The 115,343-nt window shown below is 44.3% G+C and carries 112 protein-coding genes and 2 pseudogenes (1 of these 114 running past the window's edge); 43 read left to right on the top strand and 71 right to left on the bottom strand.

Annotated elements, in window-relative coordinates:
• Positions 1 to 195: 195 nt before the first annotated feature.
• Entirely contained in the window at positions 196 to 762 is a 567-nt protein-coding gene (locus tag AC0L6N_RS19120) for a BON domain-containing protein (RefSeq protein ID WP_011576827.1), read from the top strand.
• A 575-nt stretch (positions 763 to 1,337) separates the two neighbouring features.
• Here AC0L6N_RS19120 and AC0L6N_RS19115 read toward each other — a convergent pair.
• Positions 1,338 to 2,321: a transposase gene (locus AC0L6N_RS19115; RefSeq protein ID WP_473476903.1), complete on the bottom strand. Its 984-nt coding sequence runs from the start codon at positions 2,319 to 2,321 to the stop codon at positions 1,338 to 1,340.
• A gap of 58 nt (positions 2,322 to 2,379) precedes the next feature.
• Positions 2,380 to 2,493: pseudogene (locus AC0L6N_RS19110) on the bottom strand (transposase); the annotation flags it as partial.
• 498 nt (positions 2,494 to 2,991) lie between these two features.
• Here AC0L6N_RS19110 and AC0L6N_RS19105 point away from each other — a divergent pair.
• The 3 genes from AC0L6N_RS19105 to AC0L6N_RS19095 all read left to right on the top strand — a co-directional run bounded on the left by AC0L6N_RS19105 (position 2,992) and on the right by AC0L6N_RS19095 (position 4,221).
• Complete coding sequence (locus AC0L6N_RS19105; protein ID WP_473476901.1) at positions 2,992 to 3,492, top strand: hypothetical protein; 501 nt, start codon at positions 2,992 to 2,994, stop codon at positions 3,490 to 3,492.
• A 254-nt stretch (positions 3,493 to 3,746) separates the two neighbouring features.
• Positions 3,747 to 3,884 (top strand): hypothetical protein, encoded by a 138-nt coding sequence (locus tag AC0L6N_RS19100; RefSeq protein WP_473476898.1) that lies wholly within the window; start codon positions 3,747 to 3,749, stop codon positions 3,882 to 3,884.
• Positions 3,885 to 3,966: 82 nt separating this feature from the next.
• Positions 3,967 to 4,221: a hypothetical protein gene (locus AC0L6N_RS19095; RefSeq protein WP_473476895.1), complete on the top strand. Its 255-nt coding sequence runs from the start codon at positions 3,967 to 3,969 to the stop codon at positions 4,219 to 4,221.
• 156 nt (positions 4,222 to 4,377) lie between these two features.
• Here the strand turns inward: AC0L6N_RS19095 and AC0L6N_RS19090 are convergent, their stop codons facing one another.
• Together AC0L6N_RS19090 and AC0L6N_RS19085 are read right to left on the bottom strand one after the other, a co-directional pair.
• A complete protein-coding gene (locus AC0L6N_RS19090) occupies positions 4,378 to 5,085 on the bottom strand; it encodes a cupin domain-containing protein (RefSeq protein WP_473476892.1) in 708 nt (235 codons plus the stop codon).
• 44 nt (positions 5,086 to 5,129) lie between these two features.
• Positions 5,130 to 5,750 carry a glutathione S-transferase family protein gene (locus AC0L6N_RS19085; RefSeq protein WP_473476890.1) on the bottom strand — a complete coding sequence of 207 codons (621 nt, stop codon included), beginning with the start codon at positions 5,748 to 5,750 and terminating at the stop codon, positions 5,130 to 5,132.
• A 402-nt stretch (positions 5,751 to 6,152) separates the two neighbouring features.
• Between AC0L6N_RS19085 and AC0L6N_RS19080 the strand changes: the two genes are divergently transcribed.
• Complete coding sequence (locus AC0L6N_RS19080; RefSeq protein WP_473476887.1) at positions 6,153 to 6,698, top strand: TetR/AcrR family transcriptional regulator; 546 nt, start codon at positions 6,153 to 6,155, stop codon at positions 6,696 to 6,698.
• 258 nt (positions 6,699 to 6,956) lie between these two features.
• Here AC0L6N_RS19080 and AC0L6N_RS19075 read toward each other — a convergent pair whose 3' ends face one another.
• Genes AC0L6N_RS19075 through AC0L6N_RS19065 form a run of 3 tightly spaced genes read right to left on the bottom strand, consistent with a single transcriptional unit; the run spans position 6,957 to position 12,767 of the window.
• Positions 6,957 to 8,339, bottom strand: coding sequence for an efflux transporter outer membrane subunit (locus tag AC0L6N_RS19075; protein ID WP_473476884.1), 1,383 nt, complete (start codon positions 8,337 to 8,339; stop codon positions 6,957 to 6,959).
• Positions 8,332 to 11,511, bottom strand: a complete 3,180-nt coding sequence (locus AC0L6N_RS19070) for an efflux RND transporter permease subunit (protein ID WP_473481381.1) — start codon at positions 11,509 to 11,511, stop codon at positions 8,332 to 8,334. Before AC0L6N_RS19070 ends, AC0L6N_RS19075 begins: the two co-directional genes overlap by 8 nt.
• 8 nt (positions 11,512 to 11,519) lie before the next feature.
• Entirely contained in the window at positions 11,520 to 12,767 is a 1,248-nt protein-coding gene (locus AC0L6N_RS19065; RefSeq protein WP_473476882.1) for an efflux RND transporter periplasmic adaptor subunit, read from the bottom strand.
• Between the two features lie 418 nt (positions 12,768 to 13,185).
• On the opposite strand from AC0L6N_RS19065, the gene AC0L6N_RS19060 reads away from it, so the two are divergent.
• Complete coding sequence (locus AC0L6N_RS19060; RefSeq protein WP_473476879.1) at positions 13,186 to 13,800, top strand: TetR/AcrR family transcriptional regulator; 615 nt, start codon at positions 13,186 to 13,188, stop codon at positions 13,798 to 13,800.
• Positions 13,801 to 14,370: 570 nt separating this feature from the next.
• Complete coding sequence (locus AC0L6N_RS19055; protein ID WP_473476876.1) at positions 14,371 to 15,333, top strand: carbohydrate kinase family protein; 963 nt, start codon at positions 14,371 to 14,373, stop codon at positions 15,331 to 15,333.
• A 100-nt stretch (positions 15,334 to 15,433) separates the two neighbouring features.
• Here AC0L6N_RS19055 and AC0L6N_RS19050 read toward each other — a convergent pair whose 3' ends face one another.
• The 7 genes from AC0L6N_RS19050 to AC0L6N_RS19020 form a co-directional block, all read right to left on the bottom strand.
• Positions 15,434 to 16,393: a sugar-binding transcriptional regulator gene (locus AC0L6N_RS19050; protein ID WP_011576815.1), complete on the bottom strand. Its 960-nt coding sequence runs from the start codon at positions 16,391 to 16,393 to the stop codon at positions 15,434 to 15,436.
• 2 nt (positions 16,394 to 16,395) lie between these two features.
• Positions 16,396 to 17,109 (bottom strand): HAD family hydrolase, encoded by a 714-nt coding sequence (locus tag AC0L6N_RS19045; protein ID WP_473476872.1) that lies wholly within the window; start codon positions 17,107 to 17,109, stop codon positions 16,396 to 16,398.
• Positions 17,110 to 17,388: 279 nt separating this feature from the next.
• Complete coding sequence (locus AC0L6N_RS19040) at positions 17,389 to 18,405, bottom strand: ABC transporter ATP-binding protein (protein WP_473476869.1); 1,017 nt, start codon at positions 18,403 to 18,405, stop codon at positions 17,389 to 17,391.
• A 10-nt stretch (positions 18,406 to 18,415) separates the two neighbouring features.
• Entirely contained in the window at positions 18,416 to 19,246 is an 831-nt protein-coding gene (locus AC0L6N_RS19035; protein WP_011576812.1) for a carbohydrate ABC transporter permease, read from the bottom strand.
• 2 nt (positions 19,247 to 19,248) lie between these two features.
• Positions 19,249 to 20,121: a carbohydrate ABC transporter permease gene (locus AC0L6N_RS19030; protein ID WP_011576811.1), complete on the bottom strand. Its 873-nt coding sequence runs from the start codon at positions 20,119 to 20,121 to the stop codon at positions 19,249 to 19,251.
• Positions 20,122 to 20,189: 68 nt separating this feature from the next.
• Positions 20,190 to 21,533, bottom strand: a complete 1,344-nt coding sequence (locus tag AC0L6N_RS19025; protein ID WP_473476866.1) for an ABC transporter substrate-binding protein — start codon at positions 21,531 to 21,533, stop codon at positions 20,190 to 20,192.
• Positions 21,534 to 21,642: 109 nt separating this feature from the next.
• Positions 21,643 to 23,058 (bottom strand): hypothetical protein, encoded by a 1,416-nt coding sequence (locus AC0L6N_RS19020; RefSeq protein ID WP_473481379.1) that lies wholly within the window; start codon positions 23,056 to 23,058, stop codon positions 21,643 to 21,645.
• Positions 23,059 to 23,705: 647 nt separating this feature from the next.
• Between AC0L6N_RS19020 and AC0L6N_RS19015 the strand changes: the two genes are divergently transcribed.
• Positions 23,706 to 25,751 (top strand): putative bifunctional diguanylate cyclase/phosphodiesterase, encoded by a 2,046-nt coding sequence (locus AC0L6N_RS19015; protein WP_473476863.1) that lies wholly within the window; start codon positions 23,706 to 23,708, stop codon positions 25,749 to 25,751.
• Between the two features lie 25 nt (positions 25,752 to 25,776).
• Here the strand turns inward: AC0L6N_RS19015 and AC0L6N_RS19010 are convergent, their stop codons facing one another.
• From AC0L6N_RS19010 to AC0L6N_RS18975, 8 genes are all read right to left on the bottom strand, one after another.
• Positions 25,777 to 26,193, bottom strand: a complete 417-nt coding sequence (locus AC0L6N_RS19010; RefSeq protein ID WP_473476860.1) for a hypothetical protein — start codon at positions 26,191 to 26,193, stop codon at positions 25,777 to 25,779.
• A complete protein-coding gene (locus AC0L6N_RS19005; protein WP_473476858.1) occupies positions 26,193 to 27,347 on the bottom strand; it encodes a hypothetical protein in 1,155 nt (384 codons plus the stop codon). Before AC0L6N_RS19005 ends, AC0L6N_RS19010 begins: the two co-directional genes overlap by 1 nt.
• Positions 27,348 to 27,492: 145 nt before the next feature.
• The gene (locus tag AC0L6N_RS19000; protein ID WP_473481378.1) at positions 27,493 to 27,909 is read right to left on the bottom strand and encodes a hypothetical protein; all 417 of its coding nucleotides are present in this window, start codon (positions 27,907 to 27,909) and stop codon (positions 27,493 to 27,495) included.
• A complete protein-coding gene (locus tag AC0L6N_RS18995; protein WP_473476855.1) occupies positions 27,909 to 29,108 on the bottom strand; it encodes a hypothetical protein in 1,200 nt (399 codons plus the stop codon). Before AC0L6N_RS18995 ends, AC0L6N_RS19000 begins: the two co-directional genes overlap by 1 nt.
• A gap of 265 nt (positions 29,109 to 29,373) precedes the next feature.
• On the bottom strand, positions 29,374 to 29,793 hold the full coding sequence (locus AC0L6N_RS18990) for a hypothetical protein (RefSeq protein ID WP_011576803.1): 420 nt from the start codon (positions 29,791 to 29,793) through the stop codon (positions 29,374 to 29,376).
• The gene (locus tag AC0L6N_RS18985; RefSeq protein WP_473476853.1) at positions 29,793 to 30,992 is read right to left on the bottom strand and encodes a porin; all 1,200 of its coding nucleotides are present in this window, start codon (positions 30,990 to 30,992) and stop codon (positions 29,793 to 29,795) included. The genes AC0L6N_RS18990 and AC0L6N_RS18985 overlap by 1 nt, the downstream gene beginning before the upstream one ends.
• Positions 30,993 to 31,198: 206 nt before the next feature.
• Positions 31,199 to 31,618 (bottom strand): hypothetical protein, encoded by a 420-nt coding sequence (locus AC0L6N_RS18980; protein ID WP_011576801.1) that lies wholly within the window; start codon positions 31,616 to 31,618, stop codon positions 31,199 to 31,201.
• Positions 31,618 to 32,808 (bottom strand): hypothetical protein, encoded by a 1,191-nt coding sequence (locus AC0L6N_RS18975; protein WP_473476849.1) that lies wholly within the window; start codon positions 32,806 to 32,808, stop codon positions 31,618 to 31,620. Before AC0L6N_RS18975 ends, AC0L6N_RS18980 begins: the two co-directional genes overlap by 1 nt.
• A gap of 470 nt (positions 32,809 to 33,278) precedes the next feature.
• Here AC0L6N_RS18975 and AC0L6N_RS18970 point away from each other — a divergent pair, with 470 nt between their 5' ends.
• Complete coding sequence (locus tag AC0L6N_RS18970; protein ID WP_041714138.1) at positions 33,279 to 34,040, top strand: sulfite exporter TauE/SafE family protein; 762 nt, start codon at positions 33,279 to 33,281, stop codon at positions 34,038 to 34,040.
• 49 nt (positions 34,041 to 34,089) lie between these two features.
• On the opposite strand, the gene AC0L6N_RS18965 is transcribed toward AC0L6N_RS18970, so the two are convergent.
• Genes AC0L6N_RS18965 through AC0L6N_RS18955 form a run of 3 tightly spaced genes read right to left on the bottom strand, consistent with a single transcriptional unit; the run spans position 34,090 to position 39,295 of the window.
• Positions 34,090 to 34,938 (bottom strand): hypothetical protein, encoded by an 849-nt coding sequence (locus AC0L6N_RS18965; protein WP_473476846.1) that lies wholly within the window; start codon positions 34,936 to 34,938, stop codon positions 34,090 to 34,092.
• Positions 34,939 to 34,998: 60 nt separating this feature from the next.
• Positions 34,999 to 38,316 (bottom strand): DUF3427 domain-containing protein, encoded by a 3,318-nt coding sequence (locus tag AC0L6N_RS18960; protein ID WP_473476844.1) that lies wholly within the window; start codon positions 38,314 to 38,316, stop codon positions 34,999 to 35,001.
• A gap of 1 nt (position 38,317) precedes the next feature.
• Positions 38,318 to 39,295: an NUDIX domain-containing protein gene (locus AC0L6N_RS18955; protein ID WP_473476842.1), complete on the bottom strand. Its 978-nt coding sequence runs from the start codon at positions 39,293 to 39,295 to the stop codon at positions 38,318 to 38,320.
• 295 nt (positions 39,296 to 39,590) lie between these two features.
• Between AC0L6N_RS18955 and AC0L6N_RS18950 the strand changes: the two genes are divergently transcribed.
• Positions 39,591 to 40,091, top strand: coding sequence for a hypothetical protein (locus AC0L6N_RS18950; RefSeq protein WP_473476840.1), 501 nt, complete (start codon positions 39,591 to 39,593; stop codon positions 40,089 to 40,091).
• A 30-nt stretch (positions 40,092 to 40,121) separates the two neighbouring features.
• On the opposite strand, the gene AC0L6N_RS18945 is transcribed toward AC0L6N_RS18950, so the two are convergent.
• Both AC0L6N_RS18945 and AC0L6N_RS18940 read right to left on the bottom strand, forming a co-directional pair.
• The gene (locus AC0L6N_RS18945) at positions 40,122 to 41,339 is read right to left on the bottom strand and encodes a HupE/UreJ family protein (RefSeq protein WP_473476837.1); all 1,218 of its coding nucleotides are present in this window, start codon (positions 41,337 to 41,339) and stop codon (positions 40,122 to 40,124) included.
• Positions 41,339 to 43,288: an adenine deaminase gene (locus AC0L6N_RS18940; protein WP_473476835.1), complete on the bottom strand. Its 1,950-nt coding sequence runs from the start codon at positions 43,286 to 43,288 to the stop codon at positions 41,339 to 41,341. Before AC0L6N_RS18940 ends, AC0L6N_RS18945 begins: the two co-directional genes overlap by 1 nt.
• Positions 43,289 to 43,915: 627 nt before the next feature.
• On the opposite strand from AC0L6N_RS18940, the gene AC0L6N_RS18935 reads away from it, so the two are divergent.
• Positions 43,916 to 44,332 carry an MAPEG family protein gene (locus AC0L6N_RS18935; protein ID WP_473476832.1) on the top strand — a complete coding sequence of 139 codons (417 nt, stop codon included), beginning with the start codon at positions 43,916 to 43,918 and terminating at the stop codon, positions 44,330 to 44,332.
• Positions 44,333 to 44,411: 79 nt separating this feature from the next.
• Here AC0L6N_RS18935 and AC0L6N_RS18930 read toward each other — a convergent pair whose 3' ends face one another.
• On the bottom strand, positions 44,412 to 44,744 hold the full coding sequence (locus AC0L6N_RS18930; RefSeq protein ID WP_473476830.1) for a GGDEF domain-containing protein: 333 nt from the start codon (positions 44,742 to 44,744) through the stop codon (positions 44,412 to 44,414).
• Positions 44,745 to 44,794: 50 nt separating this feature from the next.
• Here AC0L6N_RS18930 and AC0L6N_RS18925 point away from each other — a divergent pair, with 50 nt between their 5' ends.
• Genes AC0L6N_RS18925 through AC0L6N_RS18915 form a run of 3 tightly spaced genes read left to right on the top strand, consistent with a single transcriptional unit; the run spans position 44,795 to position 46,415 of the window.
• The gene (locus AC0L6N_RS18925; protein ID WP_473476828.1) at positions 44,795 to 45,931 is read left to right on the top strand and encodes a hypothetical protein; all 1,137 of its coding nucleotides are present in this window, start codon (positions 44,795 to 44,797) and stop codon (positions 45,929 to 45,931) included.
• On the top strand, positions 45,928 to 46,113 hold the full coding sequence (locus AC0L6N_RS18920) for a hypothetical protein (RefSeq protein WP_473476826.1): 186 nt from the start codon (positions 45,928 to 45,930) through the stop codon (positions 46,111 to 46,113). The genes AC0L6N_RS18925 and AC0L6N_RS18920 overlap by 4 nt, the downstream gene beginning before the upstream one ends.
• A 2-nt stretch (positions 46,114 to 46,115) precedes the next feature.
• Complete coding sequence (locus AC0L6N_RS18915; protein ID WP_473476822.1) at positions 46,116 to 46,415, top strand: hypothetical protein; 300 nt, start codon at positions 46,116 to 46,118, stop codon at positions 46,413 to 46,415.
• A 251-nt stretch (positions 46,416 to 46,666) separates the two neighbouring features.
• Here the strand turns inward: AC0L6N_RS18915 and AC0L6N_RS18910 are convergent, their stop codons facing one another.
• The 6 genes from AC0L6N_RS18910 to AC0L6N_RS18885 form a co-directional block, all read right to left on the bottom strand.
• Positions 46,667 to 47,110 (bottom strand): ferritin-like domain-containing protein, encoded by a 444-nt coding sequence (locus AC0L6N_RS18910; protein ID WP_011576785.1) that lies wholly within the window; start codon positions 47,108 to 47,110, stop codon positions 46,667 to 46,669.
• 448 nt (positions 47,111 to 47,558) lie between these two features.
• Positions 47,559 to 48,608: a mechanosensitive ion channel family protein gene (locus AC0L6N_RS18905; RefSeq protein WP_473476818.1), complete on the bottom strand. Its 1,050-nt coding sequence runs from the start codon at positions 48,606 to 48,608 to the stop codon at positions 47,559 to 47,561.
• Positions 48,609 to 48,707: 99 nt separating this feature from the next.
• The gene (locus AC0L6N_RS18900; RefSeq protein ID WP_473476816.1) at positions 48,708 to 49,253 is read right to left on the bottom strand and encodes a CC0125/CC1285 family lipoprotein; all 546 of its coding nucleotides are present in this window, start codon (positions 49,251 to 49,253) and stop codon (positions 48,708 to 48,710) included.
• Positions 49,254 to 49,650: 397 nt separating this feature from the next.
• The gene (locus AC0L6N_RS18895; protein ID WP_473476814.1) at positions 49,651 to 51,273 is read right to left on the bottom strand and encodes a diacylglycerol kinase family protein; all 1,623 of its coding nucleotides are present in this window, start codon (positions 51,271 to 51,273) and stop codon (positions 49,651 to 49,653) included.
• 243 nt (positions 51,274 to 51,516) lie between these two features.
• Complete coding sequence (locus AC0L6N_RS18890) at positions 51,517 to 52,047, bottom strand: peroxiredoxin-like family protein (protein WP_473476812.1); 531 nt, start codon at positions 52,045 to 52,047, stop codon at positions 51,517 to 51,519.
• Positions 52,048 to 52,126: 79 nt separating this feature from the next.
• On the bottom strand, positions 52,127 to 52,567 hold the full coding sequence (locus AC0L6N_RS18885; protein WP_473476810.1) for a hemerythrin domain-containing protein: 441 nt from the start codon (positions 52,565 to 52,567) through the stop codon (positions 52,127 to 52,129).
• A gap of 381 nt (positions 52,568 to 52,948) precedes the next feature.
• On the opposite strand from AC0L6N_RS18885, the gene AC0L6N_RS18880 reads away from it, so the two are divergent.
• Positions 52,949 to 53,344 carry a DUF2177 family protein gene (locus AC0L6N_RS18880; RefSeq protein WP_473476808.1) on the top strand — a complete coding sequence of 132 codons (396 nt, stop codon included), beginning with the start codon at positions 52,949 to 52,951 and terminating at the stop codon, positions 53,342 to 53,344.
• Positions 53,345 to 53,431: 87 nt separating this feature from the next.
• Here the strand turns inward: AC0L6N_RS18880 and AC0L6N_RS18875 are convergent, their stop codons facing one another.
• From AC0L6N_RS18875 to AC0L6N_RS18865, 3 genes are all read right to left on the bottom strand, one after another.
• On the bottom strand, positions 53,432 to 54,355 hold the full coding sequence (locus AC0L6N_RS18875; RefSeq protein ID WP_473476805.1) for a formate/nitrite transporter family protein: 924 nt from the start codon (positions 54,353 to 54,355) through the stop codon (positions 53,432 to 53,434).
• A gap of 13 nt (positions 54,356 to 54,368) precedes the next feature.
• The gene (locus AC0L6N_RS18870; RefSeq protein WP_011576777.1) at positions 54,369 to 54,941 is read right to left on the bottom strand and encodes a YqaA family protein; all 573 of its coding nucleotides are present in this window, start codon (positions 54,939 to 54,941) and stop codon (positions 54,369 to 54,371) included.
• A gap of 375 nt (positions 54,942 to 55,316) precedes the next feature.
• Entirely contained in the window at positions 55,317 to 55,574 is a 258-nt protein-coding gene (locus AC0L6N_RS18865; protein ID WP_473476801.1) for a hypothetical protein, read from the bottom strand.
• 157 nt (positions 55,575 to 55,731) lie between these two features.
• On the opposite strand from AC0L6N_RS18865, the gene rarD reads away from it, so the two are divergent.
• Complete coding sequence (rarD, locus tag AC0L6N_RS18860; protein WP_473476798.1) at positions 55,732 to 56,652, top strand: EamA family transporter RarD; 921 nt, start codon at positions 55,732 to 55,734, stop codon at positions 56,650 to 56,652.
• A 19-nt stretch (positions 56,653 to 56,671) separates the two neighbouring features.
• Here rarD and AC0L6N_RS18855 read toward each other — a convergent pair whose 3' ends face one another.
• The gene (locus AC0L6N_RS18855; protein ID WP_473476796.1) at positions 56,672 to 57,928 is read right to left on the bottom strand and encodes a GGDEF domain-containing response regulator; all 1,257 of its coding nucleotides are present in this window, start codon (positions 57,926 to 57,928) and stop codon (positions 56,672 to 56,674) included.
• A gap of 89 nt (positions 57,929 to 58,017) precedes the next feature.
• The gene (gene uvrD, locus AC0L6N_RS18850; RefSeq protein WP_011576773.1) at positions 58,018 to 60,192 is read right to left on the bottom strand and encodes a DNA helicase II; all 2,175 of its coding nucleotides are present in this window, start codon (positions 60,190 to 60,192) and stop codon (positions 58,018 to 58,020) included.
• Between the two features lie 148 nt (positions 60,193 to 60,340).
• Between uvrD and cysE the strand changes: the two genes are divergently transcribed.
• Positions 60,341 to 61,120: a serine O-acetyltransferase gene (gene cysE, locus AC0L6N_RS18845; protein WP_011576772.1), complete on the top strand. Its 780-nt coding sequence runs from the start codon at positions 60,341 to 60,343 to the stop codon at positions 61,118 to 61,120.
• A gap of 77 nt (positions 61,121 to 61,197) precedes the next feature.
• Here cysE and AC0L6N_RS18840 read toward each other — a convergent pair whose 3' ends face one another.
• The 8 genes from AC0L6N_RS18840 to AC0L6N_RS18805 form a co-directional block, all read right to left on the bottom strand.
• The gene (locus AC0L6N_RS18840; RefSeq protein ID WP_473476792.1) at positions 61,198 to 61,914 is read right to left on the bottom strand and encodes an HAD-IA family hydrolase; all 717 of its coding nucleotides are present in this window, start codon (positions 61,912 to 61,914) and stop codon (positions 61,198 to 61,200) included.
• A 47-nt stretch (positions 61,915 to 61,961) separates the two neighbouring features.
• Positions 61,962 to 62,858 carry a tyrosine recombinase XerC gene (locus AC0L6N_RS18835; RefSeq protein WP_473476789.1) on the bottom strand — a complete coding sequence of 299 codons (897 nt, stop codon included), beginning with the start codon at positions 62,856 to 62,858 and terminating at the stop codon, positions 61,962 to 61,964.
• Between the two features lie 15 nt (positions 62,859 to 62,873).
• Positions 62,874 to 63,572 (bottom strand): DUF484 family protein, encoded by a 699-nt coding sequence (locus AC0L6N_RS18830; protein WP_473476787.1) that lies wholly within the window; start codon positions 63,570 to 63,572, stop codon positions 62,874 to 62,876.
• A complete protein-coding gene (dapF, locus tag AC0L6N_RS18825; protein WP_006991618.1) occupies positions 63,569 to 64,399 on the bottom strand; it encodes a diaminopimelate epimerase in 831 nt (276 codons plus the stop codon). The genes AC0L6N_RS18830 and dapF overlap by 4 nt, the downstream gene beginning before the upstream one ends.
• Positions 64,400 to 64,585: 186 nt before the next feature.
• Positions 64,586 to 65,833 (bottom strand): diaminopimelate decarboxylase, encoded by a 1,248-nt coding sequence (gene lysA / locus AC0L6N_RS18820; protein ID WP_473476785.1) that lies wholly within the window; start codon positions 65,831 to 65,833, stop codon positions 64,586 to 64,588.
• Between the two features lies 1 nt (position 65,834).
• Complete coding sequence (lptM, locus tag AC0L6N_RS18815; RefSeq protein ID WP_473476782.1) at positions 65,835 to 66,005, bottom strand: LPS translocon maturation chaperone LptM; 171 nt, start codon at positions 66,003 to 66,005, stop codon at positions 65,835 to 65,837.
• 163 nt (positions 66,006 to 66,168) lie between these two features.
• On the bottom strand, positions 66,169 to 67,245 hold the full coding sequence (locus AC0L6N_RS18810; protein WP_473476781.1) for an MJ1255/VC2487 family glycosyltransferase: 1,077 nt from the start codon (positions 67,243 to 67,245) through the stop codon (positions 66,169 to 66,171).
• An 84-nt stretch (positions 67,246 to 67,329) separates the two neighbouring features.
• Positions 67,330 to 67,839 (bottom strand): phosphatase PAP2 family protein, encoded by a 510-nt coding sequence (locus tag AC0L6N_RS18805; RefSeq protein WP_011576766.1) that lies wholly within the window; start codon positions 67,837 to 67,839, stop codon positions 67,330 to 67,332.
• Between the two features lie 206 nt (positions 67,840 to 68,045).
• On the opposite strand from AC0L6N_RS18805, the gene rraA reads away from it, so the two are divergent.
• Positions 68,046 to 68,531: a ribonuclease E activity regulator RraA gene (gene rraA, locus AC0L6N_RS18800; protein ID WP_006991623.1), complete on the top strand. Its 486-nt coding sequence runs from the start codon at positions 68,046 to 68,048 to the stop codon at positions 68,529 to 68,531.
• Positions 68,532 to 68,691: 160 nt separating this feature from the next.
• On the opposite strand, the gene AC0L6N_RS18795 is transcribed toward rraA, so the two are convergent.
• From AC0L6N_RS18795 to AC0L6N_RS18780, 4 genes are all read right to left on the bottom strand, one after another.
• Positions 68,692 to 69,099, bottom strand: coding sequence for an ExbD/TolR family protein (locus tag AC0L6N_RS18795; protein WP_011576765.1), 408 nt, complete (start codon positions 69,097 to 69,099; stop codon positions 68,692 to 68,694).
• Between the two features lie 396 nt (positions 69,100 to 69,495).
• Complete coding sequence (locus AC0L6N_RS18790) at positions 69,496 to 70,296, bottom strand: CLCA_X family protein (protein ID WP_011576764.1); 801 nt, start codon at positions 70,294 to 70,296, stop codon at positions 69,496 to 69,498.
• Entirely contained in the window at positions 70,293 to 70,841 is a 549-nt protein-coding gene (gene fldB, locus AC0L6N_RS18785; RefSeq protein WP_473476777.1) for a flavodoxin FldB, read from the bottom strand. Before fldB ends, AC0L6N_RS18790 begins: the two co-directional genes overlap by 4 nt.
• A 128-nt stretch (positions 70,842 to 70,969) precedes the next feature.
• Positions 70,970 to 71,431 carry a nuclear transport factor 2 family protein gene (locus tag AC0L6N_RS18780; RefSeq protein ID WP_473476775.1) on the bottom strand — a complete coding sequence of 154 codons (462 nt, stop codon included), beginning with the start codon at positions 71,429 to 71,431 and terminating at the stop codon, positions 70,970 to 70,972.
• A 291-nt stretch (positions 71,432 to 71,722) separates the two neighbouring features.
• Here AC0L6N_RS18780 and lacZ point away from each other — a divergent pair, with 291 nt between their 5' ends.
• Positions 71,723 to 74,860 carry a beta-galactosidase, LacZ type gene (gene lacZ / locus AC0L6N_RS18775; RefSeq protein WP_473476772.1) on the top strand — a complete coding sequence of 1,046 codons (3,138 nt, stop codon included), beginning with the start codon at positions 71,723 to 71,725 and terminating at the stop codon, positions 74,858 to 74,860.
• 143 nt (positions 74,861 to 75,003) lie between these two features.
• The gene (locus AC0L6N_RS18770) at positions 75,004 to 76,173 is read left to right on the top strand and encodes a hypothetical protein (protein ID WP_473476770.1); all 1,170 of its coding nucleotides are present in this window, start codon (positions 75,004 to 75,006) and stop codon (positions 76,171 to 76,173) included.
• On the opposite strand, the gene msrA is transcribed toward AC0L6N_RS18770, so the two are convergent.
• Positions 76,170 to 76,712: a peptide-methionine (S)-S-oxide reductase MsrA gene (msrA, locus tag AC0L6N_RS18765; RefSeq protein ID WP_011576759.1), complete on the bottom strand. Its 543-nt coding sequence runs from the start codon at positions 76,710 to 76,712 to the stop codon at positions 76,170 to 76,172. The two genes, AC0L6N_RS18770 and msrA, sit on opposite strands and share 4 nt — an antisense overlap.
• 168 nt (positions 76,713 to 76,880) lie before the next feature.
• On the opposite strand from msrA, the gene AC0L6N_RS18760 reads away from it, so the two are divergent.
• The 3 genes from AC0L6N_RS18760 to AC0L6N_RS18750 all read left to right on the top strand — a co-directional run bounded on the left by AC0L6N_RS18760 (position 76,881) and on the right by AC0L6N_RS18750 (position 79,626).
• On the top strand, positions 76,881 to 77,306 hold the full coding sequence (locus AC0L6N_RS18760) for a thiol-disulfide oxidoreductase DCC family protein (protein WP_473476768.1): 426 nt from the start codon (positions 76,881 to 76,883) through the stop codon (positions 77,304 to 77,306).
• Complete coding sequence (locus AC0L6N_RS18755; protein WP_473476766.1) at positions 77,303 to 78,064, top strand: SDR family NAD(P)-dependent oxidoreductase; 762 nt, start codon at positions 77,303 to 77,305, stop codon at positions 78,062 to 78,064. Before AC0L6N_RS18760 ends, AC0L6N_RS18755 begins: the two co-directional genes overlap by 4 nt.
• A 140-nt stretch (positions 78,065 to 78,204) precedes the next feature.
• Positions 78,205 to 79,626 (top strand): sodium-dependent transporter, encoded by a 1,422-nt coding sequence (locus AC0L6N_RS18750; RefSeq protein ID WP_473476764.1) that lies wholly within the window; start codon positions 78,205 to 78,207, stop codon positions 79,624 to 79,626.
• Between the two features lie 68 nt (positions 79,627 to 79,694).
• On the opposite strand, the gene AC0L6N_RS18745 is transcribed toward AC0L6N_RS18750, so the two are convergent.
• Positions 79,695 to 80,546, bottom strand: coding sequence for a sugar nucleotide-binding protein (locus AC0L6N_RS18745; protein WP_473476761.1), 852 nt, complete (start codon positions 80,544 to 80,546; stop codon positions 79,695 to 79,697).
• Positions 80,547 to 80,632: 86 nt separating this feature from the next.
• On the bottom strand, positions 80,633 to 81,412 hold the full coding sequence (locus AC0L6N_RS18740; RefSeq protein WP_473476758.1) for a DUF2884 family protein: 780 nt from the start codon (positions 81,410 to 81,412) through the stop codon (positions 80,633 to 80,635).
• A gap of 284 nt (positions 81,413 to 81,696) precedes the next feature.
• Here AC0L6N_RS18740 and AC0L6N_RS18735 point away from each other — a divergent pair, with 284 nt between their 5' ends.
• Complete coding sequence (locus AC0L6N_RS18735) at positions 81,697 to 81,897, top strand: hypothetical protein (protein ID WP_041714132.1); 201 nt, start codon at positions 81,697 to 81,699, stop codon at positions 81,895 to 81,897.
• Between the two features lie 56 nt (positions 81,898 to 81,953).
• Here AC0L6N_RS18735 and AC0L6N_RS18730 read toward each other — a convergent pair whose 3' ends face one another.
• The 5 genes from AC0L6N_RS18730 to AC0L6N_RS18710 form a co-directional block, all read right to left on the bottom strand.
• Positions 81,954 to 83,198, bottom strand: a complete 1,245-nt coding sequence (locus tag AC0L6N_RS18730) for a mechanosensitive ion channel family protein (RefSeq protein WP_011576753.1) — start codon at positions 83,196 to 83,198, stop codon at positions 81,954 to 81,956.
• Positions 83,199 to 84,095 (bottom strand): acyltransferase, encoded by an 897-nt coding sequence (locus AC0L6N_RS18725; protein WP_473476755.1) that lies wholly within the window; start codon positions 84,093 to 84,095, stop codon positions 83,199 to 83,201.
• 3 nt (positions 84,096 to 84,098) lie between these two features.
• The gene (locus AC0L6N_RS18720) at positions 84,099 to 85,001 is read right to left on the bottom strand and encodes an acyltransferase (protein ID WP_011576751.1); all 903 of its coding nucleotides are present in this window, start codon (positions 84,999 to 85,001) and stop codon (positions 84,099 to 84,101) included.
• Between the two features lie 112 nt (positions 85,002 to 85,113).
• A complete protein-coding gene (locus AC0L6N_RS18715) occupies positions 85,114 to 85,689 on the bottom strand; it encodes an HNH endonuclease (protein WP_473476753.1) in 576 nt (191 codons plus the stop codon).
• Positions 85,690 to 85,871: 182 nt separating this feature from the next.
• Positions 85,872 to 86,426 carry a pyridoxamine 5'-phosphate oxidase family protein gene (locus AC0L6N_RS18710; protein WP_011576749.1) on the bottom strand — a complete coding sequence of 185 codons (555 nt, stop codon included), beginning with the start codon at positions 86,424 to 86,426 and terminating at the stop codon, positions 85,872 to 85,874.
• A 300-nt stretch (positions 86,427 to 86,726) separates the two neighbouring features.
• Here AC0L6N_RS18710 and AC0L6N_RS18705 point away from each other — a divergent pair, with 300 nt between their 5' ends.
• The 4 genes from AC0L6N_RS18705 to AC0L6N_RS18690 all read left to right on the top strand — a co-directional run bounded on the left by AC0L6N_RS18705 (position 86,727) and on the right by AC0L6N_RS18690 (position 89,176).
• Complete coding sequence (locus tag AC0L6N_RS18705; protein ID WP_011576748.1) at positions 86,727 to 87,272, top strand: carboxymuconolactone decarboxylase family protein; 546 nt, start codon at positions 86,727 to 86,729, stop codon at positions 87,270 to 87,272.
• A gap of 204 nt (positions 87,273 to 87,476) precedes the next feature.
• Positions 87,477 to 88,514 carry a tRNA dihydrouridine(20/20a) synthase DusA gene (dusA, locus tag AC0L6N_RS18700; RefSeq protein WP_473476750.1) on the top strand — a complete coding sequence of 346 codons (1,038 nt, stop codon included), beginning with the start codon at positions 87,477 to 87,479 and terminating at the stop codon, positions 88,512 to 88,514.
• A gap of 214 nt (positions 88,515 to 88,728) precedes the next feature.
• Positions 88,729 to 89,007, top strand: a complete 279-nt coding sequence (locus AC0L6N_RS18695) for a hypothetical protein (protein ID WP_011576746.1) — start codon at positions 88,729 to 88,731, stop codon at positions 89,005 to 89,007.
• A 10-nt stretch (positions 89,008 to 89,017) separates the two neighbouring features.
• Positions 89,018 to 89,176: a hypothetical protein gene (locus tag AC0L6N_RS18690; RefSeq protein WP_198136254.1), complete on the top strand. Its 159-nt coding sequence runs from the start codon at positions 89,018 to 89,020 to the stop codon at positions 89,174 to 89,176.
• A 20-nt stretch (positions 89,177 to 89,196) separates the two neighbouring features.
• On the opposite strand, the gene AC0L6N_RS18685 is transcribed toward AC0L6N_RS18690, so the two are convergent.
• The 5 genes from AC0L6N_RS18685 to AC0L6N_RS18665 are packed head-to-tail and all read right to left on the bottom strand — an operon-like array spanning position 89,197 to position 93,299.
• Complete coding sequence (locus tag AC0L6N_RS18685; RefSeq protein ID WP_473476747.1) at positions 89,197 to 90,255, bottom strand: acyltransferase family protein; 1,059 nt, start codon at positions 90,253 to 90,255, stop codon at positions 89,197 to 89,199.
• 6 nt (positions 90,256 to 90,261) lie between these two features.
• Complete coding sequence (locus AC0L6N_RS18680) at positions 90,262 to 90,918, bottom strand: acyltransferase (RefSeq protein ID WP_473476744.1); 657 nt, start codon at positions 90,916 to 90,918, stop codon at positions 90,262 to 90,264.
• A gap of 47 nt (positions 90,919 to 90,965) precedes the next feature.
• Positions 90,966 to 92,309 (bottom strand): ANL family adenylate-forming protein, encoded by a 1,344-nt coding sequence (locus AC0L6N_RS18675; RefSeq protein WP_473476742.1) that lies wholly within the window; start codon positions 92,307 to 92,309, stop codon positions 90,966 to 90,968.
• A complete protein-coding gene (locus AC0L6N_RS18670; protein WP_473476741.1) occupies positions 92,306 to 93,001 on the bottom strand; it encodes an SDR family NAD(P)-dependent oxidoreductase in 696 nt (231 codons plus the stop codon). Before AC0L6N_RS18670 ends, AC0L6N_RS18675 begins: the two co-directional genes overlap by 4 nt.
• A 4-nt stretch (positions 93,002 to 93,005) precedes the next feature.
• On the bottom strand, positions 93,006 to 93,299 hold the full coding sequence (locus AC0L6N_RS18665) for a hypothetical protein (RefSeq protein ID WP_473476739.1): 294 nt from the start codon (positions 93,297 to 93,299) through the stop codon (positions 93,006 to 93,008).
• Between the two features lie 349 nt (positions 93,300 to 93,648).
• On the opposite strand from AC0L6N_RS18665, the gene pspA reads away from it, so the two are divergent.
• From pspA to AC0L6N_RS18620, 9 genes and pseudogenes are all read left to right on the top strand, one after another.
• A complete protein-coding gene (pspA, locus tag AC0L6N_RS18660) occupies positions 93,649 to 94,308 on the top strand; it encodes a phage shock protein PspA (RefSeq protein WP_473476736.1) in 660 nt (219 codons plus the stop codon).
• A 75-nt stretch (positions 94,309 to 94,383) separates the two neighbouring features.
• A pseudogene (locus AC0L6N_RS18655) lies at positions 94,384 to 94,518 on the top strand (PspC domain-containing protein); the annotation flags it as partial.
• Positions 94,470 to 94,928 (top strand): hypothetical protein, encoded by a 459-nt coding sequence (locus tag AC0L6N_RS18650; RefSeq protein WP_473476734.1) that lies wholly within the window; start codon positions 94,470 to 94,472, stop codon positions 94,926 to 94,928. The pseudogene AC0L6N_RS18655 and the gene AC0L6N_RS18650, both read left to right, overlap by 49 nt.
• Positions 94,929 to 95,043: 115 nt before the next feature.
• Positions 95,044 to 95,487 (top strand): copper chaperone PCu(A)C, encoded by a 444-nt coding sequence (locus AC0L6N_RS18645; RefSeq protein ID WP_473476733.1) that lies wholly within the window; start codon positions 95,044 to 95,046, stop codon positions 95,485 to 95,487.
• Positions 95,488 to 95,496: 9 nt separating this feature from the next.
• Positions 95,497 to 96,483, top strand: coding sequence for a DUF2333 family protein (locus AC0L6N_RS18640; RefSeq protein ID WP_011576737.1), 987 nt, complete (start codon positions 95,497 to 95,499; stop codon positions 96,481 to 96,483).
• A 3-nt stretch (positions 96,484 to 96,486) separates the two neighbouring features.
• On the top strand, positions 96,487 to 97,245 hold the full coding sequence (locus tag AC0L6N_RS18635; RefSeq protein ID WP_473476730.1) for a TIGR04219 family outer membrane beta-barrel protein: 759 nt from the start codon (positions 96,487 to 96,489) through the stop codon (positions 97,243 to 97,245).
• Between the two features lie 131 nt (positions 97,246 to 97,376).
• Positions 97,377 to 99,209, top strand: coding sequence for an assimilatory sulfite reductase (NADPH) flavoprotein subunit (locus AC0L6N_RS18630; protein ID WP_473476728.1), 1,833 nt, complete (start codon positions 97,377 to 97,379; stop codon positions 99,207 to 99,209).
• Positions 99,209 to 100,918 carry an assimilatory sulfite reductase (NADPH) hemoprotein subunit gene (gene cysI / locus AC0L6N_RS18625; protein ID WP_473476725.1) on the top strand — a complete coding sequence of 570 codons (1,710 nt, stop codon included), beginning with the start codon at positions 99,209 to 99,211 and terminating at the stop codon, positions 100,916 to 100,918. Before AC0L6N_RS18630 ends, cysI begins: the two co-directional genes overlap by 1 nt.
• The gene (locus AC0L6N_RS18620; protein WP_011576733.1) at positions 100,911 to 101,681 is read left to right on the top strand and encodes a phosphoadenylyl-sulfate reductase; all 771 of its coding nucleotides are present in this window, start codon (positions 100,911 to 100,913) and stop codon (positions 101,679 to 101,681) included. The genes cysI and AC0L6N_RS18620 overlap by 8 nt, the downstream gene beginning before the upstream one ends.
• Here the strand turns inward: AC0L6N_RS18620 and AC0L6N_RS18615 are convergent.
• Positions 101,678 to 102,577, bottom strand: coding sequence for a TIGR03899 family protein (locus AC0L6N_RS18615; RefSeq protein WP_473476723.1), 900 nt, complete (start codon positions 102,575 to 102,577; stop codon positions 101,678 to 101,680). The genes AC0L6N_RS18620 and AC0L6N_RS18615 overlap by 4 nt on opposite strands.
• Positions 102,578 to 102,754: 177 nt before the next feature.
• Between AC0L6N_RS18615 and AC0L6N_RS18610 the strand changes: the two genes are divergently transcribed.
• Positions 102,755 to 104,995, top strand: a complete 2,241-nt coding sequence (locus AC0L6N_RS18610; RefSeq protein ID WP_473476721.1) for a bifunctional diguanylate cyclase/phosphodiesterase — start codon at positions 102,755 to 102,757, stop codon at positions 104,993 to 104,995.
• A 3-nt stretch (positions 104,996 to 104,998) separates the two neighbouring features.
• Here the strand turns inward: AC0L6N_RS18610 and AC0L6N_RS18605 are convergent, their stop codons facing one another.
• Positions 104,999 to 105,508 (bottom strand): uracil-DNA glycosylase family protein, encoded by a 510-nt coding sequence (locus tag AC0L6N_RS18605; protein ID WP_473476720.1) that lies wholly within the window; start codon positions 105,506 to 105,508, stop codon positions 104,999 to 105,001.
• A 178-nt stretch (positions 105,509 to 105,686) separates the two neighbouring features.
• On the opposite strand from AC0L6N_RS18605, the gene AC0L6N_RS18600 reads away from it, so the two are divergent.
• Positions 105,687 to 106,013 carry a hypothetical protein gene (locus AC0L6N_RS18600; RefSeq protein ID WP_011576729.1) on the top strand — a complete coding sequence of 109 codons (327 nt, stop codon included), beginning with the start codon at positions 105,687 to 105,689 and terminating at the stop codon, positions 106,011 to 106,013.
• Between the two features lie 189 nt (positions 106,014 to 106,202).
• On the opposite strand, the gene AC0L6N_RS18595 is transcribed toward AC0L6N_RS18600, so the two are convergent.
• On the bottom strand, positions 106,203 to 107,330 hold the full coding sequence (locus AC0L6N_RS18595) for an acyl-CoA desaturase (RefSeq protein WP_011576728.1): 1,128 nt from the start codon (positions 107,328 to 107,330) through the stop codon (positions 106,203 to 106,205).
• A 159-nt stretch (positions 107,331 to 107,489) separates the two neighbouring features.
• On the opposite strand from AC0L6N_RS18595, the gene fabR reads away from it, so the two are divergent.
• On the top strand, positions 107,490 to 108,089 hold the full coding sequence (fabR, locus tag AC0L6N_RS18590; RefSeq protein ID WP_006991694.1) for an HTH-type transcriptional repressor FabR: 600 nt from the start codon (positions 107,490 to 107,492) through the stop codon (positions 108,087 to 108,089).
• On the opposite strand, the gene trmA is transcribed toward fabR, so the two are convergent.
• Positions 108,086 to 109,183 (bottom strand): tRNA (uridine(54)-C5)-methyltransferase TrmA, encoded by a 1,098-nt coding sequence (gene trmA, locus AC0L6N_RS18585; protein ID WP_473476717.1) that lies wholly within the window; start codon positions 109,181 to 109,183, stop codon positions 108,086 to 108,088. The two genes, fabR and trmA, sit on opposite strands and share 4 nt — an antisense overlap.
• Positions 109,184 to 109,331: 148 nt before the next feature.
• Here trmA and AC0L6N_RS18580 point away from each other — a divergent pair, with 148 nt between their 5' ends.
• A complete protein-coding gene (locus tag AC0L6N_RS18580; RefSeq protein ID WP_473476715.1) occupies positions 109,332 to 110,765 on the top strand; it encodes a DUF5610 domain-containing protein in 1,434 nt (477 codons plus the stop codon).
• Between the two features lie 76 nt (positions 110,766 to 110,841).
• Here the strand turns inward: AC0L6N_RS18580 and AC0L6N_RS18575 are convergent, their stop codons facing one another.
• On the bottom strand, positions 110,842 to 111,480 hold the full coding sequence (locus tag AC0L6N_RS18575) for a LuxR C-terminal-related transcriptional regulator (RefSeq protein ID WP_006991697.1): 639 nt from the start codon (positions 111,478 to 111,480) through the stop codon (positions 110,842 to 110,844).
• Between the two features lie 271 nt (positions 111,481 to 111,751).
• Between AC0L6N_RS18575 and cmoA the strand changes: the two genes are divergently transcribed.
• On the top strand, positions 111,752 to 112,483 hold the full coding sequence (gene cmoA, locus AC0L6N_RS18570) for a carboxy-S-adenosyl-L-methionine synthase CmoA (RefSeq protein ID WP_473476713.1): 732 nt from the start codon (positions 111,752 to 111,754) through the stop codon (positions 112,481 to 112,483).
• A 35-nt stretch (positions 112,484 to 112,518) separates the two neighbouring features.
• On the top strand, positions 112,519 to 113,490 hold the full coding sequence (gene cmoB / locus AC0L6N_RS18565) for a tRNA 5-methoxyuridine(34)/uridine 5-oxyacetic acid(34) synthase CmoB (protein ID WP_473476711.1): 972 nt from the start codon (positions 112,519 to 112,521) through the stop codon (positions 113,488 to 113,490).
• Positions 113,491 to 113,504: 14 nt separating this feature from the next.
• Here the strand turns inward: cmoB and alr are convergent, their stop codons facing one another.
• Both alr and AC0L6N_RS18555 read right to left on the bottom strand, forming a co-directional pair.
• Positions 113,505 to 114,632 (bottom strand): alanine racemase, encoded by a 1,128-nt coding sequence (gene alr / locus AC0L6N_RS18560; RefSeq protein WP_473476708.1) that lies wholly within the window; start codon positions 114,630 to 114,632, stop codon positions 113,505 to 113,507.
• Between the two features lie 9 nt (positions 114,633 to 114,641).
• On the bottom strand, positions 114,642 to 115,343 hold the 3' portion of the coding sequence (locus AC0L6N_RS18555) for a D-amino acid aminotransferase (protein ID WP_473476705.1). Its footprint extends 156 nt past the window's final position; the window shows 702 of its 858 coding nt (coding positions 157-858); the start codon falls outside the window, past its right edge; it ends in the stop codon at positions 114,642 to 114,644.

Below are 115,343 nucleotides of genomic sequence, written 5' to 3'. Positions count from 1 at the left end.
CTCCAATCATCAAGTAAAAATGGTCAGAAAGTCTCGGTATTATTAAAGAATTATTTACAAGTCCCTGGTAATAAATTTCACAAGTGATGATGTGAAAGTGTGACTAAGATGGAATAAAGTTACTTAAAATCAATGGATTAACTGGTTGGCATTGAATTGGCATTAATTACTTCGAATCTTAAAAAGGAGATATTTATGAAAAATTCAATCATTTCAGTATTAGTAGCCGCCACACTTGGTACAGCCTCTCTAGCTGCGAATGCAGAGAATACTTGGAAAGATACAGCGGGCGACGCTTGGATTGACGGTAAAGCCGAAACCACATTAATGCTTAATGGCAACCTTGACTCGTTTGACATCAACACAGATGTTAAAAACGGCAAAGTCACCCTAACAGGTAAAGTTGACCGCGAAGTCGACAAAGCGCTAGCGTCAGAGCTCGTTATGTCACTTGATGGTGTAACCGATGTCGATAATCAGTTGACGGTCATCCAAGAGTTAGATGAAGAGCAAGACGGCGAGGTCATGCAGACTCTTAACGATGCGAAAATTGAAACGGTAGTAAAAACCCGTTTAATGTTTGAATCAGAAGTGAGCGGCTTGGAAATTGAAGTCGAATCAAAAATGGGTGAAGTGACCCTTTCTGGCACGGTTGATACAGACGCAGAGCGCCAGTTGGCGATCAAGATTGCTGAGAATACCAACGACGTAAAAACCGTTGTTGATATGCTGAAAACCACAGAGCAAGGCGGCAACGCATAGAAATAGTGCTACAAAGCTAAATAGAACACCCGCTTCGGCGGGTGTTTTTTTGTCTAGAGTTTATGATGGTCTACAAATATTAATTAGCTTTCCTAATATTTGAATAAAAAACTGAGCGACTTAGAGTTTTTATATAGACACCCATAATAAATTCTTTCAATAGAGTTTTCATATAGACACCCATGATAAATTCTTTAAAAAATCGTCTTTGTTTTTTTTGGCTAGCAAGAATTAACTTACAGCTATGCACCCCCTCTTTTAACCTGGATGGCTGGGGACTTCATTGGGAGATTTGACTGCGAAGATAGGGAAGAGTTTTTATATAGACACCCATAATAAATTCTTTCAATAGAGTTTTCATATAGACACCCATGATAAATTCTTTAAAAAATCGTCTTTGTTTTTTTGGCTAGCAAGTATTAACTTACAGCTAAACACCCCCTCTTTTAACCTGGATGGCTGGGGACTTTATTGGGAGATTTGACTGCGAAGATAGAGAAGGAAAAAAACAGTCTTTTACGGACATGTAAAAGGCACGAGATGTTGCGTATCGTGTGAATTTGGTCAAATCAGGTTTATGCGCGCTTTAATAATTCTCTCGCTTTGGTCATTCCTCGCAGCCGTTGATGGTGGGTATGGCGTTTAAATGCATTCATCATTTGCTCCGCACCTGCTGCGTAGCAGAAGTGTTTTTCGAACTCAGTTGTTAATGTTAACCACTGAGCAGCGTCTAGGCCTAATCTTTGTAGAATAGGACTGTGAGTGTTATCAATATGACCGGCCTTGTCATCACGAATGCATCGGCCTGTCGTGTCTACCAATTCACAATAGTCTTTGAGTGAATATGCGATACCTTGAGGCATTTCTTCACGAGGATTACCTACAAACGGCATTAACACGTTCGGTTGTGGTTGTTGGTTTTTAATGGCGTGAATGCGCTTTTTGATACTGGTGTGTTTTGACGTTTCGGGTGTTTTTGCCATTTTTGCACGAATGGGATTCAAGTCCACATAGGCCATACACGCTAAGACCGCACTCTCATCTAATAGGGCTTGTGATTTAAATCGTCCTTCCCAGAAACGACCAGTGCAGCCATCCTCTTTATTGGCTTCGCGAGCAATATATTCATTCAAGTCACGCATAAACCAGCTTATGTCATACAAACGTTGCCGATAGGTTTCAACGGTCTCATCAAAGGTGATTAGCTCTCCTTGGCTCAGCGTATCGCCATTCATAAACTTCTGAGTCAGCAAAGTGCCTCTGTGTAGCTTGTGATAGCGCCTCAACACTTCATCGCTATTCCAATTGTCAGCCATTATTTTATTCACACATAGCACCACATGCGTGTGATTATTCATGACCGCATAGGCACAAATATCTATGGCGAATACCGTAGACAAAAACAACAAGCGCGCTTCAACCCAGCCTCGGCGATGCTCGTAACTTTGCCCAGAATGCGTATCGACTCCGCACAAGAACGACTGCCTTACGCAGCGGGAAACGCAATGGTAATAAGGGGTATCGATTAAACTAATTTGGCTTTTTCGAGGTTGAGGCATAATCCATCTACCTGACTAAATGAAACACCAATCAAGTGTAGCTCAGCCCTGAAAATTGACCATTTTTATAATGGGTGTCTTGATTACTGGATTTGTTCCGCACACACCGGGAAACGCAATGGTAATAAGGGGTATCGATTAAACTGATTTGGCTTTTTCGAGGTTGAGGCATAATCCATCGACCTGATATAAATGAGACACCAATCAAGTCTAGTTCAGCCCTGAAAATTGACCATTTTTATCATGGGTGTCTTGATTACTCGACCATTTTTATCATGGGTGTCTTGATTACTCACTTGTTTTGATTACTTTGCTGCTGTTCTCTTGATTACTGCTGTTCTCAGCCTGAGTCATTTGCGCGAAACTCTAAATTGATAAATGGAAGCGGTAGTTTGTTATCGCTAAAAGGATGGGAGCTATATTTGAACGGCAGAGCGATACCGCTTATATGTCGAGTAATTCTAATTATTGTTAGATAGCAAGTGATTGGGACATTCGTCATTCTCGTAGCTTTGTCTTTTTGATGGTAATTAATTTAACCTGTGCAATGCGTTTTATCTTATGCTAAAACACCTCTTCTAACGAGAGGTAGGGGCTCCAAATATTCAACCCTGTATTTCTAAAACTGTGTCCTTCTCTTGTTGCCACTCTCAAAACATAAGGACATATTTTGAAAAAATTAGCGCTGCTTATTCCTTTTATATCGTTAAATTGCTTCGCAGAAGAAACCCAAGATAAAGACTTTTCAATTGGCATAGGTATAGGTTCGATGTACACAGGTATCGGGGCCAATCTGTCGTTACTGTCTGAAAATGATTTGAAATATATTTCTGTCGGCTGTGTCGAGTATAGCTCTCGTCTCGGTTCAACTTGTGGGTTTGGAGCAGGTTGGATTAATACAGACTTATTTGACTTCGATTCCAATAAGCATGGTTTTGGCGTCTATGCTGGCTTGGTAGGGCGAGAGTCATATTTTAGTAGAGCATCGACGACCGAAGGAATAGAGGTGTATTACCATGACGATAATATTTATGGAGCGGGCATCAGCTATACCTATTTTATGAATGGCATAAATCGAAGAGGGGCAACATTTGGCGTTTCATTTCACGCGACTAATGCAAGCGTTGAGTCAAAGTTTGGTGGCTTCCTTCAAGTTGGTTACCAGTTTTAAGAAACCGGTAGGGTGTAGTGCAGCAAGAGTGGTGTAATCAGCACAGAATACGGCAGTTTAAAATTAAGATGTAATAACAGAGCAAAAGTGCTGAAATTGATTATTAAATTAGAAACCTTCGGCTAATGGGAGCATTTTTCATACAAGGTAGTTTATGCAGATAGTAAAATTATTCATCTTATTGATATCGTTTACTGTAGGGAGTTGCTCAACGCTTCCTTTCAAACAACAAGTTGCAGAAGAGGCGATATTTTATGGCGGGGGGATTAACCTTGGTCATAGCAAAGGGCAGTGCAATCTTATTCGAAATCGATGTGGCAAAATCAACTATTCGCAGTGGGAAAATAACGATGGAGCAACTCATTGCTCCTGCAAAGACAATTAAAAAATAACAGCAAAAAACCGAGTGAACAGCAAGTGACTAACATAACGCTTTCGTTTGCTTTGCCTGTAATGAGCTTTAAAGGATTAACCGTGAAAAATGTATTATTAATCAGCCTTTTTTCAGTTGTGCTTACGGGTTGCAGTGTTACGAGTGAATCGAAAGATATCGCTGATTGTTGGGATATTGTTGATAAACGAGGTGCTGATAAAGGTAGAGTCTTAGATTCAACCTTTGATTCTTGTATCGACACCCGAGCAAAGGCGCGCCATCAGAAAGATCGCAGCGACACCGCATCGATTTGGTTTGATTTTCTGTTTGGCTCATCGAAAGACCGAGTTCGCTAACAGAATGGGCAAAATGGGCAGAGTCGGTGTCACGCTCACTCAAGCCCTACTTTTTTCTTCTCTTTTATTTTCTCTCACACGTGCAATCAACCCTGCAGCTGCAAAACCCTGTAACCATCTAAGCCTGTAACGGTCGTGCAAACCTGCCAGTCATTACTATTTAGCGTTTTGAACACGCGCTATTTGCTCGTCTACAAACGGCAGATGCTGGGTTTTTATCCATACCCTTGCGCCGGATTTACCGGCTTTAGCTTTGAATTGACTGTCTGTGGGCAGGCGCAGCCAGCTGTGCTTTTCTAGAGTGTCGCCGCCTTCGCTAATTTCGCCTGTAAGCACTAGGGCCTCAAGGCCTTTGCTGGCTTTAAGCTCAAGCACACTGTTGGGCGCTAATTCATATACGCTGACGACTTCATACTCATCACGATAGAGTACTTTGCTTATTACGCCTGTCGCGGGCGGGTTAAATTCAAATGATGATGCAGCGTCATCTGCTCTGGCAGGTACGTTCACGTGTAATCTGTCATCTGGGTTGAATTGCCATAGCTTTACAAAAATTACGCAGCCTTCATCAGAGCCAGGTTTATGTGACGATTGAGGAGGGTTGCGAATATAGGAGCCTGCAGGAAAGTCACCATGCTGATCTTGAAACACGCCCTCAAGCACGATGAATTCTTCGCCGCCGGTATGCACATGAGGCGAAAATTCACTGCCTGGTGCATAGCGCACTATAGTGGTTGCCCGAGCGACTTCATCACCAACGCGATCAAGCGGCCTACGGTCAACCCCTGGCATCGGTGATGCTACCCAAGGCTGCTTTTGGCTGTGAACAACGACACGCTGGCTAAAATCGGCATTAATATTCATATATAGGCTCCTATCGATGTATCAATCATATCGTTTCTGGCGTATTAAGCTGCAATACTCGGGCGTTTAGCAACTCGGTCGCGCCATGCTTGCAAGTGCGTTAAGTTGGCAGGAATACCGACATCACAAAAACTACCGAATACCAAGCCACACCACAGGGTAATGTCGGCCATCGTAAATGCCTCACCCGCTACATAGCTATGCTCGGCCAATACACTGTCAAAATAAGCTAAACCTGCCATTGCGCGTGCATGTTGTTTTTGACCCCAATCACTATTTTGATACGTTTCTAACTCAGGGCCTAAACCGTCGGTTGCATGATGAAAGTAAGTGGCAATAGCGTCAAGCACTTGGGTTTCAGCGCGGCGCTGCATCATGCTGATGACTGCACGCTCTTTGGGGGTTTCACCGGTCAATGAAGGGCCAGCAAAATGATGATCAATGTATTCAGTGATCGCTGGGGATTCAGAGAGATAAGTGCCGTCGTCTAGTTCGAGCACGGGTACACCGGCAAAGGGGTTTTTGCGTAAAAAGGCTGCACTTCTGTGCTCAGCATTCATCAAGTCCACTGGTTTAAAAGTCACGCTATCAAGGGCGTTTTTCTCAGCTAATGCGATACGTACGCGAAGCGGGTTAGGGAAGTTCTCAACGTCATATATGATCATGGCTATCTCTTTGTTATTTAGTACAGTTTGTTAAAGGCTTAATCACTTTTGGTGATCTTGGGCTAGTGAGACTGATGCTATTCACTTTGGTAGTACTAATTGTATTAATCTACCTACTGGTAGGTAGTTATAGTGATTGAGCTAACTCTTGTCAACGACTTTAGGGTTTACTTTGCTCTGCAAAAAACACGAAACGCTCTAGGTTTAGAGTTTTTATCTTATTAATTCAATTGCATACAATTTTTTGTGGATGAGGTTAACCTGCTATGCTTCTGAAGAGTTTAAGGGGGATACCCTCAGAAACGGTACCAAACAGATGATAGGGCGGCACCAGCTCAATTAGTATTTAGCGACTTGTACCCATGTATCTACTGATAGATAATATGCCAAACAGGAGCGCTTATGAGCAAGAAACAACTTTTACTTAAGGCCGCTGAAGCTAAGGTAAGAACCGGTGGTTACAACAACTTTAGCTTTCGTGAATTGGCCGACGAAATCGGCATTAAAAGCTCAAGTGTGCATTATCACTTCCCGACCAAAGCGGATTTAGGCGCTGAATTGGCGCGCCAATATACAGATAACTTCTTAACCCATTTAGGTGCGCCAGAAGTGTTAATTGCTGAGGGTAAAAAACCTATTGAAGTGTATTTGCAGCAATTTCAGTGCGCGCTAACTGAAGACAAAAAAATGTGCCTTTGTGGCTTACTCGGCGCTGAAACCGACGGCCTACCTGAAAAGGTGAAAGCGCAAACGCAGCGATTCTTCGAGCGAAATATTACCTGGCTAACCCAAGCTTACCAGCAAGCAGACGGCGCGAGCGAGCAAGCCGCTAAGGGCCAAGCGATTGCTACCTTGTCTTTATTAGAAGGAGCCATGTTGGTCAGCAAAGCCATGAACGATACTGAAATTTTCGCCACGGCCAGTGCTGGTCTATTGGCTGCACGCTAACATCCTTTACTTACACGTTCTTCCCCTTACTGGGAGTTGTTGCGAAACACGATAAAATATTTTGCAATTGACGTTGCTAATACTATTGCTGACAAGTCTTTTAAGGGCGTTAAACCGCAAGCAAAATACCTTTGCTAAAGAATAAGCCGCGTAAGCTATCGTGTTTCAAGCGAGGCAGAGCGCACGCACAAAAGCCGGATCCATATCCGGCTTTTGTCATTACGTTGACTTGTCCCACAGCAATTGTAGTTTTCACGCTTAAATAACGCTGATACCACCACCGAATGCACGGTATACATCGACTAACCGATTGAAACTTTGTTGTTCAAGCAAGGCAAGTTGATCTCTGCTCTGTAGGGCATCACGTTGAGCTTCCAATAATTCAAGAAACTCTCCGCTTCCTGCTTCAAAGCGTTGACGTGCTATGGTCATGGCCTTTTCACTTGCCTGCCATTGGTGATGCGTACTTTGCTCTTGCTGGCGGCTAAAGTTATAGCTTTGCAGTGAAAACTGCATATCGGCTAGAGCATCAAACACTTGCTGCTCGAACTGCGCTAAGGCGATATCAGTGCTGGCATTAGCCTGACGAATACGCGCCTTGACCGAAGCCAAATCAGCTGCTTGCCAACTGATTGTAGGGGCGACGCTCCAGCTTCTAGTATCACCGCCTAAGGTTAAGCCCGGGCCAGACAAAAAGCCCAAGAAGCCGCTGACCGATACGTTCGGGTACAAATCTGCGGTGGCCACACCAATGCGTGCAGTACTGGCCGCTAATGCGCGCTCAGAGCTTGCCACATCAGCACGGTAACGCAGGTAGTTTTCACCAGGAACTAACGCGACAGGTTGCGATAGCTGCGGTAACTCTGGCTGCGCATTCAGCACTAACTCACCGGGCTTTTTAGCCAGTAATGCTGACAAAGTCGCATCTGCACGGGCGAGCAGGGTACGCATTTGCGGTACTGTGGCTTCAACTTCGAAAACTTGGGCATTAATACGCGCCATTTCTAACTCAGAGGCAAACCCAGCTTGATAACGTGCTTTTACAATGGTGCGGGTTTGGCGTAAGTTCGCTAAGTTTTGCTCGGCCACTTTCAAGCGGAATTGCGCACCGCGATAGTCACCGTAACTAGCGGCTACTTGGCTGATAATTTGTAATTGGGCGTCATGCCACAAAATGTCGGCTTGTTCCGCGTCGGCCAATGATGCCTCAACGGCGCGTCGCACCTTGCCAAACAAATCGACGTCCCAAGTGAGGTTAGCTCCCGTGTTGTAGCCACGTAAAATAGTATCGTCGTCAGACTTAAGCATTGTCTGGTTTTTTGAGGCTGAATAACCTGCGTCTAACGTACCCTTTGGCAATAAGTCGTTCTGGCTATCACGAAATATTGCATATGCACGCAACACGTTAGCTTGAGCCTGAAACAGCGTCCGGTTTTCTTTAAGCGCTTCATCAATTAAATGATTTAAATCTTCGTCACCGAAGGCTTGCCACCAGTTAGTTAGCTTTTCCGCTTGCTCATACGTATCTGTAAGCTCGATATCGTTAACGTTAGAAGGCGCCTGATAATCCGGGCCTACTGCGCAGGCACTAAGGGCAACGATAAGCCCTGTGAGTGTGCCTATTTTTAACATGTTACCCATGGTCAGCCTCCTGTTTGGCGGTGTTTACTAGGGCGTTGTTAGATTGACGCTCGCCTCTTCTAGCGAGCACGTAGTAAAATAATGGGGTAAGAAGTAGACCAAACACGGTGACCCCGATCATGCCTGAGAACACAGCAACGCCCATGGCTTGGCGCATCTCAGAGCCTGCGCCACTTGAGAACACCATTGGCACTACCCCCATAATGAATGCGATAGAGGTCATCAATATTGGGCGCAACCGTAAGCGGCCAGCTTCAAGGATTGCCTCATAAGCGGTACTCCCTTCGTCTTGCAATTCTTTGGCGAACTCAACAATTAAAATGGCGTTTTTGGTTGCCAGTCCTACCAGCACAATAAAGCCAATTTGGGTGAATATATTGTTGTCGCCTCCGGCGATAAGTACGCCGCTTAACGCTGATAGTAACGTCATCGGAATGATCAAAATGATCGCCAAAGGTAAGCTTAAACTCTCGTACTGAGCGGCTAACACCATGAATACCAACAGGATGATCAACGGGAAGATATACATGCCTGCATTGCCCGCCAATATTTGTTGATAGGTTAATTCTGTCCACTCGTAGGTCATGCCGTTGGGCAAGGTTTGCGCTAAGATTTTTTCAATTGCAGCTTGTGCTTCACCTGAGCTAAAGCCTGGTGCTGCGCCGCCATTAATTTCAGCGGTGGTAAAGCCGTTGTAGTGCATCACGCGGTCAGGGCCAGCGGTATTGTTCACGTTAATAAACGAGCCGATGGGTACCATGTCACCTTTATTGTTACGTACCTTGAGCTGGGCAATTTGCTCAGGCGTTTGTCTGAATTGCTCATCCGCTTGCACATTGACTTGATAAGTACGCCCAAACTGGTTGAAGTCATTGGCGTATACCGAGCCCATGTAACCTTGCAAAGTAGTGAATAGCTCATCAAGCGAAACAGACTGCTGCTTAGCCTTGGTGCGATCAATGTCTACATCTAGCTGAGGCACGTTGATTTGATAGCTAGAGAACACTCCGGCTAGTTCAGGCGTCGCCCACGCTTTTTGCATTACCTGCATGGTGACTTTGTATAGCTCGTCATAACCATAATTGGCGCGATCTTGAATTTGCAGCCTAAAGCCACCTATGGTGCCTAAGCCCTGTACCGGCGGCGGCGGGAAAATAGCAATGTATGCATCTTCAATGGCGGCAAACTTCTGATTGAGCGCTGCTGCAATGGCACCTGCTGACAATGACGGGTCTGTGCGATCAGCAAAGTCATCAAGAGGAGTAAAAACGATACCGCTGTTGGTGCTGTTGGTGAAGCCGTTAATACTCAAACCTGGGAAGGCAACTGAGTTGGCCACTCCGGGTTGCTCCAGCGCAATGCGAGACATTTCTTTAATGACTTCTTCTGTGCGATCAAGCGAGGCTGCATCAGGTAGCTGGGCAAATGCCACTAGATATTGTTTGTCTTGGCCGGGTACATAGCCCGTAGGCGTGGTGGCAAATTGCAAACCGGTTAAGCTAACCAAGCCGATATAAATCACACCAACCAGAACACCAAAGCGCAGAACTTTTTTAACGACCCAGCCGTAGCCGTCTGATAAACGAGTGAAGAAGCGGTTAAATGGGTTAAATAACCAACCGCCGAGCAGTTTGTCCATGCCTCGGGTCAGGGCATCTTTCTTGCTGTCATGACTTTTAAGCAATAAGGCTGATAACGCAGGGCTTAGCGTTAGCGAGTTAATCGCCGAGATAAAGGTTGAAATTGTAATGGTCAGGGCGAACTGCTTGTAAAACTGCCCCGTTAGACCTGACATAAATGCCGTTGGAATAAATACTGCCGCTAGAACCAAGGTGGTAGCAACGATAGGGCCAGTGACTTCTTTCATGGCTTTTTGGGTTGCAGCGATAGGGGATAAGCCATCTGCGATATTGCGCTCAACGTTTTCAACCACCACGATGGCGTCATCTACTACAATGCCGATGGCGAGTACCAAGCCGAATAACGATAAGGCATTAAGTGAAAAGCCTAACAGATGCATGAAGGCAAAGGTGCCAACCAGAGATACAGGAACTGCGACCAAAGGAATGATCGAGGCGCGCCACGTTTGTAAGAACAGCACCACAACCAATACCACTAATAGTAGGGCTTCGAACAAGGTTTTAACCACGGCTTCAATTGAGCCTCGCACAAATACGGTTGGGTCGTAAACGATGTCGTAACTCAAACCTTCAGGGAAGCTTTTAGATAGCTCAGCCATCTTGCTGCGTACATCATCAGAAATTTGGATCGCGTTAGAGCCAGATGCTTGAAATACAGGCATGGCGGCAGCGTCTTTATTATCGAGCATAGAACGAAGGGCATAAGTTGATGCGCCAAGTTCAACGCGTGCAACATCCTTTAAGCGGCTAATTTGGCCTTGTTCGCCCACTTTAACAATGATGTCCTCAAATTCTTCTACATCCGTCAAGCGACCTTTAACATTAATTAACAGCTGAAAGTCGCTGTCGCCACTAGGCTGAGCACCTAGGCTCCCAGCAGCAGCTTGTTGGTTTTGCTCACGAATAGCCGAAACAATATTCGCTGGAGACAAGCCCAATGCAGCCACTTTATTTGGGTCTAGCCATACACGCATGCTGTAATCGCCAGCACCGAATACGCGCACTTGGCCAACCCCGTTAATGCGAGCGAGCTCGTCTTTGACGTTCAGTACCGCGTAGTTAGACAAATACAACATGTCGTAGCGTTCATCAGGAGAGGTTAAATGCACCACCATGGTTAAATCTGGTGATGATTTTTCGGTCACAACACCAAGGCGTTGGACCTCCTCAGGAAGACGCGGCTTGGCACGTTCAACACGGCTTTGCACTTGAGTTTGCGCCAAGTCTACATCGCTACCAATGGCAAATGTAATGGTGAGTGTCATAGTGCCATCAGAGGTGGCCTGAGAAGACATGTACAACATGTTCTCCACACCGTTAATTTCCTGTTCAAGAGGTGATGCCACTGTCTCGGCAATCACTTTTGGATTTGCACCTGGGTAGTTAGCGGTCACGACCACAGTCGGGGGAACCACTTCCGGATATTCTGTTATCGGCAGTTGCCAAACAGAAATGGCCCCTACGATAAAGAAAATCAGCGAGATAACGGCCGCAAATATGGGGCGGCGTATAAAAAACTGCGAAAACATGATTGCCTCCCTTAACCGCGTTCAGCTGAATCATTGTCTGCTTGAGCAGTCAATTCATTGCTGGTTTGGTCAAGTAATTTCTGTTGCTGACGTAAAGCAGTCAGGGCTTCTTGTGAGGTCATATCGACGATTTTCGGTTGAATTTTCATGCTGGGACGAACGCGCTGTAAACCGTTGACGACTATGGTGTCTGCAGGCGATAAGCCATCAGCCACTATGCGTAAACCGTTAATTTTTTCGCCTAATACCACGTTACGGTATTCCAATACGTTGTCTTGGTTAACGAGTAGCACAAACTTTCTATTGAGATCGGTACCAATGGCCTTTTCATCGATTAAAATTCCCTGATATGAATTGCTACCCGTCAGTTTTACCCGAGCGAACAAGCCTGGTAGTAAAGTATGATCATCATTGGCAAAGGTGGCGCGAATACGAATGGTACCGGTCTGCTGGTTGACGGCGTTATCAACAAAATCGATATTGCCGGTGTGAGAAAAGTTCGCACCGTTGGCAAGTGCCATGTAAACGGGATTACTTGTTGCATCGCGGGTATCAGAGCGTTGGCCTGATTCTGCTAATTGGGCGTACTTTAAGTAAGTTTGCTCGTCTACATCAAAGTAGGCGTACATTTTGTCCATTGAAACCAAGCTCGTAAGCTGGCTTTGCCCTGCGTTGACAAAGTTACCTTCGGTGATGAGTGCGTAAGACACGCGGCCAGCGATTGGCGCAGTGACTTGGGTGTAAGATAAATCTAACTCGGCGCGTTCTAATGCAGCAGATACCGAGGCAACCGTGGCAGCAGTTTGTTGTTTACGTGCTAAGCGTCCATCTAATATTTCGATAGAAACGGCGCGTTGTTCGCTAAGTGTCTTGGCGCGGTCGAAATCATTTTGCGCTTGAATCGCAGCGCTTTTTGCACTTTGTAATTCTGCTTTTAAGCGATCAACTTCGGCTTTAAAAGGGCGTGCATCGATTTGAAATAAAACGTCACCCTTGGCAACAACTGCACCTTCTTCAAACAATACGTTTTCAATGTAACCAGATACACGTGGCATTAGGGTGACAGTTTGCGGTGCTTGTAAGCGACCGGTGAATTCGTCCCACTCGGTAATACGTTCATTGACGACTTGGGCCACACTCACTTGCGGTGCAATTGGGGCCGCAGGTTGGTTTGATTCGTCTGGGTTGCCACAAGCAACCAACACAACGCTGGCGATCCCGCCAAGTAGCCAACTTTTAAAAGCGTGTTTTGTGCTCATAAGATTTATTTCCTTTGATTTAACCTGGTTCAAAATGTTGTTCTTAATAAACGTTGTTATTTATGTACTGGTCGGTAAGAATATAGATGAACGGTATTTAGTCAATCTATTTTTGTACCGAGTGGTAAGTTATTTTGATTCTATTTAATATCAGTTTTTTATAGGTCGCGAATAACGCGCAGTCATGTACTTGAGAAAAGCAATGAGACTTGAACTTTGTGTAGACTAGAGTGCCTAACCACACGGTACATAATACGCAGGCAAACGTTTTATCTGAATGTCGAAAACTTCAGTAATCTTGCCTAATCCTGCACATCATGCGGACTACTTGTATTGTACTAAAGGGTATATAACCCTATGTAGACAAGGGTTACTTACCTGTTTACTATGTGACCATATTTACATCAGGAGCTAAAAAATGAGTGCTGTTAGTTGTACCGCCACTGTAGGAAGACCTAGAGCTTTTGACATGCAGGCCGCGCTTGAAAAAGCGTTAGACGTATTTTGGACCAAAGGATATGACGGTGCCTCTCTGTCTGATTTAACCAGCGCTATGGGGATCAACAAACCCAGTTTGTATTCTGCCTTCGGCAATAAAGAACAGCTATTTTTAAAGGCTATCGAATTTTATGAAAGCCGCCCTTGTGGTTTTTTCAAACCCGCTTTAGAGCAAGCTACAGCCTATGACGTCGCTAAGTTTATGTTGCTAGGTGCAGCGCAAAGTATGTCTGATACATCTCATCCACAGGGTTGTGTCATGGTGCAAGGCGCTTTGGCATGCAGTGAAGCGGCAGCAGGCGTCAAGGAAGTACTCATTAGCCGCCGTCAACAAAGTGAATCAGAAGTACGTGACCGTTTCGAACTGGCCAAAAAACAAGGTGACTTATCAAAGGATGAAGATTCAGAAGCATTGGCTCGTTATTTATGTACCGTCATTAATGGCATTGCTATTCAGGCAAGCAGCGGGGCAACTGAAGAGCAATTAGTGGAAGTCGCTCACATGGCGTTAAAGAGTTTCCCGCGCAATTCTTAGTCTTCACTCATCATCCGCTATGTGTAATTCACAACGCGTAATTCACAACGTGTAACCCACTAGCACAGTTCGCTGTCCGTATTTATCTGCCTATTCTACGTCTTCGAATAGGCAGTGCCTCTTTTGTCACCGCTTCAACTCTTAATGATGCTTGCGCTAATCTTAGTCAATATAATTGATGTGCTTAAAATCGATTAAAATTGGATATTATGCAGCTAACTTCGGCTAAAAGTTAGGTTATTACATGATGCATTCATATTCGATATTAGTTGGTCAGTTTATCTCAAATCTGGCCCGTTTTTTTATCATATAAATTATGTTGATTTATACAGAAACAAAGGGCTGCAAAGATGTTAATTGCTTTAGCTTGTAGGTATAATCACAGTCAGTTCAGGCCACGAAAAACGAACACGTTTTGTTAAGTGTCATTGGTGATTTTTCGCTAATGAATTTATTTAAGCGAAACAAGTGCAGCTAATATGCAAAAGGGTGTAATACCGACACGTTCGAAGTCCCTTAAGACGTTTCTCGTCAAATCAATTTTTTACGATTTTTATACGGAAGAAAGTTATGAAGATAGTTTGCATTGGTGAAATGCTCATCGATTTTGTGTGTACAGATACCAACAAAGGTTTGGTGAACGGCGTTAATTACGTGAAAAAATCCGGTGGGGCACCGGCCAATGTGGCTGCCTGTATTGGGAAGTTAGGTGGCGATGCTGTTTTGGTCGGCTCTGTAGGCAATGACCCATTCGGTGAGTTTTTAATTAACGAAGTAAAAGGGTATGGCGTTAATACTGACCAAGTGGCTTCTTTATCTTCATCCACGACTCTGGCGTTTGTGTCATTAGGGGATAACGGCGAGCGAGAATTCGCGTTTAACCGCGGTGCTGATGAACAACTCAGTCTCGATGATTCAACTATTAACACTCTATTAGATGATTCAATATTACACCTCGGTTCAGCCACAGCGTTGCTGGGCGGTGAGCTAGGGGATAGCTATTTACGCTTAGCTCAGCAAGGTAAGAAAAATGGCAATGTTATTTGTTTCGATCCAAATTATCGCGTGGATTTATGGCGCGGCCGTGATGCCGAATTTAGAGAAATCTGTAATACCTACTTCGCCTTGGCAGACATGGTCAAAGTCAGTGATGAAGAGTTAGTTTTATTATCACAACAAGACGATATGGCAGCAGGCTGCCAACATTTTCATGACCTAGGTGTGAAAGTAGTGTTGGTTACTCTTGGCCCAGAGGGTTGCCTAATTTCACAAAACGGCCAGCAGTATATTGTGCCGGCGTATGAAATCAACGCGGTTGATACCACGGGGGCAGGTGACTCGTTTATTGGCGCGATTTTGTTTCAAATGGCTAACAGCGCTCAAAGCCAAAACTTCTATCAAGACGAATTTAAAGGGTTTATCGAATTCGCTGGTAAGGTCAGTGGCTTAGTGTGCGCCAAAATTGGTGCGATGACGGCATTACCGACTTTACCTGAAGTGAACGCAATGACGTTTGTGGTCAAAAAGAAGTAATCAACCTTAGTTTTAAGGTATCAAACATCAAAAAGGGACCAAAAGGTCCCTTTTTTCGTGTCCGCGTTATTAGCTGTGAGCGCTGCTGGCAAGCCAAGCTTTAATCGATACTGAGTAAGCGCTCGGCGGTATATTCGTTAGTGATCAGCGAATTCACTAGCTTTGAGCGTAACGCACCTAAAATGGAGTATACTTTTTCTTCCCCTGCTGCCAACGCAAATACTAATTTGTCAGAGCCGACAATAAGCGGCGTACTCGCCACACGTTGGTTGATCGCGCAGTCAAGTAATTTGCCGTTTTTATCAAACACCCAGCTGATCATTTCACCCACAGCGCCGCCCGCTTGCAACTCATCTAACTCCTTTGGGGTCACAAAACCATCGAGATGTAGCGGTGAATTCGCGCCTAAATTGCCTACGCCAACAAAGGTTACGTCAGCCTGCTGAGCCAGTTGCATGTTTTGCGCGATGTGCGGCATGGCATGTAACTGATTTTTTGCTTTAACGGTTTCAGGTAATACAGGTAATGGCATGGGGTAATGCTTGGCGTTCACTCGCTCAGCCATACGAACTACTACATCATAAGGGGAGGCAGAACCATCTGACGCCATATTACCCAATAGCGCCACAACCCTATGGTCGGGACAATTTAAAGGCGCTAATTCATCAACGCATGCTCGAAGCACTCTCCCGGTGCCCATGGCCAATGTTTTTGGCTGTTCAGATTTTAAGTGACGTTCAATCTCGTTCGCGCCTGCCTGCGCTAAACCCACGGTTGATGAGGGGTCACTAGGATCGCTCGGCACCACTTCGCAGGATTGTAAACCAAAGCGGCTGGCAATTTTATCGGCTAAATCCATGCACTTAGCAATGGGGTGATCGAGTCTGACTTTGACTAGCTTTTCGCTAACGGATAAGGCAACCATGCGCTGGGCCGATTGACGTGATACCCCTAGCTTTTTGGCTATTTCATCTTGGGTATTTCCAGCAACGTAGTACATCCAGCCAGCGCGAGCGGCATCATCTAATCGTCTGTTTTCGGCGTTGGAAAGCTTAACCACGGTTACCTCTCGATTTCTTTATGAGTAGTTAATGCAGGAGCAAGTGTGTAAAGGTCCTGCCACTGTGCAATGGTGGTAACATCGTCGGTCAGGGGAGCTTTCGCTCTGCGCCAAGGCTCCATATGACTGGCGCCGGCAAACCGGATCACATGCATGTTAGCCGCTTTTGCTGCCTGCACACCCGCGGGTGAGTCTTCAATCACTAAGCAATGCTGGGCATCAACACCCATTTTATTGGCAGCGTATAAGAACAGGTCTGGCGCCGGTTTGCCGTTTTCCACTTGTGAAGCTGTGAAAATATGCGGTGCAAAGTAGCGACCTAACCCAGTAACCGACATGGCATGCCCCACACGAGTTGGTGAACTACTCGTGGCAATGCAACGCGGCACCGCTAGGGTATCAAGTATATTTGTTAGGCCTGACGTCGGTTGCAGTTCGGCAGTAAATGCTGCGATCAATGCTTTTTGATATTCAGGGCGAAAAGTAACAGGCAAAGCGACATTAAAGTCTTGGTATATTTTAGCCGTGACGTGTTCGAAACTATGGCCAAGAAAATGGGTTTCGAAGTAGTGATCAGAGATATCCACACCGAGATTGCTCAGTAGAATCAGTAGTTCGCGCTTACTCAATCCTTCACTATCAATCAATACGCCATCACAATCGAAAATAACCAATTGTATGTCAGATAATTCGGGCAATGCTTGTTTTACGTCCATTATTATTACCGTTGTCGTTAATTCACTATTAACGTCTGTTTAACTGTTTTTTTAGTGGGCAGCTACTTCTCGCAGCTCTGCCCATTTTGCAGCAATTGCTCATTAAGTAAATGAATATACACGCAAATATCATTTAAACTTGGATTGAGTTATTGCCTGCGTATAAAAATTTTGCCAAAAAAAGATGCTCATAACGGCCCTTTCTTTTGTCGGTAATTAGCGGCCGTTGGCTATCGATGCACTAGTGCATTGATAGCCGGATATAGTTTGAAATCGCTGTTATTGATTTCCCTTGCTTGGCAAGGTGATCCCTTGGTCATTGAAGCGCAGTATCTTGCTTTGATCGGCACTAAGTGAAATATCATCACCATAGCTTAATGGGCAGTCTCCATTAGCTTTAACGGTTAATGTACCTACGCCATCAACCTGCACATGTAAGAAGGTTTCCGAACCTAAGTGTTCAACAACGCCGACTTTACCTGACCAAATACCGGCATCTGCTGTAATCTGAAAGTGCTCAGGGCGAACGCCTAAACATGTAGCGCCGTCTTCCTTGGCTTGCTTCAACTCAATAAAATTCATTTTTGGTGAGCCAATAAAGCCTGCCACAAAACGATTCACCGGATGTTGATAAAGCTCTAGTGGCGTACCGACTTGTTCGATAATACCTGCATTAAATACCGCAATTCTGTCAGCCATGGTCATGGCTTCAACCTGATCATGGGTCACGTAAATCATGGTGGTTTTCAGGCTTTTATGCAGCTCTGAAATTTCTAAACGCATGTTGACCCGTAACGAAGCATCAAGGTTTGATAATGGCTCATCAAACAAGAATGCAGATGGCTGGCGCACAATGGCGCGACCAATTGCCACACGTTGGCGCTGACCACCAGAAAGTTGACCTGGTTTACGGTCTAGGTAATCACCTAAATTTAATATTTTGGCCGCTGAGGCAATCTTTTGTTCGATTTCTGCAGGCGGTACTTTGGCGCGTTTTAAAGGGAACGCGATGTTGTTGCGTACCGACATGTGTGGGTATAACGCATAAGATTGAAACACCATGGCTAGGCCACGCTTAGCAGGGGGCGTGCTTGTAGCATCTTGACCATCAATATCGATATTGCCACTGGTGGTGTCTTCTAAACCTGCGATCATGCGTAGTAACGTCGATTTACCACAACCTGATGGCCCAACAAACACAATAAACTCGCCGTCTCTGATTTCTAAATCCAGTGGTTTGATAACATTTACTTCGTCGAAGCTTTTGGTCACTTGTTTTAATGTAATACTGCCCATGATAATTCTCCTATTTCACCGCGCCGAAGGTTAATCCGCGTACGAGTTGTTTTTGGCTAAACCAACCAAGTATCAATATCGGTGCGATTGCCATCGCTGAGGCCGCTGATAGTTTGGCGTAAAATAAGCCCTCTGGGCTCGAGTAGCTGGCAATAAACGCGGTGAGTGGCGCTGCGTTTGCTGCGGTTAAAATCAGTGTCCAGAATGCTTCGTTCCACGCAAGGATCACGTTAAGTAGTAACGTTGATGCAATTCCCGGCAGTGCGATAGGCAGCAATACGTGGAATATCTCTGCGCTGATACTGGCGCCGTCCATGCGAGATGCTTCGAGTATTTCGTTTGGAATTTCGCGAAAATAGGTGTAAAGCATCCACACCATAATCGGTAGGTTGATCAGGGTCATCACAATGACCAAGCCCAATTTGGTGTCCAATAAGTCGAAATCACGAAACAACAAATAAATCGGGATCAACACACCTACAGGGGGCAACATTTTGGTCGAGAGCATCCACATTAATAGATTCTTGGTGCGCTTTGATTGTACAAATGCCATAGACCACGCCGCAGGGATGGCGATCAGCAAGCCAATTAAGCTTGAACCTACTGAGATAACCACTGAATTCCAGAAGTGATCGAAATAGGGAGAGCGTGCCAGCACATCCTCGTAATTTTCGAGCGTCCAGTCGAACATAAACAAACTAGGGTTAGCCGATATGGCCTCCGCTTCCGTTTTAAAGCTGGTTAATAGTGTCCAGAAAATCGGAAAGAAGATCGCTGCGCTTATCGTCCACGCAAGTAGGGTATAAATAAATTTTGATTTACCGCTGCTGTTAATAGCCATGATTAACCCTCTAAGTTCTTGCCGATGAGGCGCATAAGGAAGATAGCCACGATATTGGCGATAATAACGGCGATTATTCCGCCTGCTGAGCCGCCACCGACGTCAAACTGCAACAAGGATTGGGTGTAAATGAGATACGTAATGTTGGTTGATTCGTACCCAGGGCCGCCGCTGGTAGTGACCAGTATTTCGGCGAAAATTGACAGTAAGAAAATGGTTTCAATCAAGATCACTGCGGTAACCGCACGGGATAGGTGAGGTAGCACAATGTAAAAGAACTTGCTGAATGGGCCTGCACCGTCAAGGTCGGCCGCTTCTAGTTGTTCTCTATCTAATGATTGGATGGCGGTCAATAAAATCAGCGCCGCGAAGGGCAACCATTGCCAAGACACAATAATAATAATGGATAGCAAAGGTACTTGAGCGAAGAAATCCACCGGATCAACGCCAATGAGCGTTGCAAAGTGAGCAAACAAACCGTTAACCGGGTTCATGAGCATATTTTTCCATACTAAAGCTGACACCGTGGGCATCACAAAGAATGGTGCCAATACCATAATGCGCACGTAATTTCGGCCCCAAATAGCTTGGTCTAACAAGATGGCCAAGCCGATGCCGCCACAAATCGTGATGAGCAACACACCGCCAACGAGTAGCAGGGTGTTAAAGAATGATGCAAAGAAAGCCGGATCAGTCAGGAAAAACTCATAGTTAAGAAAACCAATGAATTCCTCTGTTCCTGGGCTAAGTAGGTTGTAATCTAAAAACGAGAAATACAGGGTCATGCACAGCGGTACTATCATCCACGCTAGTAGCAATACTACCGATGGAAAAAGCATGATCTGTGCAAGCGTACGTGAATGTGTAGTCGCCATAACTGAGTCCCATTACTGAATTAAAAAGGGGGTAAGCACAGCACATTGCGCCTACCCCAAGCAAAACGCTATTTTGGGTAGCGAGCCTTGCGCATGGCGCGTTCAACGAGTCGTTGAGCGTTAGCCAGCGCTTGATCAACTGTCATCTTGCCTGCCAATGCGGCAGAAAATTGCTGACCAACTGCGGTGCCTATACCTTGAAACTCCGGGATGGCGACAAACTGCACACCTACATAAGGTACGGGCTTGACCGTAGGGTTTTTCGGGTCAACCGATTCGATTGAGGCCAGAGTAATTTCAGCAAAAGGGGCAGCTTCCATGTAGTTAGGGTTCTCATACAATGAGGTGCGTGTGCCTGGTGGTACAGCAGCCCAGCCTTTTTCTTTTGCTACCAAGGCAGAGTAGTCTTTTGACGTTGCCCAACTAATGAACTTTTGCGCTGCATCGGCTTTTTTGCTGCTTGACGGTACTGCTAATGTCCATGCCCATAGCCAGTTCCCGCGTTTGCCAAGGTCCATGTCCGGTGCCATAGCAAAACCGACTTTGTCAGCGACTTCAGAATCTTTCTTATTAGTGACAAATGCACCTGCTACTGTGGCATCAATCCACATACCACATTTACCTGTTTGGAATAACGCGAGGTTTTCGTTAAAGCCATTTGACGATGCACCTGGAGGGCCTGACTCTTCCATTACATCAACATAATATTGCAGGGTGTCTTTCCACTCTTGAGTATTGAATTGCGGCTTCCAGTTTTCATCAAACCAGCGAGCGCCAAACGAGTTCGACATGGCCGTGATAAGCGCTGTGTTCTCGCCCCAGCCCGCTTTACCGCGTAAACAAATACCATAAACACCTGAGTCACTGTCTGTCATGGCTTTGGCCGCTTGACGAATAAACTTCCAGCTTGGCTTGGTTGGCATTTCAAGGCCTGCTTTTTCGAGCAAGTCTTTACGGTACATCACCATAGAGCTTTCACCGTAAAAGGGGGCTGCATAAAGCTTATCATTTAGGGATAAACCGCTTCTGATTGCAGGTAACAGGTCTTCCTCATCGTAATTTGGGCCTAAGCCATCTAACTCAGTGAGCCAGCCTTGCTTACCCCAAATCGGCACTTCATACGTACCGATCGTCATCACATCGTATTGCCCACCTTTGGTGGCCACATCTGTAGTAACGCGTTGGCGCAGAATGTTCTCTTCAAGCGTGACCCATTTAAGATCGATGTCCGGGTGCTTAGCTTCAAAATCTGAGCTCAGCTCTTTCATAGTGATCATATCGCCGTTGTTTACGGTAGCGATGGTGATGGTTTCAGCATTTACCGCTGAGGCCATAAACAGAGCAGTGCTTGTAGAAAGTGCTGCGCTCATGCTAAGCGCCGCACATGTGGTTTTGGTTATCTTTTTCAACATCGGGCATTCCCCTTATGTTTTGGTAGGAGTTTCACTAAATCTTCTTCGCATTTTTTTGCATCTGAATACCTAGTGAAGTTCAAAGGGCCAGCGATAGCCAGCCGTTAACTTAAAACTTAACTGAGATCTCTGACGTGATACCGTCAAACCCTGCGCCAATTTGGCCGCCAGAGTTAATGCCTTCGTCTTGATCAACGTATTCCACTTTCAATAGGGTTTTATCGTTGAACCAGTAACCCGCTGCAACTTGTAAGCGCTCTACTGTGTTGTCTGTTTGGGCAATTAAGTCCGAGGTGTTTTCGGCTTCTCCATAACGGGCAGCCACATAGAATTTGCCGGGAATTACGTAATGTTGTGCTTCTACCGTCCAGTACTCGACAGATGATTCGCCTTTAATCACGCGGTTTGAATCAAAAGTGGTACCCGCGGGGTCAGCTACACCATCAGTACCGAAATAAGTAATACCAGCAACTGCATTACCCTCGGTATCAGCAAAGGTGTAATCATCGCTTGATTGGCCTACCATCAAAATAACGCTGGTATCTGCATTCGGTTGATAAGCTAAGTTCAGTTGAATGGTTGTTTGGTCAAGGCCAGGCATAATACCGACGTGAGTATCACGCTCACTGCTAGGGGAAGCAGAGAAGTTGTAGTTTTCACCGTCACCGAAGCGATAATTGGTAGTGGTTAGACCGTCAAGGCTGGCAACACCATTTTCAAAACGCAGTTGGTCGCCCTGATTAGCCTGTAAGAAGTTCAAACCGACTTTGAAGCCGCCAGTGAATTCTAGAGTACCTTGTAACAAGTAATTAAAACCGCGATCTTCTTGAAAAGCCTCACCAAAGCTTGAAGTAGTAATGTGACCCGTCACGTTATAAGCGCGGATTACACCACTATCAAAACGTTCGTTGTAACGTAGCTGAGCGCCGTTTTCTGCAGTAGCGTAGTCGGTCATCCAGTTACCAATAAGCGCATTGCCTTGGTTGTCTGCTCCGTCTTGAAAGCCTTTAAACTGAAAAGGCGAGCCGCCAATGTTTCCTAAGCGAAGTGTCAGGTCGGCGTTTTCACGTTTGTATTCCGTTAAACCAAATACATCAAATTCAATTCCGGCGTAATCGTTGTGGAATGAAAAGTCTCGATCACCATTGTTACCAAAGTCATTTGGCTCTTCTGCGATGTCGATATCGGCAGTGATGTAATCGTTGATGTGAAATTTAAACATCAAGTTGGCTCGAATACGGCCAAAACCTGACGACTGTTCTTCATCTTCTGGTCTAAATGCGCCTTCTTTAGCTTGAATCGCTTGATAGTTTTGCATCGCTAAAAAGTTCACATCTACTAAGCCATCAAGAAATGTAGCAGCGTTAACTTGCGCAGGTATTGAAGCGGCCATAACCGCTGCTGCAACGACTCCAAGTTTATTAAATACGGATGCAGAACGTTTATTACAGGTCTTTGAGTTAGATGCGTTGATAGCGCTTTTGGCTGCGGTCGAAACGAATGTTGTTTGTCTATTTTTTAACATCATTGTGTCCTAGTGATAGTCATTAATGTGTGGTTCAAAGATCTCAAATCGAAATCATCTAACGTCGATACAACCGTTAACCGTCAACACAAACCAGAGCATAAGCTCTCAAGTTACTCTAAATGCCTGTATTGGGTATATGCCCGACTGGTGAGCATAATCCCAGATCAAATTAACATCGTCAATTGTTTTTGATTACAAAATGTTCACATTTGCGCCGTACTTGTAACTTAACTCAGTAATTCAATAAGTTAGTTGTGTAAAAAATGTTGCCTAAATGTTCGTTTGTTTCAGTGTTATCACGTAGTTCGAGGGACGATGGGAGGCAGTTTTGATGTTTAAGGCGTGAATTGAAGACGTACTCGTTGCGAGAGTGAAACAAAATTTATAAGTGATTTTGCTATCGAAAGTACGAAACTTGATGCTTAACAAGTGTCGACTTTGATGAGTCGACTACAATGTTTAGGATAAATCTTAACCAATTGTTTAATATAAAAACTTTGCAATAATCATTAATATTTAGCTAAAGTTGAGCTCAAGGGTCTTATGTCCTCAACGCAAAATTTTTGCTTTAAGTATTTAGCCGTCAAATTGAAGCGGACCACCAGACTACAAATAGTAGTAATGCGGTAATAAGGGATTGATAGATGCTGTTTAGAACCATCAAGAACACAACGACCATGCTCACTGTGGTAGCGATCGTGATAGTGTGTGCTGCCGTTGTCGCATCCTCCGTCGAGGAGTACGAACAGTTATATCTGGAAGCAACACGAGCGGATCTTGATGGGCTATCAGAAAATTTGGCCAGTGATCTTGTGCCTCTTATCGCCTCAGATCCTGATATCTTTGAAGTCACTACGACGCTGTTACGGTTAGACCGCTACGAAAATGTAAAATATGCCGTTGTGTTCGATGAAAATTGGCAACGTATTAATGTTTATTTTGGTTCAATGTCTGTGCCTGAAGAGCTCGATTCTGCGATAAACACCAACGAGCTTAGGCTTCAATCCCATGGGGTTTACGTGAAAGACGGTGAGCTTATCGCCCTCAAGCTAGTGGGGGATGCGCGACTGCCCCTGGGTCATCTACTGATCGTTAACGACTCATCAGGTCCCTTATATAGCAGTAAATTGACGCTGCTCAAGCGTGTACTACCACTCGTGTTCTTAGTGCTCTTCGTGGCCATCGTTGGCTCATTATTCGTTCAGCGTCAATTGTTTCTCCCATTAAGCCGCCTCTCTCGCGTTGCGAAAAGAATTCAAGATACTCACGATTATTCACTGCGAATAGACACACGCGGAAAGCAAGAAGTTGCAGAGCTGAGCCGCGATATTAATAGCATGATGGAGACCATCAACGCTGAAACGCAAAAGAACGCGAAATATACCGAACAGCTTAAAGAACAACAAAAAGCCATGGAGCGCTTGGCGAATTTCGACGGCTTGACAGGGTTACCGAATCGCCAATTCTTCATGGAAACGTTAAGGTTAGAGTTGGCGAAAGCGAAGCGAGATGAGCGAAACTTAGTCTTAATGTATTTTGATTTAGACGGTTTTAAGGGAGTAAATGACTCGTTTGGGCATGAAATTGGTGACCTAGTATTGATGGAAGTTTGCCGTCGGACTAAAAGCATTTTACGCGACGGTGACTTAATCTCTCGCTTAGGCGGGGATGAGTTTCTTATTTTATTGCACAACGAGCCCAATGATTTGGAGCTGTATGAAATTTCTGAGCGCTTAGTCAGCGGGCTCAATATGCCTTTTGAGATTCAATCGTGGGAAGTGCAAGTTGGTGTAAGCATTGGTATTGCTCGTGCCAGTGATTCAAATTTTAATGTCAGTGAATTTGTCAGTAATGCCGACATCGCCATGTACCGCTCCAAATTAGCCGGTCGCAGCACGCACACCGTGTTTGTGCCAGAAATGATGGAGGACAATAAACGGCGTTTGTTGATTGCTAACTCTATTGCTAACGCGATTAAGTTCAACGAATTCAGTATTCACTATCAAGGCAAAGTGGACGCAGACGAAAATATAGTCGGTTATGAAGCATTGATACGTTGGAAAAGTGATGAACTGGGGTTTGTATCTCCAGCCGAATTTATACCCATTGCCGAGCAAAGCGGCAAAATTTTATCTATTACAAAGTGGGTGATTAAACGAGTCTGCCAAGAGCTACAGCAAGTCCATGCATTGCATAAAAATGAGATTGTGGTGTCACTCAATCTGTCGGCTCATGATATAAAAAACGCCACCCTTGTTGATTATATCCGCGGTATGTTCACCCGGTACAACGTGAATAACGCCAGCATTGAATTTGAAGTGACGGAATCTGCCTATTTAGAAAACTTCGATGTCGCAAACCATTTTCTTACCCAGCTACGTGAAATGGGTTGTTCCATTGCGCTGGATGACTTTGGGGCAGGGTATTCTTCATTGGGTTACTTGACCCAAATCGAGCTGAATACATTGAAAATAGATAAGCAGTTTGTGGATAACTTAAACATGTCGAAGCGCAGTACCTTAGTCACCAAAACTATCATTGAGATGGCTAAGCAGTTGAATTTGAAAATATGCGCCGAGGGTGTGGAAACCAGAGAGCAAGCTGAATTTCTAATTGAAAACGGCTGTCATCAATTGCAGGGATATCTATTTTCCAAACCCAAAAGCTTACTTGAAATGCTTAGCGTCTAATTTTTTGCTGTCTACCCTTTAATATTTAATGTGCGCTGTAAAGTACGGTTAGTTCGTCAGGTATAGACACTCCCGCTGGTAAGTACCCAACGGCGCCTGGGTGACTTTTGATGTACTCCAAGACCGCTTTCTCAGAGGCAACTTCTTTAGGGGCTTTTTTACGCCCAGTAAATCGCATCTGAGCCCAGTAAGACTGAATTCGAGATTCAGTTAAGCCAACCACTCTGGTATTGAATAACACACGTGTTTGATTTTCTGGTGGTAATGCGATCGCTTCAAAGTTATGAGGCAATGCACCGCCCATGAATAAGTTACGGACTTGTTGGCGATTCAATTGAATCTCTTTATTTTCCGTATTGGCAACCACTACGATCGAGTAATTAGCGCTGGCGGGAAAGCCAAAGATAAGCGTTAGAATGACAGATAAAAAGAGGGCTTTCATCAAAATACCCACTCTAAGGCGAGTTGATAGAACATGGCCTTTCCGTCAAAATTACTGTTTCTGTCGACGAAGATTCCTTCGAAACCGTCCCTTTCTTTCAGCAACGTAGTTTGCATTTTAAAGGCTAAATTTTCGTTCCAATCCCACCGCCCTCCGATGCTGTAGCTTACCGTGCTGTTGTTTCCAACCTGAGCGGTAATTTGCTGGTAGCCATAGGCTAATTGGTCAAGTTGTGGATTCACCCCGAAAGGAATTTCAGAAACGGCAGTGCTGTATTTATTGGTATCGCGAGCAAATGATGCGTAAACAGAGAATGGATAAAAGTTCATTCCACCTGAAACGAAATACCCATTTGTATCAGGGCCAAGAAATAATCCAGTTCTCAATCTTGAGGCTTCAGAGCGGAAGAAATAATCCACATCTTCATAGAAAGCACTAAGTTGATAAAACCGGGTAAAACCTTCGTTTGAGAGTGAGTCAGCACTTTGTATAAAACCCAACCCACGCAATATATCGCTAAAATCAGATAATTCTTCTTGGGTAACATCAGCGTCTCCTTGATGAAAAGAAGCGCGGAACGTCCAACCTTCGTAGCCTAGTGTGCTGATTACACCGTGCATGTTATCAACATCAGTATTTAACGAATTACCTTGATAAACGAAGTCTCGGTCTAATTCCCCAAAATAAGCTTCAAGACCCAGAGAAATGTGTTCGCCAATATATTCGTACTCGGCATGCAGGCCATCAAAGTTTGGAAATAGAAATTGTTGATAAACTTGTTGTGGCAATGACACCCAATTGTAAGCAAAACCAACATCTAAATAATCGCTATAGCTGAATACAGGTGTTCGTTGGCGTCCTAGTTTTAATTTTAATGCTTTGCTGTCAGCAGTGTACGTTACATACAACCATTCGATACCAGAATTGGCGTCGTCGCCAGTACGACCAATTACTTGAGCGGTAGCAGAAAAATTATCGCTGAGTTGATATTCAGCCTGTAAACCCAACAATGACTGTTCAGCTACACTGATTTCATTTTCGTAGCCTAAAAAGGTCGCATTTTCTTCAGCAAGATAGCCCGCAACGACTCGCGCAAATCCTGAAAATTCCAGATCATCTAATCCTTCTGCTTGCACCGTAGGGATGTTGCTCATGCTGGCTAGTCCGCAAGCTAATAATGAATTTGAAATTCTTTTTTTCATGATGTAGATGGCTATTTTTCCGTTTTAGCAACAAATATGGTTTTCACTCTCTTCACTACACGGGATCCGTTAGTATCCTAATGAAGCCCCGAATGTGTCAGAGAATAGTATAAATGACGGTTAAGTCGTCCGGTAGCGTCAAGCTAGCGGGCAGGTACCCCACAGCCCCTTTATTGTTCTGAAGGTATTCAAGCACCAATTGTTCGCTAGCGACTTCTCTGGGAACCTTTTTACGACCAGTAAAGCGCATCTGTGCCCAATACGACTGAATACGCGACTCCGTTAGGCCGATAACTTTGGTGTTGAATATGACACGAGTTTGGTTTTCTGGTGGCAACGTTATGGCAATAAAATCATAACCAAGAGGTGTACCCATAAATAAATTACGCACTTCATGGCGACTCAACAGTATGCCGCGATCTTGTGTGTTGGCAACAACCGTAATCGCGTTATTGGCAAAACAAATACGTCCACTTAAACTAATAAAACAAACAATAATGAGCAGAATTTTAATCAAAATACCCACTCCAACGCAATTAAATACAACAACGCTTCTCGGTCAAACGCGGTATTTTTAATATCAAAAAATGCGCTTTCATTGTCAGCTCCTTTTATTAAACTAACTTCCCCTTTTAATGCTAAACCTGGCTGAATATCCCAGCGCGTGCCTAGGGTATACGCTTCAGAACTGTTAACAGGTAGCTGTTCAAATATATTCAAATAGTTATAAGACAGTCCATCTAATATTGGACTAAGGCCAGTCGGAATATCACTGGCGGGTTGCTCGTAATCAGTGGTGTTCTTCGAGTACGAAATATAAGATGAAAACGGAAAGTAATTGTACCCAGTAGAAAGAAAATACCCATCTGTATCGGGCACAAAAATAAAGTCCGCCTTGATCCGATTCAGCTCTCCTCGAACAAAGTAATCTACTGTTTCGTAATTAGCGCTGAATTGAAATACCTCTGTTACCCCAGTTGTGGCCAAACTATCAGCGCTCTGACTGAAGCCCAGTTGATTGAGTAAGCCGCTAAATTGCGTTACATCATCTAACGTTACGCTTGTCGTACCTTGGTGATAAGACCCCCTTAGGGTCCAGTTTTTAAAGCTGATATGGCTAATTAATCCATGAAATCCTGTCGTTTTTGCTTCCATTTCGCGCTCTGAAACGACGACTTTGTCTTTGAAATACCCCCAATAACCTTCAATGTTCATCACAAACAAGGTGCTAGGTATCTCGTAGCTTGCCATCAGCCCATCAAAGTTGGAAAAAAAGTGACGGGGGTAGGTTTGTTGGGGTAATGTCGCCCAAGGGTAGGCGTATCCTACATCTATGACATCACTGTAATTTAGAAAGGGAGTGCGCTGGCGACCTAGCTTGAGTTTAAGGGTATTCGTAGGAGCGTAAGTTAAATATAGCCATTCAATACCTGAATCTCTTTGTTCGCCGCTGTGACCTATCAGTTGTCCAGTTATTGCCAGGCTATCCATCATCTGATAATCGGCTTGCAACCCGATTAGGCTTTCATTATCAATACTGACAGAATTATCGTAGTTGAGGTATTCCGCATCTTTATCATCTAAATACCCCAAAACAACTCTGGCAAAGCCGGAAAATTGCAGTTTATCTGAGGTCTCCGCGTAAATTGGATGGGCGTTACAAAGTAAAGCCAAGCCGCACACCAATACAAAATTCCATAATCGCCAGGGCATATTCAACTAAGACCTTTACTATTTAAGGTTAAATAAAGTACCTAATAAACAAAGTACTATAGACGAGTTAAGAATCAAATAAATTTGCTTGAAAAGCTAGTATACAAAAGGATGACAAATTCATTGTTGTGTCATTATTAACTGCAAATTTTGATAAAGCTTTAGTTGACCGGGGTTTTATGACACTTCAATAAAGTGACTAAGGGAAAAGTACCATCTTGATATGAAAGGTGTACTCAATTGCAAGCTCAGTTAATAACCACCGCTAGGGAATAGTATAAATTACCGTTAATTGTTCCGGAACATCCATGCCAGCAGGTAGGTACCCTGTCGCGCCAACATTGCGTAAAAGGAATTGCAGCATCGAGGTTTCGTTATCAAATTCCCTAGGGGCGCGTTTGCGTCCCGTAAAACGCATTTGCGCCCAGTAGGATTGAATACGAGATTCAGTTAGACCAATTATCTTAGTGTTAAATAGTACTCGGGTATGATTTTCTGGTGGTAGCGCCACCGCTTTTAATTGATAGGGTATGACGCCGCCCATAAACAAGCTTCGCACTTGCTGACGGTTAAGTTGAATGGATTGGTCGCCAGTGTTTGCTACTACCATAACGGACTGAGCAGCGTGGGTAGCCGTTGAAAACACGAAGTACCATAGGACAAGGCAAGCAAGATACTTTTTCACTAAAATACCCACTCTAGTCCAAACTGATAGAGAACAGCATGACCGTCGAAGCCACCTAAATCCCTAACGGCGTAGTCATTACTGATGGCGTCATTAGCTTCAACAAAAGTCATTTCAGCCTTGAGTGCCACGTTATACTGCCAATCCCACCGAATTCCTATTTTTGTTCCCTTAGACTCATCGTCTGGGAAGAGATCTAAGATACCAAGATAAGTTGCTGCCAGTAAATCTAGCTCAGGTGATACGCCAAACGGGATCTCGTTGGCTAGATGCTCGAAGTGTAAGTCTTTTCTCCCATACGAGATATATACCGTATAGGGGTAAAAGTTATAACCCGCAGAGATATAAAAGCTATCGATATCAGCGAAAAGCCCCCCAGCGCCAGTCATTTTGGTGACTTCACTGCGTAAAAAATAATCTAGATCTTCGTAATTAGCGCTGAGTTGATAGAATTGCAGCAACCCATTTGCGTTTAACCAGTCAGCATTGTTTGTAAATCCGAATTGACGAAGTAATTGAGCGAATTGGGTGGCCTCGTCCTGCTCTATATCGATGTCTCCTTGACCATACGAAGCACGTAAGTTGAAGTTTCTATAGCTCACACTGGCGTTAACGCCAAAAAGCCCGATCACTTGGGTGTCTAAATCCTGGCTATCTAAACGTATTTCATCATCAAACCTGCCCCAATAGCCCTCATAGTTAATCTGCCAATCATTCAAGGTAAATTGATAATTAGCTAAAACACCGTCGAAAGTAGAGAAGAAAGCCGTGTCGTAAACTTGTTGCGGAAGGGTTAACCAAGGATAAGCAAAGCCCACATCGAGACTGTCGCTGTGATTAAAAAAAGGTATGCGTTGTCGGCCAAGTTTAACTTGTAAGGCGCTATTGGGGGAGTATGTGAGGTAGAGCCATTCTAATCCTGAGGAGCGCTGATCATCTGTATAGCCAACGACTTGCCCGGTAAATGCTATTTCTTCACTCAGCCTATAGTCTGCTTGTAACCCCAAAAGTGATTGCTGGTCGATACTGAGGCTGTTGTCATAGCCTACATACTCAGCATTCTCATCATCAAGGTAGCCCATTATCACTCGGGCAAAACCAGAAAATTCTAGCGGGTTTGGCGTGGCTGCGTTGGCCAAAGAAGTACTCAGGGTGAATGAAAGACAGACCACTAAAGCACGCAATACAACAATATCCATATGGTGGTTACTCTTACATTAAAATTTTTATACTGTTTTGCACTTTGGGTATTTTAAATACGAAAAACGCCAACGAAAACACTAAGATACTGCTTTAGTTCGTTTTTTAAATCGCCTTCCATTAAATCATTTTCAATCCCGCATTGCATTGATAATGCACGCAATAATCTATCAGGGTTACTCCTTTTAGATATGCGTATGACAATTTACCGAACCGTGTACAAAACAGTCAACTCATTAGGCACTGATATTCCTTCAGGCAAATAGCCTACAGCACCAGCATTATTGATTAGATATTCTAACATTGACTGCTCGTTGCTAAATTCTCTTGGTGCTTTTTTACGGCCGGTAAAGCGCATTTGTGCCCAATAGGATTGAATACGTGATTCTGTAAGGCCTACCACCTTGGTATTAAACAAAACGCGCGTTTGGTTTTCCGGCGGCAAAGCGATGGCATCTAAGTCATAAGGTAAAGCGCCACCCATAAAAAGGTTGCGTACTTGTAGACGATTCAGCTGCAAGGACTTATCTGAGGTATTGGCCACCACAATAATCGCTTCAGCGGCCTTCAATGAGGGGGTCAACACCAGCCAGCATGTGACAAATAGAGCGAGGAATTTTCTCATTAAAATACCCACTCCACACCAAACTGATACAAGATTGCGCTGCCATCAAAGTTGCCTAAATCTTTTAATGCAAAGTCGTTACTGACTTTATCAGCATGTACATAAGTCATCTCGCCTTTCAAAGCGACATTGTAACGAAAATCCCAACGAAGACCGATTTTTGTTCCTTGGCTTTTATCATCAGGAAAGCCCGCAAGCACAGATTCATATGTGGCGGCGAGTACGTCTAAATCGGGGGAAATGCCGTACGGAATTTCATTCGCGGGGTGGTCATAATATACGTCGCGTTCACTGTAAGAAATGTAAATGGTATAAGGATAAAAATTGTAGCCAGCAGAAATATAAAAACTGTCGATATCAGGAACAGGGCCACTTTCACCCACCATTTTCGCTACTTCACTGCGTACAAAATAATCTAGGTTCTCGTAGTTGGCACTTAATTGATAAAAGCGTATCAAGCCATCTGGGTTGAGGGTTTCAGCACTTTGGGTAAAGCCAAATTGATTCAGCACTTCAACAAACTGCGCCGCACCAGGTAGAGTGAGGTTGGCATTGCCTTCGTTGTAGGCCGCTCGAAACGCCCAACCGTTATATGCCGCACTTGTATTAAAGCCGTACAACCCAGTCACTTGGGTATCAATTTCACCACTTGCTAAATATATTTTGTCATCATAACGCCCCCAGTACCCTTCAAAATTCATAACCCATTGAGCAAAAGAGTATTCATAGTTCGCCAGCACACCTTCGAAAGTTGAAAAGAAAGCGGTGTCATAAAACTGCTGAGGTAAGGTTAACCAAGGATAAGCAAAGCCCACGTCAAGGCTGTCACTGTAATTAAAAAATGGGATGCGTTGTTTACCTAATTTTATGCGTAATGCTTTGGTGGGGGTGTACGTCAGGTAAAGCCACTCTATGCCTGATGATCGCTGCTCACCCGTATGGCCAATTACCTGGCCAGTCAATGATAGCGCCTCAGTGAAAGTGTAATCTGCTTGAAGGCCAACCAAGGATTGCTGATCAAAGCTGATGCTATTGTCATAACCTACATACTCAGCATCTTTGTCATCTAGATAGCCCATTACCGCTCGAGCAAAGCCCGTGAACTGAAGCTTATCTTCTTCAGCCGCAGCGATACCCGCTGAGCACAGCAGTAAGCAAATAAGTAAGTAGGATGCGTTAGTCAATTTCATAAAGCGATTAGTGAGCTCAATAAATGGGTAAAATGAAACGCCTTAAGCGTAACATTACTAAAGCGCAGGTATGCGTCAACGTTTTAGCTTAAAATAAAGTAGGTAAAATTGCTTATAAACTTGGTGTTTTCTTCGCAAAAAGGCATATCCACTACGCCCAGCTTTTTTACCTTACAATAACGCTAGTAATGTCTCGTGAATGCGCTATTTCAATTATTTCTATCGGCATCCCTATAGAAACTATGAAGGCGAAACATGAATGAAAATCAAAGAGTCGTTTTATTTCTCATTGCATGGCCCTAAGTGCTGCGCTTGCAAGGCACACTGATAGGACCGATTTTGATGGCTACACATCAAATGATTAAGCGTTACCTCTTTCGCGTTCATAAGCTTATCTCGACGGCTTGTTTGAACCAGCACAGAGCAACAAGGTATGATGCTGCTCCTCTTATTTTACATGTGTTACTCCCTTGGATTTTTTTAGCGTAGAAATGATTACCCCCTTGCTAAGCCTCTTGCTCATTGTGTTGGCCGGCTTTACTTCGTTTTTGACCGCCGCGATGGGAGCAGGTGGCGGGCTATTGCTGCTGGTGGCTATGGCGTCTTTTATGCCAATGGCGGCGGTTATTCCGGTTCATGGGCTGGTGCAACTTGGCTCGAACGCCAATCGCATGTTGCTTACCTACCGTTTTATTGACATCAATATGCTGAAGTATTTTGCTGCAGGTGGGCTTTTGGGCGCATTGATGGCGTCATTTGTGGTCAGTGATTTACCGCTCGATTGGATGAAGTTAGTCGTAGGCGTGTTCGTGCTATTTCTATTGTGGGGCAAAAAGCCCAGCATTAAAGAGTCCAGCCCATTTGGCAAAGCAATGGCCGGGCTTATCACTACGTTTTTATCCATGTTTGTGGGCGCAAGCGGGCCATTAGTCGGCAGCTATCTGCATACCAAAGGCTACGACAAAATGCGTTTTACGGCCACGTTCTCATCCAGCATGACCATGCAACACACCCTAAAAGCACTCGTTTACGGTGTGGCAGGCTTCGCATTTTGGCAATGGTTGCCCTTGGTTGTTGCTATGATCGCCGCAGGTGCTGTAGGCACATGGTTGGGCCTAAAATTACTGCATAAAATACCTGCCGCGAAGTTTCAGCGCTTGGTACAAATTGTGTTATCTGTGTTATCCATAAACCTGATGTGGCAAGCGGTACAGGTATTGTTTTTATCATAGTGACAGTCGATTACGCCAAGTACTCAGCTGTGTTGCTAGCCTGAGCTCATCACTCACTAGAGTGAGCGCGCATAAAATGGATCTTTTTGCGCCGTGCTAATAAGTGATCTTTGGGGCAATGTAGCTCGCCCAATATCCAGCCACCTTGGCCACCATCGCTGGTTTTTATGTCACTTGCCGCATAAACCGTGTCACAGCGTTTACAATGCACTTGCCCTTTACCTGCTTCAATCATGTCACTGGCGATATACTCAAAACGATCAAAAGAAGTGGGCACCACGTTGCACACAAAAAGGGTGGGGTCGTAGGTGCGCAGCCAGCGATGAATATAGTGCTCTTGCTTGACTGCTTTTCTGTTGGTGTTTATCCATTCGTTTAATTCATTTCTGACGTTTAACGCCTGTACATCCGTTTCATCAATTTCACGGCCTTCATCTATATCGAAGGGTTCAGGGTGCATTGCATCGAATAGCACCGGTAACAAATCAGTCGTTTCAAAAATAAAGCGCCCATCAAGTCTTTCACCGTAAATATCTGTGCCCTTGTACATGATATGCGAGCCACACTGGGGCAGTGCATCTACAAATGTCAGCCATTCTTGATGTGCCCTCTGGGCTTCAAGTGGGGCATTGCGGGCGCTGTTTTTCACTATGTCAGGGTCAACCGGTCTTGGCTGAGGCATCACAAACTCAGGTAGCGTGATAAAGCGCGTTTTGTCTTCACTTTTAAACCACTTCCAGTACAGCACGGGCCAAATAAGAATATAAGTACCGGCCCGCAGCAGCATGAGGCTCGGTGATGCAGGGCGTTCCACCCTGTCTTTATAAAGCCACCAAAACCCGACAAATGCTAAAGCAGAAAACATCCCAATCAAGAAATAGAAATTGAAGAAATACACAGTATTGTTACTCCTTTAACGTACTGAAAATCCTGAGATTAGTATTCTTTATACAGTTTCTTACCCACCTAGTTGGAAATAATCAAACAATTTAGATGGTAAAGGCTTATGAAGCTTCCAAGTTACATTCATGGGGGCCTCACCTTGATGCGTTTGATAATCTAATTTACCAAGATAATAAAATGGTGATGCGGTCCCTGCTGTTAGTTTATTTTTTCTAACAAAAAGATGAACGTTCGAGTGCCTTTGGATTGCAAGACCTTTAGTGCTTTCACTGCGGGTACGGCCTTGACTTTGCCAATGGAACGTTGATGGATCGACAAAATAGTCATGGTATTGGTGTTCAGCTGCTTTACCTTGTTTATTGAGTGTGACCAATAAAAATTGTTCCTCACACCCTTTAGGTCTTATATGGCCTGCTTCCCATAAGCCTTTGTTGAATTCTAAACCAAATATGGGAGGAATACTTTGGCGCATAAACTCACGGTGAATAAATATATCGGCAGGGTCAATTACTGATTTAAGGAACGCTAATGGCTTCATTTCCTCATTTGCAGCCATGGGCTCATAATCTGGGTTTTGAGCAATAAGCTGATATTGTTGATCGCTTGATTTAGATATGTTTCTTAATAAATACTGATCGTCACCTGTCATGTCATAACGTTCAATTGCAACTGTTTTTCCACTTATGCTGCCAGCGTGTTCGGGACTAAAGAGTTCCAGTAACAGTAAATCCCCGTGCTTAATCGGGTGTTTTCCACCATTCATTGAGTCGCCAGTCGCATTCGCTACGAAATGCTTAGTGGGATCTAACTTACCATATGATTCAGGCACATCAACGGTTTCAATAATTTCGTGCTCGCTACTTTTAAAGTGACCGCACGCAATTTTTAAATCAGTAAAATAGGGAATCGATTGTTGCGAAGATACGTCGAGCTCAAATATATTTGGAGCACTTCTCTCAGACGCTTGTGTCTTAGCACTCAAGCGTTGCTCGTACTGTAGGAAACGATAATTCACTAGTTCTTGTATCATTACTGAAAACACAGCCTGCGTATTTGCAGCTATTTCAAATAATGTTTGGAATTCGTTATCTTCAACTGCGAAAAAGGATACGGTGGAATTACTATTCCCTCCGATCCAAGCGTTTACTGGGTTATTTCTCCAATAACGCGCCCACTTAACCCCATCAATTTCAGTTTTATTCCTGAATTCATCTGGGATATCTACTTGCAAAAGAGGGTGACGTTTAAATATCTGGAATGAGCGTACAGCCAAAGAATCCAATGGCGTTGGATTCGTAAAACCTTCTAACTCGAGCATTGCTTCAAGTAGAACAAGCTTAAATGATTTGGTTAGTCTAGTTGTTTCTACTTCCAATAGGAATGGTTGAAGGCTACTGAAAATAAGCCCCTCAGTATGCGTCAAGTCTTCTTGGTGTTGAACAAATGCAAACCAGCTCCCGTGCTCATTGCGCACACGATCAACAGCTCCGCCTGCATGGTAAAACTCAGATAAAGATGGCCTTCTGCCTAAGGATTCTTTAAGGCCTAGGTATACATCAATTTGAGTGTCAAAATTGTTATCTATTAATTGCTGTAAAACGTCTATCGCGGATAGCTCTATGTTAACAAAGCAGCCTCTTGGTAACTGTAATGCGCCACTCTTCAAAGTGGAAATAAATGCTTTTCGAGCATCGTTTGTGCTCCCTAATTTGAAAAGTGAGTCAATTTTTCGGAAAAAACTGATGTGGTTCCCGATTAAATCTAAAATAACTAAATGTTCTTTATTTGTTTCGTTAGATTTACGTAATCCCCTTCCTAATTGCTGTAAAAAAATAATTTTTGAATCGGTAGGGCGTAACATCATTACGGTATCAATTGAAGGGAGGTCTACTCCCTCATTAAATAAATCAACTGAAAAAATTATATCTATCACACCAGCTTTAAGCTGGTCGAGTGCGACATTTCTAGGCATTTTAGAGTTACTGTGCACCGAAACAGCTTTCACACCATTTTGTATGAAGTAGGCGGCCATAAAGTCGGCATGCTTAGTCGAAATACAAAAACCTAGCGTTCTACTCTGTTTGTGTTTTTTCCAATATTTTAAACTGTGTTTTGCACGGCCGGTAGTAGCTAATTTGTTCTCAAGTTGTTCTGGATCAAACTTCCCATTGCGCCAGCTGATTTCTTTGTAATCAACAATATCTTTAATGCCTCTATAATCGAATGGACATAGAACTTCGGATTCAATTCCTTTAAATAAATCGTATTCAAATACAAGATTATCATCGCAAAGTGAGTATATATCTGACTGGTCCGTTCGCTCAGGAGTTGCGGTTAACCCGAGCATAAAGTGAGGGGTAAAATATGACAGTAATTTCTGGTAGCTATTCGCAGAAGCATGATGGAATTCGTCGATAACAATATAATCAAAATCATCTGGGAGAAATACTTGCAAATGCTGCTTTTTACCTAGGGTTTGAATTGACGCAAACAATAGATCGACGTTTTTTTCTTTGGACGTTCCAGAGTATCGGCCAATTCTCCGATTTGGGAACATTTTATTAAATGTTTTCTCAGCTTGATCTAATATTTCTTCTCGATGTGCAACAAACAAAATTCGTTTTGCACTTATCTGTTGAGCGTCGAATGCTGATAACCAAGTTTTACCCGTTCCAGTAGCCATTACGACCAAACCACGTTGGTATCCATTTGCTCTTGTTTCGTGAAGAGCAGTTAAAGCTTGTAGCTGAATTAAATTTGGTTCTGGAGTCGCCTCAAATTCTTCATTCTCAGAATCAGCGATCAATTTGACTGGGAGTGTTTTCGGGATCCGGTCTTCATATTTATCAATCCAATCATGACTTAATTGTACGCAGCGAGGTTCAACGAATAGATTTTCATATTGCATTTGAACCGCCTTAAACTTCGCAGGTTCAGCGCTTAGAGCAATACTGAGGTTCCACTCGAGTCCATCTTGTAAGGCCGATTTTGATATATTACTCGAGCCTACAAAGGCACAACCTTCAATATCTGGAGTATTAGTATTTTCCAAAAAAATGTAGGCTTTCATATGAAAGCTTTGTTTTGCTTTAGATTCAAAAACCTTAATTTGAGCGCCACGGGATTGAAGTAATGTTAACTGACGCAGCGCTCTTGGTTCAGTAATCCCCATGTAGTCACCGGTTAAGACCCGCACGTCCGAACCACGCAAGAGTGCATCCTCTAACGCTGAAAAGATTAGGTTCAAACCAGATTGGCGAATAAATGCAGCTGCAATACTAATAGAGGAAGCATAATTAATCGCTTGCAATAAGCTTGGTAGGAAAGGGTCATTCCCCCCTACGGTGATATGCCTATCTGGAAATGCGCTCATATCAAGCCTCAACCTTACGACATAAAATATTTACCCAGACTTGAACTGAACTTCGAAGTGGTTTTGTTTCTTCCCAACACTCGATGACCTCAAAACCATCGTGGTTTTCAATTAGAGATACCAAGTTGGAGGTTGTGTAGTTATTAAAGAAGCGCCCTTTAGAATCGGTAGATTCGCTATCTCCGTGTTTGAAGGAGGCATATAGAATTCCGTGGTTCACAAGTGAACGATGAACGTTAGTTAATACATTTGATATTTGGGTTTTGGGGCAGTGCAGCAAACTAGCGCATGCCCATACTCCATCAAATAGGTTATGAAAATCAAGATCTTGAAATAGCTTGACCTGTACCGGTTGGTTTATACGTTTTTCTGCAATTTCCGCTAGGCTAGGACTTCCATCAACAGCCGTTACGATAAAACCTAAATCTATGAAGTTGGCAGAGTCACGCCCTGCTCCACAACCTAAATCCAATATATGCGCGTTTGCAGGAAGTAAATTGAGGAAATTTGAATATAAATTACTTACGTCTATATCTTGGGTTTCATTGGCATAGGGCTGAGCAAATTGCTCGTAATACTCAGTAAGACTAACGATTGATTTGTACGCTTGGACAAGTGGGATATCAGCCTCCGCCCAATCGAGAAAATCTAATTCAACAATTGAAAGCCACTTAATTTGGTCATGATCGTTGAGTTGTATTTGACCACTTACATGCTCTACTTGATAAGCCATAAGGTGAATAGTTTTACTTCCGTAAGAATGATAATTATCGCCTACGTAGTTAACAATACGTGTATCTATTCCGAATTCTTCTTTGAGTTCTCTAACTAAGCAGCTTTCAGGAGTTTCGTTTGGCTCGACTTTTCCCCCCGGGAATTCCCACAGACCAGCCAGATGAAGCCCCGGCTTCCTGCGTGCGGCAAGAACTCTGTTATTTTTAACTATTATTCCGGCAGAAACTTCAATAGTAGATGGCATGAAAAAACCGTTGTCCTTAACTTTAATTTCTTTCCTCCAGGTTAACTTATTTCATTTTTTGTTGCTAATACAATGAGTTCAATAATTTTCACACTTACTAAGTGGATTCAAAAAATGGTTTGCTACTCCACTACGAGAGGAAAGTTGCGCTTAAAATTTACTAATATTCAAACTATTCTAGAGATATACCAATCGTCTCAATTGCATACTTAATTTACCGTGATGAACATTGATGCTGACTCTAATGCTCTGACATAATCGATGCTCTCAATGTTGTTTTACAGGATGTATTTGAGTGAGAATACTAATTTTGATCGCTTTTTTTGTTGCGAGCGCTAGCGTAAATGCAAAATGTGATTACGAGAAAGAGCGAGCCGATTACTGGAATGAGCAACTCAAAGAAAAAGTGACGGAGAGAAGAAGGGAACGACATCGCGAGGCTAAAAACGAATTTTTAGCCTGTTTGCGTGTTGATAAGAGTGACAAGTCAGCTAGCAGTAATGCTAGCTCGAGTTACTTTACTAATAACGGTCAGACTTCAATGTATAAAACATCAAACAACTATCGCCAAAAAAGCTATCCCAAGGCAATGAATGTACAAGTTTCCAATTACGTTAATTTTGAAGGGAAGAAAAAATTGGCGTGGCAGCAATACTTTAAAGAATCACCTCAGTGCTTGTACAACAGCGGCGACATGAAGGTGTTTGTCGCTTGCTCGAAAATTCGCAAGCGAGAACTGAACACATTCAACGCTAGATGGAATGATAAGACAGGCCAATTAAGACCAGTGGAGTAGCTTCATACTTCAATGTATACAAAAACAACCTCAACCCAAAACACGCTGGCATAGAATAATACCTGCGATCAACGCGATTGCTGCGGAGCCGGGTGTGACTATTAGGCGTTGCCAGTTGGGGTGATTGCGCCATCTTGCGACTAATACAAATGCGACGAGTATGATCGCCAGTTGGGCGAGCTCAACACCAATATTGAAGCTGACGAGGGCTAACGCTAAACCTTGTGAGGGGAGCCCGAGTTGGCTTAAGGCTGAGGCGAAACCTAGGCCGTGTATCAAGCCAAACACGATAACGATAATGAGCCGCCACCACGGGCTGGGACGCCAAAATATGTTTTCAACCGCTACCCAAAGTATTGATAAGGCGATGATAGGCTCGATGATACTGGCCGGGATCGCGATAGCGCCAAACGCTGCTAAGCCAAGAGTTACCGTGTGGGCAATGGTAAAGCCGGTGATCCAAATCAGCAGATAACGCACTTGGGTGATCCCCAAAAATAAACCGAGTACGAATAGGGCGTGGTCCCAGCCTTGGGGGATAATATGAATAATGCCTTGCCACACATAATGTAGCCATTCGCTGGCGTTTTCACTTTGCTGGGTGCGTTGTTGTGGTTTTAGATTCTCTGGGTGTAAGGCGAACGTTGGGCTTTGTTGGTCGCGCACCAGCCAGCGGTTTAAGCTTCGGCCGCTTGATGTTTGTTTGATACTGATAGCGATGGGCTCTTCAAAACTAAACTTGCCGGTGAATTTGGCGCGTAGCTGTGCCGCTGAGCCCTTTGGTACGCTGGGTAGGGTTGCGGTAAATACAAACTGGGTCATAGGCCAGCTGAGATCAGACATAAATTCATCTTGTGAAATGTCGCTAGGCAAGTCTATTTGGGTGAGTTGCCAATTCAGCGGTTGGCCTTCGAGGGTGATGTCACTCGCGGAGATTAACTTTTGTGCCAAGGCGTGAATATTAGGTGCGTTTAAGGGCGCTGTGCTGCGGGATAATTGGTAGTAGGCTTCACTGCTGCCGGTTTCTTTGGTTAGATCGACTGTGACATCAAGGGATGCGTTGTGTTCGTCAACTTGGCTTAAGGTGACGCGGGTCATGTTGAGTAAATGCGCCTGCGCCATTGGCGCAACTAAGGCTGCTAACAATAAAAGTGTTATGAGCCCTGTTTGCCAGATGAGCCCTGCTTTCCCGTTTAGCCCTTTTAGCTGGCACAGTGCACTGTTGCTGGGTGTGTGGCGCTGCATCATCACCAAATAACGGGGTGAGTTTCGCCAGTCGTGACGTTCACTAAGCCGCTTGGGTTACCTTCGTAAGGGGCAACGAGCTGCCACTTCCACGGTGCGGCAGTTAAGAATGCAAAGCGCATACGTTCGGGTAGGCCGGGCATGCCAATCCATTCCATGTTGTCGGCTTGTTGTTGTAGGTGCTCCATTTCTGCTGCGACTTCGGTGACTGGTCTTGAGGTCATCAAACCTGCAATGTCTAATTTTACCGTGGCAACGACTTTGCCTTCTTTGACCAGTGCCCAACCTCCGCCAAGTTCGGCGACGGTATTGGCGGCCAGTGCCATGGCTGCGTCGTTATTGCCGACACTCCATATATTGTGTAAGTCGTGAGATTGAGAGCTGGCGAGTGCTGAGTTAGGTGTTTTTGGCCCAGCATTTTGCCAAATCATTTTGGATACTGCGGCGGTGCCATGGTAGCGGTCTACCACGGCGACTTTTATAAGGTTATTGGCGGTATCTGCATCTATTGTACCTTGCGCCGAAACGGGCAGGGTTTTGGTGATGAAATCAGGCTTAAACCAGAAAGGCTGCAACACCGCAGCTTGCACGCTTTCTTTGCCTTGTGGGGCGTGAATGGCGAAGTCTTCTGGGGTTAAGGCGCGGCCTACATTCATGGTTTCGGTTAGCCACTGGGGGTAATCAATGTCAGCGATAGGCAGTTGGTATTCATCCTTGATGCCTGCTAATAGGCCATTGGCATACACTCGCTCAATGGCAACGGTTTCTGGATTGCTCAGTAACACGATATCGGCATAGCGACCGGGGGCGATTGAGCCTACCAAATGGTCAACATTAAAGTGGCGCGCTGTGTTGTAGCTGCCAAGTTGGTAGGCAATTTCGGTGGGTACGCCGCGCTGAATAACGTTGCGAATGTTGTAATCCATCGAGCCTAGCTGCAAGGTGGCGAACACATCTCTATCGTCTGTGGTGACAGAGACATTGCTCCAATCTTGTAGGTTCATTTCGAGCAGTTTGGGGATCAAGGTATCGAATGCGGCGTGTTTCACTTCTAAAAATATACCCCGGCGCAGCTTTTCAATGCCTTCTTCGGCTAGCCTGACTTCATGGTCAGAGGCTAGGCCAGCGGCGGCAAAGGCGCTGATATCAGTTTGCGAGGTTAGGTTCATGCCGTGGCCTTCTACTACGCCGCGGTTATCGTAGGTGGCTTGGATCATCTCCCAAATACGTTGGTGACCACCGTTATCGGCGTTGATAATCGCTGACCAGTCCATGACTTCACCTAAAGCAACCACGCGTAAGTCTTGTTGCATAAAGTCACTCATTTCTTGGTAGCCGTAATAGCCACCGCCTGACTCATACACGGTAGGTGGTGTGGCAGAGCCAATGGCCGGGAATATTTTTAACGGGCTGCCTGCTTGCTCGGCGGCTAGCCAAAAATCGACATTGCGGGTGCCAATGACATTCGATACTTCATGGGAGCCTTCTACTGTCCACGTATTCCCTTGAGGAATGACCAAGGCGGCTTCGTATTCAGGGGTTAAGTAAGAACTTTCAATGTGTTTATGTGACTCGCCAAAGCCAGGTACGGCCCATAGTCCGTTAGCATCATATTGCTCTGTTACTTGGCCTTGCCATGTGCCGGTATCGCCAACCCAAGCGATGCGGCCTTTGGCAATAACAATATCTTGCATGGGTAGCCATTCTTGGGTGAATACGTTTAACAGAGTGGTGTTGCTGATGAGCAAATCTGCTGGCTCGCGCCCTAGTGCTACTTGGGTGAGAAATTGACGAGTTTTAATTTCAGGGCTGAATTCAATATCACTTTGGGTTTTATCTTGTATTTCGTTCGCCGTTTTATTGGTGGGAGTTGAAGGGGAGCACGCGGTGAACAACAAACAGCCTAAGCCGAAGAGGCTCGCGGTAAAAACCAAACGAAGAGTAGGGGTCACGGTTATCTCCTGAAATAAAACGCACTAACAACGGACTGAGGTGGCGAATATGCACCATAGATGCCAGAAGTTGACTATTTGGACAGGTTCCCATAGGGCGGGGGATGCAGCGGGGAAGACTTCGAAACACGGCCGATTAAACAGTCAATAACACCTAACCTGCTCGACTAGGCTAGCGGTAATTGCACTAAATTAAGGCGAAGGATGACGTGTTATCGAACACGGACTGGATTTTCAAAGTGGAATTACAAAGAGAATTACAAAGAGAATTACAAAGACACCCATGACAACGACACTGTACTTTTTGGATTGCATCTGTCCCTCAACTGATAGCTTTTCGTTAATTTGATGAGGTGGTAATTCTTATAAACAACCCTGTGGAATTACAAAGAGAATTACAAAGACACCCATGATAGCGACCCTGTGCTTTTGATTAGTCTCTGGCCTCAAACGGGTGTTTCTCGTTAATTTGATGCGGTGGTAATTCTTATAATCAACCCTGTACTGGTTACACTTTAACCTCGATAAGGGCCTTTTAATAAGCCATATATCAATAACTTAGATTGGGCACTAAGCTTGCAAACACGACTGCTGTCATACTCATAAATCTATAAAGGGAAAGTCACCATGATCGATCTTACCTATTCGTCTTATACGGCGTTTTACTTCTATTTAGTGATGCTACTAGTGCAGTGGGCGGTCGCGACGTTTAGTAAGGCTAAGCAGCCAAATGCGATCCCTGGCAAGATAGATGAAAACTTATCTCACGACAGTTTTGTGTTCAGAGCGCATCGTACTTTCCAAAATACCTTAGAGAACAGCGCCCTGTTTGTCGGCACGGTACTTTTCGCGTTTCTTCTTAATGTGCAAAGCCCGGTATTTGCTATTTGTGTGTGGGTGTATCTAGCCGCTAGGGTGGTGCATATGGCGTTGTACTACGTGATTTCGACAGAGAAAAACCCAAGTCCACGTACTTACTTCTTCGTGATTGGCCTGTTGGCAAATGTGGTGATGTTGGTCTTGTTAGGGTTAAGGCTCATTTAGCGACAGCGCGTTAACGAAGCTCTCACGATAACGCCCGTTATCGTGACATACATGGGCGTAATGACAGTAAGAGCATAGATTAAGCGAGGTGTGAGTGTTCAAGGGCCAGAGGGTAAAAAACTGCTCTTTGTGTTTCACCAGACACTTTATTTCTGCCGGTCTCTTTCGAGTTATAAAGGGCTAGATCGGCTCTTTCTAGTGCCTCCCCCCAAGAGTTATCCGCTTGTGCAGATAAGGTAAAACCTACACTGACTGTTACTTTGATTGTAACGTCATTTGACCTAAACGTTGTTTGTGCAACAGTTCTACGGATACGTTCGGCAATTGTGTGCAGCTCGTGATCGTTTGTGTCACTTACTAGTATTGCGAATTCTTCACCACCTAATCGAAAGCAGTGATCAAAGTCCCTCATTAAACCCTTAGTGACGTTACTTATTTTTACTAATACTTGGCCCGTATTACATGGAAAGCTTTACCCCTAGCATTGCCGAAAGCCGCTACAAGAAGATGTGGCTGGATAGCCAAGACAATATTTCGTTTATTCAGATGGTGACATCGACCGCAGCGACGGCCGCATTTTCACCCGGTGGTAGTATGTTTCAGCTGGGTAAAGACGCGGTGAAATTAGCGGTGATCCCGCCGGTGAGTATTGCGGCAAGCTTGGTGGCGATCTTCTTGTTGTTTATCAAGCTGGGCATGTATTTGTGGACGCGCAGTAAAGTGTATTTCGTGGTAGCCATGGGGCTAGGCGTATTTGCGTTCGGCATGCCTGTGGGTAAATCGGTGATGGGCGAGAATTCGTATCACGGCATGATGGTCGCGTTTGCTAATGAGTTTAGCGATGTGGATACCTTCGATAAAACCTTCACTGTTGGTTTTGGTTATGTACTGGATTTAGAGAATGGTATTTTCAAAACCTATCGAGATTTAGACGTGGTTAATGCCGTAGCAAGCGTGGTGTATCAGAAACGACCACGTGATGAAAACGGCCAACCGATAGCGCTACCAGAGCCAAGCGATTTTTCACTGCGCGCCTACGATAACTTTGCCTATTCCATTTTAGATTTCACCCCTGACATGTTGGGTTTAGGGGAGGTGACTTCGCCGTTTAACAGCAATATCACCGTTTTAAAGCAAGACATGAACGTGGGCGCTTATTTGGGTGTGCGTTTAGAAGATAAAAAAGTGGCAGAAGTACGCATGCCTAACTTTATGCAAGGCACCGACATCGGCCTGCTGGCCGAGCAGCGATTGTTTTATCAGCCGGATTGGCAGGCGTTGGCGCTGGAATATATTTCAAACGTGGACGACCCATCATATTGGTTGCAATTGGCCCAAGGGGATGTAGCAAAAGAAACCTTGATGCAACGCTTAGAGCGCAACATGGCTACATACCTGAACAACACACCAAGCACACTGGCATTGCTAAATAACTTAAATGAGAAAGGCCAGAGTAACTTAATTTTGCTAGAGCTTGAGCGTAGCAAAAAGTACCGCTGTTTTGTGCTGGGCACGGTGACCGCGCAGATGATCAGTAAATCAATTGAAAGCAATCATATTGCCTATGAAGAACTACCGAATTGTAAGGCCAAAATATGAAAAATAAGGTTACGGGTTTCCTAAAAGAATGGATAGCAGACAACTTGATACTGCTGGTATTGATGATAGCGATGTTTGCGGGCATGCAATATTTATATTACCAAGAAAGCCAAGCCCTGGGCAAAACTGCTCAGCAGGTTGAAGTACTTAAATTGAAAATATCATTGACGATGGAACAATAAAAATGACCGAGCCAACCAAAACCCCTTTTATTTCATTCAAGTTCGACGTAATGACATTCATCGCCTTGTGCGGCGCTATGTACTTAGCGTACACGGCTCACAGCGCGAACATGGAAAACACCGCAAAACTCAGCTCATTGTTAAGCAAGTACGAGCAAACACTCGACGCCGCTATCGCGGGTGATGAAGTCACGCTGAAACGCTATCGCAGTAACATCAAAAAGACGCTGGACTCACTGTCGCCCAAAGAGCGCGAACTGATGCTGGCACTGTTAAAGGTGGATGCCCAAAGTAAAGGCTAAGAGACTAAAGGCTAAGACGAAAGCTAACAACGGGGCGAGATAACCGGTTCAGAACGGCGATTAGTTGTGAGGACTTTCGAGTGTGCTTTCGGTTGGGCGGGCGAGTGTGTTTTCGGGGGGACGGTCGCGTGAATTTTCATTTGGATTTTCACATTACTGCAGACCATAAATAGCAGCCATAAAAATACCCCAGCATCGAGGATGCTGGGGTATGTGCATTATTGCTAATTTAAAACAGCAAGGATGATGTTTTAAGCGGTACTTTTCTGTAAAGCGCGCATCTGATCATGGTTACGCTTCATGTCAGTTAATACTTTATTTAGCGCCATGGTACATGCTGCAGGTTGGTCTTCTTTAAGCGCCTCGCGCAGCTCAGCAAGTATTTTGTCTTCCACTTCTTCAAGTTGACTCACGAATGTGTGGTCACTGTTAGAAGTGAGTGAGCTGATGACTTTGGTGTACATATTTCTAATATCTACAGCGACCGCGCTATCGTCTTCGTAATCGCCATTTTCAGCTACGGCGAAGGGCTGCAGGGTAGTAATAGCAGCTTGCTTGTCATTAATCATTTGCTGGAAAACAGTTTTGATACTTTGAGATTCCACTTTCTCTGTGGCGTCTGAATAGAACTCGATGCCGCCGTTTAGTACTTTGATAATAGAGGAAACTTTTTCAACATGATTTGGATTAGACATAGAATACTCCTTTATGAATTAACGTTTTGTGACCACAAAATTAGTTTTGCGTCACCTTGTTACTCTCTATATTTATGTTGCAACGCCCATACCACGTCGCAGTGCTTTTTACGTTAAGGCTAAAATATGTTGAATTTATTTTTTGTTGTTTAAAATCAGTGCTTTATAAGTTATTTTTGAGTGGGTGTTGCGTGCTGTAGTGCGAAGGGTTAATCAATTTTTAGGTATTGTTTTTATACCAAGTAAAGATTGCATTTACGGTTGAATAAAGTACTCGTGTATTTGCTTTTATCGCTTGGGTGTTAACTGCTTAAGTGTTAGCTGCTTAAATTTTAAAGTGTTCGGCGTGCTGAAGCGTGTTTACGCCCCTGAAATGAAAAAGGCACTTTAGCGTTATGCTAACGTGCCTTTAATTGATAGAGAGCCTTTCGTTGTATGTGGCTAGCGCTTAATTTTGCGCGCTTTGCCCGTCACTATCGGATGGAGCATCTGCTTTGGAAGAGGCGTTTTTATCAAAGTTTTGTTGCTTTGAATTTGCCTGCGTACTTTCGCCGTTTTGATTGCCCTCATTACCTTTGTTAGCTGCGTTGCCCTTGGTCATATTCTGCTGACTCGCCAGCATCGAATCGAGTTTTTCACCGCCTTTTGCACCAAAATCCAAAGTACGGATAGGGAAGGGAATAAGGAAGTCGGCTTCTTCTAAGGTTTTCTTGATCAAAATTACCGCTTCGTGACGTGCCACCATAAAACCGGTATCGCCTGGGTAGTCTATCCAAAACCACACCAGCATATTAATACTGCTATCGCCAAAGCTCTCTACGTAAACGGCGGTTTCTTCCTTTTTGATGACGAAGTCACATTCATTGATTTTATCTGTGAGTAATTTTGCCGCTGCCGCGGGGTCGTCGCCATAAGAGATGCCAACCGGGATCTCTAGCCTGCGAACGCCAAGCGTGGAGTAGTTAGTGAGTATATTGCGAAACAAGATTTTGTTAGGGATAACTTCAATTTGACCGAAAAAGGTTTCGACGATGGTGTTGCGCAAATTAATGGCGCGTACGTTGCCAAACACGCCCTCTGCTTGCACTACATCGCCTAATTCAAAGGGTTTTCTGATTCCCATTGCAATACCTGCAATCAGGTTTTCTGTCATATCTTGGAACGCAAAGCCGATGGCTAAGCCCACAATGCCTGCACCGGCTAGAAGTGAGGTTACTGTGCCGGAAAGACCTAAAAACTCCAGCGCAATAAATAAGCCCGTACACATCACAATGGCTTTAAATATCGACGCGAGGAGATCGGCGATTTGCCGTGATTCCAATGCTCGGTGTAAACCTTTCCTAAGCATTTTACTGAGTACTCTGGCGAGTATTGAGAAAACAATGGTGATCACAATAGCGACCACAAAATTAGGTAGGTGTGCGATGGTTTGTTCTAACCAGCTTTGAAGCTTGTCATTTATCAAAGAGGAGAAATCGCCGAGCGCTTTGAATTCCATGAGTTGATCCTAGGGTGGGTTAAAAGAAAAAAGCGAGTACCACAAGGTACTCGCAAAGGGAACGCACTGTGGATGTAAGACAGTGCAGCAGCAGTAATTCTAATGAGCCGGTCGTAGGTTTTGAGCTAACTTCTTGGCGTCAAATACGGTTAATGGTGTTTCAGGCTCGCCTTTGCCCATAGTGATAAGTAGCGACGACATAATGTTTTCTTTCACTTGTTTGGTGGTCACTTCGCCGCCAGCATAGTTTGGTGAAGAAGGCGTGGCACAGCCTAATAAACCGCAGGTGGTTTCACCTTGCATGGGCTTTGTTGTGCTTGGTCCCACGCGGGTGACATCTTTGGTTTCGATGTCAGTATCGCTGTCTACGATGGTGAACCAGCTGTAACCATTTGCGCTGGTGAGCTCAGCGGCGTGAAGTAGGGCGAAATTGGTGGCTTCTTCTTCGTCAGTATTTTTGTTGCCTTTGAAGACGACGCGATATTGATTTTCACTTAACTGAATATGGCTGTAGCCTTCGTCTCCGTTTTGCATCGCTGCCTGATATTGAGTCGGGGTGACTGAACTACAGCCAAATAAGCATAGGCAAATCATGCATAAGGTCAGGGTTGGCTTTAGTAAAATGTAATCAGGCAGTATATTCATAAGGCATACTCTTTAAGGGTTTGGCTGATAAAGTGTCAGCATTCTTAATGTTATATGTATGACTTAATTCAATACTGATGCCAATGTTGCAACCCTTTAAAAATAAGGGGTGTAGGCTATGGTGATATTTATGGGTAGCAACATTTACTGGTTGAAGCGTAAAAAATGCGCACGGTGGGCTTTGCTCTGACAAGGGAAATGGATAAGCCAAAAGGACAAAGGAAAGCGCTGGCTTTCCCTTTTTCACTCTACCGCGAAAGTTTGTGTTTGTACTTGTACTTGTACTCGCGCTTGCACCTGCACCTAACTTAGCGCCCGAGCTGTGGTATAAGAATTAATAGAACGAGAACGTTGCGTTACTAATCCCCCTAACCAAGACTATAACTGGCGGCTGAGGCTAAGGCTCAGGGGCGATAAGCATGGTCAGTGATGCCGGGTTTACCTCGATGAATAATTCATCGTCTTGATAGGTTTCACCGTCAATCACATAGTTAAGCGGGCCGGCGCCCTTGATATGAATTTTTGTGATGCGCTGGTGACGCACGTTTTTCTCTTCTACTGAGTTGAATAAGCCCGGGGCAATTAATTCAGACAAACTGAACATATGATCCCCGAATGTGGCATCACCGGGTAACCAGGTTAAATCCAAGAAGCCATCTCGCACATTCGGTTCGCCGCCACCTTGGGCTAATACCGTGGTAAATGGCGCAGCATTAGCCACCACTAAACTGCACACTGACAGCTGCTGTGTGGGGGCGTCGTCGATGGTCACGTCGAGCTGCAAAGATTCATTCACATTAACGGCTTCCCACAGGGCTCTGATATAAGCCATTTGGCCGCCTTCGTTTTTCTCCTCACGGTCTGCGTTTTCAATCATTTTCTGTTCAAAGCCGACGGCGGTCACCAGCAACGCAAGTTTATCGTTACAGCTAGCGGTATCAATTTTGGTCGCTATGCCATTTTCAATATGTTCACAAGCGACCTCTACCGGCATGACTTTGGTTTTGCTGCCAAATAATGCGTGGGCTAAGGCGTTTGCCGTTCCCATGGGGATAATGGCAAATTGGGTTTGAGTATTCACCACAGCCGATGCGACCTCGGTTAATGTACCGTCGCCGCCACACGCAATCACAGTCGTGGCGCCAGCTTCAATCGCTTGTTGTGCTAGGTCATAGGCGCTAATGTCTGGTGAGGTTTCTACCACTTTTAGCTGCATAGACGCACTGAGTCTTTGTACGATAAATTCACGATTCTCGGGCCATTTACCGGCACCGGATACTGGGTTTGCAATTAACCATGTTGGGGCTTTTGGCGTGAGCACACCTTTATCAAAAATTTTGCAAAGCGCCCTAAGCTGGTGGGAGTTGAGACGCGCGGTTTCACGCACATCTTGAATTTTTTCAATGGCTTGGCGTACGCTTAATGTGCGGTCTTTACTCAGCAAATACGCAGCCATTACTAATACCGAGCGGCCACGACCTAGGGCGCAATGCACAACCACACCGCGTCCCGCGCGACGATGATTCTCAATCCAGTTTACTGCGCTAACTAAATCCTCTTCCGAAGGGCTTTGGTGGTCAAGCACAGGAACATTTAAGTAGGCCAAGTCTTCTGAGGTGGCTGTCCAATCTAGCCCGTCAAATTCGGCGGTAACATCTAAAATAGCTTTGACGTTGAGCTCTTGAAGGTAAGCAACATCGCTTGGAAATAAGCGGCACGCTAAAAATAAATCATCATCTATTTTTTGAATGGCGGGCACTTTATCGTTTTTACGCGCCCAACTGTTGTAAAGCTGAACGCCAAGTAGGAAGGGTATAAATAACCAGCGCACATAAAAGGGAATTGAACCGTCTTGCTTCTTTCTAAAAATGGCCGGCTTTTGTAATAAGTATGCTGCACCCACAGCAAGCAGAGATAGGCTTATCCAAACCAGAGGAACGCTGACAAATAGAGTTGGGCTGAAGTATGCCAAGGCTAGTGCAGCCAGCGCACCTGCTAAATAATACTTAACGATAAACATGATGCTAATCCTCTATATAAATGGCTACGACCGGCTATGTTTGCGCAATGCGCTCTGATTTTCGCAGTGACAAGGCGTAGTGTCGATTCCCCTTACTATTCCCACGCTAGCATAGGCTGTAGGTTAGATGCGCTGTGATACAAAGATGCTACTCGCCTTAAACCCGCACTTTGCTACGTTGAAAGCAAAGTGGGTTAAAGGAAAGTAGCATAGGTCGTTATTGGCACATAAACATGGCCTAATTTAGAACGATTTAGTCCCTCGGATGGGGTAGTCGTTCTTGCGCGTGTAGCCTAAACCCGAGACCAACATATTCAGGTCTGGGCGCACAAATGGGCTGTTAGCAATCTCTAATACTTGTACTTTGTTGTCGCTGTTAACGACAAATAAGCCAGGCTCAGGGAAATCGTGATCGGTTTCGGCTTCAGAAGTCGGCTGTGATAGGTACAACCCAAGTGCGCTCATGTGCTCTTTGGTTAAACCTGCATATACGGGGAATTCGACCGATACATCGTCAAGCTTGGTGTTAAGTTGCTCAACCGAATCAGCGGACACGGCCACGATATCAACTTTAATGTCTTGAAATTGAGAGCGCATTTCTTGCAGTTGGGTGAGGTACTTACTGCAAATTGGGCAGTGCACTCCGCGATAAACCACAACCATAGTCCAATGCTCAGCGTCTGTTGGACTGACTAAGCTTTGGGTATTGCCTTTCGTGTCTAGTACCTGAATTTCAGGGAAAGTAACGCCTGGGGTGAGTTTTTCAGAATTCATTGTCGTCCTCCTTAAGGATTGGTTAATGAGATTGGATGAGCAGCTGTGCATTGCGCTCCATCGCAATGCGGATGTCTACCTAGACAGATTGCTGTTCGCGCATTTCTTCGCGGTAACTGTTGGCCAAACGACTCTTTTGCGTTTCATTCAGTACTTTGCCGGCCATTTGGAAGAACTGCTGCTCTTCATCATCCAAATGGTGCAATACCAAATGCTGAAGACTTTTCATGTGCGCCAACCATGCTGAGGTGCTCATGTCTGTGTCTTCAAGTTTCTCAATGAGCTCATCAATTTCATGGTGCTCAGCGATGGCATGACGAGACTGATCCGCCATGTCGTCTGATTCCATCAGGGGCGCGTAAAAATAACGCTCTTCGGCTAAGGCGTGACTCTCTAGTGCCTCTTTTAGCGCTTTAAATGCATGAATACGTTCGTCGCTTTTACCTGACGTGTTAAGTAGTTTGTCCATTAAGTCGCGTTGAACGTCATGATCTTTACGCAATGCTTCGAAAATTTTCATTATCTTATTCCTTTTAATTTTGCTTTGTTGTTCGTTTACTTAATGTTCTTCCTTGCGAGCTTTGTACCAACAGGATTAACTTTGTAATTAATTGAAAATCATAAGATTTATCTGGGAGACTCGTATTTTAATAAAGCTTAACGTGGTAAAAGTTACACGTTAGCAGTAGTTATTTCTGTGTCTTTGGTGTGCGTTGCTGGCGCGCTTTTATGTCGCAATGAATCGATTCTGGGCGTATTTCGTAATAGCTGTAAGTGGTAGTTGCTAGCGGTTTATGCGCACTGCAGAGCGTGACAGTGGCAACACACGGAAGGCTTTGTAAGAGCACCAATCAAAGAGCGAATAGCGCGTGTCAATAATTGTGGTCAATGAGGAGGAAATATGAAACAAGCGGTTAAGGCGTACATAGGTTCGTTACTGGGTTTTTTGTTATTAGATGCGATATGGCTAGGCTTGGTGGCTAAAAATAGCTACATACAGGCGATGCAAGGGCTTATGCGAGAAGATGTGCACGTTTGGCCTTGGGTAGTGTTTTATAGCCTGTACTGCATGGCCATCGTGTATTTGGTTGTTTTACCACGCAAAGAGAATGGCCATGGACGTCATGTACTTGCGGCTGGTGCGGTACTCGGTGCAGCGGCTTATGGTGCGTATAATATGACGAATTACGCTTTATTAGCCGGCTGGCCTTTGGGCATCAGCTTGCAGGATTGGGCTTGGGGCACAGTGGTAACTAGCTTAAGCAGTTATTGTGGCTGGCGCTTAGCACGTCGCTGAGTCTAACCAAGGGTGAGTGAAAAATAGTGAGTGTTACGTAGTGGCGGCAGAGTCACCGCGACAGTGAATACTGTCGCGGTTCAGAGGTTATTTATTCAGCTTACGTATGTGGCTGTAGTTCAGTAATGCAACGAATACCGAGCCGCCAATCGCATTGCCTAACAATACAACAGAGAGCGCTTTTAGCATCTCAAGCAACGACAATTGATCAGACGTGAAATAGCCCACGAGTAGCTCTACTGAGCCAGCGATAGAGTGATGTAAGCCACCTAGCCCGATGATGAAAGTCACAATATAAATACACAATATTTGGCTGGTGGTGGAATGCGTTGACAGTATTGTCCACGCGCCTAAGGCCATTAACCAACCAGCAAGGGTGGCGCTGGTTAGCAGTGTAAGGGGGGAATAGGACAAAATATGCTCAGCGATAATGAAGTAGCCTTCGCTGGCGTGAATCACTTCGTCGCTCACGGCGAGTAAGCCTGCGCTTATTACACCGCCCAACATGTTCCCCGCGATAACAATCCCCCATAAGCGGAACATACGAACAATTTTGATGCGCCTGTCCAATATTGGGTAGAAAGCTGTCGCTGTGTGTTCTGTAAAAAGCTGAGTACGGCTCAAAATACACATTACGAAACCCAGCGGATACACCAAGGCGACCAAAACACGGTTAAACCCGGTAGAGAGATCGCCCACTATGGTGGTCATCACACCTACTGCCAATACGGTGAAACAAATAATCATGCCAGCGGCCAGTGCAGACATAAATAGTGACATGGCGGGCCGAGCTAATTGCTCAACGCCTTCATCGATGGCTTTTTCAAGTATGTCGTCTGGGTGGCGGAACGTTTCATCGACACGCTTCACTATGACGGAAGCATATTCCTGGCTTTCACGAGTACGCTCTTTGGTTCGCTCTTTAGCGCTTTCGTTAAACAAGAGGTCTCCTGAGGTGGAAACGATGCGGGCTTCGTGATCGTGCTCGCCGTGCTCTAAGTCATCTGACATGTGTTTTTCCTTGCTAGTGTTTTATCCACCAAATAACGGCGACCAATATGGTTAAGCCAATGGCTGTGGGGAGCTTATATTTTTTAAACAACGCCTCAGCGTGGTTACCCGTTAGCTTCACTAACAAGGCTAATCCGAAATAGCGTAGCGACCGTGCAATTAAAGTGGCTAACAGAAACATGCCGATGGGATATTTCACTGCGCCAGCGGCTAGCATCGCAATCTGAAATGGCACGGGAATGATACCGATGGACAATACGTACCAAAAGCCCTGCTGTTGCATCTGCGCTTTTACGTTCTCTAATTGCTGAGGATCAGAAAACCAACTGGCAATTTGTTCAGCGAATTGGTCGAAAAGGAAATACCCAACACCGTAGCCAATAACCGCCCCGAAGATGCAACCTACAGTGGCAAGCGTTGCCAACAACCAAATTTTCTCACGCTTGGCCTGCATCAATGGAATGAGCACGGCTTCTAGCGGGATCGGCACGATAATAGATTCTAAAAATGAAGCCATGACTAACACTGCATACATGTTTTTAGATTCAATGAACTGTTTTGTTTTGCTTTTGAAGTAAGCGACCATTTGCGTCCTGTCTTACACCTTGAGGTTGAGTGGATCCACGTGGGGAAATGAAACAAGTAGACCTACTTTGCAGGATGTATACCAAAGGACGGCGCGGCATGAGTGAGCGACGGGCGCATTAGCCAAGTCTTGCAGCGAATATTGCGTTAAGCCTTATAGCATAAGGTGTGTCACGCCAAGAAAGTGCATGAGATTGTGCGCATTTACTCGTAAATGGAATGCAACTACGCTGGCTTAAACAGCAAAAATTTACCCACTATGAGCTGATTTAGGCGGATTTTTTGCAATATTTACTTACCTTCGCCTTAAGCCACAGCCGATGGCCATCGCCGATAGCGAGAACCGTCAGAGCAGAGCCGTAACTTTAACGTGAGGTTACTCTGATGTGGGTTTTGAGGCGTGCTGCTTTGCGAACTGGCGTAGGGTTAACATACCGGAAATAGACGAGACAAAGTAAGGCACGATAAACGTTAAGATTAAATTCCCCCACTGAATGGGTGCTTGACCAAATATGCCATCATACTGGTTGATCACATTTAATATTGCGCCAACGATTAATGCCGTGAAAACGGAGCGCTTTACCAAAGTAGGGTTAAAAAGTTGATTTAATAGCCCAATATTTCTGTTTATCACTTGCGTTACCTTATGGATTTTGTTGATAAAACAAGACCGGAATTGGTATGAATTATTTCAGTGTATACAAAAAATCGTAGGCAAGCCTAACAGCGCCCGTTGCTTTTACAGGGCAGTTAATTCACACTCCTGCGCTTGATAGATAAAGGGGCTTGAAATGAATGATAAAGCGGTGAAATCGGGCGTCTTATTTGCGATAGCGGCATATACCATGTGGGGAATTGCCCCAATGTATTTCAAGTTGCTAGGCCAAGTGCCAGCGATGGAAATATTGATGCATCGCATTATCTGGTCGGTGATTGTACTCACGTTGCTTGTAGTCGTTACCGGCAAAGTGGACAAAGTCAAGCAGGCGATCCTTAACCCCAAGGTGATGCAGGTCCTCTTAATTTCAGGGGTATTACTGGCCGCCAACTGGTTTATCTTTATCTGGGCGATTAACAATAACCACCTGCTTGATGCCAGTTTAGGCTATTACATCAACCCATTGCTGAACGTGTTTCTTGGTCGCTTGTTTTTGGGCGAACGTTTGCGCCGTTTGCAAAAAGTCGCGGTTGGGTTGGCGCTCTCAGGTGTGGTGTATTTTATCATCGGTTACGGCCAGTTACCTTGGGTGGCTCTTGCACTCGCTGGCACATTTGGTATCTATGGTTTATTGCGCAAACAGGTCGCGGTGGATTCATTGCCAGGCTTGCTTATTGAAAGTGTATTTTTACTGCTTCCTGCGATTGCATATTGGATTTGGTTCGCTGGCGAATACAGCAACATGGTGACCAATGACATGGCACTTAACATTACCCTGATTTGCGCCGGTATCGTGACCACAGCGCCTTTATTATGTTTTACCGCAGCGGCTAAACGCATCATGTTTTCGACATTAGGCTTTTTTCAATATATTGGCCCAAGTTTGATGTTTGTATTGGCGGCGGTGGTCTACGATGAGCCGTTAGATGACAATAAAATCGTGATGTTTGCTTTCGTATGGCTGGCTCTGGGTTTGTTTAGTTATGATTCACTGCGCCAGTATCGTAAGGTCAGAAAAGCGTTAAAGCAGTCTAACACCAATGCCAATGAATGATTAACCACTTAGCGGAAAGTTAAACCACTTCTTCTACAGGGTCGTGTACCACTTGGTTGCGACCGCCAGCCTTGGCTTGGTAGAGGTATTCATCCGCTTTTCGCAGCATACTATTAACCCCACCTGTAGCGATGGCTGTTAGCCCAATACTCACAGTGCAGTGAAACGTTTTGCCTTCAAATTTGAAGGTGAGCTGGGCTAATGCCTCACGAAACGATTCGAAGAGTTGTACAGCGCTGGGCAGATCAACATTTGGTAAAAACACACAAAACTCTTCGCCGCCAAAGCGTGCAGGAATGTGCGGCGCAAATGTTGATGAAACCAGTTTGGCGATTTCTCGTAAGGTGTAGTCGCCGCAATCATGGCCATAGGTATCGTTCACTGATTTGAATAGGTCGATGTCAATCAGTGCTAAAGTTTGGCATTTCGGTACGAGCTGGGTCGCCGCTGCGGCCCGTTCGAAGAAGTGTCGCCGATTCGGTAAGCCAGTAAGAAAATCAGAATTGGCAGCCCTACGTATCAGTTCAATGTTTTCGGTATATTCGATGTTTTGCATGATCCGGCATAAGAATTCTTCTTGGCCATAGGGCTGGGCAAGATAATCGTTGGCTCCGCTTTTAATAAACCGAGCTGAAACCCCGGTGTCACTGTGATCTGACAAGCCTATTACCGCGATATCGTCTTTTGAGGCGCGCTTACGAATTTCATTGAGCAGTGCAATGCCGGTCATGTCAGGCAATTTATTAGCAACAATCACTAACTTTATATGGCTGTAGCGAGTGAGCGCCTCGAGACCTTGTTGTCCGGTGGTGGCCTCATGAGTCATAAAGTTGTGGCGTTGTAACAGCGAAATGCTGCGCTGACGGCTGACTCTTGCGTTATCGACAACTAATACACCTTCACTCTTATTCTTGTGCAAACGGCTGAGCAACACGCTTAAATACTCATAGACCTGCTCGTTTTCTTTCAGAATGTAGTCAATGACGTTTTTATTCAAGATACCGGCTCTGGTTTCTGGATCTAAGAATTCGGTGGTTACTATGGTCGGTAAAAATGAGGCTAGGGTGAAGTCAATCGCTTGACCGATAGGGGCGTCTGGCAGGCGATAATCAACGATGGCACATAAAAAATCTTCAGGTGCTGAGTGCGAGAATATATGTTGCGCCGCAGTCAGGCTAGTCGCTTTAACTGGGGTTAACTGTGCTTTGAGTATCAAGCTGGCAATGACGTCTACGCTTTGTTCGTTATCGTCAATTATCAAGACTTTTGGGCGCATAAAGCCATTTTACCTTTCCGCTGATACTAAGGAGCACTTAAATGTATCGCTACCTTATAGCACCTCGCAGAAAGGGTAAACTTAAGGCGTTAAATTTTATCTAGTTTTGCAAATGACAGCACTAACCATTTACTGCCAACATTATCAAAATTCACCTGCACTCTGGCGTGCTCGCCACTGCCTTCGTAGTTAAGCACAGTGCCTTCCCCGAATTTACGATGAGTCACTCGCTCCCCGAGTTTAAAGCCCGTAGAGTCAAACGCGGTATGACTTGCTGAAGACTGAAAGCGACTTTGCATTGGGCGTGACACTGTCGCTTTGGTGCGCAGACGAACTTCTTCAATAAATTCTGTGGGTATTTCTTTGATAAAGCGAGATGGCGTATGGTATTTGTCTTGACCATAAACACGACGACTTTCAGCGTAGGTGAGATAGAGTTTTTGCATTGCGCGAGTCATGCCCACGTAGCATAGGCGGCGCTCTTCCTCTATTTTGCCGGGTTCGTCATTGCTCATTTGGCTTGGGAACATGCCCTCTTCCACACCCACTAACAATACCATAGGGAATTCTAGCCCTTTGGCTGTGTGTATGGTCATCATCTGCACGGCATCTTGATGCTTATCGGCCTGGGCGTCACCAGCTTCAAGCGAAGCATGGGCAAGAAACGCTGACATGGGGCTCATGTTTTCGGCTTCTTCTGGGGGCGCGAATTGCTTACACGCGGTAACGAGTTCTTCTAAGTTCTCAATACGTGCTTGGGCTTTTTCGCCTTTCTCTGCTTTGTACATGGCGTACAAACCAGAATTTTTGATGACGTGATCAGCGTGTTGCTCTAAGGGTAAATCCGTGGTGTCTTTTTGCAGCTTTAAGACTAAATCTACAAAGGCTTGTAACGCATTGGCTGCACGGCCTGACAAGCGTTTTTCACGCAGTAGCTGTAAGCTCGCTTGCCACATAGACAAGTCATGCTCTTTGGCTTGCTCACGCACCTGGGACAAGGTTTTATCGCCAATGCCACGCGTTGGGGTATTCACGACGCGCTCAAATGCGGCATCGTCAATTTGTTGGTTGATAATACGCAGATAACCTAAAGCATCACGGATTTCCTGACGCTCGAAGAATCGCAAGCCACCGTATATACGATAGGCCACAGACTCTTGCAATAACGCTTCTTCGAGTACGCGTGATTGGGCGTTGTTGCGATACAAAATAGCGCAATCGCTGAGGGCATAACCTTGAGTCTGCCAGTCTTTTATGCGCGATACCGCAAAGCGTGCTTCATCTAACTCGTTAAAGCCGGCATACAAAGAAATAGGTTCGCCGTCTACACCGTCGGTCCATAACTCTTTGCCTAAACGGCCTTGGTTATTATCGATGACGGCATTGGCCGCTTTTAAGATATTGCCCGTGGAGCGATAGTTCTGCTCTAAGCGTATGGTTTTTGCTTGAGGGTAATCACGCAAGAAGTGTTGAATATTCTGCACATTTGCCCCGCGCCAACCGTAAATTGATTGGTCGTCATCGCCAACAATAATCATATTGTTGGTAGGCGCGGCTAATAGGCGCAGCCAAGCGTATTGGATGTTGTTAGTGTCTTGAAACTCGTCCACAAGCACTGCGCGAAAGCGGGTTTGATAATGTTTAAGTAGCTCAGGATTTTCTACCCACAGTTGATGGGCGCGTAGTAATAACTCGGCGAAATCTACCAGGCCAGCCCGTTCACAGGTTTGCTGGTAAACCTGATAAATTTCACATAACTTTTTCTGATTATAGTCACCGTGAGTATCTATGTGCTCAGGTCTTAAGCCTTCGTCTTTATTGCCATTGATGTACCACTGAACGTGTTTCGGCGCCCATTGCTTTTCATCTAGGTTCATACTCTTGATGACACGGCGCACTAGGCGATATTGGTCGTCTGAATCGAGTATTTGGAAGTTTTCGGGTAACTTAGCTTCAGCGTAATGGGTGCGCAATAGTCTGTGAGCGATACCGTGAAAGGTGCCTATCCACATATTGCTTAGTGCACTGCCTTGCAACTCTTCGATACGCCCGCGCATTTCGCGAGCGGCCTTGTTGGTAAAAGTAACGGCGAGAATACCCCAAGGGGCAATGCCTTCTACTTCCATTAACCAGGCAATGCGATGCACCAACACTCGGGTCTTACCGCTGCCAGCGCCGGCCAGAATAAGCATGTCAGCAGCAGGCGAGGCAACTGCATCACGTTGTTTATCATTGAGTTGTTCTAAGAGTCGAGATACATCCATGGGGGAAAAAATGCTGTAGAATTATGAACGCATTATAACAGTTATACTGTGTTTTTATACAATTAATGAATTTGTTCTTAGTCATTATTAGGCTTTAAAATAACAACTGATTACACTGCCGACTGATGCAGACATAAGGTAGATACTCGTGGACAATAATTTTTGGCAAACGCTTCGTAATGAAGCACAGGTGATGACTGAAAAAGAACCCTTGCTTGCCACTTATGTAGATGAATGCATTTTAAAGCAAGATGACTTCGCAGGTGCGCTGAGCTTTATTTTGTCCAATAAGTTATCTGACAAAGTGATGTCGGCTAAGGCTTTACGCACCATGCTTGACCAAGCTTATCGCGACCAGCCCTTGTTAGTAGAGGCGACTGTGTTTGATATTGAAGCAACCTTTGAGCGCGACCCTGCGGTGAAATCGTATTTAACCGTGCTGCTTTACTTTAAAGGGTTTCATGCCATTCAGGTGCATCGTTTTGCGCATATGTTGTGGTTAATGGGCCGCCATGAATTGGCGTTATTTATTCAAAGTCGCAGCTCTGAAGTGTTGTCAGTGGATATTCATCCTGCGGCATATATAGGCCAAGGCGTGATGTTTGATCATGCTACAGGTATCGTTGTCGGTGAAACGGCGGTGATTGAAGATAACGTATCGATTATGCAATCTGTGACCCTTGGCGGTACAGGGAATGAAGTTGGCGACAGGCATCCTAAAGTGCGCCATGGGGTGATGATAGGCGCGGGTGCCAAAATATTAGGTAATATTGAAATTGGCCCAGGTGCTAAGGTCGGCGCTGGTAGTGTGGTATTAGCGGATGTGCCATCACACGTTACGGTTGCAGGTGTGCCAGCTAAAATTGTGGGCAAGCCAAGTTGCCAAAATCCCTGTCAAACTATGCGCCAGAACGTTTTAGAAGATTAGTTTAGCGAAAAGATTAATCGGCAACCCGCCTGATGAGGCGTTGCCGTTATCGAGCGAGTATTGTGTTGACGCAGAGCTTAGTTTATATCGCACAGCTCGCTTAAATGTTTCAGTTGAATATCCGGTAACACGGTAACGTCTTCGTTATTAAGTGACATCGGGCGATTATCTGCATACCAGGCACTCATGAATCCGGCTTTCTTGGCACCTAAAACGTCCTTTTCTAGGTTATCCCCCACGTGCAATATGGATTCACCGGGCAGGTTTAACAGCTTCTTAGCTGCATCGAACATAGCGCTGTTGGGCTTCATGGGAAACGCTAAACTGGCATGAAAGCTCTTTTGAAAGTAATCCGCGATACCGATTTGCTCTAAGTTTACATTGCCATTGGTGATAGCGACTAATGGCCAGCGCTCCCCTAGCTTGCTCAGAATATCAGTGACTTCACTACTCACTTGAAAATTGCTGCGTTCAAAATAGAAAAAGTCGAAGGCTTCATCCACCGCGCTCTTAAGCGCATGGCCGCTGTGACCGAATGCTCGAATGCCGCTGGTAAGTACTTCTCGGCGCAACATGCCCATGTCACTGTGAAGCTCAGGCTTTTGTTTTAATGTGGTGCGTCTATGGTCGCGCCAATAGGCTGGATGGCTGTGTGATGGGTCATCTGCAAAGCTACCCAAAAACTCAATCAAGGCGTGTTCAGCGCGGATGATGTAAGGGTAATTGTCGTAAAGGGTGTCATCGAGATCGAACGTCATGGCCTTAATTTGGCCGATATTACGGTAATAAATCATGTTGTCGATTCTGTCCTCTTTTCTTGCATTAATGATCCGCCGAAATGCTATTTTCGACGCTTGGCTCTGGGGTGCGCTGTATCGTATACGCTAGCCAAATGCTGAAAGTTCAGATGAGTATACACTTGCGTAGTGGATAAATTCGCATGGCCGAGTAGTTCTTGCACTCCGCGTAAATCACCGCTTGATTCTAAAATGTGGGTGGCGAATGAATGGCGTAATTTGTGTGGGTTGATATCTTGATCTAAATGCTGCTGCTTGGCCCACAACTGCATCCGTTTCGCAATTTGCCTATGACTAATGCGTCTTCTGTGTTTGCTTAAAAACAATGCCGGCTCATCACCGTCAGCTAAAACACCGCGCACTTTCAACCATTCGCCAAGGCATTTTAACGCCGTTTTACCAATGGGCAGTATGCGCTCTTTACTGCCTTTACCCATGACCCTTAATTGGCCGTCGTCTTGTAGGCTTTTCAGGTTTAAATCGGCCAGCTCAGCTAAACGTAAGCCGCAGCTGTAGGTTAGCTCGAGCATGGCTTTATCTCGAACCCCAAGGAGAGAGTCATCATCGAAGTTTAGCAGCTGATGCATTTCATCTACATTAAGCTGTTTAGGTAATGGACTGCTTTGTTTAGGCGCTTGTACCGCCTTGGCTGGGTTACTAGATAACACTTCGAGCTCAACCAGATAAGCGCAATAGCCACGCAGTGCAGATAGTCGAAGGGCGATACTGCGTGGGCTCAACCCTTGACGACGAGCCTGATTCAGCACTTGGCGCACATGATCGACCGTTAGCTGTGGCCATGCGGTAATGGTGAGGGCTTGGCAGATGCTGGCGAGTTGACGCTGATAATTTTCAATGGATTTAGCGGCCAGATTACGTTCGTACTTAAGATAATCAAAGTACTTGCCGAGTAAGGGTTGCAGACTTGGCTGTTCGCTCATTCGTCAGCCAGGATGTCAGTAAGCCAGTAATTTAGGCAGTAGAATGCTTAAAAACTGTTGTAACTGAGTGATAAGCAAGGTGTCCATGTCAGGGTTAAAGTGCCCAGGATCGTTGCTGCCAATGGCTAAAATACCCAGCTCGCCATTATCACCTAAGCGCAATAAGGCAACAGATTCAGCTTGTTGGTCATTAAATAACAGCTTTTTTTCGTGCTCGCTCAAGCGGCCGAAGAAAAACGCCTCGTCTTTAAAGCGCTTTTCGGCAAATAATTTGCGCTGAATTTCTGGTAATGCAAAGGCACCCTTGTAAGGTTTCAAAGCGACAGATGAAAGGTTTAACTGCTCTTGCATCACGTCTTCGAGCACATATTGCACTGAACTTATGTCAGAGCATTTCAATACGCGTAGGTTTAGATCGGCATAAATACGGTATATGGCTTCGTTTTGTTTAGCGATGCTGATCAGCTGAGTCAGTTTGGAATTGAGTAAGCGTACTTTTTGGCGTAGCTGTTCACTTTGGCGCTCGACCAGAGAGACACTGCCTTTTTGGGCATGGGGCAATTGCAGTTGCTCAAGTAACGCTGGGTGTTTAACGAAGAACTCAGGGTGCTTGGCAAGATAGATAGCCACCTGCTGTTCAGTTAACCCATCCGGTTCAGCAAAGGAAGCGGTGTCGTCTAATGGACTTTTTTGCTGACCAGATGCTTCATTCATAACGTGATATTTCCATCAAAGACATGTTCCGCTGTCCCTGTCATTTTTAAGATTGATCCTGGCCCTTGCCAACGAATTTTCAAGGTACCACCTGGTAAATCGACAGTGACTTCCTTGTTTAACTTTTTCTGCATTTGCCCTACGGCGACGGCTGCACACGCGCCGCTACCACATGCGAGGGTTTCACCCACGCCGCGCTCATAAACACGAAGTTTAATATGACCGCTGTTTAAAATCTGCATAAAGCCGATGTTGGCACCCTCAGGAAAGCGTTCGTGGGCAACTAACGTTTTACCTATGCCTTCTACATCAGCTGTTTCGACATCATCCACTAATAATACACAATGGGGGTTACCCATGGAAACTGCACCGCAAAAGAAGGTGTGGTCGTTCTCGCGGATGATATAAATGTTTTCTTGCTTGTTGGCCTTTAACGGGATTTTAGCCGGTTCAAAAATAGGCTCGCCCATGTTGACGGTAATTTGCCCGTCACGCTCATGGTATAACACGATGCGACCAGCCTTGGTGCTTACCACGATTTTGTTGCGGTTGGTTAGGCCTTTCATCTTAACAAAGCGAGCGAAACAACGAGCACCGTTGCCGCACTGGGAAACTTCGGAGCCGTCTGAGTTAAAAATACGATAATGAAAGTCTTGTTCCGGGTCGTACGGAGGCTCTACGACCAATAATTGGTCGAAGCCGATACCGAAATTGCGATCCGCCAACTGGGAAATTTTTTCTTTACTGAAAAAAACGTTTTGGGTTACGTTGTCAATAACGACAAAGTCATTGCCTAAACCGTGCATCTTTGAAAACTGAACTTGCATGTTTGCCACTTACGTAAAAATCACTTAATCAGACGACGATCGCCCTTGTATCAAGTACCTATAATGATGGTTATATCATTTCAAAGCACGGCTGACTATGGGTTTGCATCGTCTTGGCTAAGGGACGATGCAACTTACAGTGCATTCTATTGTGCAATAGGTAACGCTATAGGTAGTGCGATACTTTTACAGTACGCTTTCACCACGCCACAAGTCTTCAAGGGTTTCTCGTTCACGAACAACCATTACCTGGTCTTTGTCGACCATGATTTCAGCGGCCTTACAGCGACTGTTGTAATTGGACGCCATGACAAACCCATAAGCACCCGCGCTGCGTACCGCGAGGTAATCGCCCGCATCGATCGCCAATTCACGCTCTTTTCCAATGAAATCGCCTGTCTCGCAAATGGGCCCAACAACATCATAAACCGCACTGTCACGCGTCAAAGACGTATCAAGTGGAATGATGCTTTGCCAAGCTGAGTATAATGCCGGGCGAATTAAATCGTTCATAGCGGCATCAACGATCGCAAAGTTCTTTTCAGCCCCTTGTTTTAAGAACTCAACCTTGGTCAGTAGCACACCGGCATTAGCCATAATGGCCCGGCCCGGTTCAAAGATGAGCTGTAAATCTTCACGCCCTTGCATGCGCTGCGCGATTGCCTGGGTGTACTCATCAGGATGAGGAGGCGTTTCATCTTTATACGTTACGCCTAAGCCACCGCCTACATCTAAATGCGCCAATGTAATGCCATTTTCGGCAAGCTCATCAATAAGAACCAACAGTTTATCCAGGGCATCAACAAAGGGGGCAATTTCAGTTAATTGCGAGCCTATGTGGCAATCTATTCCTTTGATCTCAAGATTCGGTAAGGACGCAGCGTGGCGATACACTTCTACTGCTTGCTCACGCTCAATACCGAACTTATTGGCTTTCAAGCCGGTAGAAATATATGGATGGGTTTTCGCGTCAACATCTGGGTTTACGCGGATTGAAATCGGTGCAATTTTGTTTTCAGCAACAGCCACTTGGCTGATGCGCTCTAGCTCTGCAGGGGATTCAACATTAAAACACTTGATGTTGTGCTGTAAGCCTAACGCAATCTCTTCAGGCGTTTTGCCCACACCTGAAAACACCACTTTGGTTGGGTCACCGCCTGCTTTAAGTACGCGTAAAAGTTCGCCACCGGATACAATATCAAAGCCAGAGCCGAGCTTAGCAAGCACGCTTAACACGCCTAAATTTGAGTTGGCTTTCACTGCATAGCAAACCAAATGTGGGTGGGCACCAGCGGCTTTATCAAATGCTAACCAGTGACGCTCTATCGTCGCTTTTGAATAAACATAACATGGGGTGCCGTGAGTTTGGGCTATGTCGTGCAGCGATACATCTTCTGCATAGAGTTTTTCATTGTTGTAGCCAAAAAAATCCATATTACTGCTTACCTTCTTGGGAATCTTGAGATGGGGTAGGGGTTGTCTGAGATGACGTATTCTGTTGTGGGTTTTCTGGCAGGGTCAAGGGTTTCTTTTGCCCACAGCCTTGCAGCGTTAACAGAGTAAACGCGCTTATCAGCGCTAACAAAAAAGTAGTTTTACGTCGCATCTCAGGCCTCAACTGATAGTGTAGCCGCGTATGATGGCACTCCCAGCGTAAAATGCAACGTGTTAACAGTGCTTTAAGCGTTATATTCTATATTCATTTTAACCAAGGCTTATCAGCCCCACCGCTGTGAAAAAAAACGTGTGATCGACCATGTCTTGTGAGGTTAGCGACTGGCTTTTGGCAGTTTATCTAACTGAGTAAGGACTGACTGGGGGAAGCGTACTTTACTCCAGAGTTGTTCGCACAACGTGTTAACGGCTTGCCAGTCACGTTTGACCAACCAATTAATAAGAATATCGGGGTTTTGCGGGTAGGCGATACGCTCGATAGCAGGCTTAGTTAACCATTCCTCTACGATGTCGCTGTCAAGCGTTGGCATGCTTTGAGCTAAACTGAGTTGCACAAGCGTTTTGGCATTGGATAGTTGTTCAAATTGACCGCTAAGAGGTTTGATCAACAGTTTCTTGCCGAAATGGAGACATTCACTGGCCAGTTCGAAACCCGCGTTAGCTATCACCCCTGAGCAGCTTTGTAAAATACGCACAAAATCGACTTTAGATGGGCGACGCCACTGAATATTCCCTAGGTGTTTGTCTTGCTCTATTTTAGGGTGAAAGCAGATAAAATCATGCTCTGAGAAAGGATCAAGCAAAGCATTAATGTCGTCTATTTCTTCAAAGGGCAAATACACCAAATAGGTGCGCGAAGGTGGCGATTGGCTGTCGTCTGCTTCGATGAAAGGCGGCATGATCGGATGGCCAAAATGATACCAGTGCACACCTAGGTGCAAATCGGTGGGGGCAAAGTGGCGGGTGATGAATTTGTCGAACAGGGTGCCTGGCTGTTGAGGCACGGGGTGCATGAATGCCGCCTGATGACTGATAGATATAGACGGGATGTTATTGAGTTTGGCCGCCCATGCGCTAATTGGCTCAAAATCATTGATCACTAAATCGTAATCCTTAGCGCGAATACTTTTGATGTCTTGGTGTAATTCACGCAACTTGGCTGATTTGAAAGTCGCAGATTTACTGATTTTTCCACCCTTGGTTTCAAACGTTAAGCCGCGATAACTGGCAAAGTCGCCGAAAACGTCCATATCAAAGTATTTGTCTTTGTCTCGACCAGAAAATAGGTAGTCGACTTGAATATCGCTGCGCTGATTGAAGGCTTTTGCCATGACTCGGGCGCGCGTAGTATGCCCATTACCGGTGCCTTGTACACCGTACAATATCTTCAAAGGTGAGTACTCTCTTAGGTTAAGACAAGTGTTTTGGTTAAGGTAAACCTTTAGTCAAAGTAAATTACTTCAAGTAAGGGCTATTTATAGTAAAGACAAACTAAAATAAGACATGCTTAGGCCTAATGCGGCGCCAGCTAGAATATCACTGGGATAATGAACACCTAATAACACGCGAGATAAACCAATGATGCTCGCCCAGCAATAAACCAAAATCAGCATGGATGGATAAAAACTGGCGATCAACGATGCCATTAAAAATGCGGCTGCTGTATGACCCGAGGGTAAGCTGAATTTGTCTGATGGGGTAATATGGGCGCTGAAATTCTGCAATAAGTCGCAGGGACGTTGTCGGCGTAGGAATTTTTTCAAAATTAAATACACTGGCAATTCAAGGCTGTAGGCGAGTAATGCGCTGTATAGAAACAATGCACCATGCTCTGCTTCAAATAACCAAAGGAATAAGCCTAAGATGAGATACAGGTGACCGTCACCAGTGCGAGACATCCAGATTATCCAGCGACAGTCTCGCTTAGCGGTCAGTCCAAAAAGCCAATGAAAAAGCTGGGTATCTGTCTGAGTCAGTGTTTTCATCGTGACACTCCATCAACTCGCATTCTATTCAGTGTTGATGATGTTATTTTTTCTGTGTGAAGCTTAGGTGACAGATTAAAGAACAGTTTATGAAATAAATTTCCCATACTAGGTTTCATCAAAAAACCGTGTAAAAGCTTGATTAGTGGTAGCATTGCCACTACCTAGCAGTATACTGGTGGTAATTCGTCTGAAGGGGATTAGCAATGGAATATAATACGTCTGCATTATGTGATTTATTTGCTGACAGTGTTGATGTGGTAGAACCCATGTTTGTTAGCTTTGGTGGCCGCGCTTCTTTTGGAGGTGAAATTACCACCATCAAATGTTTCGAAGACAAAGGCGTTATTCTCAAAGCGCTGGAAAAGCCAGGGCTAGGAAAAGTATTGCTAATCGACGGCGGTGGCTCTATGCGCCGAGCGTTGATAGATTCTGCCGCAGCGCAAATCGCTTTAGATAACGGCTGGGAAGGTATTATTTGTTATGGCAGTGTGCGCGAGGTCGATGATTTAGAAGAGATCAACGTGGGTGTGCATGCTATCGCCTCTATACCGGTCAGTGCTGACGACCAAGGCGTGGGTGAAGTTGATGTTGCGGTGAATTTTGGTGGCGTGACGTTTTTGCCAGAAGATCATGTGTATGCCGACCGCACAGGGATTATTCTCTCCCCTGAACCTTTAGACGTCGAGTAAGCTCTGAGCGGTCTTATACCAATTCCTTTAAATTTTCGCTAAGTGGCTAATTAGTTAATGGCGTTGGTATTAACTGCAAGTTTAAAAAGCAACAGACATAAAAAAAGCCATCATATGATGGCTTTTTTCGTATTTGATGCAGTCGTTAGTAACGAATAAGTTACTTACCTACTAAAACAGAAACGTTGGCGATGCCAGCTTCTTTAGCTTGGTTAATGACTTCAGTTACAACACCGTGCTTCGCTTTAGGGTGAGCTTGAACAGCAGCAGAATCTGTGTTGTTCTCAGCTAAGAAGCTTTGAATGTTCGCTACGATACGGCGGATATCCACTTCACGACTGTTCATCATGATAGTGCCATCTTCGTTAACGCGGATAGCTAGAGATTTAACATTCGTTTTCGGCGGCGGTGAATTTGAGTCTTTTGGACGCAAAACATCTAAACCTTTTTCTTTTACGAAAGAGGTGGTAACAATGAAGAAAATCAACATGATGAACACGATGTCCAACATGGGGGTCATATCTATTGCTGCTTCGTCATCAGAAGAGCCGTGCTTCTTTCTTTTCATCTGTACTTGTCGCCAAATTGTTGAAATTGAATTCGCCTAGTATAAAGGCACTTTTAGTTGAGAGCATCCACTAATTACATAAATTTATGCAATTGTATTAACGAAATTGTATTGTTTTTCACATTAGCGGTATAAAAAACACCCTTAAAGATTCATCAGCTGACAAACCAAAAGAGGTGAATGGCGTTTTTCATACAACAAACTGTTTATTCAACAAACCGTTTGCTCTCTTTATTGACATATTCCCACGACCAAAACCAAGATAAGAGTGACTCAGATCAACCTGAGGATCTCGCAGATCATTTTTCGGCACGCGCACTATTTGTATCGTAGAACGCTATGTTTTGCAAACCTAGTGCATTTTTTGAGCGCTTGAGGAAATCATAACATTGACTGCTAAGTACTTTTATTCTCTAGCGCTTGACCGAGATAAACAAAGTAATCTAAGAAATGATCCTGCACGTTTTGACGATGTTGGTCCTTAGGGTACACCCCTAACAGTGCTTCTGGACTCTTCTTGGTGCCTTGCACTAGGAATGCGTTACGTATGCCATGATCTTGGATGATCGCTTCAAATGCTCGCGCCGCTAATTCTTGAGGGCGAGCGAAATAATACAATTTCATTTCTTTATCCACTAGGGCGCTGGCCAGTACATATTGATTAGGCTCTTCTTTATCAGGCGATAAAAAAATACTCTCGAAGCACAGGCTCAGCTTTTTGTTCAGCGGGTGGGGATGCATCTCATGATCATCTAACCACAGTTCCGAGGCGAAATTATGCGGCTGACAAACAACAAAAAGTTTGTCGCAAATATAATGGTCGAAGGCGTGAAACCATTCGTGAGCCAAGGACCCGCCACCTGCATTTTTGGCTAATGCAAGGCGTTTAGTTTGGGACTCATAATGGGCGCAACTGTGTTTTCGCCCGCCCGTACCAAACGCTAATGACAAGGTGCCATTTAATGAAATAACCGACTCTGGCACCTGCAAAATATCCATTAAGTCGCAAAAGGCATCAAAAAATAGGTTAGCGGCGATTTGCTGTTCTTCCGGGGTGACCCATTTGCCAATGTTTACGGTGCGAAAACCGAAGATTTTTACGATGTCTTGGAAGCTGACGTCGGCGCCGCCTCGATGTTCATCACCATTGCGATAATACGGTCGATGCAGTCTTGATTGGCCAGCTGTGGGGATCACTGATCGTCGTTATCCAGTTCTAGTAGTAATTGTTCTGCCCAGCTATCGATACGCTGCTCGGTTTTATCGTACTGGTTTTCATCATCTAGGGATAACCCAACAAAATGTGAGCCATCTTCGGTTAACCCTTTTGATTCAGTGAATTCATAGCCTTCATTTGGCCAATAACCGATCATTTTGCAGCCTAGTATAATGAGCTCATCGTGAAGCATACCAAGGGCATCTTGGAACCACTGGGCGTAACCAAGCTGATCACCGAGGCCAAACAGAGCCACTGTTTTGTTTTCTAGGTTGAGTTGACTGATGTCTTGCCAGCAGGATTCCCAGTCTTCTTGTAGTTCCCCAAAATCCCATGTGGAAATTCCAAAAATAAGCACATCGAACTGTTCTGCTTGGCTAAGCGGTACCTCTTTTATATTGAAAATATCCACTACATGAGCATCAAACAACCGGTTAAACGCGGTTTGAATTTTCTCTGCGGCCATTTCGGTGTAGCAAGTAGTTGAACCGTAAAATAAACCAATTTTAAAAGCCGTATCTGACATGGGTACCTTTTAATGCCGCTATTAAGTTGCGCTATTGTCCTTGTTTGCCGTGCAATGGTCTAGGCTTGATGAACTTTCTTCATGCACTTTGACTGCTCTACACCTTTACTGCTTTAACTGGGGGCGTTTTAACACTCAGCCGCTGCATAATAGGTGATACTTGCAATCAAGCCATCGGCTAATTGATAAATAGACATAGCGCATTGAGAGGTTGTTATTTCACCGCGAACAATAAATGCTTCTTCTACGACTGCCACGGTGTTACCTAATTCTATGCTGTTCTTAATGCGTGAGCGGGCATTTGGTTGTGCCTCAAAATGCGCCAGCATCGCCTGCTGCAATTGCTTTTTATCTGCTGTCTCTACGACTAGCTGGTTGTTAGCCACACCCAGCCATTTTACATCGTCTTTCATATTCAACAGCATGCCATCTATATCATGCTCATTGTAAGCAGCCATAAAACTAGCGATGCGGTCAATGTTAGCTGACTGTTGTTGTGCGATGGTTTGCGCGGTAAACACGCTGAGACAAGAAAATAGGACAATGCCGGAGACGAATAAAGAGGTTATCTTGCGTATTCTAGATTTCATATTGATCGCCCTCAAAGGAATTTCGCTAAATACTGAGTCGCAGTATTTCACTGTTTGACCTTTTAGAGCAAGATGTGGAGCAAGGCGATTTAATTGCGCAAATGGGTCGTTAATGTAATGTTTAATATGTAGTATTAATATGATTTTATTCTGTTGGGTGATGTCTTGTTAGGGCATGCCTATACGCGCAGCTTCAACTACTGAGGCATACCCATGAATGCGCTGATAACACAGTTTTTTAAATTTCCGTTAAGTAACTATCTTTGAGCGTTTGATATTGGAGCCGCTTTTATGACATATCCTCAATCTTCTACTGTGCCTGATTGGCAAAACCCCGAAGTATTCGCCATTAACAAAGAGCCAGCGCGTAGCTCATTTTATGGCTTTTCAGATGACCCACAGGGGTACGTAGATTCGCCGTTTATGTCTCAAGACTATTTGAGTCTTAATGGTGAGTGGGATTTTCATTGGGTGAAGGCCCCAAACTTGCGACCATTAGACTTTTACACTCTTAAATTTGACTCCAGTCAGTGGGATAAAATAGCCGTCCCGGGTAATTGGCAGTTGTTGGGCTATGGTGCGGCGAACTACATCAATACAGCGGTGGATTTCGCTAAGCACCCGATTGCAGGTGATGTGCCTGAGGACAATAACCCAGTAGGCTCTTATCGGCGTCACTTTGCCTTGCCTGATAATTGGCAAGATAAGCACGTTTTCGTCTATTTAGGGGCAGTGAAATCGGCGTTTTATATTTGGGTAAATGGCCATAAAGTCGGTTACTCACAAGATTCCAAAACCCCTGCAGAATTTGATATTACCCAGTACGTGCAAGCGGGTGATAACGTGATTGCACTGGAGGTGTACCGCTGGTCTGACGGCACTTATCTAGAATTACAAGATATGTGGCGTTTATCGGGCATTGAGCGTGACGTGTATGTATATAGTACACCTAAGGTACGCATACGCGACTTTCATGCTTTGAGCACCCTTGATAACCAATACCTGCATGGGGAGTTTTCATTAGCAGTCAATATACATTCGCATGTAGGGGGCCAAGAAAGTGCGGGAAAAGACTATCAGTTACAGGCGCACTTATTTGACTCTGATTTAACTCCCGTTTTTGAGCAAACCGTTACATTAGAGAATTGGGAGTCACAATGTACTGACTTGCTTTTGACCGGTAAGATAAAAAATGTGGCCAAGTGGAGCGCCGAAACACCGCACTTATATCAACTAAAACTGACCTTGCTTAACGAAAAGCGTGAACCTTTGCAGTACATATACTCCCGCGTTGGTTTTCGAACTAGTGAGTTGAAAAATGGCAATGTGTTGATCAACGGTCAACCCGTGCTATTCAAAGGGGTTAACCGCCATGATCACGACCCTGTTACAGGACACGTGATAAGTCGCGATTCCATGCGCCGAGATATGCAACTGCTCAAGCAATTTAATATTAATGCGGTACGTACTTCTCATTACCCAAATGATCCTTATTGGTATGCGCTAGCGGACGAATATGGAATGTATCTGGTGGATGAAGCCAATATTGAGTCCCATGGCATAGGCGCAGCGAACCAAGCGATATCGTACGAGCCTAAAGACCATATGGGTAACATGCCTAACTGGAAGGGCGCGTATCTTGATCGAGTCTCCAATATGTACGAGCGAGACAAGAATCACCCGAGTATTGTTATTTGGTCAATCGGCAATGAAACGGGCGATGGGCCGAATATGGAAGCGTTATATGATTGGCTGAAAACCAAAACCAGCATGCCCGTGATGTCAGAGCAAGCCCAATTGCGTCGCCATACAGATATGTATAGCCAGATGTATGCGCCCATCCCTGTGCTTGAGCACTACGCGGAGCTCGGCGAAACCCGCCCGCTCATTTTATGCGAGTACGAGCACGCTATGGGTAACTCCATGGGCAACTTAGCTGATTATTGGCGGGTGATTGAGCACTATCCTCTTTTGCAAGGGGGATTTATATGGGATTGGGTAGACCAAACCTTTGCACTGACGTCAGAAGACGGCACGCCGTACTGGGGATACGGTGGTGACATGGAAGAGCCGGGTATGTATCACGATGGTAACTTCAGTGCTAATGGGGTGATGGCGGCAGACAGAACTCCTAACCCTCATGCATTTGAAGTTCAAGCGGTTTACCAGCACATGAATGTTGAGCGGGTTGATTTCGAAAAGCAAACCATTGCCGTCAAAAATAAGCGCTACTTTACTGATTTATCTGACGTCTCGCTGCATTGGCGCATCGAGGAAAACGGCCATGTTGTCCGAAGTGGGGTGATTGAGGAATTGGAGATTCCAGCACAATCCACTCGTGAGCTTTCTTTGAGTGTGGCTGTAAAACCAACAGCGGGTGCTGAGTACTTCGCTAACTTTGAGTTTGTTAGTCGGTTTGGCAACGACATGATCCCTGCTGGGTTTACTGTGGCACGCAGTCAAATCCCGTTGACGCATTTATCTGAAGCCGTGCATAAATCACAAGACATCACAAAAGAAGCTTGTGCAAAGCACGATACGTTCAGGGCTAATGAAACTGATGCCCAACTGCAATGCAGCGGAGATGATTTCTCGATTCAATTTGATTTAGTAACAGGGCTGTTATGTGCTTACCAATTGCAAAACGAATCAATGTTGCTTGAAGCAATCCGCCCTGAATTTTGGCGAGCGCCTACGGATAATGACTTTGGTGAAGGCTTTCCTGAGAAAGCCAAAGATTGGCAGTACGGCGGGCAACATATCGAATTAAGCGCATTTAATTGGCAATTACTAAAGGATGATCGAGGGCAAATTCAGGCTATTGAGGTTTCCACAGAGCATTATTTAACAGACGTACAAAGCCGTTATTTAAGCAAGTACACCATTGATGCTGATGGCTGTGTCACCTTTGATATTTGGCTCTATGCTGCACCTCATCAATTTCACAGTGCCTTACCGCGAATAGGAAGTTTGCTACAAATGCCTAACCAGTTCGACCAAGTAAGTTGGTTTGGACGCGGCCCGCACGAAAACTATTGGGACCGCAAGACTTCGGCTTTTGTAGGGCGCTACGCTAAATCGGTTGATGAATTGTATTTCCCTTATGTTCGGCCGCAAGAAAATGGTTATCGCAGTGATGTGCGTAGCGTGACCTTCAGTAATGACAATGGACTAGGTTTGACCTTTGATGGATTACCGCAAATCGGTTTTGGCGCACAACGGTATGACGTGCACGAATATGATCAATTCGACAAGCGCGGTTTGCACCCACATGAACTTACAAAACACGATCGCCTGTTTATCAATATTGATTACAAACAGCGCGGTGTGGCAGGTACTGATTCTTGGGGAACTGCGCCATTGTTTAAATACACTTTGCCATGGCGTGATTATCACTATGGATTTGTCATGAAGCCGTGTCGAGCATAAAAGACAAAGCTAGCTTAGAGTGGAGGAGGTCAGCATGTTGGCTGATTTTCAACCAATCACTTGTTTTTATTATGAGAACTATTGACCGAGACCCTTTATCTACTTATAAAACATAGCAAAACGGTGAATTCGGAATGTGCATAATGCTTAAGCGTATGGTTTTGGGCCTGGTCATAATGATGTTGGCCGGCTGTGATCAAATACAGCAGGCCCCAGATGTGACGCCTGTTGTACTAGGTAAAAATGCTGGGATCGCCGGTGGAACCATGACCGTAAAAGGGCAATGGATCACTGAGGTCAATGGGGACGTCATGCTTGATCCGCAAACTTCTGGCTTAACGGTATGGAATGACAAACTCATCTCGTTAAGCGACAGAAGTGCAGATGTATCACAGCGTATGCAATTACATGTTATTTCGCCGGAAACGGCTCAGCTTGCACCCGACACGATGGCGTTTTCGTTAAGTGACAATTTAAAAGACAGTTGCTTTGCCGCCTATATTCAAGGTAATCCTGATTTAGAAGCGCTGGTGGCGGTTCCTGATGAGTCAGGCGTGTTTTTGACCATTACCGAAGATGCCAGTGATCACAAGGGGCTTAGTGGGAAATGCGCCGCACGATTTGGTGAGTCAGGCTCAGTGAAATATCCCTTTGTGCTTATTCGCCTAGAGGTGCAAGACGATAACTCAGTGACAATGACCCATGCTCGACCTTTAACGTTTGCCACTTCGTTTAATTTGGGTAATTTTCCTAATGACGGCATTGAAGGCTTAGCACTTAGCCGCGATGGACAACTGTATTTCGGTCTTGAAAAAGATGCCGCGGGTCAGGCACGTATTTTTACTACAAGGATTACTGCCGAAACTTGGTTGCAAGAGGGGTTTATCGCTGTCGAAGATACTCAGGTTAAACTGCCTCTCTTTAAACACGGTAATCACCCTATCAATGCACTGGCGATATATGAGCGCGAAGGCAAGGAATATCTATTTGCTGCAGCGCGAAACGATGAGCAGCTCTGGTTAGTCGATCCTGCCGGTCAACTCGAAACGCTGATCATAGACCTAGGCTTTTATGCGCCAGTGGCGCAGCCTGACGAAAAATGCCCGCCGTGGGAGCCTATGGATAATGGTTCAATCGAGGGACTGGCCATCATTGACGAAACATTGTGGATGGTGAATGACCCTTGGAAGAAGGTGTATTTAAACAATATAAGCTGTGATCAAAATAGCGCCAAATTCGAAAAGATGGCGCCTTTACTGTTTAGTTTACCCATTCAAGATGCATGGTTTACCCAAGGCAGGGAAGCCCACTAAACGCTTTTTAAGCGGCTGGCGAATGTTTTCTTAAATTTCGCGAGTTTGGGGGCAACCACCATATTACAATACTGATTTTGCGGATTATTGCTGAAGTAATCTTGATGATAATCCTCTGCTTGATGGTAGTTATTTAGCTCGATAACTTCGGTCACAACTGGGTCGGGCCAAATTTTCTCGTCGCTAATCTCTTGCAATATTTGTTCTGCAGCCTGTTTTTGTTGCTCATCATGATAGAAAATTGCGCTGCGATATTGAGTACCCACATCATTACCTTGGCGATTTAGTTGCGTAGGGTTATGCAAAGCGAAGAAAATTTCTAACACTTCACGATAGCTTAATTTGTCAGCATCAAAATTGACACGCACCACTTCGGCATGGCCGGTTTCGCCACTACATACAGACTCATAGGTCGGGTTCTGGCTTTGGCCTCCAGCGTAGGCACTGACTGCCAGTTCAACGCCCTCGACTGTATTAAATGCTGATTCTAAACACCAGAAACAGCCGCCGCCTAATGTAGCTTGTTGAATGTTCGCCATGACTTATCTCACTTAATTTTGTAGATCATCTTTATTAATCATTAATGTGGTTACATTGTTCTGCGTGTTCAAGGTCTACTGAGTAAACTATTTTTTTACGGCGCGCGTAATAGAACGTATGCATGGCAAAACATAGCCCACAGGTAATTATTAATAGTAGAGGTGAGCATGGCAATTCGTATTTTCTATGATGGCTTTTGTCCTTTGTGCTTAGCCGAAATGAATAAGCTAAAAGCTTATGACGAAGGGCATAATATTCAGTTTGTAGACATACAGATGGCGAGTTTTTCCAAGGACTATCCAAACGTAAACTGGCATGATTTGAATGCGCGTATACATGTACAAAAAATGAATGGCGAAATGGTGACAGGACTAGATGCAACTTATCTGGCATGGGATACGATTGGCAAAGGTTGGTTGTATGGCTGGATGCGCTGGCCGATTATTCGATGGTTTGCTGATGGGTTCTACGCATTCTTTGCCCGTCATCGGTACACTATCTCCTATCTGCTTACCGGTAAGAAGCGGTGCGAGACCTGTACTGTTCCGGCAACTGTGAGAGACGATTTAAAGGGTAAAGGCGAAGATAAATGACAGAAAGATGCAATGCATTGGTTATTGGTGCGTCGGGCGGGTTGGGTCGTGAGGTCTTCAGGCAACTACTGGCGTCAGGTAAATACGACACCGTGTACGGCGTTTCGCGTCAGATAACCCAAAAGCCCGATGCTGATATTTCACATTTTGTGAAAGGCGCCAAATTAATCCAGCTCGATTACACCAAAGAGTCAGCGGTGGCTGATTTTTGTCACGGTCTTGCACAACAAGGGCAGTTTACGAGAGTTATTTGTTGTAGCGGGGTGCTACATGGCGTGAGTGATAACGATGTTAGCCTGCACCCAGAGAAACGATTAGAAGAGTTATCAGCCGATACATTAAGTGCTTATTTTTCCACAAACACAGTGCTTCCTGCACTGTGGCTGCGATACCTTTTGCCTTTATTTAGAGGTCCGTTGTCTGTCGATGTGAGTTTTTTCAGCGCGCGGGTAGGCAGTATTAAAGATAATAACTTAGGTGGCTGGTACGGTTATCGCGCGAGTAAAGCAGCGCTTAACATGTTGATAAAAACTGCTCAGGTAGAATATCAACGGCGTGCAAAAAATGTCACGCTGGTCTGTTATCACCCTGGAACGGTCGACACGCCCTTATCTAAGCCTTTTCAAAGCAACGTTAGACCGGAAAAACTGTTCACCAGCGAATTCAGCGTATCTCGCTTGTTGATGCATTTATCTACTGTTCAACCAGATAAGGGCCCTTATTTCATCGATTGGGACGGCAAAGAGATCCCGTGGTGAGCAGGGCAATTACCTACTTGTAAATATTTTGTGCACCTCAGACGTTTTGCGAATACATCTGAGCGAAGACTTTTCAATTATCTGCTGTTAACATCCGTGCATTATTATAAAAACATATAACAACAATAAAGGATGTCTTTATGGGCGCACCTCGCGAACAGTTTGGCTCTCGTTTAGGTTTTATTCTCGCGGCTGCAGGCTCTGCAGTTGGTATCGGAAATATGGTTGGTTTTCCGGTTGCGGCAACAAAAAACGGTGGTGGTGCTTTTTTGCTAATGTACGCCATTTTCGTCGCATTTATTTGTTTACCTGTGATGTTAGCCGAGATGTCGGTAGGCCGAGCTAGCCGCAAAGATCCGCTTGGGGCCTACAATGTGTTATCGGGCGGTCAGCGTCACTGGAAGATAGCAGGCTGGCTAGCCACAATTACTCCTTTTATGATTGCCATATTCTACTTGGTCCTCACGGTGTGGATTTTCGGCTATCTGGTGCAGTGCCTATTGGGTAACCTTGATGTATTGGCTGACCCTAGCACTTTCGGGGTATTCATTAACGGCTACGAGCTGTTTTATTACATGATCGGTGTGCTGATTATTGTGTACATGATCTTACAGGGTGGGGTGAAACAGGGCATTGAGAAAGCCGCTAAGTTAATGATGCCGACTTTGTTTGTGATGTTAATTGGCTTGGTGGTCTTTGTTTTAACCCTAGACAACGCATTTGAGGGAGTGAAGTACTACCTTATCCCTGACTTCAACAAAATTGATGCTGCTGTGGTCAGTGCTGCTTTATCTCAAGCGTTCTTTTCGCTATCGCTGGGGATGGGAATAATGCTGACGTACGGCTCATATCTTGATAAACACGCCGACGTGCCGGGCTCTGCAAAGCTTGTTGCTTTAATGGATACCGCAGTGGCGTTTATTGCTGGTTTATTGATTTTACCGGCTGTGTTTTCATTTAATCCCAACACCGATACACAAAGTTTAAGCGATTCATCCGTGGGCATGATTTTTACTTTCCTACCGAAAATCTTCTTGGCCTTACAAGGCACTATTGGCTACGCAGGCGCGAGTATTGTCGCTAGCTTGTTTTTCTTGTTAGTGTTTTTTGCTGCAATTACGTCTTTGGTCTCTATTTTTGAAGTGCCGGTTTCAGCCTTGATGGAAGATAAAGGCTATAGCCGTAAAAAGTCACTGGCGATCTTAGGCGGATTACTTGTGGTGATGTCGATTGCAGCCGCCACGTCTTTCGGTATTTCTACTTTCTTCACAGAGTTTCTGAACTACGCAGGCCAAACTAAATCTGTGTTTGATGTGATCATTGATGTGTTCTACGACACGATATTGCCGTTTAATGGTCTGTTAGTGTGCCTGTTTGTAATTTACCGCTGGAAGAAAAGTAACTTGAACACTGAGTTAGATTTAGGTGCGCCACAATTCGCCAATAGCTGGTTCGAAAAATACGTTAACTTTTCTTTGGGTACCTTTATTCCGGTTATTCTGCTCTTGGTCTTTATTAATACCGTGGCGCTTAAATATTTTGGCAATGCGTTAATCGGTTAAGCAAGGCAGCTAAACACGTACTCAATATTTCACTCTTTAAAAGCTATAGCACTCGCCGATTGCGAGTGTTATAGCATGTCGTAAGGACTAGGATAGTTCAGCTGCATATCGAGTTTTCGCAGAGTATATTCTGGGTTGAGTCGCTTTCCTGAGCATGCTTTTTGTTCCTCTGAAAACACCGGTGGTGTTAGCGCTAGCTGCTTTGAAGCCCAGCTGTAATACTCTTTTCGGGTGGGGTGTGCTTGCGCTGACAGATGCAGTATCTCTCCCCATATCTCACGATTAATGATGTGCTCAATAGCGTGGATCACGTCGTGCTGATGGACCAGATTTACTACTTGGCTTGCTCCGCTTAAATCTAATTTACCCGCTAAAAACTTGGCTGGATGCCGTTTTGGGCCAACCAATCCTGCTAGGCGTAATATAGTCGCGGCTTGAGGTATGTTTTGTTGTATAAATTGCTCTATCGCGCAATGGGCGCGCGCCGATTCAGTACTCGGGTTTAGCTGGCTGTTTTCCGTTATTTCCCCTTCAACATCGCCGTAAACAGCACTGGTGCTAATGAAAATAAGCTTAGCGCTTTGTTCAATGCAGGTTTGACGGATGAGGGTAGACATGTCGCTGACAAACTGTTCGCTGGCTTGTGGATTGTTCGCTAGATTTCTGCGCCCAGGAGGAATGTTTATTACGACTATATCACTATGAAGTAGAGGGCTGCCGGCAGCTTTATCTTGTAAAGAGCCGCCTAGAATAAACTGACGGGCTTGAAGACCTTGGGCGCGGATGGTTGCCATGGATGCTTCGCTGCGACAGGTAACTTGAACCTCAGGAGCAGTTTCGTTGGCATTTGCAGAATTTTTGCTTAGCGCGACAGCGAGCGGCTGGCCTAGCCAACCGCCACCAAAAATGGTTATTTTCATAGTGCTCTTTGTTCTTCGTTTTTGTGTTTGCCTTTGCGGCCTAGCCTATACGAATTCGTCTCGAAATATATACCAACTTGGTAAATTTACATTGCGTAGCCTCTTACCTGAAGTACGTCCATGTCTGCAAGTTGCGGTACTTCATTTTGCAGTTTTTCTTCCAAGCGGTCGATGTTGGCTAAACTAGCACAAAGTATCTCGGTGCGAGCTTCTAATGCTTCACCATCTTTATCAAACTTGTTCTCGATATTGTGTGCAAAACTTTCCATGCGTTGCTCAAAGTCATCGACATCGCCACCATTGAACATTAACTCACTGCCAATTGTGATCATGATTTGGCCTATCGAGTGGGCAACAATGGTTTCTATCGCTTGCTCAAACTTTTCTTCAAACCCCTCGCTTAAAAACTGGCCATCGTTAAAGTGGGCTGAATTTAAACGTACTGAACCATCATCGGCATAAAAGCTTTGGTCGAGTTCATGCTTTAGCGCGTCGAGTTGTGCGGTAATGTCCGCTACAACGGAGTTGTTCTCACCGAGTAACTGGGTGAATGTCTCGTTAAGGGCGTAACTTGCTAGCTCGATAGCATCTGATGCGATATTGGCGGCCATGGGAACGGCGGATGCAATGCCGTCGTAAAATTCGTCCAACTGCTGTTGTTGGTCGTCAGAAAGGTGGGTTTGCGTGCCATTGACATAAAGCTGCTTGCTTTGATTGATGACTATCGTATTTTCTTGCTCAGTGGTTAATGTCAGCACTTGGTTTTCTAACTGTAAACCACCGTTAAACTCAACATCACACTGTTGCTCTGCAGCAACCGCACTACCGCCAACCAACATTGCTGTACAAAAAATAAGATTACGCATCGCTTTATTCCTTTTATTTACATTCGGCTTTTTTAAATGGATTGATTAGCATCCTTCTTGGCATCGATACAGCAAAGGCCGCGCCAATTTATAAAATACTAATTTAAACAATTAGTTATGTAATTCACCGAACTCTTACTTGCTTGGCATTTGTTATTTTATAAGTGAAAGCACTAATAGTTAGGCAATTTCACCAGCCTATGTTTTCTGTCGTAATTTGGTATATAATTCCGCCATTATTGGTGTGGGCTTTTAGATTGATTTTATTATTTTGAGGAAGAGTAATGGGTAATTGGACTGATGCAATCTTGTTTGGTTTTGGTTTGGTGGCGTTTGTATTGGGTGTTACCAGTATTATTATGGGCTTTATTGCCCAGCCAGTTGACCAAGGTGATGTGATGAAATCACGTGTTGAATATGGTTTTTTCGGTGTATCTGGTGTGGTGTTGTTCTTACTATTCTTATACGCATTGACCGTAGGTTAATTACCTACAGTCAATGTAGATTGATACCTAAGGTCAACTTAGGTAAACACGAAAACTTAGTGAGGCCTATCACTTATACGCTGATAGGCTCTTAATCCAAAGACTGGCAGCATCGCCAGTGCATGATCAAATATATCCCCTTGAATACCTTCGTAGGCTATCCAATCTTTGTTAGCGCTAAAGCAATATATCTCTAGTGGTAAACCTAATTCAGTGGGCGGCAATTGACGCACCATTAATGTCATATCCTGATTAACGCTAGGGTGATGGCGTAAGTAGGAAACCAAATAAGCGCGCAAGGTACCTATATTGGTTAAACGACGGCTGTTTAATAAGTCTTGAATATCAATTTTTTGCTCTTGATTATAGGCGTCTAATTCGGCACGTTTCTTTTCTATATACTGATTGATGTAGCGAATTTTACGGAAGTCGTCGAGCATTTCTTGATCGCAAAATTTAATGCTGTTTACGTCTATGTATATGGAGCGTTTGATCCTGCGACCTGCAGACTCTGACATGCCGCGCCAGTTCTTCATTGAATCTGTTATCAAACTGTAAGTCGGGACGGTGGAGATTGTCTTGTCCCAGTTTTGTACCTTTACTGTAGTAAGGCCGACCTGTAAAACCGTTCCGTCAGCACCATATTTAGGCAGTTCTACCCAGTCTCCGTTATTTACCATGCGGTTGGCCGCAATCTGAATACCCGCTACAAAGCCTAAAATGGTGTCTTTAAATAACAGCAACAGGATCGCGGTGACAGCACCTAAACCGGAAAGCAGTAATAGCGGTGACTTATCCAGCAAGTTAGAGATAATAAGCAAACCGGCAACAATAACCACGAACAACTTACCTACCTGAATAAAACCGGTAACAGGAGCTCGCTTTGCTAATTCAGAGGCGTTGTAGATGTCTTCAACTGTGTTAAGTAATGCACTGCTCGCCGCTACGGCTGCAATAAGCATATAAATAATAGCGATTTTTTGTAACGCAGAAAACAGAATGGGATCTTCTACCAACATGCTGCTGCATAAGTAAATCACCATGGCTGGTACGATATGGGCGATACGTCTGAACACACCGTGTTCGTGAAGCTCATCGTCAATAGTATTTTTGCTGTTGAAAACCAAGCGCGTTAACCGACCTGTTAAGGCTATACGTACTAATCTGAAACTGAGCCAAGCTAAACACATCAACAGTGTGACTGCGGTAATCGCAAATATCGCACCATCGTTTTTCACAGAAAGGCCAAGATATTGATAACCTTGAATGATGTATTCACTTAATTGCGCGCTTCTCTCCACTTACTTACCTCCAGATAACAGGTTTATTTGTGTGTCTTTGTGCGTCCATCGTGCATTCAACCAGGTTTGAAAACCTTGCTTAAAGTCTTCATCATTGAAGTAGTCGCCGATAATGTCTGCTTGTACGGGAGCAACAGTTACGCGAAGTATTACTCTTCCTAGGCGCCCGGTGAGCATGTCGAGCATGGGCTTTTGGGGATTATCCGGGTACATAAGCGTGACATCTAAAATCCCGGTAAATAACTCCCCCATAGCGGCAAGAGTAAAAGCGATCCCTCCGGCTTTTGGCGGTAACAGATGGGTGAAAGGACTTTTTCGGTACAGGTGCTTTTGTTGAGTAAAGCGACTGCCCTCTACAAAATTAATCACAGTGGTGGGGCAGCTTCTGAATTTCTCACATGAACGCTTAGTCGTTTGAATGTCTTTGCCTTTTAGGTGCGGGTTTTTCTCCACAAATTCTCGACTGTATCTTTGCATAAAGGGCATGTCTAACGCCCACGCGCCTAAGCCGACAAAAGGTAACCAAATTAATTCTTTCTTCAGGAAAAATTTAGGGGCAGGGATTTTGTCCGCGGCGAAGTCGACCAGTAAGATAATATCTAGCCAACTTAAGTGATTTGGCATCATTAAATACCAATGCTCTTTACTTAGCTCTCCGTCGATTTGGACATCGAATTGTACAGGATTGAATAAGCGGATTAGGCGCACACTGATAACGCCAAAGGCGCATAACATGAAATCGAGCACAGGATTAAAAGCGCGTGATATGAATGCAAATGGTAAAATAAATTTGAGCAGTCCTAAGCAGATGATCAGTATCGCCCAGAAAGACAAATTAATAAGCTGAAGGCTAAGGTGAAGCGGAAAAACAAGCATTCCGCGCAGTATAGAAAACATCCTTTACTGCTCCGTCGATAATTGTTCGATTCGTTTGTCTTTTTCTATCCACACACTGTTAAGCCAGCGCTGAAATATGACGCGTTGCGCGGGATTGTCAAAATAGTCTTGTGCGAACGCGTCACTTTGCAATAAGTCGCTTATAGGGGTAACTGAAACGTGAACCTTGATGGTTTTAACCTTGCCGCTCACAAAGTCCCAAAACGTTGGGATGCCTTGGGGGTAGTAAATAGTGACGTCTAACAGTTTGTGTAGTTGGCTGCCCATAGCGCTTAACACGAATGCCATTCCACCCGCTTTTGGCTTCAATAAATGTTGAAACGAGGGAGACTGGCGCTGGTATTTCTGTGGGGTGAAGCGTGTACCTTCAACGAAGTTCATGATACTGACAGGCTTAGTGCGAAATTTTTCACAGGCTTTTTGTGTGGTTTCTAGATCTTTCCCTTTAAGGTGAGGGTTTTTCGCTAGAAATGATTTGGTGTAACGACGCATAAAGGGAAAATCGAGCGCCCACCAAGCAATCCCTAGAAAGGGTACCCAGATTAATTCTTGCTTCAAAAAGAATTTAAGAAACGGGATTTTTCGGTTGAATACCCTTTGCAGAATGAGAATATCCACCCATGACTGATGGTTCGCTATGACTAGGTACCAGTCATTTCGAGTAAGGGTTTCAACACCGGACACTTCGACTTTGGTACGACTGAATATGTTTTGGTTAACATTGTTGATTGTGATCCAAGATGTGGCACAACCATCGAGCAGATAAGAAAGCCCAGTGCGCCATATTCTGATTGGGATCAGCTTTAGAAATGACAGCAATACAATGGGAATAACCCAAAATACTGTGTTGATAAAATACAAAATAACCGACAGGACACCCATCAAATTGCCAAACAACAACGTCACAACCTTTACTCCAACCCAACGCAATATCAAACAAAGGAGTAGTGTAAACTAAAGTAGAAGTAACCTAATAGTGAAGTATCACTATTTTGCTTAATTTGTGCCTTAAGTCTGGCTAAACAAGCGCTATTTCGCTGTTATCTGTCGTTTCCCATGCGCGGTTTTTTGAAAAGTGACTGCCCAGAAAAGCCATTTGGTCGGTCAGAATGCGTCGGTTCATCAGGTAGAATCGCTCATATATATTTGGTGTAAAGGGCACGGCGATAAGAGAAAGCCCGGCCTCTTCTGGGGTACGATCCGCCTTGAAACAATTACAGCGATTACAGGCTGAAGCGCAATTGGTCCAAATGTCACGACCGCCTTTTGAGCGAGGAATAATGTGATCACGCGTGAGTTCAGGTATACGAAATTTTTGTCCGCAGTACATGCACAAGTTATTGTCTCGGCGAAATAAGTAGCGATTATTCAGGGGCACCTTACCGGAAGGAGGGGTGACTTTTCCGTCGCAGCCAATAATTGAAGACAAGGTTAAGCGGCTCTGCAGGCCATGCTTATTCCAGCCACCGCGCAGCACTCGCTTGCTATCACCTAACTCAAATAAAACGCGATCTTGGGTATAGTACTTAGCCGCTTCTTCTAAAGTGATCCATGCCTGAGGTAGGCCAGATTTGTTCAATCTTAATACCAACATACACTTGCCTCGCTAAAGGTAGAGATAATAGATTTTACTGGGTAACCCTATATGGGCAGCGTTAACCCATAGAAATCTATCCTACAGCTCTACTGTGTACTTATTTTGACCAACTGTCATTAATTGTTGATTTTTTGACTAATCCCCTTGAAACATGCTTGCTCAACTTTGGCAGGTCGTTTTTACGGTACAGCAGCCTCTGCTTGCCAATTTTCGCTAGCGTCTAGGTGGTAAATAACACGTAAGTGAGGCAGGGGAGCAAGGCGTAAATAATCCACTCGGGTGATGTGTAGGATCAGCAAAACAAAATTCTCATCAGGTTGGGCAATATCATAGTTTGGCCCATAACTTTCTCGTAGCGCGTCACTCAGCTTTTGCCAATGCGCAAGACGTAAATGCTGGGCTTTTGGCGAACCGCTCGTCGTTTCTGACTTTTCGCTTTGGCCGATACACTCTATGTGACCGCTGAAGCGAAACTGTTCTCGGGTTTCGCTAAAGTACCAACACGCTTCTACATGTTTTTGTATCTCAAGTTGCGACATTTTCTCGCTTCGATTATCTGTGTGCAGATACAACTGATTTTTATCTTGGTTTAAGCCTCTAAAAACCAGGGTACGACAACGTGGGTTGCCTTGGTTATCAACCGTGGCAAGCTGTAAGTAGCGACTCGCTGGTATTTTTTCATGCGCTGACAGCGACTGATAAAATATGGCGTGCCAGGGTGAGTGATGCTCCATTAACGCTCCTCATTTATTGAGTGATGTGAACTAGGTTCGACCCGAGTAACCCGACCATAGCACAACTGGATACTCACAATCTGATTGAATATTTACGACTCGAACACCTTAGGTGAACAACACTAGCGCCAGCAAGTAGGACAAGTATTCGATGATGCTATTTCGAGGATGGACGTAACAGTTAAGCTATTTTTGAACAGTCGTTCATATTTAACTTGAACGATCGTTCATGATGATATACATTGCTTTCACTGACTTAGAAAAGTCACCACATCAATCCTAATATCTGGAGAACATTCGATGACAGATTTTACCTTCCACACAGTAGAAACAGCGCCAGAAAAAAGTAAGTCGATTCTAGAAAAGTCACTAAAGACCAATGGCATGATCCCTAACTTGCATGCTGTGATGGCCGAAGCGCCAGGATTGCTTGAAGGTTACCAAGTGCTTCATAAGTTATTCATGGATTCTTCATTCGACGCTGAAGAGCTAACGGTTGTATGGCAAACGATTAACGTTGAGCACAATTGTACTTATTGTGTACCCGCTCACACCGCAATTGCCAATTCAATGAAAGTGTCAGCTGAGCTAACAGAAGCACTGCGTAATAGAGAAGCTATGCCAACCGAAAAACTACAAGTGTTACACGATACAACGCTAGCTATGGTGCGCGAGCGCGGTGCAGTGTCTGATGATGTAATACAAAATTTCTTTGCAGCTGGTTACGGGCAAAGACAACTGCTTGAAATCATTCTAGGTTTGTCGCAAAAAGTGATGAGTAACTACACTAACCATGTAGCGAATACACCCGTTGATGAGCCGTTTAAAACGTTTGCTTGGAAGTAAATAAAAGCATTTACACTGACTTAGTTCACGTCATCAAGGGCCGTTAAATAAGCGGCCTTTTTCTGATCATCAACCTGACGTTTATCGACGCGCGCACTAATGCTATAATTCGCTGCTTATTTATGCTCTCAGTCTCGAAGGGGCATATTGATAATTACCAGTGGCTGGTTGTTATTAAAAAATTTTAACTATCAAAGGTTTTCAGTGAATAATCCGTCTGTACCCCTCAACCGCACCATCTCCGTCGCGCCAATGCTCGATTGGACCGATAAGCATTGTCGATATTTTTTGCGTCAAATTTCCAAACATTCCCTGCTATATACAGAGATGGTTACCACGGGGGCTATTATCTTCGGTAAAGGGGATTACCTTGCTTTTAACGACGCTGAGCACCCTGTTGCACTGCAGTTAGGCGGGTCTGATCCGGTGGATATGGCGCGTTGTGCCGTCCTAGCCCAAGAGCGGGGCTATGACGAAGTCAATATTAATGTTGGTTGCCCATCTGATAGAGTACAAAATGGGCGTTTCGGCGCATGCTTGATGGCAGAACCCGAAACCGTAGCGGCTTGTATTCAGGCGATGCAAAAAGAAGTCGATATCCCTGTTACGGTGAAATCCCGTATTGGAATTGATGATATGGACGAATACAAAGACTTAACCGATTTTATTCAGATTGTTGCTGATGCTGGGTGCGACATATTCACGGTGCATGCTCGTAAAGCTTGGTTGAAAGGTCTCAGCCCAAAAGAGAATCGTGATATTCCTCCTTTGATGTATGACCGCGTTTATGCGCTAAAAGAAGAGTTTCCACAGTTAAACCTGAGTCTCAATGGTGGAGTGAAAACGCTGGATGATGCAGCCATGCATCTAGAGAAGCTTGACGGTGTAATGATAGGGCGTGAGGTCTACAGTAATCCTTATATTCTGGCTGACGTGGACAAGCTTTTTTATCAAGATGACCGCCCAGTACCAAGCCGAGAAGAGATAGTACACGCTATGCTGCCTTATGTTGAAGCTCAGATGGCAAGTGGTGCGCGAGCATGGAATATAGCTCGTCATATGTTGGGTTTATTTCAAGGTCAACCTGGGGGGCGTATTTGGCGACGTTATTTGAGCCAGCATGGCACTGGGCAAAGTAAGAATGGTTTGCAGGTCGGCCCAGAACTACTTATTAACGCATTGGCAGCGGTTGAAGAAGCGCGCGCCACCGCTAAAGCGTATCAAGATAGTAGGGTTAGCTAATTTAACCATTTAAGTGGTGGTTTTTACTAACCTGTTGCATTTTTAACCTATTTTGATTTTCATGATCACATTGACTTTTAAATTAATCTTTATAAATCAATTTCTTATAAAATATTTTGCACTTGGCACAACTCTCGCAATATTTCACTCGACTTAACTAAAGTGTTCAAAAAAAATCAAAACACTTAATAATTTAACGAAAAGAGGAAATATTATGTTTACTAAATCAACTATCGCAGCGATCGCCTTAACGTCTACCTTTGCATTTAGCTCACATGCATCAGCAGCCGAAGTGAACTTAGAGCAATTTGTTAGCGGCATGATGGTGAAAACCATAGAGACAACTAAAACTGAACTTCAGTATGGTATTCAAGAAGCAGTACTGACAGCTAGCAACATGTTTAGTATTAATAGTAATGAGCCTGTATATGCAAGCAAAGTCACTATTACTGATTTAAATGTAGATGAAGAAGATAAAAACCAAGCAGAATAAGGAGATGATTATGTTCGACCATAACACTCTTATCACGCTCTTGTTTGCACCAGTTGTCGCGTACATCGCGGGTGCTATTTTGTTTTCCGTCATCGTATCGTTGCAGGAAAACGTAGGTACACCTTCTAACCTTAATAGCTCAAGCATAAACAGCGGTCACTCTTTGTAGTATTGATCGCTGTAGAGATTTTAAGGTTTAGCCAGCTTTGGCACAAACTGCGTTATTTTTTCCCATCCCCACTTTTTAATCGAGTCCACTTTTATCCATTTGTGTAGTAATTCAGACAGCCAAGATAGCCCGATGTACATGATAAGAACAATACACAATCGTTTTGGCCAACCACTGGGAAATACGAGCCGGACAATAGGTTCAAGAACGAAGTAAAGCGGCATATGACCTATAAAAACAATAATGGTATTACGCGAGAAGAATCGCACTATCCGACCGGCCTTAATACGACTGAATACAGCAATACTAAATAAGGTATTGGCTAGATATACGACTGAGACGATGCTTGAAGTGGTTAACGCGTTGATGAGCTGAGAGCTAATTTCAATACTTTTAAAAGGGAAACGATTCGAAACATCGAAATTATTTAGGGTAATAGCCCAAACTATGAGAAATCCCGCCCAACCTAAAACCCTTAACATCAATCCACTAGAACTAGAATGATCCTTCTGCTGGCACATGTACATCCCTAGCAAAAATAGTGTCAACCAGTTTGGTAACGACATGTAAGCAATAAAAATAGAATTATCGTTAATGAAGTAACTACGAAATACAATTTCGAAAATCATGCTTAAAAAAAGCACTATCGGAGTAATCTTAATATGACGAAAAACAAACACCCAGAGAAGGATTATGTGTAAATAAGTGCCAATGAACCATGTTGTAGGATTTGCAGGAAAGAAATTAAATACGACATTTATCCCGAAAAAGAGAGGAGCGTAATTACTTTCCGCTATATCTTGTATAGCAAAAAAGCTTACCATACTGATGAACATCGCGATAATGCCTCCCCAAAAGAACATAGGAAAGATTCTGTTATAACTCACTTGATAGTGTGTACTACTCGCTTTGCCTAACCCCCACCCCATAATAAAAACAAACATGGCCACACCTAATTGTTTTGGGTAGACAGGTTGCGTAAATTGATTAAACGGGTCGCCAAAAAAATGTCCAAATACAATTAAAAACATGCCTACTGCTTTCATCCAGTCTACAAAATCGCTACGTATTTTATCCATTTGTAATCACACCTCAGGTTGAGACTTCAGAATTTCATCGCTTACCTTTACTTTGGTGGTTGTTTTATTCGCGCTTGGCTCAAAGCTCTTAACGAATCTTGCAGGATTGCCTGCAACAATAATATTTGCTTTTACATTGGTATTAACGACAGCACCGGCGGCTACCAAAGAGCCTCTGCCTATATTGGCAAGTATAATGGCGCCTTCGCCTACCCAAACATTTTCTGAGATTTCGATTCGATTGATGTTGTCTTTCGAAAATGGCATCCATTCACCATTTTCCTCGTTACGCTGGTGTTGGGTGTTTCCGCTTAACAAACTGGCATGACTGCCGATTAAGCAGTTCTTTTTTAAATATGCAGAGCCTATTGAACAATAAATTCCAGTATAGACATTGTCTTCTACGATGGTGCCTCGGTGAGCGAAAATAGTGCCAAAACCAATGTGACTATTAAGAGAACATTTTTCTAAGGTCAGTGAATAGAATGCTCTTCGTAAAAATACGCCTGGCAGTCCGGGAAATATTGAAACGATGTGCGTCCAAAACGCAAAAACGGCTTCAGAACGCTGGCTTAATTTGGTTTCTAACCAGCAAGTGATAGCCAGAGGTAAAACAATAAGTTGGCAAATACGGTTTATAATTAATTTGATAGTGCTATACATGGTCAATATCCTTGTTGGGTCGTAATATCGTCATTGAATATCAATTATTACGATCGTTTACGCATCCTTTTAAAGCGTGCATTGTGAGTATAGTTATCAATTAAAGTTATTTTTCTAGGGATTTTGTATTGCTGTAAGCTAGCAGAGCAATATTTACGCATTCTGACTTTAAATTCTGATAATGTTTCTTCCGTGCTCAGCTTCACCTCGATAGCGACGAGCATTCCTGTTATCGCGTGAGGAATAGAATACACTGCTGCATCTTCCACGCCGTCCATTTCTAAAACGACACTTTCGACTTCGGCGGGATAGACCTTCTCACCGCCTACGTTAATGATTTCACTCTGCCTGCCTAATATTTTTATCCACTCACCATCTTGCTCAACTTGGTCGCCAGTGTCTAAAAAGCCCTCTTCATCAAAAGGCGAGGGGGCATTAAGGTAGCCTAGCATGGCGGATTCTGATTTTATCCAAAGGCGCCCGTCTAGGATTTTGGTCTCAAATTCAGCACCGCCCACTTTGACCCACAGGGATTTCGAATCTCGAGATTTAGAGCGCAGAATACCGACTTCGGACAGACCATAGGTTTGCAGTAGCTTCGTCTCAGGAAATCTTGCGGTAATTGCTGCGAGTGTACTATCAGGCATGGTTTCAGTGCCGTAAGTAATCAGTTTAAGTGAGCTAAGGTCAGCGTCATCTGCCGCGCCAGAGAGCAACAATAAATTAATAAAGGTAGGCGAAGTAGGCAACACTTCCACTTGATGAGTATCGATGGCTTCACACACGGATTCTGGGGTTCGTTTAGCAGGCACAACTGCCGTACCGCCATTTGCCAAGGTATAAAGTAACGTATTCACCCCTCCAATATGATCAAATTGCAAAAAGGCCAGTGTGCGCATCATTTTCCGCGGTACGGTAAACTTATTGAGGAGCTGTGATAAATCGTGAAATATTGCTTTGCTTTTTCCGGTTGAGCCTGAGGAGAATAATACCAAACCGGGTTGATTTCTTTTGTGCAGAACCTGGTATAACTCGTGGTTTGGTTGATTATTGGTTCTAACTAACGTAACAGGGCCATTGCCGAGGATGATATCGTACTGGTTTTGAGCAATATCACAGAAGGTATCAAAATGGGCCTTTGAGTCATTCGATAGCGGCACAATAATATTGCGATTATGCGTCAATGCCAAAAACAGAGAAATACTATCAGCGCTATAGTCCGACTTGATACTAACGACCGCTCCGGGCTGTATTTGTTCTTCTTTTATCCACTTGAGCCAAGCATGATATTTGGTTAGTAACTCTGCATATGTAATAACATTGCTGCCAACTGCGACGGCTTGTTGGTTTTCGAGTTCTGCCATTTTGTCCAATAAAAATTGTACTGTCATGATATCCCTCCTAGATAAATTATCTGACCTGTAATCATTTTACTCTGTGGCTTGATGAAAAAGTCGATTAAGTTGAGTACATCTTCCGGCTGCGCCATTTTCTGTATCGCTTGTTGCTTGACTAAGCGTGCTATTTTTTCTTCACCCACGCCGCGTATTAAGTCTGTGGCTATTGGCGAAGGTCCGATTGCGTTGCAGGTTATATTGAAGCAGCTTAGCTCTTTGGCGAGTACACGTGTTAAGGATTCCACCGCACTTTTAGACGCAGCATAAGCCGCTTCCCCCTCTAGGTTCATCGGCACTGCGACGGTACTCATATTGACGATACGAGGGTTTGCTGATTTTCTGAGTAGACGGATTGCTTTTTGGCAGCACATAAAAGTACCCGCATAATTCACGTCTATGGTCTCGCGCATATTTTTAACAGGAGTCAGGGCGAACGCGTTCATTCGTGCGACTCCCGCGTTATTAATTAACACGTCGATGTACTTAATCGACTTTCTTATTTGAATAAATAAGTTGCTGACGTCTTCTTCCCTCGAAACATCCGCTTTAAAGTGATGATAATTCTTGTGTGAAAAAGTGCTCTCACCACGAGCGCATCCAAATACGATATTCCCTTGCGCTAATAAATGTTCAACCATTGATAACCCAAGGCCACGACTCGCACCAGTAACAAGTATGTGTTGCATCGGGTTATTTCCCTGATAAAAGTTTGTCGATATGATCAACGAGAGAACTGACGTTTTTAAAAGGACTATTGGCGGCCGACATGGCGCGTTCGTCACTTAAAGACACTTGAATATCTTGGTCGAGCAACATGTCTTCTATATCGATGAGCAATGCGACTAGCCCCATAGAGTCTAGGTGACCTTGCTTACCGAAAAGAGCTGTGTCGGGAGATATGGGGACTTGCGCGTCGTCTTCGCGAGATTGATTTGTGAGTTCAAGTGCTGCAAAAACGAGAGATTGAATTTCGTCGTGGGTCATATGCTTATTCCTTAGCGTAAAGATAGCCATCGAACAAATGTGGTCAATAAATAACCAAGTACAGTCATCATACGCGCAGAAAATATCAATCTGCAAACTCTAAATAGCCCTCTTTTAGAAAAATAACGAGTTTCACAATCGTTAATCTCACTAACTCATTGGTCAAAATAACCACTTGTTATCAAAGGTAGGATCCTACTCGATTGTTACAAGAATAAATAAGCTATAAATTTCATAAGGTTAAGTCTTATTCTTCATGTGGCACAACACTTGTAACAGGCTAGTAAATAGATAACGGTTGGTTGCATAACATGTACAACCAATAAACCTAACCAAGTGGAGATTTATCATGGGTTTACTTTCAAGAATGTCAGATATCGTGCAATCAAACATTAATGCATTATTGGATAAGGCAGAAGATCCGGAAAAAATGATTAAGCACCTCATTTTAGAGATGCAGGATACATTAGTTGAGGTACGTTCCGTGGCCGCGACGGTGTTGGCTGATAAGAAGCAGATTGAGCGTCGTATCAGTAAACTTGAAATTGAAAGTGCGAATTGGCAGAACAAAGCGCAGATCGCTTTACAAAAAGAGCGTGAAGATCTTGCCCGAGCAGCGCTAGGTGAAAAACAGCGAGTAGATCAGGCTTTAGATAGTCTGCACGAACAACTAAACGAAGTTCAAGAGTCTATTAATAAACTACAAAGTGATAGTAGCCAGTTAAATGACAAGCTAAGTGAAGCTAAAGCGAAACAAAAAACGTTACTGATAAGACAACGTACTCAAAGTTCACGCTTAAAGCTAAGACATTCAGATGCATATAACAAAGTCGACACCGCTATCGTGAAGTTTGATCAATACGAGCGCCGTATCGATGACCTAGAAGCGCAAGTTGATGCCTTTGACTTGGTCAGTGAAACAAAAAGCCTGAATGCTGAATTAGCCGAATTAGAAGCAAGCGAAGAAATAGAAAAACAGCTTGCTGAGCTGCGAAAAAAAGTCGCATAAGCACAGAGAACCGATTGAGTAGTTAGAGGTGTAAGCAGAAACGGAAAGTTGCTCACCTCAAATTTGGAGAATGACATGAGAGATTACATAAATATAAACAGGCTTCACAGAGATGCATTGCACGCTAAAATTTCAGGTGTATGCGCAGGATTAGCAAAACATTGGGATCAGCCGCGCTGGGCAATACGTATTGCAGCAATTTTGAGCCTGTTGTTGTTACCGGTTCCCACAGCCGTTGCATATGGTATGGCAGTACTTTTATTGCCTACACGCCCATGAATGTACTCAAGAACCTAGCGCTGGCAGTGTTAATTGCTATCTTGATAACTTACAGCCTTGGATATGCAGCGTCAGATTTGCTCGATATTCGTCTGCAACTCGACAGTGATTTTGTAGAGCCGGTAACGTCGTTAATTTTGTTAGTGATTGTGGGGGTTGTATTAGTGATGATTGGATTTGCTGTTGCGCTCAGTGTTGTTGCAGCTATTGGCTTCACCGTATTTGCTATATTGGGCGCACTGATATTTGCAGGTTTGAGTAGTATCTGGCCAATATTGCTAGGTGCAATCATCATAATATGGTTGCTAAAAGATAAAAAAAGCAACGATAGTTATTCGTGATTCTCGGTTAATCTTTCCCGTGTAAACGTGGGACATGGACGCCCATCTACTGGAATGGGTAGCATCTTGTTGAAATTTACTGAATAATTCTGTTTTCACTTAAACGGAAGAGTAGATGCCAGTGAATATAGTAAAATTAACGGCTATGGTTCTGATTTTTTTAGCGAATGCTGCCTTTGCCGAAGTAGAAATTTCTGATGCCACGATAAGATTGTTACCGCCGAGCGTACCTAATACATCTGCTTATTTTACCGTATCCAATACCAGTGACCAGGATATATCTTTAGTCGGTGGTTCAGCCGAGATTGCTAAAAAAATAGAACTGCATAATCACATTATGCAAGGTGAAGTCATGCGTATGGAGAAACAAGATGCTGTTATTATTCCTGCCGGAAGAACAGTTAAGTTTGCGCCCGGAGGCCTACACATGATGCTCTTCGGCTTGAAGCAGCCTTTGAAAAAAGAGCAAATCGTACCCTTAGCGTTAATCACAAATGACGGTCAGCAGATCAATTTTAACGCAGTTGTCGTATCACCCAATCAACATCGTCATCACTAGGAGGTGAGCATGCAAAAGTACCTAACCCCAAAATGGTTGCTGAGTATTGCAGCAATACTGTTTTTAATTTTTTGGCTCATTGCGATTTATTGGAGCTTTGAACCTGCCACGTTTGATCCTAAGCAAACCGCTCAAGAATACGCCCAGCAACATAACGAAAAACTAGTCCCCGGATATACCTTGACGACTAGCTTGATTACCGTAACAGAGACCCTGTTGAATAAATCTGGTGGATACTTGTCCAATGATGTTATGCCGCCAGGATTGTTTATGGACAACATGCCAAGTTGGGAGTTTGGCGCGTTAGAGATGACGCGAGACTTGGCTTTATCCATGCGTAAAGATATTAGCCGCTCTCAATCACAATCTAGCGAAAATCCATTTTTGACCGATGCACAGCCAAAACTAAATATTGATCACCGCAGTTGGCTTTTACCTTCTGCTGAATCTCAATATCAAGATGCTATCGATAAGCTGTATCAGTACCGCGCAAGTTTATCTACTAGCCGCCAGGGTACGGCACAATTTTATGCGCGCGCTGATAACTTGCGTGATTGGGTAAAACAAGTTGAAAAAAGACTAGGCAACTTGTCACAAAAATTAAGTGTCAGCGTAGGGCAGGACAGGCTTGATACAAGCTTTGCGGGTGACAGTAGTGCAGGAGCTATCCCTGCTGAAGAACTGCGTGAGCAAACAAGCTGGTTTCAGTTAGACAACAATTTCTATGAGGCGCGCGGCGCAAGTTGGGCATTAATTCATTTTTTAAAAGCGGTTGAAGTTGATTTCGCAGATGTATTAGACAAGAAGAATGCGCGAGTCAGCGTCCAGCAGATTATTCGTGAGCTTGAATCTACCCAAGAGTCTATTTTCAGCCCCATGATCTTAAATGGCAGTGGCTTTGGCATGCTAGCAAATCACTCGTTAGTGATGGCGAACTATATTTCCCGCGCGAATGCTGCTCTAATTGAACTTTCAGAACTACTAAATCAAGGATAACGAATGAACAAATCACTCTGTGCTGGTGCACTGGTATTGGCCTTTTCAAGTTTTTCGAGCCAAGCCGACACTCTTTTAGGCGTATATGCGGGAGCGCAAGCATGGGATATGGAGACAACCGGTGGGTTTTCTGATAGCAATAATAACGTTGATTTTAATTTTGAAGATGAAACCAAGGGCAGCTTTTATGTTGCGCTTGAGCACCCAGTGCCATTCGTACCAAATATTAAATTACAACGTACAGGGCTAGATACCAATGGGGAAACCGTGCTGTCCTCTAGCATGACCTACGGTTCAGAGTTGTTTTCAGCGAACACCACGGTCAATACTTCACTTGATTTAATCAGCACTGATTATATTGCTTATTATGAGTTGTTTGATAATGACCTAATAAGTTTTGACTTAGGTATCAACGCTAAGCATGTTGACGGCGATATTTATGTAGAAGAACAAGGTGATGCAACACAGAATGCCTCACAAGACTTCTCTGGATTTGTGCCAATGCTTTATTCTCGCGTTGCTGTAGGTGTACCATTTACAGGGTTGGGTGCATATGTAGAAGGGAGTTTTTTAGCGTTCGACGATAACACCATTTCAGATTATCAAGCGGCGATCACTTACGGTTTGCTCGATAATATCGCTATTGACGCTACAGTACAGCTTGGCTATCGCGAGTTAAAGATGGAATTAGATGACTTAGACGGTATTTATACCGACTTTGAATTCAGTGGCGCGTTTGTTGGCGTTGAAGTGCATTTTTAAACTATTTTGGCTGTAGCGATTTGTTGACTTTTCGCTCAGTCCATTAAGTAATAAAAAATTAGTATTTATTCTTTCCGGTTATGAAGATAGATCGCTAACCTAGTGCCATAGCATTCGAGGTTAGCGATATTATGTCATCAAATACACAGCAAAATTTAGGTTCTACTACCGCATTAAGTGATACCCAATGGGCGCAGCTTAATCAATTGACGCCGTCACTCACACCATCTCAGTTAGGTTGGTTAAGTGGTTATCTGGCTGGGCTAGCTCAGACTCAGGTCGGTGCAACGATCCCTCAAGCAAACCCAGCAGTTGGCGAGGCAGCGGGTGCGGATAAATTCATTACCATTCTTTACGGCTCTCAAACGGGTAACGCTAAGGCATTGGCCCAAGGCTACAAAGCCAAGCTCGATGCAGCAGGCATTGCAGCCAAGTTGGTCAATATGGCTGACTACAAAGCGAAACAACTGAAGAATGAATCACATGTCGTGGTCATTGTTAGCACCCATGGTGAAGGGGATGCGCCAGATGATGCCATTGAGTTGCATGATTTTCTTTCAAGTAAAAAAGCCCCTAAATTACCAAATTTGAGCTTCTCAGTTTTAGGCCTAGGAGACAGCAGCTATGAATTTTTCTGCCAGACCGCCAAAGACTTTGACAAAAAGCTTGATGAATTAGGTGCCAAGCGTATTGCCGACCGCGTTGACTGTGATGTGGATTACGATGACGCTGCGCAAGCCTGGGGTGAACAAGTTTTAAATAAAGTTCAAGATGAGCTGAAAGCTAAAAGCAATTCACATGTGGTAGCCATGCCTCATGTTGGTAAGCCCAGCCTGTCAGTGGCCACGGCTCAGTATTCTAAGAAAAACCCTTTTACAGCGAGTTTGTTAGAAAGCCAAAAAGTAACTGGCCGTGATTCAGTCAAAGACATCAGGCACATTGAAATTTCACTTGAAGACTCAGGCATTCAATATCGCCCAGGTGATGCATTAGGTGTTTGGTTCAAAAATGACCCTAGCATGGTAGACGAGTTACTTAGCTTGCTTGGCGTTGAAGGTGAGGCGGAAGTTGCCTTAAGCGGTGAAGCTATTGTCCTGCGTGATGCACTGATTGAAAAGCGTGAGTTAACCCAGAGCTATCCGTCATTTGTGACCGCGTATGCTGAGATTGCGAATAATCCTGAATTGAATGCCTTACTCGAAGACAAAGCAGGCTTACGGGCTTTCCTAGGCGAACGTCAAATTATTGATATTGTGCGCCAATATCCAGCAAAAGTAGATGCTCAAGCGTTAGTTGATATGCTGCGGGGTATGACTCCGCGTCTCTATTCTATTGCTTCGAGCCAAGCTGAAGTAGAAGACGAGGTGCATTTAACAGTGGCATTAGTTGAATACGATGCACATGGCCAGATTCATCAAGGCGGCGCGTCAAGTTACCTCGCTCAACGCTTAGAAGAAGGCGGTGAAGTACAAGTTTTTGTTGAAAAGAATGACAACTTCCGTTTGCCTGAAAGTTCAGATACCCCTGTCATCATGGTTGGGCCAGGCACCGGCATAGCCCCTTTTAGAGCATTTATGCAAGAACGTGAGGCGCAAGAAGCTGAGGGTAAAAACTGGTTGTTCTTTGGCAACCCAAATTACACCCAAGACTTTTTATATCAAACAGAGTGGCAGCGTTTCGTAAAAGACGGCGTGCTCAGTAAAGTCAGCTTGGCGTTTTCACGCGATCAAGAAGATAAAATATATGTTCAGCATCGATTATTAGAGCAAGGCGCAGAAGTATTTGCATGGCTTGAACAGGGTGCGCATTTTTATGTGTGCGGTGATGCGAATCATATGGCTAAAGACGTGCATGCCGCACTGGTCGAAATCGTACAAAAGCACGGTGCTAAGAGTGCTGAAGCTGCCGAAGAATATTTAACTGCATTGCGCAGAGCAAAACGTTATCAGAAGGACGTTTATTAATGACGACAGACAATAAATTCGTTGTAGAGGGCAAGCTTGCCGACAACGAACGCCTTAAAGGCGAAAGCAATTTTTTACGTGGCACTATTGCTGAAGATTTAAAAGATGATTTAACCGGTGCATTTGTGGGTGACAATTTCCAGTTAATTCGTTTTCACGGTATGTATCAACAAGACGATCGTGACTTGCGCGCCGAACGCGCTAAGCAAAAGCTTGAGCCATTACAAAATGTCATGTTACGTGCGCGTTTGCCTGGAGGCATTATTAAGCCTCAGCAATGGTTAGCAATTGATAAATTCGCCGAAGAAAAATCACTGTACGGCAGTATTCGTTTAACGACGCGCCAAACATTTCAATTTCACGGTGTACTTAAACCCAATATCAAATTGATGCATCAAACGCTTAACCAAGTCGGTATTGATTCAATTGCCACTGCTGGTGATGTTAATCGAAATGTGTTGTGTACCTCGAATCCTATTGAGTCGGCAGTGCATCAAGAAGCCTATGAATGGGCCACTAAAATCAGTGAACATTTACTGCCTAAAACGCGTGCTTACGCGGAAATATGGCTTGATGGCGAGAAAAAAGAAACCACAGATCATGAACCGATTTTGGGCGCCAACTACTTGCCGCGTAAATTTAAGACAACGGTGGCCATTCCCCCTTTAAACGATGTGGATGTGCACGCTAACGATCTTAACTTTATTGCCATTTCTAAAGACGGAAAGTTAGTCGGGTTTAATGTGTTAGTCGGTGGTGGTCTTGCTATGACCCACGGCGACCACGCTACATTCCCCCGTAAGGCAAGCGACTTTGGTTTTATTAAAGTGGAAGACACCTTAGCGATTGCTGAAGCCGTTGTCAGCACGCAGCGTGACTGGGGTAACCGAGTTAACCGTAAAAACGCAAAAACCAAATATACCCTTGAACGAGTAGGGGTAGAAAACTTTAAAGCCGAGGTCGAAAAGCGTTCAGGCGTAACGTTTGGTGAAAGTCAGGCATATGAGTTTACTGAGCGTGGAGACCGCATTGGTTGGGTTGAAGGTATTGACGGTAAGCATCATTTAACCCTATTTATTGAAAATGGCCGAATTTTAGATTACCCAGGTAAGCCTTTGAAAACAGGCTGTGCTGAAATCGCCAAGATACACGATGGTGATTTCCGTTTAACCGCTAATCAAAACCTAATTGTGGCGGGCGTCAGCGAACAAAACAAAGCGAAAGTGGAAGAAATAGCCAGAGCTCATGGTTTGATCGAAGATGATTTGTCAGCTCAGCGCAAAGATTCCATGGCTTGCGTTGCTTTGCCTACTTGTCCTTTGGCAATGGCAGAGGCTGAGCGCTATTTGCCTGAAGCCGTTACTCAGTTAGAGGGCATATTAGCGAAACACGAAATTGCGCAAAAGAGCATAATTTACCGCGTTACTGGCTGCCCGAATGGTTGTGGACGTTCCATGCTGGCTGAAATCGGTTTAGTGGGTAAAGGGCCGGGCAAATACAATTTGCACTTAGGCGGAAACCGTCAGGGCACAAGAATTCCGAAAATGTACAAAGAGAACATCGGTGAGCAGCAAATCATGGACGAGCTAGATGTATTGATCGGCCAGTGGGCAAAAGAAGCTCAAAGTGATGAATCATTTGGTGACTTTGTTATTCGCACAGGTGTTATCGCAGAAGTGGTGAATTCCGCTGAGGATTTTTATGCGTAATGTAACGTTGCAGTCGTCGCAAAATGCCGAGCCAAACGACGGTACACCTAAGATTTTAACGCAGGTTTCGTTAGAAGAGCTGAACCAGCAGTTGGAAGCGAAAAGTGCGGTTCAGCGCGTGACCTGGGCACTGGAAAATCTGGAGCCAACTTTTATGTTGTCTTCAAGTTTCGGTGCTCAAGCTGCAGTAATGTTACATATGTTGACTCAGCAATTCCCTGATATTCCAGTGGTATTGACGGATACAGGCTACCTATTTCCTGAAACCTATCAATTTATTGATGAGCTAACTGAGCGTTTGAACCTCAACCTGCAAGTGTACCGAGCGCCTATGTCAGGCGCGTGGCAAGAAGCACGCTTTGGCAAATTGTGGGAAAACGGTGCCGACGGCATTGAGCAGTACAATAAGCTGAATAAAGTGCAACCCATGCAGCAAGCGCTTGCTGAGTTAGATGTAAAAACGTGGTTCGCAGGGTTGCGCCGCAGTCAGTCGGAAATGCGTGAATCGCTATCAATATTGCAAAAGTTGACGCGACAAGTGAAAGTCTATCCTATCCTGGATTGGAGTAATAAAGATGTTCACTATTACTTAAAAGAGCATGACATGCCCTACCATCCGTTATGGGAACAGGGCTATGTTTCGATCGGCGATTGGCACACTACACGCTCCTTGCAAGAAGGAATGGACGAGAAAGATACTCGCTTCTTTGGCTTGAAACGTGAGTGCGGCCTACATGAATTTGGTGATGGTGATGGTATTTAGTCGACGACAAATGCGTTGAGCAAAATATGTTTCAACGCTTCTATATAGTTTGCTTGCTTGTTAACTCCCACCAAAGTAAAAAGTTCCGCCCCTGAGGTGGTAAACTTATAATACTTTAAAGTGGTACCAGGTTTTCTTGCGCTCAATTGGAAAACTTGGCCATTACTCCTCCATTCCACCACTGAATTAACTGGCCATTCACCTGATTCTATTTCAGTTTGGTGTATCAGCCCTAAATCCATCAAAGAGAGCAAATCGGGATAGCTAAGGCCAAAGGTCGCAAGATTGAGTTGTTGCTCTTTGCGCAACCTAAACATAGCGAGTATGGAAGGCTGCTGATAAAACCCTGTGAGTAATTTAGGTGTTGTGTCACCTTTTCGTCTGCTCGACAAAGCGACTGCGCGGCGAAATGTCTGGGCATCTTTTTGTGTTAATTGTTTTAGAATGAGCAGTGTGCGAAGCGAGAAACTGCCTGGGCGGTTTGTTTCTACTGCAAAAATTTTCCCCCATAATTCCTGCATGGCCGGCGAATGTATTTCCTCTGCCATATTGGCAAAGTTATAAAACCAATCGGGGTCGAGACGCTCATTCTCCCCTTCCTCAATACAGTATTTTAGCGCCTTTTCGAGCACACTTTCTATATTACTTAGCTTACGTTGGGCTGCTATTTTCTGCCGCCTTTGTACTCTGGTTTCTATGCTATTAGCACGCATACCTTGATAAGGCAGTGATACACCAATTTGTGCAAACCATTGTGTCATCCGTGCTGCAGTGCCCTTAACATCTTGAGGCCCCTTGTCTGGGGTCTCAGCGTTAGGGCTCACCTGAGTCGAGGGCTTACTTTTGACCTTTTTAATAGGCGCCGGGGACGGTGTATGTTGGTTGTCTATTTTCATAGGGTATTTATACAAATATCTTATCTAGTAAATATTATTTACCATAGTATGCTTGTTCCTAGTAGCATGGCGTCTGGTAATATATTGAGCGAACTAATTTTGATTTAGTCAGGATTTAGCTAAACTTAAGAAATACTGCTGTAGTGGTCAGGTAAACTCAAGAGAAATGTAAATTAAATGTGTCCAATGGAATATGAGAATGATGAGCTAATTTTTCTCTCTGAGGAGAACACGGCTGACAACACTGAATTCGCAGGAAGCTGGAATATACTGGTGGTTGATGACGATGAGGAAATCCACTCGGTAACACGGTTGGCCCTTTCTGATTTAGTGCTTAATGACCGAAACTTGACCTTTTATCACGCCTATTCCAAGGCTGAAGCCCTTGAAATTATACAGTCTCTAGGCTCTACTTTAGCGATTATTTTGCTAGATGTCGTTATGGAAACGGACGACGCAGGCCTGCAAGTGGCCCAAACTATGCGAAATGAACTGAAGTTGACAGAGCCCAGAATCATTTTGCGTACAGGGCAACCGGGTTATGCTCCTGAAGAAAGTGTAATCAAAGAATACGACATCAATGACTACAAGACGAAAACAGAGTTAACGCGTAGCAAACTTGTCACGACCATTATCGCCTCGTTACGCTCATATCAACAGATTCTAACGATCAATCAAAGTCGTATTGGTTTAGAAAAAATCATCCATTCGGCCGCAAATTTACTTGAAGAGCACTCAGTCAATCGATTTTGTGAAGGTGTGGTGACCCAAATAAGCTCGCTTATTGGTTTGGACTCCTCAGGGGTTGTATGTGCCAGAGCTGGATCCGTTATCGATAAAGATGAAAATGCGGTCTACGTATTGGGTGCTGCAGGAGAGTTCGCAAGTTATATCAATAAAAAAATTGATAAACTGCACGATGAAAAGATAGTGCAATCGGTTAATCAGTGTCTTCAACAACAGCATCACATATACGGCGATAACTTCACCGTGCTTTATTTGAAAAGCTCTGAATATGACGCAGCTGTGTTCTTAAAAATTGGTCGACAAATATCGGAAGCTTATGAGCAGCTGATCGAGGTGTTTTTAGCAAGTATTTCAGTGGGTTATGAGAATGTTAATTTATTCCATCAACTACACACTGCCGCGTTTAAAGATTGGCTAACCAAGCTGCCAAATAGAATCGAATTTATTAACCGCCTAGACGATATCAGTAATGATGCAGAGCACGCTAATGATGTGGTTGCTTTGATTGATATTAATCATTTCGCCGATATCAATGACGGGCTAGGCCAGGATACTGGTAACGACACCTTATTGGCCTTAGCTCAACGTATTGAATCCACTTTTCCGACAGCGGCAGCGCTGGGGCGAATCGGCTCGGACGTATTCGCCGTTGTCGGTACAGAGCGAGAAGTCAATCCTGCTACGCTTCAGGGTTTGTTTAATAATGCATTTGAGGCTGGCGACCATATGCTACCGCTGAGCGCGGCATTTGGTTTTTGTCGGTTTAATGGTAAAAAAAATACGGGTATCAATATACTCAAGCACGCCAACATAGCGTTAAATAGGGCGAAAAAAAGTCTAAAAACGAATTTTGAGTATTACGCCCCAGAAATGGAAGAGCAAACGACGTGGCGCTTAGAGATGATCCGTCAGTTGCGTACAGACTTCGCTGAGCGAAAATTGCAATTGTGGTATCAGCCGCAAATTGACTTAGTGACTCAAGATATCATTGGTATGGAAGCGCTACTTCGTTGGCCTTCTTCTGATGGGGGATTCGTCTCTCCCGCGGTATTTGTACCACTGGCAGAATACTCAGGCTTAATCATAGATATTGGTGCGTGGGTTATGCAAGAGTCATGTGAAAAGCTGCGTTTGCTAACAGAAGCAGGATTCAAAGGCTTGCGCATGGCAGTCAATATATCTATGCCTCAATTTCGTGATCCTGCGTTTATAAACTTGGTTAAAAAAGCAATTATAAACAATGATTTAGAGCCTGATTGCATAGAGTTAGAAATCACTGAAAGCATTGTGATGGATGAACCCCAATTGGTGGTTGAAGCACTGAATGAACTCAAAGAGTTTGGCGTTAAGGTAGCCCTTGATGATTTTGGTACAGGCTTTTCGTCAATGAGTTATTTACAACAGCTACCGCTTGATCGCTTGAAAGTTGATAGAGCGTTTGTTAGTGAAATAAGCCCCAATAAATCGGCCTTTATTGCTGAAACCATCGTCACACTTGGGACAAAACTCGGTCTGAGGACGATTGCTGAAGGTATTGAAAAGCCAGAGCAAGCCAACTATTTACTCAAGCTTGGTTGTGATGAAGCCCAAGGCTTTATGTATGCTAAACCAATGCCTTTTGGTGAATTGCTGACATTTATAGGGCAACGCAAAAGGGGCCAATCCCTGTAGACACTAGATAATCTTAGCGATGGCGTGCTGCATCGCTGATACTACTTGCTGCTCAAACCAAGGGTTTTTCTTCAACCATATGTTATTCCTTGGAGACGGATGGGGCAAAACGAAAAACCTTGGTTGGTACGCCTGCCAATCTTTTACTCTCTCCGTCAACGATCGCTTATCCTGTAAGTAATAGTTTTGAGCATATTGACCAACCAATAAAACATGTTTGATTTGCATGGAGTTTATGAGGCGCTCATGCCAAAGGGGCGCGCATTCTTTACGCGGCGGCTTGTCACCACTTGACGCTTTTCCAGGATAACAAAATGCCATCGGCAGAATTGCAATATTGTCTGGATTGTAAAACTGCTGAACGTCTAGATTCAGCCATTTCCTCAAGCGTTCGCCCGAAGCATCATTCCAAGGCTTGTTCGTTTCGTGTGCTTTGATACCAGGAGCCTGACCTACGATAAGTATCTTTGAGCGCTGATTTCCTTGAATGATTGGACGAGGGCTCAGGGGCAAATGTGCTTTGCATACTTGGCATTTTTTAGCGTCGTCAAAGTCGGTGATTTAATATTCCTTCCAAAAAATACAGTTTTGTCATATTATTGTCATAATCCTGTGGTTTAAGAGTCGATTTGTTTCCACGTTGGATTGCGATGCTTAGCGCTTTGTTAAGCGATTTATCGAGGAAATCATTATGTTAAGAATCAAATCATTTATCATTGTCGGCATTTTAAGCGCATTCGGTGCGGCATCAGCGCAAGCTGAAACTCAGAACAACAGATTATTTGACTGCATGGAATCAACCACATTTGCTATTGACGGTTCATGTATCGCTAGCAAAATTCAACAAAATGTTAAGTTTCGTGAAATGCAGTCAGACATCACTCAAAGAACGCAAGTGCAAGACGCCAATGCAATCGCGACAATCCAATTTTTTGAAAAAGACATGCGTATCAATGTCATTGCCCACAAAGATGCATTAGCTGAGTCAGAGTTATTAGTGCTCAACGTCGCTGAGTAATAAGGCTGTGTTAGGTTAACCAAATACCTGAATCGTTCAATGTAGTGATAAGTTCACATTGAACGGTTATTTTTAGCCTTTAACTTACTGTTTGGCTAAGTCAATTTTTTAATACTTCAGTTATTCCACTTCTTATAAAACCACTTTATCTATCATACAAAAAAGCCCCCTTGTGGGAGCTTTAGAATACTAAGCCATTTGATATTTTACTTGATACAGCTGCAGCCATTTTTGCTTTCGTAACTCTAAATTGTATTTGAGTTCGCGGTATTTAAAATCTAGTTCTAGTTTCTCGTAATTACGCTTCAATTTATGTTTGCGAATTTCCATTAAGCGTTTTTTAGTGGCGTACATTTCGCCCATTTTATGCAAGATTGCATCATATTCCTGCTGTAAACTATGTAATATCTCATCGGCATTTGGAAGCACAGATAACTTCTGTTGTGCGCGCTGCAATTGCATCGCCATCTTCGCTTTCTCAATACGTTCTTCTGGGCAGCGGCGTAAGTTTTTGGTCCAGCCTATAAACGACAGCCCTCGTATTAGCCATTTAGTTGGATCAAACTGCCACCATTTAATGCCATTGCGGTAATCATATTCAAATATGTGGTGGTAATTATGGTACCCCTCACCAAAAGTGAAAAAAGCTAAAATGTCATTATCGCGGGCTGTATTTTTATCTGTATAAGGTTGACGTCCCCAAATATGGGCAAGAGAATTAATAAAAAACGTCACATGATGGACAACCACTAGGCGGAAAAAACCAGCAAGCAACACCATACCAAGCACATCACCATTCAACCAACCTAATGCCATTGGAATGCCAAAGTTAGAAATAAGCATGATGGGAAGGTAGTACTTATGCTGCCATACAACGACCTTGTCTTTTTGAAGGTCTTTACAATTACTATAATCAGAATAGCGGTGTATCTGATATTCGCGAAGCATCCAACCCATGTGTGAATACCAAAAGCCACGCTTGGCCGAATACGGGTCTTTATCGTTGTCGTCCACATGCCTGTGGTGGATCCTGTGATCAGAAACCCAATGTAATATGCTGTTTTGAAGGGCCATTGCTCCGCCAATAGCCAGTACGACTCTGACAAAGGTATTCGCTTCATAGGCTTTATGCGCCCACAGCCTGTGGTACCCAGCGGTGATAGACATCCCTGAGAAGTAAATAAGAATAATACACGCAGCGATCTCTGCGCCATCAAACCCTTGGGTTAGAGCAACGTAAGGCACAAGAAAGAGTGCGACTAGTCCAGTAATCACAAAGACTAAAACATTAGTGAGAATTAAACGGGGTTTTTCCATTACAAAAAGCAGTACTTTATTCAGCTTACACTTGTACGCTAATTTATCTAGCAAACGCGTATTTAGCAAGCTATTTCTTGTATTGAACCTTATTACTTCGTGCTGATTCGCGTTAAATATGGATAATATAAAGGAATTAATATTCAAAAGGGGCGTAACGTGAGTCGTCAAGAACAAAAGCTTAAGACGAGACGAACCATTATAGATGCAGCTTTTAGTTTACTGGACGAGCAAAGAAGTTTGTCTAGTATCAGCTTGCGTGAAGTAGCTCGCGCCGCTGGCATCGCACCGACCTCATTTTATCGACATTTCAAAGACATTGACGAGCTTGGTTTAACATTAGTCGATGAGGCTGGCTTAAACTTAAGGCAGTTGATGCGTCAGGCTCGATTGCGGATTGCCTCAGGTGGGGGAGTGATAAACACGTCGGTGGATACGTTTATGGAGTTCATTTGCGCCCATAGCAATGTTTTCCGGTTGCTGCTTCGTGAGCATACCGGAACGTCTTTGGCATTTCGTGCCGCTGTATTACGGGAAATTCAGCACTTTATTGTTGAGCTAACAGATTACACTATGAGCACAACAGGGTTGCCCTATCAGTATGCGAACTTACAAGCAGAAGCTATGGTTAAACTTGTTTTTAGTGCGGGCGCAGAAGCGTTGGATTCAGGCGCTGAACAACAAGCAGTGTTGGCTCAGCGCGTTAAGTTGCAGTTGCGATTTATCGCTAATGGGGCGAAAGAGGCCGCCGGCGTTTAGCGCTTTTGCAAGTAAACTCCTGATTCCACATGATGTGTATATGGAAATTGATCGAAAAGAGCAAATCGGACTACATTATGTGTTTCGCTCAATACTGCCAAATTATTATTGAGTGTCTCAGGATTACACGAAATATACACAATGTTTTGATACTCTTTGATCATGTCTAGCGTGTCGTCATCAAGGCCAGAGCGCGGGGGATCCACTAAGACTGTTTGGCAATCGTAATCCTGCAAATTGATACCTTCTAAACGCCTAAAGCTGCGTTCATTGTTTAGTGCTTGCACAAATTCTTCGCTCGACATCCTTAAGATAGTCACGTTTTCTATGTTGTTTAAACGGATATTATCTTGCGCAGCAGCAACCGAAGATTTAGATATTTCGGTTGCTAATACTTGTCGAAAATTTTGTGCCAGAGGAAGACTGAAATTCCCTGCACCACAATACAATTCGAGTAAATCGCCTTGGCAATCTTGAGTAACATCTAACGCCCACTCAAGCATTTTGCTGTTTACCCCAGCATTTGGTTGCGTGAAGCTATTTTCAATTTGTTTAAACGTGTAGAGTCGGTCATTCACTGGTAGCGTTTCTATCACATAATCTTTGTCTAACAGCACTTTTTGCTTTTTCGCGCGGCCAATTATGTCGATTTTAAATTCATCTCTTAACAATGCGCGTAATGCTTTTGCTTCTTTTAGCCACTCATCTTCTAAAGGTTTGTGATACACCAAGGTGACTAATATTTCATTGGTTAGGGTACTCAGATAATCGATTTGGAATAACTTTCTACGTAATACTTCGTTCTTTTTTACTAATGACAATAACTTCACCATCACTTCATTGATAACGATACTGGCAGGGGGAAACTGATTTACTGCATACTTTTGCTTTGTTGATTGGTCAAACATGACATGATCTAAGTTATCTCCGTCGTGCCACATCCTGAATTCCGCACGCATCCTATAATTCAGAGGTGCTGATGAAAACGCCTCTAATGCTGGCATCGAAAATGTTTTGAAAGCCTGTTGCACGCTATTAACTTTTTGAGCGAGTTGTTGTTCATAGTCCGCAGGGTTAATTTCGGTTGGGCGCACGGCAATTCTCCAGATGATGTTATTAACGAGCGCGGGATTGTAAGTGTTTTCAGCGCTTGTGCAATATTAGTTTTTGATTGCGATGAATTGTACTAAATTTAGCCAGCATGCGGCCGATAACCTAGTTGAGGAAAGTGAGGTGGCACAAATGAATATTAATGAAATTAAGGCTTTCATGCGTGAAAAGCCGGCGCACTTGGGGGAGGCAAATAGCTTTCAGAACCAATTGCGTGATTCAGGTCTTGAGCAAGCAAGCACACTGGCGGGTGATAAGGCGTCCTTGAGCGGCGCATTATCATCTCATAGTTTTTTTGCAGGCCAAGTATTAACTAATTCCATGAACCACAGTGTATCGGTTGGGGCAAGCAAACTTCAGCTTAGAGTACCCCAGCAAGCTGACGAGGAAGAGACGAATAAAAGTTTATTCGACTTTGAAGAGGTCGCTCGCAATGTGTTGAATTTTGTCGGTGGTGCAATCAAAAATGCTCAGGGAAAAGGCGCTGACGACGATGCTTTGAATGCTCTTTTTGAGCAAGCTCGTTCGGGGGTATTAAAAGGCATTGGCATGGCTGAAAAAGATCTCGCCGGAGTGATGAATGATGACATCAAAAATGGGATTAGCCGAAGCCAAGAATTAATAGATACGGGATTGCAAAAGCTAAGAGATTCGATTTTCTTAGAAACTCAAGAAGCGAGCGATGTCGGCACGTCTAACGTTTCGTTGGAGAATCAAGTGAACTATCAACGCCGTGACACGGGTGAGTTACGTATTCGTACGTTGGATGGTGACGAAGTTAACATTCGCTTTGAAGACTTGGAAAGCTTTGAGTTAAACCAAAAGTTGCTGGTAAAAGTTGAAGAAGAACAAGTGTTTCAGCAGCCAGTAGAGCCATCGAAACCTCAATCGGTAAACAATGCGCAAGATATAGCCGAAAACGACGTGGCTGATGAGCCGAGCCTTGATAGCGCTGAGCAAAAGGGCGTAACGCAATCTTTACTACAAGAAAGCGATGATGCAAGTAACAACGTGACAGCTAAAGTCACCTCAACGCAACGCTATGAGCACATTAGCAGTAATGCACTGTCTTTCACTGTGCAGGGGGAGTTAGACGAAGACGAATTAAAGGCGATAGGTACATTAGTTGCTGACGCCAGCGATTTAGCTGATGAATTCTTCAACGGTGATATTGAGTCAGCATTCAATCAAGCATTAAAGCTGGGATATGATGAAAAAGAGCTAACCGGTTTTGCTTTACAATTAACTAGACAAGAGCAAACCCAATCTATTCAGGCGTATGAATCGGTTTCTCATTTCAGTGAAGATGACCCTAGAGGAGACCCTAATAAGACGGTTAAACCGGTCGCGCATTATCTAGATAAAATGTTGGATGTTTTTGAGCAATCGAGGCAAAAGCTTGAAAGCGGTGAACAGTATGACGATTTGATTAATGGATTGATTAATCAAATGGGCGATGTTCACACACCAGATTTAATTTCTGCAATTCAACGTTTTCATAGTTTTAATCAAAAGCTATTGAATGGTTTACCGTTAAACTTCTCAGGAACTAACCAGAGTGAATAACTCGCTGGAGCGATAAAAGTTCGGAACAAGATAACGTTAGTCACTAAAGGTGACTAACGTTATTTAGAGGTGGGGACTAATCTTCTAAATTTAGCTTTTTAAGCAGCAATACTGCTTGAGTTCGAGTATTAACTTCTAGTTTTCTAAATACTGCACTGATATGCGCCTTAACGGTCGCTTCAGTGACATTTAATTCGTGAGCAATTTGTTTATTTAATAAACCATCATGGATTAGCTTTAACACCTGAAATTGCTTAGGTGTTAATTCTGCAATTCGTTGCGCTAAATTGAGTTCTTCACCATCAATTTGGGCAATCTGTGCTTTTAACTCTTCAGTTAACCAAATTTCACCGCTCATGATTGTTTTCAAGGCATCAGCAATCATCAAAGTAGGGCTGGACTTAGGTACAAAACCTTTTGCGCCGAAGCTCATCACGTACGAAACAACTTCAATAGAGTCACTAGCCGAGACTACTGCGACAGGAATTTCAGGATAATCCTGAGTGACTCGAATTAGACCATAGAAATTCTCACATCCAGGCATGTGCAGATCGAGTAATATTAAATCGATATCTGGGTTTTCATGGAGCGTCATCAATGTAGAGTCGAGCGAGTCGGATTGCAAAATCTCAATATCTTCAAACAGTGGACTTAGTGCACCCACTAAAGCTTCGCGAAATAGCGGATGATCATCTGCAATTAAAAACTTTGCCATTTATTTGCCTTCAATAAATAATTCAATATTAAGTAACAAGACTAATACTTTAGTCTTGATTAATGAAGGGATTAATTAACTTCCCTGCAATTTATGTGACACATTCTATCAGAAGGCGTAAGTATGATGTAACAAATACCTCATGCAGTTTGTTTATATCAGAAAAATTTTTACGATCCTCTTAATCCATGGTGCAAATAGACAAGAGAATTGCGTGGTTTAGTGGCTGCGGGTAGAATTACGCTAATTTTCCACAATCATTATCAATTACATGCAATCAAGCAAAGACGCCATTTATTCACAACCTCAACAGGTAAGTGATTTCCGCTTCGATGATACCGTAGCAGAGGTTTTTCCAGATATGATCCAGCGCTCTGTGCCGGGTTATAACACCATCGTCGATGCAATTGGGCAATTGGCTGGACGCTACGCTACAAACAATTCCAATATATACGATCTCGGTTGCTCCCTCGGCGCAGTTAGCTTAGCAGCGGCAAAATACGTAGTGGCTGATAACTGTAGTATCATTGCAGTGGATAACTCTGAAGCTATGGCTCAGCGGTGTGCCCGGCACGTAAAAGCGTATAAAGCGAATACTCCCATAGAGGTGATTTGCGATGATTTACAAAATATCCACATCGAAAATGCATCAAGCGTGGTAATGAACTTCACATTGCAATTTATCGACCCCACTCAGCGTGATCAGATTATTCAGAGCATATACGATGGCTTAGCACCGGGTGGAATTTTCATACTTTCAGAGAAGCTTCGCCACGCATCAGAGCAAGGGAATGAGTTACTAATTGACCTTCATCATGAGTTTAAAAGACGCAATGGTTATAGCGAGCTAGAGATAAGTCAAAAGCGTGAATCAATTGAAAACATTTTGCGGGCTGAAACGTTTGAGGCGCATCAAACCAGACTAAAAAATGCTGGTTTTGACGATGTCGTATTGTGGTTTCAGTGTTTTAACTTTGCCTCCATTGTCGCGATCAAAAGCTAACACTTTTTTATTTATTTACTTTACAGGCGCCGTTCATGTCAGTCCCTTGGTTCAACCAGTTTTATAAAGAAATTGCCGACTCCCCGCTAAGTGCTTGGTTAGAGCTACTTCCCGGGCAGATTTCTACCTGGCAAAAAGAGCAGCTACACGGTGATTTCAACAAGTGGGTAAAGCTGCTTGGCAAGCTGCCTCAGACTCATCCTAGTGAAATTGAGCTCAAAGAGAGGGTTGAATTTGGGCTGCAAAGCGAGATAAACGAGTATACGCAGAAGCAAATTATAGGCTTACTTAAGCAGTTTATGCCATGGCGTAAAGGGCCATTTCATATTCATGGTATTCATATTGATACAGAGTGGCGGTCCGACTGGAAATGGGAAAGAGTACAACCGCATATACAGTCGTTAGAAAATCGTTATGTTCTTGATGTTGGTTGCGGCAGTGGCTACCACATGTGGCGTATGCTAGGAGAAAACGCCAAAATGGTGGTGGGCGCGGACCCTTCTCAGTTATTTTTGATGCAGTTCCAAGCCATTAAGCATTTTAACCCCGACCCACGCATTCATTTATTGCCCGTAGGTGTTGAGCAGCTACCTGAAAAAAACGCCTTTGATACGGTTTTTTCAATGGGGGTACTGTATCACCGAAAAAGTCCACTCGATTTTTTACAACAGCTAAAAAATCAGTTGCGACCCGGTGGCGAGCTCATTCTGGAGACACTTGTTGTGGAGGGAGATGAAAATACTGTATTGATGGCCGGGGACAGGTACGCTCAAATGCGCAACGTATGGTTTTTGCCTAGTACAGATGCCTTGTGTTTATGGATGAAACGACTGGGCTTTAAAAATGTGCGCGTGGTAGATTTAGCAAAAACCACGATTGAAGAGCAGCGCGCAACGCAGTGGATGGACAGTCAATCTTTGGTTGATTTTCTTGATCCGAATGATTACTCAAAAACCATTGAAGGCTATCCTGCGCCCTTGCGCGCCGTTGTTGTGGCTGAGCGATAGCATATGCGCTCAATTTACTCGTTAATAAATACCCGTTTGGCGCGCGTTGGCATTCGGGTGACTAATTCATAGCCTAACGTATCCGCCCAAGCGGCCACGTCATTAACCGGTATATTCTTGCCCCAAAGCTCGACTGGGCTGCCTTCACTTATATCGGTTAATTGAGTGACGTCAACGCATAACATGTCCATCGAAACACGACCCGCTAACGGCGCTATCTGGCCATTGACCATAACAGGGGTGCCAGATTTAGCCGTTCGAGGGTAACCATCACCATAACCTGCCGCCACAGTGGCGATAATGCTTGGTCGCTTCGCTGTCCATATTGCGCCGTACCCTACTGACTCGCCAGTCGCGACGTGTCTCAATGCAATCACTTTTGAGCTAAAAGTCATCGCCGGAATGAGTGGTAGAACGTTGATATCACTTTGATTGAAGGGACTAATACCATACAGCATGATCCCTGGGCGGTTCCAAGTGCTGATGCTTTTCGGTGTAGCAAGTAGGGCAGCTGAATTGGCTAAGCTACAACCTGCGTATGACGGCTCCGCCGATACTTTTTCAGCAAGCTTTTGTATTGACTGTATTTGACTCAGCAGTAAAGGGTGCTCGGGGTGATCAGATGTAGCAAAGTGCGTCATAAGCATAACCGAGCACACATTCTTGCTGGATGCGAGTTGAGTATAAGCCTTCAATGCATCTGAGACAGGTATGCCTAGGCGATGCATACCAGTATCAACTTTCAACCATACTTTTATGGGCTTCGTTAATACTTGGGCCAGCAGATCTTCAATTTGCTTTTGGTTGTGAATAACAATTTGTAGGTTTAATTCATTTACAACACTCAATTCACTAGGACAAAAGCAGCCTTCAAGCAATAAAATGGGCGTTTTTATATGGTGTTGGCGCAAACTTACGGCTTCTTCAATACTCGACACCGCAAGCAGAGCAGCTTGGCCATCAAGAGCGCGCGCTGTTGCTACTGCGCCGTGGCCGTAGGCATCAGCTTTGATGACCGCAAGAGTATTGCTCTGACGGTCGTTGGTGGAACTTTCAAAGGCGTTAACACCCAGAGCATTTGCATATGCGAAGTTTTGACGGATAGCATCCAGATCTACCGTAATCGAAATAGGGCGTGGCATTAACGGCCTTTAATATTGATATTTATATTGGCTAAACAAGGCTTGTGCTTGCAGCCATACATCACCGACAGAACCGTTACCCACCGGAGTACCATCAAGCGTTACAATAGGAGCCACTTCTTTGGATGAGCTGGTCAGCCATAATTCATCCGCATCACGTACCTCGTCCATCGTGATAACACGCTCTTCAACCTTAAATGAGCTGTGCTTACGTAAAATGGCTAACAGCAACTTTCTAGTAACACCTGGTAGCAGTTGGTTATCCAAAGCGGGAGTAGCGATCACGTTATTTTTGACCATAAATACGTTGCATGAGCTTGCTTCGGTAAGTTCCTGTTGTTGATTAAACAGTATGGTTTCTTGCATACCAAGATCTTGGCTTTGTTGATAATGCATAACATTGCCGAGTAACGAGGTCGATTTAATATTGCATCGCTTCCAGCGCAAATCTTCACTGCTGGTAACATTGAACGCTTTTACACCATCTTTGTCTGGTGTCGGCGCAGGCGGTATCTCGAATGAAAAGGCAAATACCGTTGGCTCGACGCCTGTCGGATATGCATGAGCTCGTTTGGTGTCTGTGCCGCGACTAACATGAAGATAAATTCCGCGGTTACCGGACTCGTTCTTTGCGATCAACGTGTGAATGATTTTTTGCCAGTCTTCTACTGTGTAATCAAGTTGAATGCCGATAGACGCCAAACCCGATTG

The organism is Paraglaciecola sp. G1-13 (assembly GCF_055809255.1).
Note: the sequence above shows the minus strand (reverse complement) of the source record. Positions and strands in the feature narration are given on the sequence as shown.

Bases quoted from the DNA above. Each gene is read 5' to 3' on its own strand.
- AC0L6N_RS19120 (WP_011576827.1), top strand. From the start codon at position 196: ATGAAAAATTCAATCATTTCAGTATTAGTAGCCGCCACACTTGGTACA.
- AC0L6N_RS19115 (WP_473476903.1), bottom strand. From the start codon at position 2,321: ATGCCTCAACCTCGAAAAAGCCAAATTAGTTTAATCGATACCCCTTAT.
- AC0L6N_RS19100 (WP_473476898.1), top strand. From the start codon at position 3,747: ATGGCGGGGGGATTAACCTTGGTCATAGCAAAGGGCAGTGCAATCTTA.
- AC0L6N_RS19090 (WP_473476892.1), bottom strand. From the start codon at position 5,085: ATGAATATTAATGCCGATTTTAGCCAGCGTGTCGTTGTTCACAGCCAA.
- AC0L6N_RS19085 (WP_473476890.1), bottom strand. From the start codon at position 5,750: ATGATCATATATGACGTTGAGAACTTCCCTAACCCGCTTCGCGTACGT.
- AC0L6N_RS19080 (WP_473476887.1), top strand. From the start codon at position 6,153: ATGAGCAAGAAACAACTTTTACTTAAGGCCGCTGAAGCTAAGGTAAGA.
- AC0L6N_RS19075 (WP_473476884.1), bottom strand. From the start codon at position 8,339: ATGGGTAACATGTTAAAAATAGGCACACTCACAGGGCTTATCGTTGCC.
- AC0L6N_RS19065 (WP_473476882.1), bottom strand. From the start codon at position 12,767: ATGAGCACAAAACACGCTTTTAAAAGTTGGCTACTTGGCGGGATCGCC.
- AC0L6N_RS19060 (WP_473476879.1), top strand. From the start codon at position 13,186: ATGAGTGCTGTTAGTTGTACCGCCACTGTAGGAAGACCTAGAGCTTTT.
- AC0L6N_RS19055 (WP_473476876.1), top strand. From the start codon at position 14,371: ATGAAGATAGTTTGCATTGGTGAAATGCTCATCGATTTTGTGTGTACA.
- AC0L6N_RS19045 (WP_473476872.1), bottom strand. From the start codon at position 17,109: ATGGACGTAAAACAAGCATTGCCCGAATTATCTGACATACAATTGGTT.
- AC0L6N_RS19040 (WP_473476869.1), bottom strand. From the start codon at position 18,405: ATGGGCAGTATTACATTAAAACAAGTGACCAAAAGCTTCGACGAAGTA.
- AC0L6N_RS19035 (WP_011576812.1), bottom strand. From the start codon at position 19,246: ATGGCTATTAACAGCAGCGGTAAATCAAAATTTATTTATACCCTACTT.
- AC0L6N_RS19030 (WP_011576811.1), bottom strand. From the start codon at position 20,121: ATGGCGACTACACATTCACGTACGCTTGCACAGATCATGCTTTTTCCA.
- AC0L6N_RS19025 (WP_473476866.1), bottom strand. From the start codon at position 21,533: ATGTTGAAAAAGATAACCAAAACCACATGTGCGGCGCTTAGCATGAGC.
- AC0L6N_RS19020 (WP_473481379.1), bottom strand. From the start codon at position 23,058: ATGTTAAAAAATAGACAAACAACATTCGTTTCGACCGCAGCCAAAAGC.
- AC0L6N_RS19015 (WP_473476863.1), top strand. From the start codon at position 23,706: ATGCTGTTTAGAACCATCAAGAACACAACGACCATGCTCACTGTGGTA.
- AC0L6N_RS19010 (WP_473476860.1), bottom strand. From the start codon at position 26,193: ATGAAAGCCCTCTTTTTATCTGTCATTCTAACGCTTATCTTTGGCTTT.
- AC0L6N_RS19005 (WP_473476858.1), bottom strand. From the start codon at position 27,347: ATGAGCAACATCCCTACGGTGCAAGCAGAAGGATTAGATGATCTGGAA.
- AC0L6N_RS18995 (WP_473476855.1), bottom strand. From the start codon at position 29,108: ATGCCCTGGCGATTATGGAATTTTGTATTGGTGTGCGGCTTGGCTTTA.
- AC0L6N_RS18985 (WP_473476853.1), bottom strand. From the start codon at position 30,992: ATGGATATTGTTGTATTGCGTGCTTTAGTGGTCTGTCTTTCATTCACC.
- AC0L6N_RS18980 (WP_011576801.1), bottom strand. From the start codon at position 31,618: ATGAGAAAATTCCTCGCTCTATTTGTCACATGCTGGCTGGTGTTGACC.
- AC0L6N_RS18975 (WP_473476849.1), bottom strand. From the start codon at position 32,808: ATGAAATTGACTAACGCATCCTACTTACTTATTTGCTTACTGCTGTGC.
- AC0L6N_RS18960 (WP_473476844.1), bottom strand. From the start codon at position 38,316: ATGAGCGCATTTCCAGATAGGCATATCACCGTAGGGGGGAATGACCCT.
- AC0L6N_RS18955 (WP_473476842.1), bottom strand. From the start codon at position 39,295: ATGCCATCTACTATTGAAGTTTCTGCCGGAATAATAGTTAAAAATAAC.
- AC0L6N_RS18945 (WP_473476837.1), bottom strand. From the start codon at position 41,339: ATGATGCAGCGCCACACACCCAGCAACAGTGCACTGTGCCAGCTAAAA.
- AC0L6N_RS18935 (WP_473476832.1), top strand. From the start codon at position 43,916: ATGATCGATCTTACCTATTCGTCTTATACGGCGTTTTACTTCTATTTA.
- AC0L6N_RS18930 (WP_473476830.1), bottom strand. From the start codon at position 44,744: ATGAGGGACTTTGATCACTGCTTTCGATTAGGTGGTGAAGAATTCGCA.
- AC0L6N_RS18925 (WP_473476828.1), top strand. From the start codon at position 44,795: ATGGAAAGCTTTACCCCTAGCATTGCCGAAAGCCGCTACAAGAAGATG.
- AC0L6N_RS18920 (WP_473476826.1), top strand. From the start codon at position 45,928: ATGAAAAATAAGGTTACGGGTTTCCTAAAAGAATGGATAGCAGACAAC.
- AC0L6N_RS18915 (WP_473476822.1), top strand. From the start codon at position 46,116: ATGACCGAGCCAACCAAAACCCCTTTTATTTCATTCAAGTTCGACGTA.
- AC0L6N_RS18910 (WP_011576785.1), bottom strand. From the start codon at position 47,110: ATGTCTAATCCAAATCATGTTGAAAAAGTTTCCTCTATTATCAAAGTA.
- AC0L6N_RS18905 (WP_473476818.1), bottom strand. From the start codon at position 48,608: ATGGAATTCAAAGCGCTCGGCGATTTCTCCTCTTTGATAAATGACAAG.
- AC0L6N_RS18900 (WP_473476816.1), bottom strand. From the start codon at position 49,253: ATGAATATACTGCCTGATTACATTTTACTAAAGCCAACCCTGACCTTA.
- AC0L6N_RS18895 (WP_473476814.1), bottom strand. From the start codon at position 51,273: ATGTTTATCGTTAAGTATTATTTAGCAGGTGCGCTGGCTGCACTAGCC.
- AC0L6N_RS18890 (WP_473476812.1), bottom strand. From the start codon at position 52,047: ATGAATTCTGAAAAACTCACCCCAGGCGTTACTTTCCCTGAAATTCAG.
- AC0L6N_RS18885 (WP_473476810.1), bottom strand. From the start codon at position 52,567: ATGAAAATTTTCGAAGCATTGCGTAAAGATCATGACGTTCAACGCGAC.
- AC0L6N_RS18880 (WP_473476808.1), top strand. From the start codon at position 52,949: ATGAAACAAGCGGTTAAGGCGTACATAGGTTCGTTACTGGGTTTTTTG.
- AC0L6N_RS18875 (WP_473476805.1), bottom strand. From the start codon at position 54,355: ATGTCAGATGACTTAGAGCACGGCGAGCACGATCACGAAGCCCGCATC.
- AC0L6N_RS18870 (WP_011576777.1), bottom strand. From the start codon at position 54,941: ATGGTCGCTTACTTCAAAAGCAAAACAAAACAGTTCATTGAATCTAAA.
- rarD (WP_473476798.1), top strand. From the start codon at position 55,732: ATGAATGATAAAGCGGTGAAATCGGGCGTCTTATTTGCGATAGCGGCA.
- AC0L6N_RS18855 (WP_473476796.1), bottom strand. From the start codon at position 57,928: ATGCGCCCAAAAGTCTTGATAATTGACGATAACGAACAAAGCGTAGAC.
- uvrD (WP_011576773.1), bottom strand. From the start codon at position 60,192: ATGGATGTATCTCGACTCTTAGAACAACTCAATGATAAACAACGTGAT.
- AC0L6N_RS18840 (WP_473476792.1), bottom strand. From the start codon at position 61,914: ATGATTTATTACCGTAATATCGGCCAAATTAAGGCCATGACGTTCGAT.
- AC0L6N_RS18835 (WP_473476789.1), bottom strand. From the start codon at position 62,858: ATGAGCGAACAGCCAAGTCTGCAACCCTTACTCGGCAAGTACTTTGAT.
- AC0L6N_RS18830 (WP_473476787.1), bottom strand. From the start codon at position 63,572: ATGAATGAAGCATCTGGTCAGCAAAAAAGTCCATTAGACGACACCGCT.
- dapF (WP_006991618.1), bottom strand. From the start codon at position 64,399: ATGCAAGTTCAGTTTTCAAAGATGCACGGTTTAGGCAATGACTTTGTC.
- lysA (WP_473476785.1), bottom strand. From the start codon at position 65,833: ATGGATTTTTTTGGCTACAACAATGAAAAACTCTATGCAGAAGATGTA.
- lptM (WP_473476782.1), bottom strand. From the start codon at position 66,005: ATGCGACGTAAAACTACTTTTTTGTTAGCGCTGATAAGCGCGTTTACT.
- AC0L6N_RS18805 (WP_011576766.1), bottom strand. From the start codon at position 67,839: ATGAAAACACTGACTCAGACAGATACCCAGCTTTTTCATTGGCTTTTT.
- rraA (WP_006991623.1), top strand. From the start codon at position 68,046: ATGGAATATAATACGTCTGCATTATGTGATTTATTTGCTGACAGTGTT.
- AC0L6N_RS18795 (WP_011576765.1), bottom strand. From the start codon at position 69,099: ATGAAAAGAAAGAAGCACGGCTCTTCTGATGACGAAGCAGCAATAGAT.
- fldB (WP_473476777.1), bottom strand. From the start codon at position 70,841: ATGTCAGATACGGCTTTTAAAATTGGTTTATTTTACGGTTCAACTACT.
- AC0L6N_RS18780 (WP_473476775.1), bottom strand. From the start codon at position 71,431: ATGAAATCTAGAATACGCAAGATAACCTCTTTATTCGTCTCCGGCATT.
- lacZ (WP_473476772.1), top strand. From the start codon at position 71,723: ATGACATATCCTCAATCTTCTACTGTGCCTGATTGGCAAAACCCCGAA.
- AC0L6N_RS18770 (WP_473476770.1), top strand. From the start codon at position 75,004: ATGCTTAAGCGTATGGTTTTGGGCCTGGTCATAATGATGTTGGCCGGC.
- msrA (WP_011576759.1), bottom strand. From the start codon at position 76,712: ATGGCGAACATTCAACAAGCTACATTAGGCGGCGGCTGTTTCTGGTGT.
- AC0L6N_RS18760 (WP_473476768.1), top strand. From the start codon at position 76,881: ATGGCAATTCGTATTTTCTATGATGGCTTTTGTCCTTTGTGCTTAGCC.
- AC0L6N_RS18755 (WP_473476766.1), top strand. From the start codon at position 77,303: ATGACAGAAAGATGCAATGCATTGGTTATTGGTGCGTCGGGCGGGTTG.
- AC0L6N_RS18750 (WP_473476764.1), top strand. From the start codon at position 78,205: ATGGGCGCACCTCGCGAACAGTTTGGCTCTCGTTTAGGTTTTATTCTC.
- AC0L6N_RS18745 (WP_473476761.1), bottom strand. From the start codon at position 80,546: ATGAAAATAACCATTTTTGGTGGCGGTTGGCTAGGCCAGCCGCTCGCT.
- AC0L6N_RS18740 (WP_473476758.1), bottom strand. From the start codon at position 81,412: ATGCGTAATCTTATTTTTTGTACAGCAATGTTGGTTGGCGGTAGTGCG.
- AC0L6N_RS18735 (WP_041714132.1), top strand. From the start codon at position 81,697: ATGGGTAATTGGACTGATGCAATCTTGTTTGGTTTTGGTTTGGTGGCG.
- AC0L6N_RS18725 (WP_473476755.1), bottom strand. From the start codon at position 84,095: ATGTTTTCTATACTGCGCGGAATGCTTGTTTTTCCGCTTCACCTTAGC.
- AC0L6N_RS18715 (WP_473476753.1), bottom strand. From the start codon at position 85,689: ATGTTGGTATTAAGATTGAACAAATCTGGCCTACCTCAGGCATGGATC.
- AC0L6N_RS18710 (WP_011576749.1), bottom strand. From the start codon at position 86,426: ATGGAGCATCACTCACCCTGGCACGCCATATTTTATCAGTCGCTGTCA.
- AC0L6N_RS18705 (WP_011576748.1), top strand. From the start codon at position 86,727: ATGACAGATTTTACCTTCCACACAGTAGAAACAGCGCCAGAAAAAAGT.
- AC0L6N_RS18695 (WP_011576746.1), top strand. From the start codon at position 88,729: ATGTTTACTAAATCAACTATCGCAGCGATCGCCTTAACGTCTACCTTT.
- AC0L6N_RS18690 (WP_198136254.1), top strand. From the start codon at position 89,018: ATGTTCGACCATAACACTCTTATCACGCTCTTGTTTGCACCAGTTGTC.
- AC0L6N_RS18685 (WP_473476747.1), bottom strand. From the start codon at position 90,255: ATGGATAAAATACGTAGCGATTTTGTAGACTGGATGAAAGCAGTAGGC.
- AC0L6N_RS18680 (WP_473476744.1), bottom strand. From the start codon at position 90,918: ATGTATAGCACTATCAAATTAATTATAAACCGTATTTGCCAACTTATT.
- AC0L6N_RS18675 (WP_473476742.1), bottom strand. From the start codon at position 92,309: ATGACAGTACAATTTTTATTGGACAAAATGGCAGAACTCGAAAACCAA.
- AC0L6N_RS18670 (WP_473476741.1), bottom strand. From the start codon at position 93,001: ATGCAACACATACTTGTTACTGGTGCGAGTCGTGGCCTTGGGTTATCA.
- AC0L6N_RS18665 (WP_473476739.1), bottom strand. From the start codon at position 93,299: ATGACCCACGACGAAATTCAATCTCTCGTTTTTGCAGCACTTGAACTC.
- pspA (WP_473476736.1), top strand. From the start codon at position 93,649: ATGGGTTTACTTTCAAGAATGTCAGATATCGTGCAATCAAACATTAAT.
- AC0L6N_RS18645 (WP_473476733.1), top strand. From the start codon at position 95,044: ATGCCAGTGAATATAGTAAAATTAACGGCTATGGTTCTGATTTTTTTA.
- AC0L6N_RS18640 (WP_011576737.1), top strand. From the start codon at position 95,497: ATGCAAAAGTACCTAACCCCAAAATGGTTGCTGAGTATTGCAGCAATA.
- AC0L6N_RS18635 (WP_473476730.1), top strand. From the start codon at position 96,487: ATGAACAAATCACTCTGTGCTGGTGCACTGGTATTGGCCTTTTCAAGT.
- AC0L6N_RS18630 (WP_473476728.1), top strand. From the start codon at position 97,377: ATGTCATCAAATACACAGCAAAATTTAGGTTCTACTACCGCATTAAGT.
- cysI (WP_473476725.1), top strand. From the start codon at position 99,209: ATGACGACAGACAATAAATTCGTTGTAGAGGGCAAGCTTGCCGACAAC.
- AC0L6N_RS18620 (WP_011576733.1), top strand. From the start codon at position 100,911: ATGCGTAATGTAACGTTGCAGTCGTCGCAAAATGCCGAGCCAAACGAC.
- AC0L6N_RS18615 (WP_473476723.1), bottom strand. From the start codon at position 102,577: ATGAAAATAGACAACCAACATACACCGTCCCCGGCGCCTATTAAAAAG.
- AC0L6N_RS18610 (WP_473476721.1), top strand. From the start codon at position 102,755: ATGTGTCCAATGGAATATGAGAATGATGAGCTAATTTTTCTCTCTGAG.
- AC0L6N_RS18600 (WP_011576729.1), top strand. From the start codon at position 105,687: ATGTTAAGAATCAAATCATTTATCATTGTCGGCATTTTAAGCGCATTC.
- AC0L6N_RS18595 (WP_011576728.1), bottom strand. From the start codon at position 107,330: ATGGAAAAACCCCGTTTAATTCTCACTAATGTTTTAGTCTTTGTGATT.
- AC0L6N_RS18580 (WP_473476715.1), top strand. From the start codon at position 109,332: ATGAATATTAATGAAATTAAGGCTTTCATGCGTGAAAAGCCGGCGCAC.
- AC0L6N_RS18575 (WP_006991697.1), bottom strand. From the start codon at position 111,480: ATGGCAAAGTTTTTAATTGCAGATGATCATCCGCTATTTCGCGAAGCT.
- cmoA (WP_473476713.1), top strand. From the start codon at position 111,752: ATGCAATCAAGCAAAGACGCCATTTATTCACAACCTCAACAGGTAAGT.
- cmoB (WP_473476711.1), top strand. From the start codon at position 112,519: ATGTCAGTCCCTTGGTTCAACCAGTTTTATAAAGAAATTGCCGACTCC.
- alr (WP_473476708.1), bottom strand. From the start codon at position 114,632: ATGCCACGCCCTATTTCGATTACGGTAGATCTGGATGCTATCCGTCAA.